Annotated in this window: 118 protein-coding genes, 6 tRNA genes and 1 other RNA gene (1 of these 125 running past the window's edge); 75 read left to right on the top strand and 50 right to left on the bottom strand. The window is 59.2% G+C overall.

From position 1 onward, the window contains the following. Positions 1-106: the 3' portion of a (2Fe-2S)-binding protein gene (locus ACSBQQ_RS09370; RefSeq protein WP_033646529.1), read on the top strand. Its footprint begins 155 nt before the window's first position; 106 of the gene's 261 nt are visible here — the last part of the coding sequence; the start codon falls outside the window, past its left edge; its stop codon occupies positions 104-106. Beyond that, positions 99-1367 (top strand): FAD-dependent oxidoreductase, encoded by a 1269-nt coding sequence (locus ACSBQQ_RS09365; protein WP_033646528.1) that lies wholly within the window; start codon positions 99-101, stop codon positions 1365-1367. Before ACSBQQ_RS09370 ends, ACSBQQ_RS09365 begins: the two co-directional genes overlap by 8 nt. A 41-nt stretch (positions 1368-1408) precedes the next feature. On the opposite strand, the gene ACSBQQ_RS09360 is transcribed toward ACSBQQ_RS09365, so the two are convergent. Further along, entirely contained in the window at positions 1409-1768 is a 360-nt protein-coding gene (locus tag ACSBQQ_RS09360) for a hypothetical protein (RefSeq protein ID WP_033646527.1), read from the bottom strand. A 544-nt stretch (positions 1769-2312) separates the two neighbouring features. Here ACSBQQ_RS09360 and ACSBQQ_RS09355 point away from each other — a divergent pair. Continuing rightward, positions 2313-2627, top strand: a complete 315-nt coding sequence (locus ACSBQQ_RS09355) for a hypothetical protein (protein ID WP_033637956.1) — start codon at positions 2313-2315, stop codon at positions 2625-2627. A gap of 171 nt (positions 2628-2798) precedes the next feature. Continuing rightward, entirely contained in the window at positions 2799-3230 is a 432-nt protein-coding gene (locus ACSBQQ_RS09350; RefSeq protein WP_033646526.1) for a hypothetical protein, read from the top strand. A gap of 18 nt (positions 3231-3248) precedes the next feature. Here the strand turns inward: ACSBQQ_RS09350 and ACSBQQ_RS09345 are convergent, their stop codons facing one another. Beyond that, positions 3249-3590: a GlpM family protein gene (locus ACSBQQ_RS09345; RefSeq protein ID WP_033637958.1), complete on the bottom strand. Its 342-nt coding sequence runs from the start codon at positions 3588-3590 to the stop codon at positions 3249-3251. Between the two features lie 121 nt (positions 3591-3711). Beyond that, entirely contained in the window at positions 3712-3936 is a 225-nt protein-coding gene (locus ACSBQQ_RS09340) for a DUF2594 family protein (RefSeq protein ID WP_004927950.1), read from the bottom strand. Between the two features lie 702 nt (positions 3937-4638). On the opposite strand from ACSBQQ_RS09340, the gene uvrY reads away from it, so the two are divergent. From uvrY to ACSBQQ_RS09310, 6 genes are all read left to right on the top strand, one after another. Further along, positions 4639-5295 (top strand): UvrY/SirA/GacA family response regulator transcription factor, encoded by a 657-nt coding sequence (gene uvrY / locus ACSBQQ_RS09335; protein ID WP_004927947.1) that lies wholly within the window; start codon positions 4639-4641, stop codon positions 5293-5295. Beyond that, entirely contained in the window at positions 5288-7120 is a 1833-nt protein-coding gene (gene uvrC, locus ACSBQQ_RS09330) for an excinuclease ABC subunit UvrC (protein ID WP_033637959.1), read from the top strand. Before uvrY ends, uvrC begins: the two co-directional genes overlap by 8 nt. Positions 7121-7178: 58 nt before the next feature. Next, positions 7179-7727, top strand: coding sequence for a CDP-diacylglycerol--glycerol-3-phosphate 3-phosphatidyltransferase (pgsA, locus tag ACSBQQ_RS09325; protein ID WP_033637960.1), 549 nt, complete (start codon positions 7179-7181; stop codon positions 7725-7727). Positions 7728-7871: 144 nt separating this feature from the next. Next, positions 7872-7947 (top strand) — tRNA-Gly (locus tag ACSBQQ_RS09320). A 674-nt stretch (positions 7948-8621) separates the two neighbouring features. Further along, positions 8622-8695, top strand: a tRNA-Cys gene (locus ACSBQQ_RS09315). 10 nt (positions 8696-8705) lie between these two features. Further along, positions 8706-8791: transfer RNA gene (locus tag ACSBQQ_RS09310), tRNA-Leu, on the top strand. A 177-nt stretch (positions 8792-8968) separates the two neighbouring features. On the opposite strand, the gene ACSBQQ_RS09305 is transcribed toward ACSBQQ_RS09310, so the two are convergent. Continuing rightward, positions 8969-10309: an anaerobic C4-dicarboxylate transporter gene (locus tag ACSBQQ_RS09305; protein ID WP_033646470.1), complete on the bottom strand. Its 1341-nt coding sequence runs from the start codon at positions 10307-10309 to the stop codon at positions 8969-8971. 231 nt (positions 10310-10540) lie between these two features. Between ACSBQQ_RS09305 and ACSBQQ_RS09300 the strand changes: the two genes are divergently transcribed. From ACSBQQ_RS09300 to ACSBQQ_RS09290, 3 genes are all read left to right on the top strand, one after another. After that, on the top strand, positions 10541-10993 hold the full coding sequence (locus ACSBQQ_RS09300) for a PaaI family thioesterase (protein WP_060428472.1): 453 nt from the start codon (positions 10541-10543) through the stop codon (positions 10991-10993). A 141-nt stretch (positions 10994-11134) separates the two neighbouring features. Continuing rightward, complete coding sequence (locus ACSBQQ_RS09295) at positions 11135-11416, top strand: hypothetical protein (RefSeq protein ID WP_033638003.1); 282 nt, start codon at positions 11135-11137, stop codon at positions 11414-11416. Next, complete coding sequence (locus ACSBQQ_RS09290; RefSeq protein ID WP_033638004.1) at positions 11382-11933, top strand: hypothetical protein; 552 nt, start codon at positions 11382-11384, stop codon at positions 11931-11933. Before ACSBQQ_RS09295 ends, ACSBQQ_RS09290 begins: the two co-directional genes overlap by 35 nt. A gap of 68 nt (positions 11934-12001) precedes the next feature. Here the strand turns inward: ACSBQQ_RS09290 and ACSBQQ_RS09285 are convergent, their stop codons facing one another. The 6 genes from ACSBQQ_RS09285 to ACSBQQ_RS09260 form a co-directional block, all read right to left on the bottom strand. Continuing rightward, positions 12002-12271: a hypothetical protein gene (locus ACSBQQ_RS09285; RefSeq protein ID WP_033646469.1), complete on the bottom strand. Its 270-nt coding sequence runs from the start codon at positions 12269-12271 to the stop codon at positions 12002-12004. A 91-nt stretch (positions 12272-12362) separates the two neighbouring features. Next, complete coding sequence (locus ACSBQQ_RS09280) at positions 12363-12500, bottom strand: hypothetical protein (protein WP_162062229.1); 138 nt, start codon at positions 12498-12500, stop codon at positions 12363-12365. A 140-nt stretch (positions 12501-12640) separates the two neighbouring features. Continuing rightward, on the bottom strand, positions 12641-14143 hold the full coding sequence (gene proP, locus ACSBQQ_RS09275) for a glycine betaine/L-proline transporter ProP (protein ID WP_033646468.1): 1503 nt from the start codon (positions 14141-14143) through the stop codon (positions 12641-12643). A 417-nt stretch (positions 14144-14560) separates the two neighbouring features. Next, positions 14561-15928, bottom strand: a complete 1368-nt coding sequence (locus ACSBQQ_RS09270) for a TolC family protein (protein ID WP_033646467.1) — start codon at positions 15926-15928, stop codon at positions 14561-14563. A 3-nt stretch (positions 15929-15931) separates the two neighbouring features. Next, positions 15932-17869: a MacB family efflux pump subunit gene (locus ACSBQQ_RS09265; RefSeq protein ID WP_033646466.1), complete on the bottom strand. Its 1938-nt coding sequence runs from the start codon at positions 17867-17869 to the stop codon at positions 15932-15934. Continuing rightward, a complete protein-coding gene (locus tag ACSBQQ_RS09260) occupies positions 17866-19047 on the bottom strand; it encodes an efflux RND transporter periplasmic adaptor subunit (protein WP_033647449.1) in 1182 nt (393 codons plus the stop codon). The genes ACSBQQ_RS09265 and ACSBQQ_RS09260 overlap by 4 nt, the downstream gene beginning before the upstream one ends. Positions 19048-19286: 239 nt before the next feature. Between ACSBQQ_RS09260 and cho the strand changes: the two genes are divergently transcribed. From cho to ACSBQQ_RS09235, 5 genes are all read left to right on the top strand, one after another. Then, positions 19287-20135, top strand: coding sequence for an excinuclease Cho (cho, locus tag ACSBQQ_RS09255; protein ID WP_039567115.1), 849 nt, complete (start codon positions 19287-19289; stop codon positions 20133-20135). Positions 20136-20247: 112 nt separating this feature from the next. Next, a tRNA-OTHER gene (locus ACSBQQ_RS09250) sits at positions 20248-20344 on the top strand. 185 nt (positions 20345-20529) lie between these two features. Next, positions 20530-20829 carry a sigma-S stabilization anti-adapter protein IraP gene (locus tag ACSBQQ_RS09245; RefSeq protein WP_060419571.1) on the top strand — a complete coding sequence of 100 codons (300 nt, stop codon included), beginning with the start codon at positions 20530-20532 and terminating at the stop codon, positions 20827-20829. 123 nt (positions 20830-20952) lie between these two features. Beyond that, the gene (locus ACSBQQ_RS09240; protein WP_033638009.1) at positions 20953-21456 is read left to right on the top strand and encodes a YlaC family protein; all 504 of its coding nucleotides are present in this window, start codon (positions 20953-20955) and stop codon (positions 21454-21456) included. A 69-nt stretch (positions 21457-21525) separates the two neighbouring features. Beyond that, complete coding sequence (locus ACSBQQ_RS09235) at positions 21526-21657, top strand: hypothetical protein (protein WP_015377413.1); 132 nt, start codon at positions 21526-21528, stop codon at positions 21655-21657. A gap of 62 nt (positions 21658-21719) precedes the next feature. Here ACSBQQ_RS09235 and ACSBQQ_RS09230 read toward each other — a convergent pair whose 3' ends face one another. From ACSBQQ_RS09230 to mdoC, 5 genes are all read right to left on the bottom strand, one after another. Next, the gene (locus ACSBQQ_RS09230) at positions 21720-21848 is read right to left on the bottom strand and encodes a hypothetical protein (RefSeq protein ID WP_033638010.1); all 129 of its coding nucleotides are present in this window, start codon (positions 21846-21848) and stop codon (positions 21720-21722) included. 249 nt (positions 21849-22097) lie between these two features. After that, the gene (locus ACSBQQ_RS09225; protein ID WP_033638011.1) at positions 22098-23819 is read right to left on the bottom strand and encodes a potassium/proton antiporter; all 1722 of its coding nucleotides are present in this window, start codon (positions 23817-23819) and stop codon (positions 22098-22100) included. Positions 23820-24102: 283 nt separating this feature from the next. Continuing rightward, positions 24103-24327 carry a hypothetical protein gene (locus ACSBQQ_RS09220; protein WP_033638012.1) on the bottom strand — a complete coding sequence of 75 codons (225 nt, stop codon included), beginning with the start codon at positions 24325-24327 and terminating at the stop codon, positions 24103-24105. Between the two features lie 302 nt (positions 24328-24629). Further along, complete coding sequence (locus tag ACSBQQ_RS09215) at positions 24630-25646, bottom strand: acyltransferase family protein (RefSeq protein WP_060428474.1); 1017 nt, start codon at positions 25644-25646, stop codon at positions 24630-24632. A gap of 214 nt (positions 25647-25860) precedes the next feature. Then, positions 25861-26991: a glucans biosynthesis protein MdoC gene (mdoC, locus tag ACSBQQ_RS09210; RefSeq protein ID WP_060428476.1), complete on the bottom strand. Its 1131-nt coding sequence runs from the start codon at positions 26989-26991 to the stop codon at positions 25861-25863. Positions 26992-27250: 259 nt separating this feature from the next. Here mdoC and mdoG point away from each other — a divergent pair, with 259 nt between their 5' ends. The 3 genes from mdoG (at position 27251) to ACSBQQ_RS09195 (ending at position 31780) form a co-directional block, all read left to right on the top strand. Then, positions 27251-28819, top strand: a complete 1569-nt coding sequence (gene mdoG / locus ACSBQQ_RS09205) for a glucans biosynthesis protein MdoG (RefSeq protein ID WP_170310366.1) — start codon at positions 27251-27253, stop codon at positions 28817-28819. Continuing rightward, positions 28812-31370, top strand: coding sequence for a glucans biosynthesis glucosyltransferase MdoH (gene mdoH / locus ACSBQQ_RS09200; RefSeq protein ID WP_060426386.1), 2559 nt, complete (start codon positions 28812-28814; stop codon positions 31368-31370). The genes mdoG and mdoH overlap by 8 nt, the downstream gene beginning before the upstream one ends. Before the next feature lie 164 nt (positions 31371-31534). Further along, the gene (locus tag ACSBQQ_RS09195; protein WP_033638018.1) at positions 31535-31780 is read left to right on the top strand and encodes a YceK/YidQ family lipoprotein; all 246 of its coding nucleotides are present in this window, start codon (positions 31535-31537) and stop codon (positions 31778-31780) included. Positions 31781-31786: 6 nt separating this feature from the next. On the opposite strand, the gene ACSBQQ_RS09190 is transcribed toward ACSBQQ_RS09195, so the two are convergent. Continuing rightward, positions 31787-32332, bottom strand: a complete 546-nt coding sequence (locus ACSBQQ_RS09190; protein ID WP_033638019.1) for a GNAT family N-acetyltransferase — start codon at positions 32330-32332, stop codon at positions 31787-31789. A gap of 33 nt (positions 32333-32365) precedes the next feature. Beyond that, the gene (locus ACSBQQ_RS09185; RefSeq protein WP_033638020.1) at positions 32366-32743 is read right to left on the bottom strand and encodes a MysB family protein; all 378 of its coding nucleotides are present in this window, start codon (positions 32741-32743) and stop codon (positions 32366-32368) included. Positions 32744-32953: 210 nt separating this feature from the next. Between ACSBQQ_RS09185 and leuA the strand changes: the two genes are divergently transcribed. Beyond that, on the top strand, positions 32954-34642 hold the full coding sequence (leuA, locus tag ACSBQQ_RS09180; RefSeq protein ID WP_060428479.1) for a 2-isopropylmalate synthase: 1689 nt from the start codon (positions 32954-32956) through the stop codon (positions 34640-34642). Here leuA and ACSBQQ_RS09175 read toward each other — a convergent pair. Further along, positions 34593-35393: an AraC family transcriptional regulator gene (locus ACSBQQ_RS09175; protein ID WP_033654140.1), complete on the bottom strand. Its 801-nt coding sequence runs from the start codon at positions 35391-35393 to the stop codon at positions 34593-34595. The two genes, leuA and ACSBQQ_RS09175, sit on opposite strands and share 50 nt — an antisense overlap. A 135-nt stretch (positions 35394-35528) precedes the next feature. On the opposite strand from ACSBQQ_RS09175, the gene ACSBQQ_RS09170 reads away from it, so the two are divergent. The 4 genes from ACSBQQ_RS09170 to ACSBQQ_RS09155 are packed head-to-tail and all read left to right on the top strand — an operon-like array spanning position 35529 to position 37089. Continuing rightward, on the top strand, positions 35529-35846 hold the full coding sequence (locus ACSBQQ_RS09170; protein WP_060387567.1) for an ArsR/SmtB family transcription factor: 318 nt from the start codon (positions 35529-35531) through the stop codon (positions 35844-35846). Next, on the top strand, positions 35836-36270 hold the full coding sequence (locus ACSBQQ_RS09165; RefSeq protein WP_047568091.1) for a YeeE/YedE family protein: 435 nt from the start codon (positions 35836-35838) through the stop codon (positions 36268-36270). The genes ACSBQQ_RS09170 and ACSBQQ_RS09165 overlap by 11 nt, the downstream gene beginning before the upstream one ends. Before the next feature lies 1 nt (position 36271). Then, a complete protein-coding gene (locus ACSBQQ_RS09160; protein ID WP_060428481.1) occupies positions 36272-36700 on the top strand; it encodes a YeeE/YedE family protein in 429 nt (142 codons plus the stop codon). Beyond that, a complete protein-coding gene (locus ACSBQQ_RS09155) occupies positions 36691-37089 on the top strand; it encodes a VOC family protein (RefSeq protein ID WP_033655072.1) in 399 nt (132 codons plus the stop codon). Before ACSBQQ_RS09160 ends, ACSBQQ_RS09155 begins: the two co-directional genes overlap by 10 nt. A gap of 51 nt (positions 37090-37140) precedes the next feature. On the opposite strand, the gene ACSBQQ_RS09150 is transcribed toward ACSBQQ_RS09155, so the two are convergent. From ACSBQQ_RS09150 to ACSBQQ_RS09135, 4 genes are all read right to left on the bottom strand, one after another. Continuing rightward, positions 37141-38694, bottom strand: a complete 1554-nt coding sequence (locus tag ACSBQQ_RS09150; protein ID WP_033638027.1) for a peptide MFS transporter — start codon at positions 38692-38694, stop codon at positions 37141-37143. 474 nt (positions 38695-39168) lie between these two features. Further along, complete coding sequence (gene mdtG, locus ACSBQQ_RS09145; protein ID WP_435012890.1) at positions 39169-40407, bottom strand: multidrug efflux MFS transporter MdtG; 1239 nt, start codon at positions 40405-40407, stop codon at positions 39169-39171. A 201-nt stretch (positions 40408-40608) separates the two neighbouring features. Continuing rightward, a complete protein-coding gene (locus tag ACSBQQ_RS09140; protein ID WP_033655070.1) occupies positions 40609-40893 on the bottom strand; it encodes a YciI family protein in 285 nt (94 codons plus the stop codon). Between the two features lie 101 nt (positions 40894-40994). Further along, on the bottom strand, positions 40995-41915 hold the full coding sequence (locus ACSBQQ_RS09135) for a Kdo(2)-lipid IV(A) acyltransferase (RefSeq protein WP_033638030.1): 921 nt from the start codon (positions 41913-41915) through the stop codon (positions 40995-40997). Between the two features lie 261 nt (positions 41916-42176). Here ACSBQQ_RS09135 and ACSBQQ_RS09130 point away from each other — a divergent pair, with 261 nt between their 5' ends. Beyond that, positions 42177-42335 carry a hypothetical protein gene (locus tag ACSBQQ_RS09130; RefSeq protein ID WP_033638031.1) on the top strand — a complete coding sequence of 53 codons (159 nt, stop codon included), beginning with the start codon at positions 42177-42179 and terminating at the stop codon, positions 42333-42335. A gap of 119 nt (positions 42336-42454) precedes the next feature. After that, on the top strand, positions 42455-43522 hold the full coding sequence (locus ACSBQQ_RS09125; protein WP_033646457.1) for a rhodanese-related sulfurtransferase: 1068 nt from the start codon (positions 42455-42457) through the stop codon (positions 43520-43522). Positions 43523-43567: 45 nt separating this feature from the next. Here ACSBQQ_RS09125 and ACSBQQ_RS09120 read toward each other — a convergent pair whose 3' ends face one another. Both ACSBQQ_RS09120 and ACSBQQ_RS09115 read right to left on the bottom strand, forming a co-directional pair. Next, positions 43568-44146, bottom strand: a complete 579-nt coding sequence (locus tag ACSBQQ_RS09120; protein ID WP_016928208.1) for a YceI family protein — start codon at positions 44144-44146, stop codon at positions 43568-43570. A 23-nt stretch (positions 44147-44169) separates the two neighbouring features. Beyond that, positions 44170-44724 carry a cytochrome b gene (locus ACSBQQ_RS09115; protein WP_004927830.1) on the bottom strand — a complete coding sequence of 185 codons (555 nt, stop codon included), beginning with the start codon at positions 44722-44724 and terminating at the stop codon, positions 44170-44172. A gap of 442 nt (positions 44725-45166) precedes the next feature. On the opposite strand from ACSBQQ_RS09115, the gene ACSBQQ_RS09110 reads away from it, so the two are divergent. Beyond that, entirely contained in the window at positions 45167-46225 is a 1059-nt protein-coding gene (locus tag ACSBQQ_RS09110; RefSeq protein ID WP_033646455.1) for an AI-2E family transporter, read from the top strand. On the opposite strand, the gene ACSBQQ_RS09105 is transcribed toward ACSBQQ_RS09110, so the two are convergent. From ACSBQQ_RS09105 to pyrC, 8 genes are all read right to left on the bottom strand, one after another. Then, entirely contained in the window at positions 46173-47177 is a 1005-nt protein-coding gene (locus ACSBQQ_RS09105) for a zinc-dependent alcohol dehydrogenase family protein (RefSeq protein ID WP_033646454.1), read from the bottom strand. The genes ACSBQQ_RS09110 and ACSBQQ_RS09105 overlap by 53 nt on opposite strands. Positions 47178-47180: 3 nt before the next feature. Next, positions 47181-47297 carry a DUF2770 family protein gene (locus ACSBQQ_RS09100; RefSeq protein ID WP_033638034.1) on the bottom strand — a complete coding sequence of 39 codons (117 nt, stop codon included), beginning with the start codon at positions 47295-47297 and terminating at the stop codon, positions 47181-47183. Between the two features lie 122 nt (positions 47298-47419). Further along, positions 47420-48046: a LuxR C-terminal-related transcriptional regulator gene (locus ACSBQQ_RS09095; protein ID WP_033655066.1), complete on the bottom strand. Its 627-nt coding sequence runs from the start codon at positions 48044-48046 to the stop codon at positions 47420-47422. Between the two features lie 216 nt (positions 48047-48262). Further along, positions 48263-49378: an N-methyl-L-tryptophan oxidase gene (gene solA, locus ACSBQQ_RS09090; protein ID WP_041034628.1), complete on the bottom strand. Its 1116-nt coding sequence runs from the start codon at positions 49376-49378 to the stop codon at positions 48263-48265. Positions 49379-49519: 141 nt separating this feature from the next. Further along, the gene (gene bssS, locus ACSBQQ_RS09085; protein ID WP_004927812.1) at positions 49520-49774 is read right to left on the bottom strand and encodes a biofilm formation regulator BssS; all 255 of its coding nucleotides are present in this window, start codon (positions 49772-49774) and stop codon (positions 49520-49522) included. 201 nt (positions 49775-49975) lie between these two features. Continuing rightward, positions 49976-50254 (bottom strand): hypothetical protein, encoded by a 279-nt coding sequence (locus ACSBQQ_RS09080; protein ID WP_004927809.1) that lies wholly within the window; start codon positions 50252-50254, stop codon positions 49976-49978. Between the two features lie 130 nt (positions 50255-50384). Beyond that, positions 50385-50624 (bottom strand): DNA damage-inducible protein I, encoded by a 240-nt coding sequence (dinI, locus tag ACSBQQ_RS09075; RefSeq protein ID WP_033638037.1) that lies wholly within the window; start codon positions 50622-50624, stop codon positions 50385-50387. Positions 50625-50699: 75 nt separating this feature from the next. Continuing rightward, positions 50700-51746 (bottom strand): dihydroorotase, encoded by a 1047-nt coding sequence (pyrC, locus tag ACSBQQ_RS09070; RefSeq protein ID WP_033655064.1) that lies wholly within the window; start codon positions 51744-51746, stop codon positions 50700-50702. 213 nt (positions 51747-51959) lie between these two features. On the opposite strand from pyrC, the gene ACSBQQ_RS09065 reads away from it, so the two are divergent. Further along, positions 51960-52247, top strand: coding sequence for a putative quinol monooxygenase (locus ACSBQQ_RS09065; protein ID WP_033647446.1), 288 nt, complete (start codon positions 51960-51962; stop codon positions 52245-52247). Positions 52248-52308: 61 nt separating this feature from the next. Here the strand turns inward: ACSBQQ_RS09065 and rne are convergent, their stop codons facing one another. After that, entirely contained in the window at positions 52309-55686 is a 3378-nt protein-coding gene (gene rne / locus ACSBQQ_RS09060; protein WP_072269912.1) for a ribonuclease E, read from the bottom strand. Between the two features lie 552 nt (positions 55687-56238). Here rne and rluC point away from each other — a divergent pair. After that, complete coding sequence (gene rluC, locus ACSBQQ_RS09055) at positions 56239-57198, top strand: 23S rRNA pseudouridine(955/2504/2580) synthase RluC (protein WP_033646448.1); 960 nt, start codon at positions 56239-56241, stop codon at positions 57196-57198. Positions 57199-57204: 6 nt separating this feature from the next. On the opposite strand, the gene ACSBQQ_RS09050 is transcribed toward rluC, so the two are convergent. After that, the gene (locus ACSBQQ_RS09050; protein ID WP_060420593.1) at positions 57205-57786 is read right to left on the bottom strand and encodes a Maf family protein; all 582 of its coding nucleotides are present in this window, start codon (positions 57784-57786) and stop codon (positions 57205-57207) included. Positions 57787-57927: 141 nt separating this feature from the next. On the opposite strand from ACSBQQ_RS09050, the gene yceD reads away from it, so the two are divergent. The 14 genes from yceD (at position 57928) to ptsG (ending at position 70238) form a co-directional block, all read left to right on the top strand. Beyond that, complete coding sequence (yceD, locus tag ACSBQQ_RS09045; protein ID WP_004927780.1) at positions 57928-58449, top strand: 23S rRNA accumulation protein YceD; 522 nt, start codon at positions 57928-57930, stop codon at positions 58447-58449. 16 nt (positions 58450-58465) lie between these two features. Continuing rightward, on the top strand, positions 58466-58633 hold the full coding sequence (rpmF, locus tag ACSBQQ_RS09040) for a 50S ribosomal protein L32 (RefSeq protein WP_004927778.1): 168 nt from the start codon (positions 58466-58468) through the stop codon (positions 58631-58633). 11 nt (positions 58634-58644) lie between these two features. Continuing rightward, the gene (gene plsX / locus ACSBQQ_RS09035) at positions 58645-59679 is read left to right on the top strand and encodes a phosphate acyltransferase PlsX (RefSeq protein ID WP_071883797.1); all 1035 of its coding nucleotides are present in this window, start codon (positions 58645-58647) and stop codon (positions 59677-59679) included. Positions 59680-59685: 6 nt separating this feature from the next. After that, a complete protein-coding gene (locus ACSBQQ_RS09030; RefSeq protein WP_025302411.1) occupies positions 59686-60639 on the top strand; it encodes a beta-ketoacyl-ACP synthase III in 954 nt (317 codons plus the stop codon). A gap of 18 nt (positions 60640-60657) precedes the next feature. Then, a complete protein-coding gene (gene fabD / locus ACSBQQ_RS09025; protein WP_060428486.1) occupies positions 60658-61587 on the top strand; it encodes an ACP S-malonyltransferase in 930 nt (309 codons plus the stop codon). An 11-nt stretch (positions 61588-61598) separates the two neighbouring features. Next, positions 61599-62333: a 3-oxoacyl-ACP reductase FabG gene (gene fabG, locus ACSBQQ_RS09020; RefSeq protein ID WP_016928193.1), complete on the top strand. Its 735-nt coding sequence runs from the start codon at positions 61599-61601 to the stop codon at positions 62331-62333. 154 nt (positions 62334-62487) lie between these two features. Beyond that, entirely contained in the window at positions 62488-62724 is a 237-nt protein-coding gene (gene acpP, locus ACSBQQ_RS09015; RefSeq protein ID WP_004719003.1) for an acyl carrier protein, read from the top strand. 82 nt (positions 62725-62806) lie between these two features. After that, entirely contained in the window at positions 62807-64048 is a 1242-nt protein-coding gene (fabF, locus tag ACSBQQ_RS09010) for a beta-ketoacyl-ACP synthase II (RefSeq protein WP_033638042.1), read from the top strand. 145 nt (positions 64049-64193) lie between these two features. Then, positions 64194-64991 (top strand): aminodeoxychorismate lyase, encoded by a 798-nt coding sequence (gene pabC / locus ACSBQQ_RS09005; protein WP_060387575.1) that lies wholly within the window; start codon positions 64194-64196, stop codon positions 64989-64991. A 13-nt stretch (positions 64992-65004) separates the two neighbouring features. Next, the gene (mltG, locus tag ACSBQQ_RS09000) at positions 65005-66030 is read left to right on the top strand and encodes an endolytic transglycosylase MltG (RefSeq protein WP_033646443.1); all 1026 of its coding nucleotides are present in this window, start codon (positions 65005-65007) and stop codon (positions 66028-66030) included. Then, positions 66020-66658 carry a dTMP kinase gene (gene tmk, locus ACSBQQ_RS08995; protein WP_033646442.1) on the top strand — a complete coding sequence of 213 codons (639 nt, stop codon included), beginning with the start codon at positions 66020-66022 and terminating at the stop codon, positions 66656-66658. The genes mltG and tmk overlap by 11 nt, the downstream gene beginning before the upstream one ends. Next, on the top strand, positions 66658-67665 hold the full coding sequence (gene holB / locus ACSBQQ_RS08990; RefSeq protein WP_060428488.1) for a DNA polymerase III subunit delta': 1008 nt from the start codon (positions 66658-66660) through the stop codon (positions 67663-67665). Before tmk ends, holB begins: the two co-directional genes overlap by 1 nt. Before the next feature lie 19 nt (positions 67666-67684). Then, a complete protein-coding gene (locus ACSBQQ_RS08985; RefSeq protein WP_060428490.1) occupies positions 67685-68461 on the top strand; it encodes a metal-dependent hydrolase in 777 nt (258 codons plus the stop codon). 343 nt (positions 68462-68804) lie between these two features. Next, on the top strand, positions 68805-70238 hold the full coding sequence (gene ptsG / locus ACSBQQ_RS08980) for a PTS glucose transporter subunit IIBC (protein ID WP_060428492.1): 1434 nt from the start codon (positions 68805-68807) through the stop codon (positions 70236-70238). Positions 70239-70294: 56 nt separating this feature from the next. Here ptsG and ACSBQQ_RS08975 read toward each other — a convergent pair whose 3' ends face one another. Next, on the bottom strand, positions 70295-70660 hold the full coding sequence (locus ACSBQQ_RS08975; RefSeq protein WP_033646440.1) for a DUF4180 domain-containing protein: 366 nt from the start codon (positions 70658-70660) through the stop codon (positions 70295-70297). 14 nt (positions 70661-70674) lie between these two features. Next, on the bottom strand, positions 70675-71145 hold the full coding sequence (gene mntR, locus ACSBQQ_RS08970; RefSeq protein WP_033638048.1) for a manganese-binding transcriptional regulator MntR: 471 nt from the start codon (positions 71143-71145) through the stop codon (positions 70675-70677). A gap of 230 nt (positions 71146-71375) precedes the next feature. On the opposite strand from mntR, the gene ACSBQQ_RS08965 reads away from it, so the two are divergent. Next, positions 71376-72680: an Nramp family divalent metal transporter gene (locus tag ACSBQQ_RS08965; protein WP_004928764.1), complete on the top strand. Its 1305-nt coding sequence runs from the start codon at positions 71376-71378 to the stop codon at positions 72678-72680. A 37-nt stretch (positions 72681-72717) separates the two neighbouring features. Here the strand turns inward: ACSBQQ_RS08965 and ACSBQQ_RS08960 are convergent, their stop codons facing one another. After that, entirely contained in the window at positions 72718-73467 is a 750-nt protein-coding gene (locus tag ACSBQQ_RS08960) for an SDR family oxidoreductase (RefSeq protein WP_033646439.1), read from the bottom strand. A 99-nt stretch (positions 73468-73566) separates the two neighbouring features. Here ACSBQQ_RS08960 and ACSBQQ_RS08955 point away from each other — a divergent pair, with 99 nt between their 5' ends. Then, positions 73567-73944 carry a winged helix-turn-helix transcriptional regulator gene (locus ACSBQQ_RS08955; protein WP_072268980.1) on the top strand — a complete coding sequence of 126 codons (378 nt, stop codon included), beginning with the start codon at positions 73567-73569 and terminating at the stop codon, positions 73942-73944. Here the strand turns inward: ACSBQQ_RS08955 and ACSBQQ_RS08950 are convergent. Continuing rightward, the gene (locus ACSBQQ_RS08950; RefSeq protein WP_033646438.1) at positions 73941-74846 is read right to left on the bottom strand and encodes a transporter substrate-binding domain-containing protein; all 906 of its coding nucleotides are present in this window, start codon (positions 74844-74846) and stop codon (positions 73941-73943) included. The genes ACSBQQ_RS08955 and ACSBQQ_RS08950 overlap by 4 nt on opposite strands. Before the next feature lie 221 nt (positions 74847-75067). On the opposite strand from ACSBQQ_RS08950, the gene hinT reads away from it, so the two are divergent. From hinT to ACSBQQ_RS08905, 9 genes are all read left to right on the top strand, one after another. Then, complete coding sequence (hinT, locus tag ACSBQQ_RS08945) at positions 75068-75418, top strand: purine nucleoside phosphoramidase (RefSeq protein ID WP_004928776.1); 351 nt, start codon at positions 75068-75070, stop codon at positions 75416-75418. An 11-nt stretch (positions 75419-75429) separates the two neighbouring features. Beyond that, entirely contained in the window at positions 75430-75819 is a 390-nt protein-coding gene (locus ACSBQQ_RS08940; RefSeq protein WP_033646437.1) for a YcfL family protein, read from the top strand. 26 nt (positions 75820-75845) lie between these two features. Beyond that, positions 75846-76436 carry a penicillin-binding protein activator LpoB gene (lpoB, locus tag ACSBQQ_RS08935; RefSeq protein ID WP_033646436.1) on the top strand — a complete coding sequence of 197 codons (591 nt, stop codon included), beginning with the start codon at positions 75846-75848 and terminating at the stop codon, positions 76434-76436. Further along, a complete protein-coding gene (gene thiK / locus ACSBQQ_RS08930; protein ID WP_033646435.1) occupies positions 76417-77283 on the top strand; it encodes a thiamine kinase in 867 nt (288 codons plus the stop codon). The genes lpoB and thiK overlap by 20 nt, the downstream gene beginning before the upstream one ends. Before the next feature lie 38 nt (positions 77284-77321). Next, the gene (gene nagZ, locus ACSBQQ_RS08925) at positions 77322-78341 is read left to right on the top strand and encodes a beta-N-acetylhexosaminidase (protein WP_060428494.1); all 1020 of its coding nucleotides are present in this window, start codon (positions 77322-77324) and stop codon (positions 78339-78341) included. A 79-nt stretch (positions 78342-78420) separates the two neighbouring features. Next, complete coding sequence (ycfP, locus tag ACSBQQ_RS08920; RefSeq protein WP_015377468.1) at positions 78421-78963, top strand: alpha/beta hydrolase YcfP; 543 nt, start codon at positions 78421-78423, stop codon at positions 78961-78963. Between the two features lie 332 nt (positions 78964-79295). After that, positions 79296-80600, top strand: a complete 1305-nt coding sequence (locus ACSBQQ_RS08915) for an NAD(P)/FAD-dependent oxidoreductase (protein ID WP_033638057.1) — start codon at positions 79296-79298, stop codon at positions 80598-80600. Between the two features lie 357 nt (positions 80601-80957). Continuing rightward, complete coding sequence (locus tag ACSBQQ_RS08910) at positions 80958-81494, top strand: glycine zipper 2TM domain-containing protein (protein ID WP_004928798.1); 537 nt, start codon at positions 80958-80960, stop codon at positions 81492-81494. A gap of 264 nt (positions 81495-81758) precedes the next feature. Next, a complete protein-coding gene (locus tag ACSBQQ_RS08905) occupies positions 81759-82238 on the top strand; it encodes an RrF2 family transcriptional regulator (protein ID WP_025302433.1) in 480 nt (159 codons plus the stop codon). 65 nt (positions 82239-82303) lie between these two features. Here the strand turns inward: ACSBQQ_RS08905 and sdeB are convergent, their stop codons facing one another. Together sdeB and sdeA are read right to left on the bottom strand one after the other, a co-directional pair. Beyond that, complete coding sequence (gene sdeB, locus ACSBQQ_RS08900) at positions 82304-85447, bottom strand: multidrug efflux RND transporter permease subunit SdeB (RefSeq protein WP_060387579.1); 3144 nt, start codon at positions 85445-85447, stop codon at positions 82304-82306. Between the two features lie 24 nt (positions 85448-85471). Continuing rightward, entirely contained in the window at positions 85472-86659 is a 1188-nt protein-coding gene (sdeA, locus tag ACSBQQ_RS08895) for a multidrug efflux RND transporter periplasmic adaptor subunit SdeA (protein ID WP_033646431.1), read from the bottom strand. Positions 86660-86953: 294 nt separating this feature from the next. Between sdeA and ACSBQQ_RS08890 the strand changes: the two genes are divergently transcribed. Further along, the gene (locus ACSBQQ_RS08890) at positions 86954-87310 is read left to right on the top strand and encodes a helix-turn-helix domain-containing protein (RefSeq protein ID WP_004928813.1); all 357 of its coding nucleotides are present in this window, start codon (positions 86954-86956) and stop codon (positions 87308-87310) included. Positions 87311-87530: 220 nt separating this feature from the next. Here ACSBQQ_RS08890 and ACSBQQ_RS08885 read toward each other — a convergent pair. From ACSBQQ_RS08885 to ACSBQQ_RS08875, 3 genes are all read right to left on the bottom strand, one after another. Further along, positions 87531-87650, bottom strand: a non-coding RNA gene (locus ACSBQQ_RS08885) — RtT sRNA. A 46-nt stretch (positions 87651-87696) separates the two neighbouring features. Beyond that, a tRNA-Ser gene (locus tag ACSBQQ_RS08880) sits at positions 87697-87786 on the bottom strand. A gap of 640 nt (positions 87787-88426) precedes the next feature. Next, positions 88427-88516: transfer RNA gene (locus ACSBQQ_RS08875), tRNA-Ser, on the bottom strand. Positions 88517-88963: 447 nt separating this feature from the next. On the opposite strand from ACSBQQ_RS08875, the gene ACSBQQ_RS08870 reads away from it, so the two are divergent. From ACSBQQ_RS08870 to ACSBQQ_RS08845, 6 genes are all read left to right on the top strand, one after another. Further along, the gene (locus tag ACSBQQ_RS08870) at positions 88964-90430 is read left to right on the top strand and encodes a peptide MFS transporter (protein WP_039567114.1); all 1467 of its coding nucleotides are present in this window, start codon (positions 88964-88966) and stop codon (positions 90428-90430) included. A 126-nt stretch (positions 90431-90556) separates the two neighbouring features. After that, positions 90557-91498 carry a glyoxylate/hydroxypyruvate reductase GhrA gene (gene ghrA, locus ACSBQQ_RS08865; protein WP_060428495.1) on the top strand — a complete coding sequence of 314 codons (942 nt, stop codon included), beginning with the start codon at positions 90557-90559 and terminating at the stop codon, positions 91496-91498. A gap of 89 nt (positions 91499-91587) precedes the next feature. Next, a complete protein-coding gene (locus ACSBQQ_RS08860) occupies positions 91588-92325 on the top strand; it encodes a phosphatase (protein WP_033638063.1) in 738 nt (245 codons plus the stop codon). 42 nt (positions 92326-92367) lie between these two features. Next, complete coding sequence (locus tag ACSBQQ_RS08855; RefSeq protein ID WP_060428497.1) at positions 92368-92946, top strand: TorD/DmsD family molecular chaperone; 579 nt, start codon at positions 92368-92370, stop codon at positions 92944-92946. Positions 92947-93096: 150 nt separating this feature from the next. Continuing rightward, positions 93097-93750 carry a tellurite resistance TerB family protein gene (locus ACSBQQ_RS08850; protein WP_033638740.1) on the top strand — a complete coding sequence of 218 codons (654 nt, stop codon included), beginning with the start codon at positions 93097-93099 and terminating at the stop codon, positions 93748-93750. A 68-nt stretch (positions 93751-93818) separates the two neighbouring features. Further along, positions 93819-95852 carry a S9 family peptidase gene (locus ACSBQQ_RS08845; RefSeq protein WP_060387581.1) on the top strand — a complete coding sequence of 678 codons (2034 nt, stop codon included), beginning with the start codon at positions 93819-93821 and terminating at the stop codon, positions 95850-95852. Between the two features lie 35 nt (positions 95853-95887). On the opposite strand, the gene exoX is transcribed toward ACSBQQ_RS08845, so the two are convergent. Further along, positions 95888-96556, bottom strand: a complete 669-nt coding sequence (exoX, locus tag ACSBQQ_RS08840; RefSeq protein ID WP_047727773.1) for an exodeoxyribonuclease X — start codon at positions 96554-96556, stop codon at positions 95888-95890. Between the two features lie 423 nt (positions 96557-96979). On the opposite strand from exoX, the gene dksA reads away from it, so the two are divergent. Both dksA and pip read left to right on the top strand, forming a co-directional pair. Next, positions 96980-97405 (top strand): RNA polymerase-binding protein DksA, encoded by a 426-nt coding sequence (gene dksA, locus ACSBQQ_RS08835; RefSeq protein WP_033653830.1) that lies wholly within the window; start codon positions 96980-96982, stop codon positions 97403-97405. A gap of 192 nt (positions 97406-97597) precedes the next feature. Beyond that, on the top strand, positions 97598-98551 hold the full coding sequence (gene pip, locus ACSBQQ_RS08830; RefSeq protein ID WP_033646426.1) for a prolyl aminopeptidase: 954 nt from the start codon (positions 97598-97600) through the stop codon (positions 98549-98551). 31 nt (positions 98552-98582) lie between these two features. Here the strand turns inward: pip and ACSBQQ_RS08825 are convergent, their stop codons facing one another. Further along, positions 98583-98813 carry a DNA polymerase III subunit theta gene (locus ACSBQQ_RS08825; RefSeq protein ID WP_033642715.1) on the bottom strand — a complete coding sequence of 77 codons (231 nt, stop codon included), beginning with the start codon at positions 98811-98813 and terminating at the stop codon, positions 98583-98585. Between the two features lie 345 nt (positions 98814-99158). On the opposite strand from ACSBQQ_RS08825, the gene ftnA reads away from it, so the two are divergent. The 5 genes from ftnA to ACSBQQ_RS08800 all read left to right on the top strand — a co-directional run bounded on the left by ftnA (position 99159) and on the right by ACSBQQ_RS08800 (position 102575). Further along, a complete protein-coding gene (gene ftnA / locus ACSBQQ_RS08820) occupies positions 99159-99677 on the top strand; it encodes a non-heme ferritin (protein ID WP_435012872.1) in 519 nt (172 codons plus the stop codon). Between the two features lie 324 nt (positions 99678-100001). Then, a complete protein-coding gene (gene yobA, locus ACSBQQ_RS08815) occupies positions 100002-100385 on the top strand; it encodes a CopC domain-containing protein YobA (protein WP_004940886.1) in 384 nt (127 codons plus the stop codon). Positions 100386-100387: 2 nt separating this feature from the next. Next, entirely contained in the window at positions 100388-101269 is an 882-nt protein-coding gene (gene copD / locus ACSBQQ_RS08810; protein WP_060428500.1) for a copper homeostasis membrane protein CopD, read from the top strand. 69 nt (positions 101270-101338) lie between these two features. Further along, a complete protein-coding gene (locus ACSBQQ_RS08805) occupies positions 101339-101680 on the top strand; it encodes a YebY family protein (protein WP_025302452.1) in 342 nt (113 codons plus the stop codon). A 487-nt stretch (positions 101681-102167) separates the two neighbouring features. After that, positions 102168-102575 carry a hypothetical protein gene (locus ACSBQQ_RS08800; protein ID WP_228657641.1) on the top strand — a complete coding sequence of 136 codons (408 nt, stop codon included), beginning with the start codon at positions 102168-102170 and terminating at the stop codon, positions 102573-102575. Here ACSBQQ_RS08800 and ACSBQQ_RS08795 read toward each other — a convergent pair. Together ACSBQQ_RS08795 and ACSBQQ_RS08790 are read right to left on the bottom strand one after the other, a co-directional pair. Beyond that, positions 102572-102790 (bottom strand): hypothetical protein, encoded by a 219-nt coding sequence (locus ACSBQQ_RS08795; protein ID WP_033638114.1) that lies wholly within the window; start codon positions 102788-102790, stop codon positions 102572-102574. The genes ACSBQQ_RS08800 and ACSBQQ_RS08795 overlap by 4 nt on opposite strands. 73 nt (positions 102791-102863) lie before the next feature. Then, positions 102864-103013 carry a hypothetical protein gene (locus tag ACSBQQ_RS08790; RefSeq protein WP_154619228.1) on the bottom strand — a complete coding sequence of 50 codons (150 nt, stop codon included), beginning with the start codon at positions 103011-103013 and terminating at the stop codon, positions 102864-102866. Between the two features lie 291 nt (positions 103014-103304). On the opposite strand from ACSBQQ_RS08790, the gene ACSBQQ_RS08785 reads away from it, so the two are divergent. The 5 genes from ACSBQQ_RS08785 (at position 103305) to ACSBQQ_RS08765 (ending at position 106340) form a co-directional block, all read left to right on the top strand. Beyond that, entirely contained in the window at positions 103305-103655 is a 351-nt protein-coding gene (locus ACSBQQ_RS08785) for a DUF4377 domain-containing protein (RefSeq protein ID WP_060428502.1), read from the top strand. Positions 103656-103838: 183 nt separating this feature from the next. Continuing rightward, positions 103839-105038 (top strand): enoyl-ACP reductase FabV, encoded by a 1200-nt coding sequence (fabV, locus tag ACSBQQ_RS08780; RefSeq protein ID WP_033638117.1) that lies wholly within the window; start codon positions 103839-103841, stop codon positions 105036-105038. A 227-nt stretch (positions 105039-105265) separates the two neighbouring features. Continuing rightward, positions 105266-105484: a hypothetical protein gene (locus ACSBQQ_RS08775; RefSeq protein WP_033646423.1), complete on the top strand. Its 219-nt coding sequence runs from the start codon at positions 105266-105268 to the stop codon at positions 105482-105484. 171 nt (positions 105485-105655) lie between these two features. Next, the gene (locus ACSBQQ_RS08770; RefSeq protein WP_033646422.1) at positions 105656-105961 is read left to right on the top strand and encodes a hypothetical protein; all 306 of its coding nucleotides are present in this window, start codon (positions 105656-105658) and stop codon (positions 105959-105961) included. A 43-nt stretch (positions 105962-106004) separates the two neighbouring features. Further along, on the top strand, positions 106005-106340 hold the full coding sequence (locus ACSBQQ_RS08765; RefSeq protein ID WP_033638120.1) for a hypothetical protein: 336 nt from the start codon (positions 106005-106007) through the stop codon (positions 106338-106340). Between the two features lie 37 nt (positions 106341-106377). On the opposite strand, the gene dcuR is transcribed toward ACSBQQ_RS08765, so the two are convergent. The 3 genes from dcuR to ACSBQQ_RS08750 all read right to left on the bottom strand — a co-directional run bounded on the left by dcuR (position 106378) and on the right by ACSBQQ_RS08750 (position 109671). Continuing rightward, entirely contained in the window at positions 106378-107097 is a 720-nt protein-coding gene (dcuR, locus tag ACSBQQ_RS08760; protein WP_033638121.1) for a two-component system response regulator DcuR, read from the bottom strand. Then, a complete protein-coding gene (locus ACSBQQ_RS08755) occupies positions 107090-108703 on the bottom strand; it encodes a sensor histidine kinase (RefSeq protein WP_060428505.1) in 1614 nt (537 codons plus the stop codon). Before ACSBQQ_RS08755 ends, dcuR begins: the two co-directional genes overlap by 8 nt. A gap of 125 nt (positions 108704-108828) precedes the next feature. After that, positions 108829-109671 carry a class I fructose-bisphosphate aldolase gene (locus ACSBQQ_RS08750; RefSeq protein ID WP_060428507.1) on the bottom strand — a complete coding sequence of 281 codons (843 nt, stop codon included), beginning with the start codon at positions 109669-109671 and terminating at the stop codon, positions 108829-108831. Positions 109672-109895: the final 224 nt, after the last annotated feature.

The raw sequence follows: 109895 nt of genomic DNA, 5'->3' as shown, positions 1-109895 counted from the left end.
GGGCGTTTGTCAGGAGTGCCGGGTGAACATTAACGGTCTGCGTCGCCTGGCGTGCCAAACGCTGTGCCAAGCCGGCATGCGCATTGAGAGGAGCGATGATGAGTAACTTAGACTGTGAGGTGCTGATCGTCGGTGCCGGGCCGGCCGGCATGGCGGCGGCGCTGGCCGCGGCGGAAAGCGGTGGCCAGGTGCGAATGATTGATGATAATCCGCATCCCGGCGGGCAAATTTGGCGCGATGGGCCACAGGTGGTTTTGCCTGAAACGGCGAACCGCTATCGGCAGGCGGTGGCGACGAAGGAAAATATTGCGCTGCAGCCCGGTTGCAAGCTGGTGGCGCAGTGTGGCGCTAACCGATTGGCGTATGAAGACGCCGATGGCTGCGGCGTGATTCGCTATCAAAAGCTGATTCTATGCAATGGCGCGCGTGAACTTCTGCTGCCGTTCCCCGGCTGGACGCTGCCGGGGGTGACCGGCGCCGGTGGTCTACAGGCGCAAATCAAGCAAGGGCTGGCTATCCGCGGCGAACGAGTGGCGATAGCCGGCAGCGGGCCGCTGCTGTTGGCGGTGGCGAACAGCGTGAAACAGGCCGGAGGCGAGGTGGTGCTGGTGGCTGAGCAGGCGCCGCTTTGGCGGTTGGCGGCGTTCGCCGGCGGCCTGTGGCGTTGGCCAGGCAAGCTGCGTCAGGCGTTTTCTCTGATGCCGCATCGTTACCGTGCCGGTAGCCGGGTGCAGGCGGCGTTGGGGCAAGAACGTTTAACCGCGGTGCGCGTCAATAACGGCGGGCGGGAAAGAACGATCGCCTGCGACAGGTTGGCCTGCGGTTTTGGTCTGGTGGCGAACATTGAGTTGGCGATGCTGCTGGGGTGTCGGATAGAACACGACGCCGTAGCGGTGGATCATTGGCAGCAAACCAGCCAGGTGCAAATTTTTGCTGCCGGGGAATGTACCGGCATCGGCGGCAGTGAATTGGCGCTCACCGAAGGCGCCATCGCCGGTTATGCTGCCACCGGGCAGCGGGAAAAGGCGGATCGCCTGGCGGCGCAGCGGCGGCGATGGCGGCGTTTTGCCACGGCGGCGGCCAGAGCCTTCGCTCTCGATGAGCGCTTGGATTCGCTGGCCAAACCACAAACGCTGCTGTGCCGCTGTGAAGACGTCATGCTGGAACAGGTGCGTCATCAGCCGGATTGGCACACGGCCAAGCTGGGCAGCCGCTGTGGCATGGGGGCATGTCAGGGTAAAGTCTGTGCGACGGCGGCGAGGCAGCTTTTTGGCTGGCCTTTGCCGCCGCCGCGTGTGCCTTTAACGCCGGTCAGAGCGGAAACGTTGGTTGCGCTGGGGCTGCTTGGCGATGACGACGACGGCTGAATGGCTTAGCGGGCATTCCGCACCCGGCAAACGCCGCTATATCACCATTGCGGCCAATAGTAGGTTTTCTCTCGCCAGCCTTTGCCGTACATGCAGGCTTCGATGGTGGCGTCTCGTGCGGACTGATTGCGATCGGTTTGCACTGTTTTAATCGACGGTTCCTTGTCATAGCGGTATCCCGATGGACAGTCTTTCTTATTTTTCTCGCAAGGAATGTATTTGTTTTCGTAGCTGAACTCCACGTCCCGCACCATGTCCGGCGGAAAACGTTCGTAGCCGCGACTGCGGCATTCGGCATATTCGGCATTTCGGGTACTCTCAACCGCGCCGGGCCTTTCCCATTGGGTGCAGGCGGTCAACATCAATAACGGCAAGGCAATCAAACAACGGCAATTCTTCATGGTGTCCCTAACTCTTTCTCTATCCTGAGGCTCGCTGACTAGGAATGTTCCTAACCGGTGAGGTAGGGAAGTGTAATAAACTGGCGCAATAATTGGAAATGATAATGGTTATTGTTTAGGTATGATTGAGGAAGTGCCGCGTTGAGAGAGGATGTGGCGCATTGAGTGAAGTCTGTAGGAAGCGGCGACCTCATGGCGAGGGCAGGTCGATGTGGCGCTGGTTTTTTCATTTTCTTTTTGCCGCAAGGATCCGAGCATCATTGCATCGTTATGAGTAGAGAAATAATATGCAGGCTAAGTATGTTCTTAGCTGGTTTGAATATTATCTTTATTTAGGATATTTACCCATGCCAAGAATTTAATTCTCGGTATTAATACCCTATTTTTTTTATTTCTGTTTTTTTAATGGGGTTTTATTTTCGGATTTTATCCAGAAGAGAATTTTTAGTTACAGGGAATTCATTTGCATTTTAATTTTGGATTTTTTAAATTCAGTTCAGAGGAAGGATAACCGTTCGCGACAGCTACAAAAAAGGAGTTTATTTTGTCAGGGATAAAGAAAACGCCTGAAAGTCATGACGGTTTACCTGCACCATCAGAGGATTATGATACTTTTAAGCACCTCTCCGATGTTGGCTCCGTGTTGGGATATGGGCGAACTCGCTTTTATCAGTGGTGCCGTAGCCGCGGATTTCTAACTCCGATGAACGTTCCGTCTCATGAAATGATCGCCCTGGGATATATGGTGGCGGTGTTATCAGAGACCGGCCATACCCGGGTTTACGTCACGCAGGATGGTTTCAGTTACGTCAGTGGCGCTTTTGCTGCAGATATCCAACGTGGCATGATCAAGTTTTAAATCTGCAAGAATCGCCTTTATTTCAATGGCTTTAATGCAGAATCTTCTTATCGCTGCAGGTTCGTGGGAGGAGTGGGAAGTTATCCGATTTTTTCGTTTCTGCGGCATGAATGCTACTGGAGACAGCTATTCTCTTGTTACGATAAGCATTATTTTCTTCAGGAGCCAAGGATGAAGCATTACGCCGCGTTGTTATTTGCCTCTGCACTGTTGACGGGATGTGCGACCCAAGCCGTGCCGCCGCAACAGGCTGAGTTGCCCCCCCCAAGCCGTCTGATGCTCTATCAGAATATCCCGGATACGCCTTACGCCACGGTGGTGGTGGTGCGCGACAGCGGAATGCTGGCGGGCAGCTGCCGCACCGGCGTCTATGTGAATGGGGAGTTTGCCGCTTCGCTGGAGGCGAAAGAAAAAGCAGAGTTTCGCGTGCCGCCAGGCAATGTTTCGGTCAGTATCGGGCAAGATATGATCGAGAATCACCTGTGTATTTGGCGTGAGACCGGCGGCAGTATACCGATGACGCTGCGCGCCGGTGAACGCCGCTATCTGCGTATCGCCGGCGATCGGCAGCGTGGCTTTGTTTTGCAGGCGGGGCGACCGTAATCTGCCCTGGCAAGGGCGTTAACGCCCTTGCCACCATCCCCATAGCGTAATTAATAGCCACGCAGCCGCAATCCAGCACAGTACCGCCGCCCCCAGAGCCAACGACAGCCGCAAACTGTTGATCAGGAAATACAGCGAGATCAAATACACCAGGTAGGGCAGCACCGCCCACATGCCAAAAATCAGCGTGGTTTTCAGCGCCGCAATGGAACGCTCGTTGCCAACAATGTAATGCGCAATCAGGGCGAAAGTGGGAAAGAGCGGGACTAAACCGGCGATATAATAGTTGCGCGTTTTGGCCAACAGGCCGATCAGAACCACGACCAGCGCGCCGATCAGCGCTTTGACAAGGATAGCCATAACGGTCTCGGGTGTGGGGGAAAGTCAACACACTGCCCGAAAGCACGTGCAAGATCAATGGGGTGTGGCGTAGCGCGGTGAAAAGCAGACCCACAAGAAGTGCGGGTCTGGGATGCAACGCTTACTGACGGTAAGCGTGCTTGATTTGCTGAATGCTGTTCTTAAAGATTTCCGCCTGGGTAGGATCTTCAATCTGGGCGATGAAACGTTCCATGTTGATGATGACTTTCCCGGCGTCGGCCTGGCCGATCGACTTCAAGATCAGCGTCAGCGTAGCTTTGAGGCAGGCAACCTCGGTCGCCAAGATTTCCGGGTTTGCAGACGTAGTGAAATCAACGTTGCTCATTTTCTCTCCTGATTTTTTGAGGCCGTAGCCTGATACAAGCTGCTTTGGCGCACCGCGCGCGGGCTAAACGTTGCCCCGCGCGCAGCGGCGAATTTAACTGGGCGCGGAGTATAGCATAGCATGCGTCCGTCATCTGCACCGGGCTTGTTCCGGTCATGCGGGTGGGCAACGTTCGCTCATTGCCATGCTGAATCATCCGCTGTCGGCCAGTTATTTCGAGGTGGTTAACAAGTATTTGTCCGGCACGTTATTGTTGAACAATGGGGGGATTATAATTATTTGGGCAGGGAACACCGATTTTACCGGCGTTTGCCGGGAATAATAGTTTCGAACGCGGTTTGCCAAACCCACGTTGGCGGCGGATTTTGTTACGCCTTTAAATATCAAATGATTACAAAAAGCCAGCGGCCGTGTTAATATTATGCATGTCGCGATTGCTTACACAGATTTCTCACGCGCAACGTGATTGTCGCGCTATCCTGTGTTTGGTGCAGCGCCGCGCAATTATTTTCGTCGTCCGATCTTTTCCAACGTGACGATTTATCGGCGGCATAGACGGCTAAAATTGAAAAATCAGCTCTGCTCCGCAAAGTTATTCGAAAGTATGTATTAATCTGTGTTCATTCTTGTCTGAAAAACAAGTAATATCTCTGGCGAAAACAGAGGCCGATTGCGTTACTCCCTTTTTTTGGAGATTTTTCCTTGATTAGCGTTCTTCTTGTTGATGACCACGAACTGGTGCGCGCAGGGATACGACGCATTCTTGAAGATATCAAAGGTATAAAAGTTGTCGGTGAGGCTCAGTGCGGTGAAGACGCCGTAAAATGGTGCCGTGGCAACGCTGTCGATATCGTGCTGATGGACATGAATATGCCGGGCATTGGCGGGCTGGAAGCCACGCGCAAGATTGTGCGTTATGCACCCGACGTCAAAGTCATCATGTTGACCATCCATACTGAAAATCCTTTGCCCGCGAAGGTGATGCAGGCGGGTGCCGCCGGTTACCTGAGCAAGGGCGCCGCGCCGCAGGAAGTGATTAACGCCTTGCGTTCCGTGCATGCGGGGCAGCGCTATATCGCGTCTGATATCGCCCAGCAGATGGCCCTGAGTCAGCTGGAGCCGCAGGCTGAAACGCCGTTCAGCTGCCTGTCTGAACGCGAGTTACAGATCATGTTGATGATCACCAAAGGCAAAAAGGTGAATGAGATCTCGGAGCAACTGAGTCTCAGCCCGAAAACGGTGAACAGCTACCGTTACCGCATGTTCAGCAAACTGAATATCAGCGGCGACGTCGAATTGACTCACCTGGCCATCCGACATGGATTGTTCAATGCGGAGACGTTGTTAAGCAGTGAATGACCGTTTTGATGCCAAAGCCTTCCTGAGTACCGTCACCAGCCAGCCCGGCGTCTACCGTATGTACGACGCCACGGGTACGGTGATCTACGTCGGTAAAGCCAAAGACCTGAAAAAGCGTCTCGCCAGCTATTTTCGGCAGCAGGTCAGCAGCCGTAAAACCGAGACGCTGGTTAAAAATATCGCGCAAATAGACGTAACGGTTACCCATACCGAAACAGAAGCGCTGCTGTTGGAACATAACTACATTAAATTGTACCAACCGCGATATAATGTTCTTTTGCGAGACGATAAATCTTACCCGCTGATTTTTCTCAGTGCGGATACCCATCCCCGTTTGGCGGTACATCGCGGCGCCAAACACGCCAAGGGCGAATATTTCGGGCCTTTTCCCAACTCTTACGCCGTACGCGAAACGCTGGCGCTGCTGCAGAAGCTGTTCCCGATCCGCCAGTGCGAAAACAGCGTATATCGCAACCGGTCGCGCCCGTGCCTGCAGTATCAGATCGGCCGCTGTCTGGGGCCTTGTGTTGCCGGCCTGGTGAGCGAAGAAGAATACCGGCAGCAGGTGGACTACGTACGGCTGTTTCTTTCGGGCAAAGATCAGCAGGTATTGCACCAGCTGATTGCGCGTATGGAAGAAGCCAGCAAACTGCTTAATTTCGAAGAGGCGGCGCGCATTCGCGATCAAATTCAGGCCGTGCGCCGCGTCACCGAGCGGCAGTTCGTGTCGGGCGACAGCGACGATCTGGACGTGATCGGCGTGGCGTTCGATGCCGGTATGGCGTGCCTGCACGTGCTGTTCATCCGTCAGGGCAAGGTGCTGGGCAGCCGCAGCTATTTCCCTAAAGTGCCGGGCGGCACGGATATGGGCGAAGTGGTGCAGACCTTTGTCGGTCAGTTCTATCTGCAGGGCAGCCAGGCGCGCACGCTGCCCGGTGAGATCCTGCTGGATTTCAGCCTGCCGGAAAAAGACCTGCTTGCGGAGTCGCTCTCCGAGTTGGCGGGGCGCAAGATCCAAATTCAAAGCAAACCGCGCGGCGACCGCGCCCGTTATCTGAAGCTGGCGCGTACCAACGCGGCAACGGCGTTGACCACCAAGCTTTCGCAACAGTCGACTATTCATCAGCGGCTGGCGGAATTGGCCAAGGTGCTGAACCTGACGGAAATCAACCGCATGGAGTGCTTCGATATCAGCCACACTATGGGCGAACAGACCGTGGCTTCGTGCGTGGTGTTCGACGGTAACGGCCCGGTGCGAGCGGAGTATCGGCGCTACAATATCAGCGGCATCACTCCCGGCGATGACTACGCGGCGATGACGCAGGTGCTGAAGCGCCGTTACGGCAAGGCGCTGGAAGAGAAAAAGATCCCGGATGTCATCTTTATCGACGGCGGTAAAGGGCAGCTCGGCATGGCGATCGACGTCTTCAAATCGCTGAACGTCACCTGGGACAAGAATAAGCCGCTGCTGATTGGCATCGCCAAAGGCGCCGATCGCAAGGCCGGATTGGAAACGTTGTTCTTCGTGCCGGAAGGCGAGGGGATTTCGCTGCCGCCGGATTCGCCGGCGCTGCATGTGATCCAACACATCCGCGACGATTCGCACAATCATGCGATTACCGGCCACCGGCAGAGAAGGGCGAAAGTCAGAAATACCAGCGCATTGGAGCTGATTGAAGGCGTAGGGCCGAAACGGCGCCAGGTGCTGTTGAAGTATATGGGCGGACTGCAACCTTTGTTGAACGCCAGCGTGGAGGAAATTGCAAAAGTGCCGGGTATTTCACAAGCATTGGCAGAAAAGATCTACAATGCATTGAAACACTGAGGGCAATGTAGCAACATACTCTTAATTTCCACTCTAGCCAGATAGTTACCGTAGCATTATGCAATTGAATATACCGACTTGGCTTACCCTGTTTCGCGTAGTTCTGATCCCATTCTTTGTGCTGGCGTTTTATCTGCCGTTCAACTGGGCTCCGATGGTTTGCGCCGTTATCTTTGTGTTCGCCGCCGTCACCGACTGGTTTGACGGCTTTCTGGCACGCCGCTGGAAACAAACGACGCGCTTCGGGGCGTTTTTGGATCCGGTTGCGGACAAAGTGATGGTGGCGGTGGCGCTGGTGCTGGTGGCGGAGCACTACCACAGCTGGTGGATCACGCTGCCGGCGGCCACCATGATCGCCCGTGAAATCATCATTTCGTCGCTGCGCGAGTGGATGGCGGAAATTGGCAAGCGCAGCAGCGTGGCGGTATCCTGGATCGGCAAAGTGAAAACCATGGCGCAGATGATGTCGCTGGTGGGTTTGCTGTGGCGGCCGGATCGCTCCGTAGAGTATGTGGCGATTGGCTTGCTGTATATCGCGGCGGTGCTGACTTTCTGGTCGATGTTCCAATATTTGAAAGCGGCGCGCAACGATCTGCTGGAACCGTGATCGATACGCTGCAAAAATCGGCAAACGATCGTGATGAGCCAACAATTTTATTGACTCATCACGTCAGGCAAGTAGAATGCATCGCATCAGACGACAACGATGAATTGCCGAAAGATAGCAAATAAATCAGTCAGTTCTGGTAATGCGGGAATAGCTCAGTTGGTAGAGCGCAACCTTGCCAAGGTTGAGGTCGCGAGTTCGAGCCTCGTTTCCCGCTCCAAACATTAGCCTGTTGAATCCCCGTGATTCGGCAGGTAAGCGAAAAGGGGCTTCGGCCCCTTTTTCGTTTTCTATTCCTTTGCCGTCCGGTGAAACCCTTCTTCATCCTGCTAGCTCGATTATTGCCACTATATCTGCTGTCGTTTTCATACCCCAGGATGCATCCGTTGCATGGTGCAATCAGGCACATTTGATTGGGCGCCGTACGGTGCACAATCTGACGTCAGTCTCCAGCCTTGCAGTTGCGTTGGCCGTTCGGGGCAGCGGCACCGGAGATTCATGATAATGTTATGCCTGATATCCCATCACCATAAGCAAGTGAAAAGCCGCAGAGGGCGCGGGTAAGCGATTCCTGCCGAGAAAAAAGATCCGATTTGCCCGTGAATCCCTGAACCGATGCATATAAAATCAACATTTCGCTTGCCTTTCCGTTGGCATTGTGAACAGTGCGCCCACAAAATAAGCAGTTGAAAGCGTTAGAGAACTTTTTGCTATTTCGGGGGGTTGCCAAGGTGGGGGGTTTAGTCCATAATGCAGTCCATCGATTCGGCGGTAACGAAATAAATTACTTAAGAATCAGATGATTAAGATAAGCGATTTAAACATCGCCGATCAAAAGAACAAAACGAAGTGGGTGAATCACCGGCTTTGGCCTGAAAAGGCAAACAGAATAAAGGCGCGTTAACAAAGCGGTTATGTAGCGGATTGCAAATCCGTCCAGTCCGGTTCGACTCCGGAACGCGCCTCCAACTTTCCCGAGCCCGGGTGGTGAAATCGGTAGACACAAGGGATTTAAAATCCCTCGGCTTATGGCTGTGCGGGTTCAAGTCCCGCCCCGGGTACCAGGGAACAAAAATACCGAATAATCAAAGCAATAAGTAGTAATGTCGTAGACCGCCGAGAGGCGGTTTTTTTGTGCCTGAAATTCGCGTTACACCTGTATTCTTCCTTTTTTGTCATACCCCATGCCCATGGATTGTCATCCTGCTTGCAGGGAGCCCCGCAGGGCTCCGCAGTACCAATCATAAGAAACCGAACGCCGCAGCGAGGATCCAGCCGAAGACGCAGGAGACGCTAACGCCGATCAGGCCGGGCAGAATAAAGCTGTGGTTGATCACGAAGCGGCCGATGCGGGTGGTGCCGGAGCGGTCGAACTGGATCGCTGCCAGATCGCTGGGATAGGTTGGCAGAATGTAATAGCCGTAGCAGGCCGGCGCCGAAGCGACGATATAGGCCGGGTTGACGCCGATCGCCAGCGCCACCGGCACCAGTGCCGCCAGCGCGGCGGCCTGCGAGTTGACGAATTTCGACACCAGCAGCAGGATCAGCGCATAGGCCCAGGGGTACTCTTTCACCAGCACGCCCAGCGTGGCTTCGATCTGCGCCAGGTGCGCGCCGAACATGGTTTCCGCCATCCAGGCGACGCCATACACCGCCACAATGGCGATCATGCCGGAGCGGAACACTTCGTTTTTAGAAATAGACGCCGGGTTGGTGCGGGTGATGATGACGATCAGCGCCCCGGCCATCAACATGCACATCTGGATCACCAGGACCATGGAGAGCGGCTTGCCGCCGAAGCTGGGCCGCAGCTCGGAAAATGCCCCCAGCACCGCCACCAGGGCGATGGTAGCGAGGAAAATCCACATGGCGATCCAGTTGCTGCGCGGCAGCACCCGGTCCAGCAAGGTGGCGGCATCGCCATAGACGTAGCGATGGTTTTCCGGCACCGAGATGAATTTCTGGAACTCCGGATCTTTGTCCAGGTCTTTGCCGCGGAACCAGCTGAAGATGCCGATCGCCAGAATGCCGCACAGGGTGGAAGGAATGGTGATCGACAGCAGGTCGAGGAATTCCAGATGGCGGCCATTGAAGGTATAGCTGCTGAGCATCGCCACCAATGAAACGACCGCTACCGAAACCGGGCTGGCGATAATGCCCATCTGCGCGCCGATCGAGCTGGCCGCCATCGGCCGTTCCGGGCGGATGTTATTTTTGATCGCCACGTCATAAATGATCGGCAAGATGGTGTACACCACGTGCCCGGTGCCGCACAGAATAGTGAGAATGCAGGTCACGAACGGTGCGATGATCGAGACGTAGCGCGGGTTGCGCCGCAGCATCCGTTCGGCGATTTGCAGCATCACGTCCAGCCCGCCCGAGGCCTGCAGGGTGGCGGAGGCCGCCACCACCGCGATGATCACCAGCATCACGTCTACCGGCGGTTTGCCGGGCTGCAGGTGAAAGCCGAACACCAGGATCATCAACCCGATACCGCCCAGTAACCCCAGCGCAATGCCGCCCTTGCGCGCCCCATACAGCAGGCATGCCAATATAACCGCTAATTGCAGAAAGAAATCCATGATAGATACGCCTTAATAATGTTGAACTTAACTGCGTTCAGTTTCCGGCGGCGGTTACAACAGAAAGTTGTTTTAAATCTAAAGGCGCTAAAAAACTGTGGTTATTGACGCTAAAGAGTGATGGTGCTCACACTCAGTGAATCAAGGGGGAAGAAGCCACCAGCACGAAAAAGCAAACCAACAGGTCAGACCTCTACTATATGAAAGGTTTACTGATCCGAGGAGAAAACCATGGACCCGACAAAAATGACCGGGCTGGCGCTGTTACAGGCTGCAATGGCCGGCAAGATCCCAGCGGCCTCGATCGCTGAAACCGTGCCCATGAAGCCGGTTGCGGTGGAAGAAGGGTATATCTGCATCGTGGCGCGGGCAGACGGGCGCCATCTGAATCCGCTGGGTGGCGTACATGGCGGCTTTGCCGCCACGGTATTGGACTCGGTGACCGGTTGCGCGGTGCACAGTACGCTGGGCGCAGGCGTAGGTTACGGCACCGTCGATCTGCAGGTAAAAATGCTGCGCCCTGTGCCGAAGGAGAGTGACCTGATCGCCGAGGGGCGTCTGGTCTATGCGGCGAAGAACGTCGCTTTCGCTGAAGGCACGCTCAAAACGGCAGGAGGGAAGCTGCTGGCTTCGGCAACCGCCACTTGTTTTATCATTCGCCCCACCGAACAAGCACCGCAATAACTCGCTCGTTATCGGGCTTCGGGCTATCAACCCGGGGCCCGATGCATTTCTCTTCGGCTGCATACATTGCTACGCTACGATGACAGGCGCGATACGCCATTGTGGTCTAGTATTCTTGGGTAAAAATTTATCGGAGTGATTATGCAGCCGTATAAAGAGGTTGAGTTTGATCATGAGCTTTGTCTGGCGATCGGCAAAGCCGTATTAGACGTGGTGGCGCAGGGGGAAGAAACCAGCGCTCCGGCGGTGATGAACGCGATTGAGCGGTCGGTGGAACAGGGGTTGAATGACGACGAAACGGCCATCGCCGACGACGCCCTGGATTTGATGGCTCGTCTCGTCCACGGCTTCAGCTTCATAAATCTAGCGGATGAAGAGGATACTTCCCATGCATTGGTTGAATTTCAAACGCTACAAGAGTGACGTTGCCAAACAGGCCGTGCCGCCGCATTTGAATGCGGCTGAATTTGCGCGGCATTACGCCGACAAGCCGCAAGCCGATACGGAAGAGTATCTTTCGCTGAGCGGGGAGATGTGCTGGGATGCGGTGGTGCTGTGCGCCCACCGTTCAGGCGCGCTTAGCAAGGCGAAATACAAGCAGCTGTGGCAGACGGTATTCGATAAGCAATACAAACATTTCGTCAGCCCTGACGATACCGAGATCCGCACCATGGCCGATATGTTGCGCGCGCCGCAGGGATGTTTTATCGGCATATTTTCCCTGCGTGACGCGACGGCGCCCCGTTTGCTGCATGCCATGATCGGCACCGGTGCAGGCTTTGCCGCCGGCAATAAAAATCTTTGCATCGGCGTGGGGGGCGCGGTCGGCTGGGAAAATCTCAATCTGGCGCGCGATCTGCGCTGGCAGCCGGAAGGCGGTTTTTTACGCCAGGGCGACAACGAAGTGCTGCGCATTTTTTACCGGCCTTTCCCCGCCTGAGCCGGTTCGCCCGCTTTTAGAGTAAAAAAAACCGCCGTCTGGCGGTTTTTTGTTGGCGGGTATCCCCCTTATTTGAACCCGCCGTTGCGAATGAATTCGAGACCGGCGGCAGTGATCCGCGTTTGATGCGGGTCGATATCATAGTTGTTCTCGTCGATGTCGCTCATCACATAGGCCTGTATCAGGCCCTTGGTTTTGAGATAGGCGAAGGGATCGGCGAAGGCGTGCGGGCTGGTGGCGTCTTGTTTCCACAGTTCATAGGTTTTTTCATCCAGCGTGCCGGGGTGATTGGCGGCCAGCCGGGTCAGGATCTGATTGTAGAACGCATAGTCGGTCATGATGCGGTCCTCTTTATCGCGAGCGACAGTCTCGGAAAATGGCGGTAAGGCCTTTCAATCATAGCCGATGTTTTCCGCCGTCGGCATGGGGTTAGCCGCGTTGGCTTTCAATCCAGTGGAACAGACGTGAAATGCTCAAGGTGATATCACCGATGTTGAAGAGTGCGCCAAGCCACAGGGCGAGCATAACCAGGATGCCGATGATGATGGAAAGGTCCATCGTGCTCATGATTATGTTCTTCATTAATAAAGGTGTGCGGCAAAGCGTGCCACCAATCCCGCTTGCCATAAAATGCGCTGCGCATTATTCCTTTTGAAATCAAAGTAAAAAAGCCACCCAAACGGGTGGCTTTTGTGTTTTCGCGCCGATCAATCCAGCTTGGGATGCTGGTCGATCAGGATCTGCTTTTTCTTTTCCAATTCGGCGATCTGCGCGTTGATGTCCTCGACTTTCTGTTCGATGTTGTCGTAGGTCTCCTGCAGCAGCTCTTTCGCTTCTGAGCGGTCCGAAGCGGCCGGCGTCGCGCCGCGCAGCGGCTTGTTGGCGGTTTCTTTCATGTACAGACCTGTGATAAGACCGATCACCGCCACAACCATCAGGTAGTAGGCCGGCATGTACAGGTTGCCGGTCGCTTCGACCAGCCAGGCGGCGGCGGTCGGCGTCGCACCGGCGATCAGCACCGAAATGTTGAACGAAATCGCCAGCGCGCTGTAACGGATGTGCGTCGGGAACATCGCCGGCAAAATCGAGGCCATCACCCCGGTGAAGGAGTTGAGCAGCACCGCCAGCACCAGCAGACCGACGAAGATCAGGCCAATCACGTTGCTGTTGATCAGAATGAAGCACGGGATCGCCAGCGCCAACAGGCCGATGCTGCCGCCGATAATGAACGGCTTACGGCCGATGCGGTCGCTGGTCAGGCCGATTACCGGCTGTACGAACAGCATGCCGATCATGATGGCGATGATGATCAGAACGCCGTGATCTTCCGAGTAGTGCAGGTTATGCGACAGGTAGCTCGGCATGTAGGTCAGCAGCATGTAATAGGTCACGTTGGTGGAGATGACGATACCGACGCACACCAGCAAACTTTTCCAGTGTTTGGCCGCGATCTCTTTGAACGAGGTTTTCGGCGGATTTTCGATGGCGTTGCGGTCATCTTTTTCCATCTTGTCCACGTGCTGCTGGAACGCCGGGGTTTCTTCCAGCGCATGGCGCAGATAGAGACCGATCAGGCCCAGCGGTGCGGCGATGAAGAACGGGATACGCCAGCCCCAGTCGAGGAAGTTGGCTTCGCCGACGATGCTGGAGATCAGCACCACCACGCCTGCGCCCATCACAAAGCCGGCGATGGAGCCGAAGTCCAGCCAGCTGCCCATAAAGCCGCGTTTGCGGTCCGGCGAGTATTCGGCGACGAAGATCGCCGCACCGGAATATTCACCGCCGACGGAGAAGCCCTGCGCCAGCTTGGCCAGCAGCAGCAGGATCGGTGCCCAGATACCGATCGACGCATAGGACGGGATCAGGCCGATACAGAAGGTGCTGACCGCCATAATGATAATGGTCACCGAGAGCACCTTTTGGCGACCGAACTTATCGCCCATGGCGCCGAAGAACAGGCCGCCGAGCGGACGCACCAGGAAGGGTACGGAGAAGGTCGCCAGCGCGGCGATCATTTGCACGCCGGGAGAGGCGCCGGGGAAGAAGACCTGGCCAAGCGCATAGGCGACAAAGCCGTATACGCCGAAGTCGAACCACTCCATCGCGTTGCCCAGGGCTGCTGCGGTGATCGCCTTCTTGAGTTTGCTGTCATCGATGATGGTGATGTCGCTAATGTGCATCGGTTTATGTCGTTTTTTTCTTAACTTCATATAATCATCCCTTAATGAATTATTCGTTGTTCGTGAAAGCGTAATCTCCGTTCACTGTTGTTTTCGAGTTATCAAATCGGCTAATCGAATCGCGGTTCAAGACGATTCATTATCCACATTTAAGATGGGATGTGGATCACAAAATATCGTCGTTTATGCCAAGGTTATGTCATTTAGGTGACTAATTATTTTGCATCTATAGCTTAACGTTATATCTTGCGCCGATCAAATCCAGCAGTTTAACTTAAGTGTTTGCACCGATTTGGTGCGAGAATGGTCTAATAATTGTGCGATTTGACGGTTTTTCGTCTGATTAGGTATGTTTGAAGTATAGAGAGTACGGGAGATAAAACAGGAAAAATTGATGTGTTCACCGCTAAAAAATCACCTGGCCGGAGGATGGCCAGGCTGTTTGGTTTAGGGTACCGACGAACCGCCGAATTCCAGATAGATTTTCGCCAGGTTCTGGTACTGCGCGAAGCGGTTCTCGTCCACCGCCAGTTCCGCTTGACGGCGCTGCTCCTGAGCATTTAGCCAGTCGGTAATGGTGACGGCGCCCTGCCGGTAACGCACCTCGTTCAGCCGCTCCGATTTGCGCGCCAATGCCAGCGAGGCCTGCAGCTGCGTCTCTTGCGCCCGCAGCTGTGCGCGCAGCGACAGGGCGTTATTCACATCACCCATCGCCTTGTACAGCGCCTGCCTGAAGGCCAGCACCTGCTGTTCGTAGTCGTTACGGGCGATCTTGATATCCACCCCCATTTGCTGCCATTGCAGGAATGGCAACGTCAGGCCGGCGCCGAGGCTGCCCGTCGGGTTGCGCAGGAACTCCAGCAGCGCGCTGCTGCTGGCGCCCAGCGAGCCGGTCAGGCTGAACGCGGGATAGTACTGCAGACGTTTCTCGTCGACGTTGGCCAGGGCGGCGCGCAACCGCAGCTCTTTGGCGCTGAGATCCGGGCGCCGGCTCAAGACGCTGGCGGGGATGCCGGTGTTGATCTGCGGCATCGCCGTCGTCGGCAGACGCGCGGGCGCGATGGTGGCCTGGCCTGAAGGCGCGCCCAACAGCACCGTCTGTTCATTCAGCGCCTGTTGACGATCGTGTTGCAACGCCAGCAGCCGGTTTTCCTGCGTCAGCACGTTTTGTTCCGCGTTCACCACGTCCAGCGCCGAGATGCTGCCGGCCCGGTAGCGGGCGTTGGCCAGCCGCAGCGTCTGTTTGGCGTAGGCGATGCTTGCCTGGCTGACGCCGATCTGCTGATTGAGGAAGCCGATGCGCCAGTAATTCGTGGCGGCGTTGGCCAGCAACGTCAGGCGCGCCGTCTGCAGATCCTGCTCGGAAGCCTGGCTGGCCCACTCGGCGGCATCGCGCTGGCGCGCCAGTTTGCCCCAAAGGTCGACTTCATAGCTCGTAGAGAGCGTCGCGCCGCTGGTTTTATTCCAGGCGGAGGACTCCGACAGCGGGCGATTGATGCTGCTGTTCAACGAGGCGTTGACGTCGGGGGCGGTGCTGATGCCGACACGTTCCGCCTCGAGCCGCGCACGGTAGACGCGCAGCACGGCGACGGCCAGATCGTTGTTGCTGTCCATCACCTGTTGCAGCCAGCGATCGAGCTCGGGATCGTGGAAATCGCGCCAGTCGAACGGCGTCGGCGCGGCATTGTCGGCGGCGTGCTGCCAGCTCGTCGGATAGTTGACCTGCGGCGCCCGGTAGTCGCTTTTCAGGGCATTGCCGCAGCCGGCGGTGAGCAGGGCGGCGAGGCTTAACGCCAGGGGAGATAAAATTTTCATGGGTTACTCGCTGGCCAATGAAACGACCGGATCCATCCTTGCCGCTTTGCGGGCGGGGAGATAACCGAAGATCATGCCGATTAAGGTTGAACAGAAAAACGCCGTCGCGGCGGCTTGCCAGGAATAGATGGCGGTGAACATGCCGCCCGCCAGCGAGGTGAACAGCGACCCGGCGGCGAACGACAGCGCGATGCCCAATGCGCCGCCGATCAAACAGACCAGCACCGCCTCGATCATGAACTGTTGCATGATGTCGCCGCGCCTTGCGCCGACCGCCATGCGCACGCCGATCTCATGGGTGCGCTCGGTCACCGAGACCAGCATGATGTTCATCACGCCCAGGCTGCCGATCACCAGCGAGATCGAGGCCACCATCAGGATCAGCAAACTGAGCGTCATCGAGGTGCGCTCGATCGATTTACGGAACTGATCGCGGTTGAACGTCATGAAATCTTTTACGCCATGGCGCTGAGTCAGCAACTGCGTGATGGCGCTGACGGCGGCTTCGCTGGCGACGTCATCCTTCAAGCGCACGGTGATGCCGCTGAGCGTGGTTTTGCCGACCATACGGTACATCACCGTGCTGTAGGGCATCCAGACGCTGATGCGGTTGGGCGCGTAGCTGTGTTCGCTTTTGGCGACGCCGACCACCCGTGCCGGCACCGAGCCGAGAAACACGATCTGGCCGAGAGGCTCGACGCCGAAATCGCCGAACAGCGCCTGGCGCGCATTGTCGTCGATGATCACTTCCTGCAGCGCGTTGCGATCGTCGCGGAAGGTGGCGCCTTGCACCAGCGTGATGCCGTTGACGCGGAAATAGTCGCGGCCGACGCCGGTGATTGACGCGGTGGCGGATTTGCTGCGAAAACGGATGCTGTCGGACGCGCTGACTTCCGGGCTGACGCTGTCGACGAAGCTTTGCTGCGCCAGCGCGTCGGCATCGGCCGGCACCAGGGTGCGGATGCTGTCGATGGCGTCGTCGAAGAAGTCACGCCCCGGATAGATGCTCACCACGTTGGTGCCGAGCCCCTTGATATTCTCCAGCGTGCGCTGTTTGGCGCCTTCGCCCAGCGCCACCACCGTGACCACGGCGGCGATGCCGAAGATAATGCCGGTCATGGTCAACGCGGTGCGCAGGCGGTGGGCGTTCATCGCCTTCAGCGCCATGTGCAGCGACTCGCGGGTGCGGTCGATAAGACTTTGCCAGCCGCTTTGCCGGCTGCGGTTCGGCGGCGGTAGCGCGACGGCGGGTGCCGATTGGCGGCCGCTGTCAGCGATGATTTTGCCGTCTTGCAGTTCGATGACGCGCTGCGCATGTTGCGCCACTTTCATATCGTGGGTGACGATCACCACGGTGTGGCCGCGTTGGTTCAGCTCGCTGAGGATCGCCAGCACTTCCTGGCCGGATTGGGTGTCCAGCGCGCCGGTCGGTTCGTCCGCCAGGATAATTTCGCCGCCGTTGATCAGCGAGCGCGCGATGCTGACGCGCTGCTGCTGGCCGCCGGAAAGCTGGCCGGGCTTGTGGTCTTCGCGCCCCTCCAGGCCCAACCGCGCCAGCAGTTGCGCCGCTCGCTGCCGCCGCTGATCGCGCCGGGCGTTGGCGTAGATGGCCGGAATTTCAACGTTGCCCAGCGCGCTGAGATCGGGCATCAGGTGGTAACGCTGGAAGATAAAGCCGATATGCTCGCGGCGCAGGCGGGCCAGTTCGTCCGGCGACAGGTGGGCGGCGTTCTGGCCGCTGATGTAGTAGTCGCCGCGATCCGGCACGTCGAGGCAGCCCATGATGTTCATCAGCGTCGATTTGCCGGAACCGGAGGCGCCGATGATCGCCACCAGTTCGCCGGCGGCGATGGTCAAATCGATGTCTTTCAACACCGTCAGCGCCTGGCCGCCGTTGGTGTAGGTTCGGCTGATGCCTTTTAGCTCGATGATCGCGTTCACAGGAAGATGCCATCCTCAGCCGGCTTGGCGGCGGGCTGCGACAGCACCACGGTTTCACCGGCTTTCAGGCCGCTGAGGATCTGAATGTCGACGTTGTTGGTGATGCCGGTGGTCACTTTGCGCGTTTCCAGCCGCTGGTCTTGGGTCAGCACCTGCACCTGCTGCTCTTTGCCATCGATTTTATGCACTGCCTGGATCGGCACCAGCAGGGTGTGCTTCGCTTCGCCGAGCAGCAAGGACACCTGCGCGGTCATGGCGATGCGCAGGCGGTTTTCCGGGTTGGGCACGTCCAGCAGCGCGTTGTAATAGACCGACGCGTTCGAGGTGCCGGAACCGGAGGCGGAGCTGGTGCCGGCGAGCGAGTCGTCTTTCATTACCGATTCCGGCGCCAGTTCGATGGTGCGCAGCGTGGCGTCGTAGCGTTTATCCGGATCGGAAAAAATAGTGAAGTACGCCTTTTGCCCCGGTGAAATGCGGGTGATGTCGGCTTCGGAGATCTGCGCCTTGATGGTCATCATATCCAGCCGCGCCAGCTTGACGATGGTCGGCGCGCTTTGGCTGGAGTTGACCGTTTGCCCCTGCTGCGTAACCACGGCGATGACGATGCCGTCCATCGGCGCGACCACGCGGGTATAGCCCAGATCGATTTTTTTCTTGTCGACTTCAATCTGCGCCTGCACCAGGCGGGCATTGAGCGAAAGCTGCTCGGCGCGGGTGGTGGCGAGCGTGGCTTCGGCGGTTTCGAAGTCCTCCCGCGAGCTGGCTTCGTCGTTCAGCATGCGGCGCTGGCGTTTGAAACGCGACTCGGCCTGTTTCAGCTGCGCCTGTTTGGCCTGCAGTTCGGCCTTGATGACGTTCAGCGCCGCCTCGGCGTTGCGCAGATCGTTGCGCTGTTGCAGATCGTCGATGTCGGCGATCGGTTGCCCTTTGGTGACGCGATCGCCCAGTTTGACCTTCAGCGATTTCACTTCACCGGAGACCCGCGCACCGACGTTAACGCGTTCGACGGCATCCAGTCGCCCGGTGGCCAGCACGGCGTTCTCGATATCGCCCAGGCGGGCCGTTGCGGTAACGTAATCCTGCTGCGGCGGGCGTTGCCAATAGAGGGCCAGCGCGATGGCGACGCAGATGAAAATGATGACGGCGATCAACGCCAGACGACGGGGGGTGAGTTTCAGTGAAGTCATGCCCAGGTTTTCCATAACGATAAAAGCGGCGGTTCCAGTCTGCCATCATGGCAGCGCCAGCTTGAACTGGCGCTAAACGTGAGGCGCTTTCCCGCTGGAAAGGGGATAGTAAAGGCTTTCCCGATAAAGATCACGGCGAGTTATTATCCTTCGGGGTGCAACCGGCTGTGTGGCGCGTTATACTGGGTAAAAAACCAGTATTCATTCATCAGCAGGATAACGCCGCCGCCATGATGCCAAACCGCCTCGAGCCGGAACTCGACATTTACCAATACCCGGAGCACCTGCGCGCCTGTCTGGCGCCGTTGCCCAAGGGGCCGGGCGTCTATCTGTTCCACGGCGAGAGCGAAAGCCTGCCGCTTTACATCGGTAAAAGCGTCAACGTACGCAGCCGCGTAATGGCGCATTTTCGCGCGCAGGACGAGGCGAAAATGCTGCGCCAAACCCGGCGCATCAGCTTTATCGAGACCGCCGGCGAGTTGGGCGCATTGCTGCTGGAGGCGCAGTTGATCAAGCAGCAACAACCGTTGTTCAACAAACGCCTGCGGCGCTCGAAACAGCTGTGTGCGCTGCGTCTACAGGCGGACACGGTGACGATTGCCCACGCCAAAGAGATCGATTTCGCCGTCACTCCCCACCTCTACGGGCTGTTTGCCAATCGCCATGCCGCGCTGGAAAAATTGCGCGCCATCGCCGACGAGCATCGTTTATGTTATGGCAAGCTGGGGATCGACAAGCTGCCCGCGGGGCGAGCCTGCTTCCGCTACAGCCTGCGCAAGTGCGCCGGCGCCTGCTGCGGCGTGGAGTCGGCGCAGGAACATGCGCAGCGGCTCGGTGCGGCGCTTGAACAGCTGCGCATCGCCTGTTGGCCATTCGCCGGGCGCGTGGCGTTGGAAGAACAGGGCGAGACGCTGCGTCAGTACCATGTGATTCACAATTGGTTTTATCTGGGCTCGGTCAGCAGCCTGGCGCAGGCGCAGCGGCTGCAGAGTGCGGCCAGCCATTTTGACAGCGATGGCTACAAGATTTTGTGCAAGCCGCTCATGGCCGGCGATTATCGGATTATTGAGCTGCCGTAATGCCATAACGCTGTCGATAGCCTAAGACTTATCTGTAAATTCAGCGCATTATGCTAAAAAAGCTTGAGTCCATAATGTTGTTATGGATAATGGCGCCCCGAAGCGAAGGAACGCGCTATTAACTCAGTTGGCAGAGTGATTGGTTTTATAATGGCTTGTTTTGGCTTGAAAATTGATAGACGCGGGTTCGAGTCCTGCATAGCGCGCCAGCTTTCTTCCCTTCATCTCACCGCGCTTACCGTAAAGCGCACCCGGGTTGATTTGCACTATCGGCTCCTCGTTGGGATTTTCGGGTGTGCTTTACCGTAACCGCTGGCTTTCCTTCCTCTTTCTCTTTCGATCCTTTGCTAAACTGTAATCAGGCAGGCTTGCTGCCCGGCAACAGGAGGTCGATATGTCTCACTCCGAGCAACTGCAGGAACTCTTGCAACGCGTCGCCGCCCTCGAGGCGAGAGAGAAAGCGCTGAGCGCCGCGTCCAACGCTTATCAGGCGATTATCACCACCATGTTGGGCAATATGGAAAAGAACGAACGCGATCGGATCATCGCGATGATCGATCAGGCCCATGAAATCGCCTACGCCCGCGCCATTCAACGCAGCAACGAACCGCAAAAGCAGAAAATCAAACAGGCCGACGATGTGGCCCAGCGCATGTTCATGTTTGCGCAAGGCAAGGCCGCCCAACCGCGCTGAAGCCGAACTATAACAGTTGCAGCCATTAAGTTGGCTAACTGATCTACCTGGCGAAACTGTACTTGTGTTACTTTTAGCGGTGAGATTTGATGGCAATGCTGTTTCCAGCATAAGGTTGTAACGATGGACGCGATTAAAAGCATCTTGGTTAAAGAGATTGAACAGATCAATCGGCGCGAAGGGCGTGACGGCAAGCCGCGCTTCAACAGCGAATTCGCTCGCACTCACCGCTATCTGTGCCTTGCCATGTTCGCCGGCTATTTCGCGGTGATCGCCGTGATGTACCAGGTGCCGTACATGGGGATATATGCTTTCCTGGGCTTCACCGCTTTTGTGCTGTTCATGTTCGCCATGCTGCTGATCGAGATCCGGCCGGTATACCGCTTCGAGGACATCGGGGTGCTCGATCTGCGGGTTTGCTACAACGGCGAGTGGTACTTTACCCGCGCGCTGTCGCCCTATGCGGTGCAGCAACTGCTGGAGGAGCCGTCCATCGGCGCCGCGCTGAAACAGAAGATGCGCGTGATCATCGGCAACAAGGGCGAAATCGACTTCTACGACGTGTACGACATGGCGTACGGAAAAAAGCCGCAGGATGAGCAGCCGCAGCTGGCGGCGGCAAACTGAAAGGTTTCCGGCCGGCGGCTTGTCGATTATACTCAGCGTTTGAACGAGAAGCAGAATGAGGATCAAGCGATGAGTGATGATATTTTCGATTTTGATATCGATGCCGAACTGGCGAAAGCCGAAGAAAAAGCGGCGCAGAAGGTAAAAGAGGTCCCTGAGTTCCTCGAAGACGAAGCGGACTGCGAAGGTTGCAAGATCTGATCGCCTGCCCCATAAAAAAAACCGCCGCGGCGGTTTTTTTTATGTCTGAGCGTCGTGGGGCGTCAATCCAGCACGAATCCCCAGATCAGCAACGTCGCCACCAGAATCAGGCAAAGCGCGGACACCGTCACCAGTATTTTCCCCAGAATGTCTTTTTCTTGTTCCTGCTGCGTCACGTTGAAATTATCCAATTAAAAGTCTATGGACCAAACCGGCGATGCTGAGATCGAGCGCCGCTACGCCCAGCGCCATAAGCATCATTACCGAAAGAAATCGAGTCTTGCCGTTCACGTCCTTAATCCCTGTGGACGCCGCTGTTAAGTTTTTATATCAAAGGGATATAATTCAGCGACGCCCTATTTCATGCATCATGATAGTGATTAAGAACGTTCTTAAGGCCAGAAGTTCCCTCGTCTGATAGTGCAGCCGGTGCGGCAGCGTCAGTCGGTTACGATCCGCACGCCTATCTTGCTGACTTGATTGCCGTCCATTTCGGCGATGGTCCAGGTCAGGCCGTCCCATTCCACCTGGTCGCCGATCACCGGTTCGCCGCCGATCAGCTGAATGACGAACTGGCCCAGCGTCTGCTGCTCGTCCACGTCGTCTTGCAGATTGAGGCCATAAAGCTGCGAGATGTCGCTTAAACGGGCATCGGACTGCAGGATAAAGTCGCCGAAGAAGCGCTCGTCGAGCGTCACGGCCGGCGCCTGGCTGAACAGTTTGCCGAGGATGGGCAGGTCGTGCTCATGGCCGATAACGCACAGAATATCGTTCTCCCGCAGGCGGGTACTGCCGCTTGGGTGCAGCAGTTCTTTGCCGCGGAACAGGGCGGCGATGCGGGTATTGGGTGGCATCTTCAGCTCTCGCAGCGCCGCGCCGACGCACCAGTTTTCCGCCGAAAGCTGATACACGAACTGTTCCCACTGGTTTTCCGGATGTACGTCCAGCCCAACGCGGGAGATCGGCGTCAGCGCCGGCGGCACGATCACCTTGGCTTTTTTGGCGGCAAACGACAGCGTGGTGCCTTGCAGCAGCAGGGAGACCAGCACCACGAAGAACGCCACGTTGAAAAACAGCTGGGCGTTGGGCAGCCCGGCCATCATCGGGAACACCGCCAGGATCACCGGCACCGCGCCGCGCAGGCCGACCCAGGAAATAAAGCCGCGCTCGCGCAGGGTAAAGCTGCGAAACGGCAGCAGGCCGATAAACACCGACAGCGGACGGGCGAACAGGATCATCCACAGCGACAGCAGCAGGGCAGGGATGGCGATCGGCAGCAGCTCGTGCGGGTTGAGCAGCAAGCCAAGCACCAGGAACATGCCGATCTGGCTGAGCCACGCCAGGCCGTCGAAGGTTTGTACGATGCCGTGCCGGTTACGGATCGGCCGGTTGCCCAGCAGCAGGCCGCACAGATACACCGCCAGAATGCCGCTGCCGTCCAGCGCGGTGGTCAGCGCAAAAATAAGAATGCCGCCGCTCACCGCCAGCAGCGGATAGAGGCCGTCCGCCAGTTTGATGTGGTTGATCAGCGTCAGCAGCAGCCAGCCGCCGCCCAGACCGAAGACGATGCCCATACCGAACTGCTGCATCAGATGCAGCGGGAAGGCCCAGCTCAGCGCGGTTTCCCCGGCGGCGATCATCGCAATCAGCGTGATGGTGAGAAACACCGCCATCGGATCGTTGCTGCCGGATTCGATCTCCAGCGTGGCGCTGACGCGTTCGTTCAAACCTTTGCCCCCCAAGAGGGAGAATACCGCGGCGGCGTCGGTGGAACCGATAATGGCGCCGATCAGCAGCCCCTGCAGCAGATCGAGATTGAACAGCCAGGCGGCGGCCATGCCGGTCAGACCGGCGGTGATCACCACGCCGATGGTGGCGAGAGACAGCGCCGGCCACAGGGCGACGCGGAAAGAGCTGACCCGGGTACGCATGCCGCCGTCGAGCAGGATCACCGCCAACGCGAGGTTGCTGACCAGATAAGCGACGGGGTAATTGCTGAAGACGATGCCGCCGGGGCCATCGACGCCGGCCAACATGCCGATCGCCAGAAAGATCACCAGGATCGGAATGCCGAGCCGGGAAGAAAATGAGCTGAGCAGAATGCTTGCCCCCACCAGCACGGCACCGATGACGAACAAACTGTTAATGGTGCTGGCATCCAAAATATCGCTCTCCTGAGGCTGGGGGATAGGGGGCACTGCGAGTGTGTCGATGATAACGTGTTTAGTGGGTAAAACGCCAAGGCTGATTGCGAAAACAACCGATCAATTATTGCCCTTTGGTGTGATTAAACGAAGAAAGTGAGGAGAAGAGGGAGATTCCTGCCTTTTATCCAACATTATCAGGCTGCTGTATTTCTGATTCGGCAATAATGTTCGATCGTGGCTGAGGGAAAAACCATTAAGCCCGCGCAGGCAGGCTTAATGGTTTGCAGGCGCGGTAGGATTAATGATCGAGCGATTCCAGCGCCCGTTTGATCAGCTCGGAGGCCAGCTTGCTTTCCGCTTCGGAAATGCCGTCGAGATTGAAGTTGGAGAGCTCAGCGACCAGAATGCTGCGTTCTTTGCCGCTGATCGAAGCGTCCAGCGCGGACAGCAACCTGCCGAGGATCTTCAGCAGGGTGGCGTTTTCCGCTATGGCTTCCTGAGCCGGAGTGTTCTTGTCGGTCATTCAAAATCCTCTCTGTCGTGACGGAAGGGAGATGCAGCTAACGCCATCGAATGAATTAAACGATCGCGCAGCCCTTCGGGGGTGTTGAGCCCAATCACTACCGTAAGGCAGGGATCCGGATTTCTACTTATGCATTGCAGTTATAACGGCTAGGTTATCTATGCAGCCGTATCACTTTGCCCTAACGGGCGACGTCAGGCTGAGCAATGTGTGCTCTGCATGGCAAGAGAGATGGCGCAACCGCGAGGTTGCGCCATCAAGTATAGCGTCGGGAGGAAAATGTGAAGGCGGCGGAACCGCCCTCAGGAGATTTTTTCTTTTCGCAGACGGTTATTGAAGCGAGGACGATCCAAGAGAAAAGTAAGGTGCAGACGCTGTATCAGCGCATAGGCGATAACAGGGGCGATCAGCCCGAATAGCGTGCCGGCGATCGCTTGTGTTGGCCAATGGCTGATATGCATAAATTTGGTCAGTATGATGCGTAAGCCGCTGGCCGCGAGGATATGCATCAAATAGATGACCATGCTCAATTCGCCGAGTCGTCTCAGCCAGGAAAGATTCGTCTTGGCCAGCAGAACCGACAGGCTGACGATCAAGAAGATGGCTTCAACCGCCAGTAACAGGGAGAAACTGCCGGTATCGGTATACAGCAAGCCAGAATAGCCGTGGAATCCCCACTGCAGCGCGATGAACGCGATCAAGGAGGCCAGCAGCGAACCGAAACCCAGATTGGCGATGAGGGAAGCGTAGCGAATGGCAAAAGCGCCAAGCAGGAAGAAGATCAAGAATCGGGTAATGTAATCAAAATGGAAGGCTTTGGTTAGGCTGTCTTGGTAGAGATACAGCCCCGCGCTGATAACGATCAATACCGGCAGGAGATAACGGTATTTTTCTTTGCTGTACAGCAAGGTGGCCAAAACAAAGACCATGAACAAGGCGTACAGGAACCAAAACTGCGCGCGTGGATGCGTAAACAGCGACAGGACATCGCCCAGGCTGGAAGGGTTATTGGTATAGCGCGACAACAGTACTTCCACCATGCCTTGCAGTAGCGACCAGACAACATAGGGATAAACGATGGTGTCTATCTTGCTGATCAAAAAGCTGGTTTTTCCCTTTTTATCCAAGGATTGCGTAAAAAATAGACCGGAAAGGAAGAAAAACAGCGGCATATGAAAACTGTAGATAATGCTGTCCGTCAGTAGATAGGATGAACCGGAAAGCTGAATGCCCGCGCTGTATAGACCCCGATTAACGTGGCCAAAAACCACGAGAATGATGCCGATTCCCTTGGCATAATCGACCCATGCTTCTCTCATATGTGTACCTAGCCCAGAAGTAACGCAACTGATTTATAAGTATGAATATGAGCGTAACAGGCAGTTGCCGTTTTGCAATGTATCCCGGGGATTAGGAATAATATTAGGAAAATGCTCAGGGCAGCTACCGCCGCGCCGAGGTAGTGAGGCGTATTATCATTGATGAGGTTAATTTCTGGATGAAAAATCATCACCCAGAAATGGGGTGGGAAGCCTAACGCGGCTTGCCGGAGAACAGGAAGCGCAGCAGCGGAACGCGTTTGTGCAGTTCATATAACGCGAAGGCCAGCGAGAACACAAACAGCAGGCCCAGCAAGAATCCCAACAGGTTGTTGCCGATATAAGGCGTCACGAAAGCGCCATATATCAGGGTCAACGGATGGTGCACCAGATATATAAACAGCGAAGCGTTGACCAGATAGGTGATGCGCGGCGAGTGATAATTCAGCAGGTTATGCCCGAAAGAGAACGCCACGTTGGTCATCAGGATCCCCATTAGGGTTTTGATCACCACTTCCAGCTCGAACATATAGCTGCTGTGCGCCAGCAGCTTTTGGTTCAGCATATATGCGATAAACAGCAGCAGCGAACCGAGCAGCGCCAGCGGTGAGCGGCGCAGAAAAATCTCCTTAAGCCACACATACTTAAACGCATAAGCGCCGAGGATGAAGAACGGCAGGTAGAACATCGTCTCCATCACCACGAAATTGAACAGGCCGTTGGATAATAGCTGCGGTACAAAAATTAAAATAATGCGGTGCGCGGCCGAATAGCATATCGCATAAATAAAGAAATACAGTGAGATGTTTCCTAATCCACGCATTCTGTTTATTAATGCAGGAATATGTTCACGGGGTTGACGCTTGATGTTGCGGAACAGATAAAAGCAGGCGCAGGTTAACAATGACAGGGTCAATAAGAACCAAAGATGAGACACCAATTCCCAAACTGTTACATTTATTTTCTGATAGAGAGAAAACTCATCCCAGCCGTTTAATTTATCGGTGAAATATTTCAGCATGAAAAACTGCGGCACCGTGATTAGCGGGATGGAACTCAACAGCGGGATCGCCACCCGCTCCAGCCTGACCTTCAGCCACTGGTGGCGCTCGTAGCGCTCGTAAAGCATGTAGGAGAAGTAGCCGGAGATCACGAAGAACACCTGCATGCGGAAGGCGTGGATGAAGTCGTTCAGCACCGTGAGCGAGAAAGAGGGCGACGGGCTGTTCACCGCCCAGGCGTGGCTGGAATAGATCAGTGAGAGGTGAAACGGGATGCCGAGCAACATCAAATAGGCTCTGATGGAGTCGAGAAAAAACTCGCGCTGTTTGCTGCCTTTAGTCATAGATTACCGCTGGTGATTTAATCGAGAGTTCATTAACACGCTTAATAAGTCGTCAAACGTTAAATTGTTATCCGGAACCCTACTATAGCCCCCCGCATTTTTCCATAGCGTCTTGTTGCGCGGCTTGCTACGCTGGTGTTCCATCAGCTGCTTAAACAATGAGCCGTAAACATGAACCATCCATTTATCATGTTGTCGGAAAGCTGAGTAATCCATTAATATGGATTTAAATGATTTGAGCACACGAATAGGGGGGGATGTGCTAGTTAATATATTATCCGGACAACCACGCGCCGCGAGCGTTCGTTGGTTAGGTGCTACCGTATTGTTCACGCTGTTCAGTTCGCCGGCATGGGCCTTTTCTATTGATGATGTGGCCAAGCAGGCGCAGGACCTGGCGGCGAAAGGTTTCGAAGCCCCGAAGAGCAACCTTCCTTCTCAGTTCCGCGAGATGAAGTTCGCAGACTATCAGCAGATTCAGTTCAATCACGATAAAGCCTATTGGAGCAAGCTGAAAACCCCTTTCAAGCTTGAGTTTTATCATCAGGGGATGTACTTCGACACGCCGGTGAAAATCAATGAAGTCACCTCCACCAGCGTAAAACAGATCAAGTACAGCCCGGATTACTTCAACTTCGGTTCGGTCAAACACGACCCTGAATCGGTGAAAAATCTCGGTTTTGCCGGCTTTAAGGTGCTCTACCCGGTCAACAGCGCCGACAAAAACGATGAGATCATGAGCCTGCTTGGCGCGAGCTATTTCCGCGTGGTGGGTAAAGGGCAGGTTTACGGGCTTTCCGCTCGCGGCCTGGCCATCGATACCGCTTTGCCGTCCGGCGAAGAGTTCCCGCGTTTCCGCGAATTCTGGGTTGAGCGTCCGAAGCAGGGCGACAAGCACCTGGTGATCTATGCGCTGCTGGATTCCCCGCGCGCCACCGGCGCTTACCGTTTCACGGTGATCCCGGGCCGCGACACCACCGTGGACGTCGAGTCCAAAGTGTTCCTGCGCGACAAGGTGGGCAAACTGGGCCTGGCGCCGCTAACCAGCATGTTCCTGTTCGGGCCGAACCAGCCGTCGCCGACGTTGAACTACCGTCCGGCGTTGCACGACTCCAACGGCCTGTCTATCCATGCCGGCAACGGCGAGTGGATCTGGCGCCCGCTGAACAATCCTAAACACCTGTCCGTCAGCACCTATACCGTCGAGAATCCGAAAGGCTTCGGTCTGCTGCAGCGCGGCCGCAACTTCAAAGAATATGAAGATCTGGACGATCGTTACGATCTGCGCCCGAGCGCCTGGATTGAACCGAAGGGCGACTGGGGCAAAGGCAAGGTTGAGCTGGTGGAGATCCCGACGGCGGATGAAACCAACGACAACATCGTCGCGTTCTGGACGCCGGATACGCTGCCGGAAGCCAAAAAGCCGCTGACGCTGAGCTACCGCCTGAACTTCACCCGCGATGAAGACAAACTGCATTCGCAGGACATCGCCTATGTGGCCCGCACCATGCGTTCGACCGGTGACGTGAAGCAGTCCAACCTGATTCGCGAGCCAGACGGCAGCGTGGCCTTCCTGGTCGACTTCGTCGGCCCGGTGCTGAAAGGGCTGGACGCCAATACCCCGGTCGCCTCTCAGATCAGCATCGGCGACAACGGTGAAATGGTAGAAAACAACGTCCGCTATAACCCAGTGACCAAAGGCTGGCGCCTGACGGTGCGTCTGAAAGTGAAAGACGACAAGAAGCCGGTAGAAATGCGCGCGGCGCTGGTCAATGGCGATAAGACTCTGTCGGAAACCTGGAGCTATCAGCTACCTGCCAATGAATAAGCCTACTCAACCCGCCCAGGATTATCTTGCGGCGCTGCCTCTGACCGCCGAGCGGTCGGAGGCGCTCAACCCTCAAACGGCGGATGACGCTCAGGCACTGGAGGCGCTCCATCGGCAGATGGGCGCCGCCGACGCCAACGTCAATAGCCTGTCGGCGGATGACGTGGCGCTGGCCTCGGTCAAACCGCGTATCGAAAACGCCTGGCCGGATGCGGTCAGCGATGACGACTTCGATACCGACGCCGAAGGGCGCGCCATTCTGAAGGCGACGCCGCCGATCAAACGAACCACCATGTTCCCGGAAGCCTGGCGCACCAACCCGGTGGCGCGCTTCTGGGATTCTCTGCTGGGGCGTTCGCCGCACAACCGGCACGCCACCAAAGAGGAGGCCGAGGCCGAGAACCGCTGGCGTACCGTCGGCTCCATGCGCCGTTATGTGCTGCTGGTGCTGATGCTGGTGCAAACCGGCATCGCCACCTGGTACATGAAAACCATCTTGCCTTATCAGGGCTGGGCGCTGATCGATCCTATCGCCATGCTGGATCAGGATCTGATGCAGTCGGTGCTGCAGCTGCTGCCATATGTGCTGCAAACCGGCATTCTGATCCTGTTCGCCGTACTGTTCTGCTGGGTCTCGGCCGGTTTCTGGACCGCGCTGATGGGCTTCCTGCAGCTGCTGATCGGCAAGGACAAATACAGCATTTCCTCCACCATCAAGGGCGATGAGCCGATCAATCCGGCGCACCGCACCGCGCTGATCATGCCGATCTGCAACGAAGACGTCGAACGCGTTTTCGCCGGCCTGCGTGCGACCTATGAGTCCGTCGCCGCGACCGGTCAGCTGGAACACTTCGATATCTACGTGCTGAGCGACAGCTACGATCCGGACATCTGCGTGGCGGAGCAAAAGGCGTGGATGGAGCTGTGCCGCGATGTCGACGGCCACGGCCGCATCTTCTATCGCCGTCGCCGCCGCCGCGTCAAACGCAAGAGCGGCAACATCGACGACTTCTGCCGTCGTTGGGGCGGTGAGTACAGCTACATGGTGATCCTGGATGCCGACAGCGTGATGAGCGGCGAATGCCTCACCGGGCTGGTGCGTCTGATGGAAGCCAACCCGAACGCCGGCATCATCCAGTCCGCGCCGAAGGCGTCCGGCATGGATACCCTGTATGCGCGCGTGCAGCAGTTCGCTACCCGCGTTTACGGGCCGCTGTTTACCGCCGGCCTGCATTTCTGGCAGTTGGGCGAGTCGCACTACTGGGGCCATAACGCCATCATCCGCGTGAAGCCGTTTATCGAGCACTGTGCGCTGGCGCCGCTGCCGGGCGAGGGCTCCTTCGCCGGTTCAATCTTGTCGCATGACTTCGTTGAAGCGGCACTGATGCGCCGCGCTGGCTGGGGCGTGTGGATCGCTTACGATCTGCCGGGCAGTTACGAAGAGCTGCCGCCAAACCTGCTGGACGAGCTGAAACGCGACCGTCGCTGGTGCCACGGCAACCTGATGAACTTCCGCCTGTTCCTGGTGAAGGGCATGCACCCGGTGCACCGCGCGGTGTTCCTCACCGGCGTGATGTCCTACCTGTCGGCGCCGCTGTGGTTCATGTTCCTGGCGCTCTCCACCGCGTTGCAGGTGGTGCACACCCTGATGGAACCGCAATACTTCCTGCAGCCGCGGCAGTTGTTCCCGGTCTGGCCGCAGTGGCGGCCCGAGCTGGCGATAGCGCTGTTCTCCACCACGCTGGTGCTGTTGTTCCTGCCGAAGCTGCTCAGCATCGTGCTGATCTGGGCCAAGGGCGCGAAAGAGTACGGCGGGGCGTTCCGGCTGTTCATTTCGATGCTGATGGAAATGCTGTTCTCGGTGCTGCTGGCACCGGTGCGCATGCTGTTCCATACCGTGTTCGTGGTGAGCGCCTTCCTCGGTTGGGAAGTGGTGTGGAATTCGCCGCAGCGTGACGACGACGATACGCCGTGGGGCGAAGCCTTCCGCCGCCATGGCTCGCAGATGTTGCTGGGCCTGGTGTGGGCCGGCGGCATGGCGTGGTTGGATCTGCGCTTCCTGTGGTGGTTGGCGCCGATCGTGTTCTCGCTGATCCTGTCGCCGTTCGTGTCGGTGCTTTCGAGCCGCGCGACGCTGGGCATGAAGAGCAAACACGCCAAGCTGTTCCTGATCCCGGAAGAGTACAACCCGCCGCGTGAGCTGTTGGCGACGGAAGAATACCTGCATCTCAACCGCAATCGCGCGCTGACCAACGGCTTTATGCATGCGGTGGTCAACCCGTCCTTCAACGCGCTGGCGACGGCGTTGGCGACGGCGCGTCACCATCTGCGCGCGACGCTCGATCGCAACCGCGAGGAGCGGGTGAACGAAGCGCTGCAGCTGGGGCCGGAGAAGCTGGCGAAGGGCAAACGTCTGGAGCTACTGAGCGATCCGGTCACGCTGGCTCGTTTGCACCAGCGCGTCTGGCTGTTGCCGGAAGGCGCCGCCTGGCGTGAGCACTATCAGCAGTTGCCGCACAACCCGCTGGCGCACCCAACGGGCCGGCGTTAATCGCTGAACGGCAACGCCCAGACGGGGAATGCGCATGGCGCATTCCCCGTTTTTTTTACCTTTTGCTTACGTGCGTCGGTGCCGGCGGAGAAAGGGAACTGTGGTAGACTGCGGCCGATGCGTTGTTCACTCGCGAAACAACCCCCTTGCTCAGAGTCAATGTCGTGAATCTCTCTTCCTACCTTCGGCTGGCCTGCGTGGCGGCCGGCGTGATGGCCCTGACCGGCTGCGGCAGCATTATCAGCCGCACCGTGCCCGGCGCGGGGCATGGCCACCAGTACTATCCCGGCGTGCAGTGGGATCTGCGCGATACGCCCTGGCGCTACGTCACGGTGATAGACGTGCCGCTGTCGATGGTGGTGGACACCTTTATGCTGCCGTTCGATGCGCAGCACGGCCCCTATGAATAAACCCGCTCAGCGGGTGGCGAACACCACCAGCTGATAGCCTTTCTGCCCGCAATGGAAAGGCGCCAGCGCCGTCATGCCCAGCCCTTGCACGTGAGCGGCCAACGAATGCGGATTGTCGTCGTCGATAAACAGCGCGCCCACGTCGTAGTCATGGCTGGTATGCGCTTTGACCGCAGCGTAAAGGCGCTTCAGCACGCCTTTGCCGCGCCAGGCGGCGGCGAGGCAGACCGGGCCGTAGAGAAACACCCGCAGTTCATTCAGCGCGCGTCCGGCGAAGGATTGCGTGGCGAGCGTCGCCAGCATCGCGTCCACCACCGGCGGGCGCGGTTGCACGTCGGCGGGCATCAGGCAAACAAAGCCTGCCAGTTGGTTTTCCTGTTCAGCCACTAGTATGCCGATGCCGCGGTTGATCGCCGCCAGCTGCGCCTCATTCATGCGCGATACGATAAATCCCTGCCGTTTTTGGCGCTCGTCGAGCGCTTCCGGCACGTTTTCCCCCTGCAGCTGCAAAATGGCGGGGTAGTCGGTGGGGCGAGCCCGGCGAATATTCATGCTGCCTCCTTGGCGATGAGTGCGTAGTGCGGGTTAACGTTCATCCCACTCATCGGCCGCGGCCTGGCCTTCTTCGGTATCCAGCGGCGGCTCGAGCTGGAAGTCGCCTTCTTCCCATTCGTACAGGGTATTTTCATCTATCCACTCGGCGGTGATCTCCACCTCGTCGTAGTCACCGTCGAAGATTGCCTGCGCCGCCGCACCGCTGCGCAGCGGCAGGCACTCCACCGCTTCGCCTTCTTCCTCGAAGAACTCGGCCTGCCACATCGTGTCGCCATCCTGCATCACGTACTTTTGCAGATTGAACTGCTGCGGCACCGGCGGTTCGTCATCGCCGCCGCCTTCGGCGGTGTCGATAAACTCTTCGCGTGCGGCCTCGATGGCTTCTTCCAGGGTTGCATACAGGCTCATGTTCGCCTCCGTTGACAATGAGAGTAGAGCGCCCGGCGGCACTGCCGGTGCGGTGGGGGAAACGTCAAACCTAATTGTTGTCTCACTGGCGCAGGATGCAAATTTTTTTGTTGTCCGCATTGCGACGATGGTTGTCCGCAAAGCGGGAGAAGAGGCGGCGAGGGCGGGAAATAATGGCGTTATCGTTCATTCAGGCGTCAGGAGAAGCCCATGTTAATCGACCCTTCAAGCAAATATCGACCCTTCCCGCCGGTGGCGTTGCCGGACCGCCAATGGCCTGCGCGTACGCTGCGGCAGGCGCCGCGCTGGTGCTCCAGCGATCTGCGCGACGGCAACCAGGCGCTGGCGGAACCGATGGATAACGCGCGCAAGCGCGAGTTCTATCAATTGCTGTTGCAGTGTGGTTTCAAAGAGATTGAAGTGGCTTTCCCTTCGGCGTCGCAAACGGATTTCGATTTTGTGCGCACGCTGATTGACGAGCAGCTGATCCCGGACGACGTCACGATTCAGGTGCTGACGCAGTCGCGCGACGATCTGATCGACCGCACCTTCGAGGCGCTGCAGGGGGCGCCACGGGCTATCGTGCATCTGTACAACGCCACGGCGCCGATGTTTCGCGACATCGTGTTCCGCCAGGATAAGGCCGCCACCGTGGCGCTGGCGGTGAACGGCGCGCGGCGCATTCGCCGGCAGTGCGAGGCACAGCCCGATACCGCCTGGTGCTTCGAGTATTCGCCGGAAACCTTCTGTTTTACTGAATTGGCGTTCGCGCTGGAGATCTGCGAAGCGGTGGCGGCGGTGTGGCAACCGGGGCCGCAGCGGCCGATGATCATCAATCTGCCGGCGACGGTGGAAGTGAGCACGCCCAACGTGTATGCCGATCAGATTGAATGGTTCTGTCGCCACTTCAGCCGCCGCGCCGATGTAACGATCAGCGTGCATCCGCATAACGATCGCGGCACCGGCGTGGCCTGCGCGGAGCTGGCGCTGTTGGCCGGCGCCGATCGGGTCGAAGGCTGCCTGTTCGGCAACGGAGAGCGCACCGGCAATGTCGATCTGGTTACGCTGGCGTTGAATCTCTATACCCAGGGCGTGGCGCCAGGCCTGGACTTCAGCCGCCTGAAGCAGGTGGTGGAGGTGGTGGAGCTGTGCAATCAGCTGCCGGTGCACCCTCGCCATCCTTATGCCGGCGAGTTGGTGTTTACCGCCTTCTCCGGTTCGCATCAGGATGCGATTAAAAAAGGCTTCGCCGCCCAGCGCCAGCGCCAGGATGGCTGGTGGCAGGTGCCTTACCTGCCGCTCGATCCCGCCGATGTCGGCTGCAGCTATGAGGCGGTGATCCGGGTCAACAGCCAGTCCGGCAAAAGCGGGGCCGCCTGGCTGTTGGAACAAAATCACGGGCTGGCGTTGCCGCGCGGTTTGCAGATTGATTTCAGCCAGGTGGTGCAGCGCGCGACCGACGGCAGCGGCAAGGAAATGAGCGGCGCGCAGCTGTGGCGCTTATTCCGCGACACCTACGGGCTGGTGGAGCAACCGCACTTGCAGCTGCTGAGCTACCAGACGGAAAGCCACGGCGTAGAGGCCTACAGCTTCAATGCGCGGGTTGCCTGTGAGGGAGAGCCGCTGCGGCTGCAGGGCGCCGGCAATGGCCTGCTTTCCAGCGCGGTGGATGCGCTGCGCCAGCGCTTCGGCTTGCCGCTGGCGATCGAGGATTACCACGAGCATACGCTGGGGCACCAGAGCGACAGCCGGGCGGTGGCCTATATTCGCTGCTCGTTGCCGCAGGGTGAGGCGACCTACGGCGTTGGCATCGACGTCGACTCCGCCAGCGCCTCGCTGCAGGCGCTGCTCAACGTCGCCGGGCGCTATCTGGCGTCAACGTCGGCGCGGCCGGGCTGAAATAGTCGCTGGGCGCGACCCCCAGCACCCGGCGAAACATGGCGCTGAACGCGCTGGGGCTGTCATAGCCGAGATCCAGCGCCACTTCCAACACCGAGCGGCCGGTCGCCAGCGCGTTCAGCGCCGCCAGCAAACGGGCGCGTCGCACCCAATCGCTAAAATGCAGCCCGGTTTCGCGCTGGAAGCGCCGCGACAGGGTGCGTCCGCTGACGCTGAGATGAGCGGCCGCCTGTTCCAGCGTCCAGGGCTGCGCCAGCGTAGCCTGGATATGGCGGCACAGGGCGAGCAGCGATGCCTCACGCGGTTCAGGCAGGTGCAGCGGCAGGATCGGCAGCATCCGCAACTCATCCAGAATCAGTTCCATTACGCGCTCATCGCGTCCGCCGCTCGGGTAATCGGGCGCAATCTCCATCGCACAGATAATCAACTCGCGCAGCAGCGGAGAAACCTGCACCACCTGGCATTGAGCCGGCAGATCGGCGCGCGCCAGCGGATCGACGAACAGCGTCCTGGCCGCCACCTGGCCGGTAATGCGCAGACTGTGCACCACCTTAGCCGGCACCCAAACGCCGCGGCCGGGCGGCACCACCCAACTGCCGAGCCGGGTCGTGACCTGCACCACGCCGCTCAGGCTGTGAATCAGCTGCGCGCAGTGATGGTAGTGATCCGGCTCGCTGTCGCCGTGGCGATAATCCTTGGCCAACGGCCGGACAGGCTGATCGGGCGGCAGAACGTCGTGAAACAACAGCATCGTAAGCAGGCTCCGCGCGGCAAAAGGGGGAAGACAGCATGCCATGCGGCGCTGTTTCACACCAGTCTGTGGCGCGGTACGGCGAAATGGTTTATAAAATAATATTATATAATTTTATAAATTGTTGGAGAAGCAATGGATATTGACGCGATGCGCAAGGCGGCGGCGCAGGCCGGTGCGATGCTGCGTACCTTGGGCAATGAAGATCGGTTGCTGCTGCTGTGCCGGCTCAGCCAGGGCGAGATGGCGGTGAGCGAGCTGGCGCAGGCGCTGGATATCCGCCAGCCGACGCTGTCCCAGCAGCTTGGCGTGCTGCGCGAGGAGGGATTGGTCTCCACCCGGCGCGCCGGCAAGCAGATTTACTATGCGGTGGCCGATGCCAAAGCGCTGACGCTGCTCCATACCCTATATCAACTCTATTGCCCACAGCCGGAGAACCGCGATGACCATTGACTGGCAACACTTCACTCCGTATTCCGCGCTGGCGGGCGGAGCCATTATCGGCGCAGCGGTGGCGCTGCTGCTGCTGTTCAACGGCCGGATCGCCGGCATCAGCGGCATTACCGGCGGTTTATTGAGCGCGGGTGGCCGCGAGCGGGGCTGGCGCGCCGCATTTCTTGGCGGGTTGCTGATTTCTCCCTGGCTGTATGCTGCCGCAGCGGCTTTGCCGTCTGCTGAGATCGCGGCCGGCAGCGGCGGGCTGGCGGTAGCAGGGCTGTTGGTGGGGGTGGGGACACGATTGGGCAGCGGTTGCACCAGCGGGCACGGCGTGTGCGGCGTCGCGCGGTTGGCGCCGCGTTCGCTGGCCGCCACGGCGGTGTTTATGCTGCTGGGCTTTATGACCGTGTGGCTGATGCGCCACCTGCTGGGAGGGTGAGATGTTTAAATCCCTGTTGGCGCTGCTGAGCGGCGTGATTTTCGGTCTGGGGCTGATCGTCGCCGGCATGGCCAATCCGGCCAAAGTGTTGGCGTTTCTCGACGTTACCGGCCAGTGGGATCCTTCGCTGGCGCTGGTGATGGTTGGGGCGATCGCGGTGGCGGCGCCGGCCTTCTTGTGGGCGCGGCGACGCGAGCGGAGCCTGTTGGGCGAACCGCTGCAGATCCCGGCCGCCGGGCGTGCGGATTGCCGTTTGCTGGTGGGCAGCGCGCTGTTCGGCATCGGTTGGGGCATTGCGGGCATTTGCCCTGGCCCGGCCTGGGTATTGGCGGGGGCGGAAATACAACGGGTATGGCCGTTCCTGCTGGCGATGCTGGCGGGCATGGCGCTGTATGAGATTATCATGAGGTGGAGGTATTCATGTCGATAGCCAAGGCGGTGTTGCGCATTGCGCGCCCGACCGATCGGTTGCAAGAGATTGCCGCGCTGTATTGTCGCGGGCTGGGGTTCGAAAAGCTGGGCGAGTTTGTCGATCATCAGGGCTTTGACGGCATTATGATCGGGCATCCGCAGCATGCCTACCATCTGGAGTTCACGCAGCATCGCGGGGTGCGGGTCGGGCAGGCGCCGACGCAGGATCATCTGCTGGTGTTTTATCTGCCGGATGAGAACGCGTGGCGAGCCGCATGCGAGCGGATGCGGGCGGCGGGATTCCTGGCTGTCACCGCCTATAACCCCTATTGGGATAGGGCGGGGCAAACCTTTGAAGATCCTGACGGCTACCGGGTGGTCCTGCAACATCAGGCCTGGCAAGGATAAAAAAAACCGGCGCCTTGAGCGCCGGTTTGCGAGATAAAAACGGGGTATCCGTCAGGCGCTGGTCGCAGGTTTCTGCGCGCTCTTGGTCTGGGTATTTTCCAGCATGCGGCGAATCGGCACGATCAGCACGATAAGCACGGCGGCGCAGATCAGCAGCGCGACTGAGCAGCGAGCGAACAGATCCGGCAGCATATCCAGTTGGTCGGCCTTGACGTGACCGCCGATCAGACCGGCCGCCAGGTTGCCCAGCGCGCTGGCGCAGAACCACAGCCCCATCATTTGCCCGCGCATTCTCTCCGGCGCCAGCAGCGTCATGGTGGCGAGGCCGATCGGGCTCAGGCACAGCTCACCCAGCGTCAGCATCAGGATACTGCCCACCAGCCACATCGGCGATACGCCGGCGCCGCCGTTGCTCAGCACATTTTGCGCGGCCAGCATCATCAGGCCGAAACCGCCGGCGGCGCACAGGATACCGATCACGAACTTGGTAATGCTGCTCGGGCGCACGTTATTGCGCGCCAGTGCAGGCCAGGCCCAGCTGAACACCGGCGCCAGCAGGATGATGAACAGGGCGTTGATCGACTGGAACCACACCGCCGGGATCTCGAAGCCGCCGACCATGCGATTGGTGTAATCGTTGGCGAACAGGTTGAACGAAGTCGGTTTCTGTTCAAACGCCGACCAGAAGAACGCGGCGGAGATCAGCAGGATAAAGCACACCAGCAGGCGAGCGCGCTCTTTGCGGCTCAGGCCGGCAAAGGCGAACAGATAGATGAAGTACAGGGTGACCGACGCGGCGATCACGTACACCAGCACGCTGGCTACTTCGACCGGGTTGATGACGATGGTGCCCTGAGCGATCAGCACGATGACCGCAGCCAGGCCTACCGCCAATGCCAGCAGCCAGGCGCCGACGCCTTTTTTCTTCGCGACCGGGCTGTTCCAGGTGGAATCCAGGCCCACTTCGCGGTCATAGCGTTTCATCGCCGGGACGGCGAACACGCGGAAGATCACCAGCGCCACCAGCATCCCGATACCGCCGATGCCGAAGCCCCAGTGCCAGCCGTGTGACTTGATCAGCCAGCCGGAGATCAACGGGGCGATGAACGAACCGATGTTGATGCCCATGTAGAACAGCGAGAAACCGCCGTCGCGGCGCGCATCGCCTTTCTTGTACAGCGTGCCGACCATCACCGAGATACAGGTCTTGAACAGGCCGGAACCGAGCACGATGAACATCAGGCCGATGAAGAACAGGTTGGTGCCCATCACCGCGGACAGGGCGATCGACAGGTGGCCGAGGGCGATCAGAATCGAACCGTACCAAACGGCCTTGCGTTGGCCGAGCCAGTTGTCCGCCAGCCAGCCGCCCGGCAGTGCCGCCAGGTACATGCTGCCGGCGAAGATGCCGACGATCGCCGACGCGTTCTCGCGCGCCAGACCCAGGCCGCCGTCGTACACGGTGGCGGCCATAAACAGGATCAGCAGCGGACGGATGCCGTAGAACGAAAAGCGCTCCCACATTTCGGTGAAGAACAGAGAACCCAGCGGATAGGGATGGCCGAAGAAGGTCCGGCTTTCTGACTTATTGACAGAGGATTGCATAACGATTTCCCAATAAAAAGGCGCTGCATGGCTGCAGCCCGTACTGTGGTTGTATGTGTATTTAATGAAGGCGATCCGCCCAATGCGGATTACCCGACAAAACCGCGGCTGCAACGCTGATAAACCGTGGAAAGCGTGCTGACCTTTTCTTCACTTGGCCGATGATTCACATCTGGCGTGATATTATTTAACCATTTGATAACTGGTCGTTGGTTTTGTCTAGTACCTGTATCCCATTTTTTAGACGAAAAGTCGACAAGCATCTCCTTTTCTGGTTTTTCTGTTGGTTGTGGCAGGAATATGATTGACAGCGGGTTTTATGCGCTGAAAGTTAATTAATTGTTGATAAACAAGGTGTTGTAGTAAGAGTGTTCCGAGTGGGGCGAAAATTCGCCGGCCCGCAGGAAGCATTATTAAAAGTAGGGGAAACGCGCCGTTGATCCGGCCAATCGCGGAAATTGGCGATAAATGCAGCTATTGCTCTTCCTGCAGGGTGTCTTCCCGCATGTAGCCCGGCCGCCGCCGCAGACACCACCAGGAATAACCGGCGTTGAACAGCACCACCAAAGCGGTGACGGCGAAGACCGCGCGAAAACCGTAGCCGGCGGAGACCGCGGCGCCGAGCAGCGGGCCGCTGACGTTGCCGACGTCGCGGAACGACTGGTTGTAGCTGAAAATTCGGCCGGCGACCTGATTGGTGCAGTTATAAATCAACAGCGTCTGTACCGCCGGCAGCAGCGCGCCGTCGGCCGCCCCCAGCAGAAAGCGCAGTACGCCGAGCTGCCACGGCGTTTGCACGAACGCCATCGGGATCAGCAGCAGCACCGAGACGATCAGCATAAAGACCAGAATGCGTTCCGGGCCGATGCGATCGCCCAGCTTGCCCAGCCGTGGGGCGCTCATCAATGCCGCGACGCCGGGCACCGAGGCGATCAGCCCGCTGATAAACGCCAGATTATGGGTCGCGCCGGCCAGATCGCGCACATACAGCGTCAGGATCGGGGCAATTGAGCCGGTGGCGATCTGGATAATCATGGTGGTGACGAACAGGCTGAGCACCAGCTTCGGGTTCTTCAGCGAGGCGAACACCTGTTTTGCGTGCAACATGTCGCGCTTTTGCACCGGGGTGAATTGCTCTTTGACATACAGCAGCGTCAGCACGAAGCAGACGAACAGCACCGCGGCGGTGATATAAAACACCGGACGCAGGCCGTACAGATCGGCCAGCAGGCCGCCGATCAGCGGGCCGACCAGCGCACCGCCGACGCCACCGGTAGACAGGGTGCCGAGCGCCCAGCCGCTGCGGTTGCGCGGCACCTGGGTGGCGATCAGCGCGTTGGCGTTGGGAATGAACCCGCCGAGCAACCCCAGCACCGCACGCAGCGCGAGAAACTGCCAGACCGTTTGCGCCATGCCCATCAGCGCCATGACGATCGCCATGCCCAACGCCGAGCGCAGCAACATCAGTTTACGGCCGCGTCGGTCGGCCAGGGCGCCCCAGAAAGGCGCGGCGATAGCGGAAAACAGGAAGGTAATGCTGAACAGCAGACCGGACCACATGTTGAGCGCCTGATGGCCGGTTACGCCCAGGGTCTCGACGTACAGCGGCAGAAACGGCATCACCAGGCTGAAGGCGGCGCCGGTGAGAAAGCACCCTACCCAGGCGACGAAAAGGTTGCGTTTCCAGTTAACGAGTTCTGCTGCCGAAGCCATAAATGTCCATTGCCGAAAGGTGACGCGTTTTGCCGGCGGCAAAAAGATGAGGGGCAAAACGTGAAAGTTAGCCTGATAAGTATGCGCCGCTGGCGCGGCTACGGCAAACCAGAGGACGGGAATAGGGCAAAAAATGAAATAAAGTTTTAAAAATGACGCTTAAACCTTATTCCGCGCTTGGCGCGCGGAATTTTCAGCGTTTTATAGGCCGGCCAGCGCCTCGAAACCGGCGGCGGTGGTGGTGGCGCTAAAGTCAGTGACCTCGTAGTGAGCCACGGCGTTGAACGGATCTTCGGCCAGGATGGCGTCCAGCCGCGCGCGCTCAATGCCCTTGGCCAGGATCACGCCGCCGGTGCGGGGATTCTTGCGGCCGGAGGCGATGAAGGTGCCGTCCTGAAAATATTTCTTAAGCCAGGCGATGTGCCCGTCAAGGTGGCTGTCGACGTCGGCGATCGGGCGATGGTAGGTCAGGCTGACAATGTACATGGCGGCTCCGGGGTTGGTGGCAAAGGCTTTACCATCCCACCCTCGCCGTCGATTCTCAAGAGGCGCGCAATAAAAAACCCGCCGGCGGCGGGTTTGCTTTATCAGTAGAGCGAAGGCTCGCCTTCCGGGCGGGTCTTGAAGCGGCGATGCAGCCACATGTATTGATCCGGCGCCATCAGGATCTCTTTTTCCACCACTTTATTCATAAAGGCGGCGGCATCGAGTTCGTTATCCAGCGGGAAGTTTTCCACCGCCGGCTGCATGATCAGCTCATAGCCTTTGCCGTCCGGCAGGCGGCGCGGGGTGAACGGAATGATCGCCGGTTTGCCCATCCGCACCAGCACGTAACTGCCGGTGGTGGTGGCGGCTTTGTCTACCGCGAACAGCGGCACGAATACGCTGCTGCGCGGGCCGTAGTCGTGATCCGGCGCATACCAGATGATATCGCCCTGTTTCAGGGCGCGGATCATGCCTTTGATGTCTTTGCGATCCAGCATCGATTTGTTGGAACGCATGCGGCCCCAGGTTTGCAGCCAGTCCATCAGCTTGTTGTCGTGCGGGCGGTAAACGCCGATGCCCGGGTTGTGAATGCCGAAGATGCGCGCGCCCAGCTCCAGCGTCAAAAAGTGCAGGCCAATCAGCAACACGCCCTGCTGGTTGTCGCGCGCCTTTTGGATGTGCTCCAGACCGCTGACCTTGAACCAGCGCTCGATGCGCCAGTTGGGCCAGAACCACGCCATGCCGGTTTCAAACAGCCCCATGCCGACCGATTCGAAATTCTTTACCACCAGCGCATCGCGTTCGGCCTGCGGCATGTCGGGAAAACAGAGCTCGAGGTTACGCTGGGCGATAGCGACGCGTCGCTTGAGAAAGCGCATGGAAAATCGCCCAATCGAGGTGCCGAGCCAGTAGATGACGGGATAAGGCAGCAACACCAGCAGATACAGCAAGCCGATGCCGACCCAGGTCAGCCAGTAGCGCGGGTGCAATAAGGAACGATTGAAAGTAGGAACTTGAGTCATGGGTTCTCTGTTTGAATACGGTTGTTTAAGTGTAATGACAGAGTCATAGCATGGTCTGGCAGCCGGGTGAGCTCGGCGGCAAGGTTCGTTTCTGCCGTTTGTTTGCGACTATTGTGGCATTTTTCTGGCGATCCGGGAAAACACAACGCATTAAAATCCCTTTTTGGGCGTTAAATATGCATCGAATGCCGAATTTTTCCACAATCTTTCCTGCCAAAGATAATGGCGATATTATTGCTGGTAATTATTCAGAGGGTAAATATGTTGGCACCATGGATCAGTGCGGGGCTGCTGGTTTTGGGCGCGGCGGTCGGCAGCGTCGGCGCGCATCTGCAGGTGAACGCGATATTGGCGCTCGCCGGCGTGATGATGGCGCTCGGTATGCTGGCTTCCGCGTTTACCGAAGGCGGCGGACGCTGAACGGGGCGTTTGCGCCAGGGCTGCGCGGCGGCGGTTTTTCGGGTATGATGTGCGCCGCGCGCGTGCCGGCAGGCTGCGCGCGATGATCAGTCACCTCCCGAAAGACAGGAAAGTACACCATGCCAGTGTTACATAACCGAATTTCTAATGAGGAACTGAAGGCGCGCATGCTGGCGGAAACCGAGCCGCGCACCACAGTTTCTTTTTACAAATATTTCTCCATCGACGATCCCAAAGCGTTTCGCGACAGCCTGTACGTTCAGTTCGAAAAATTGAAGGTGTTCGGCCGCATCTACGTGGCGAAAGAGGGCATCAACGCGCAGATCAGCGTGCCGCAGCATAACTTCGACGCGTTCAAAGCCGCGCTGTTCGCCTCGCACCCGGCGCTGGATCAGGTTCGCCTGAATATCGCGCTCGAAGACGACGGCAAATCCTTCTGGGTGCTGCGCCTCAAGGTGCGCGAGCGCATCGTGGCCGACGGCATCGATGACGAGAGCTTTGACCCAAGCAACGTCGGCGAATATCTGCAGGCCGATCGCGTCAATCAGATGATCGACGATCCGAATACGGTGTTCGTCGACATGCGCAACCACTATGAGTACGAAGTCGGTCACTTCGAAAACGCCATCGAGGTGCCGTCGGATACCTTCCGCGATCAGCTGCCGATGGCGGTGGAGATGCTGCAGGACAGCAAAGACAAAAACATCGTCATGTACTGCACCGGCGGCATTCGCTGTGAAAAAGCCAGCGCCTATATGCTGCACAACGGCTTTAAAAACATCTACCACGTGGAAGGCGGGATCATCGAGTACGCCCGCAAAGCGAAAGAGCAGGGGCTGCCGCTGAAGTTTATCGGCAAAAACTTCGTGTTCGATGAGCGCATGGGCGAGCGCATTTCCGACGATGTGATCGCCAACTGCCACCAGTGCGGGGCGCCGTGCGACACCCACACCAACTGCAAAAACGACGGTTGCCACCTGCTGTTCATTCAGTGCCCGAGCTGCGCCGCCAAGTTTGAAGGGTGCTGCAGCGAGATTTGCCGCGAAGAGCTGAAGCTGCCGCGCGAAGAGCAGCGCGCGCGCCGTGCTGGCCGGGAAAACGGCGTCAAGATCTTCAATAAGTCGAAAGGCCTGTTGCAGACTACGATGCACATTCCGGCACCGGAAGAAGAAGGCCCAGCCCGCTGAGCCTGAGGAAATGAGAAGCCCGGCCGCCAAGCCGGGCTTTTTTACTTATTTCTCGCGCACGCCTTCTACGGAGATGATCAGCTCAACGTCTTGCGACGCCGGGCCCAGATCGGTGGTGATGCCGAAATCTTTCAGCTTGATCTTGCCGTTGGCTTCAAAGCCGGCGCGGTAGCCGCCCCACGGATCGTTGCCCTGGCCAATCAGTTTGGCGTCCAGCGTAACCGGTTTGGTCACGCCGTTCAGCGTCAGGTTGCCGACCACCGCATAACCGTCGCCGCTTTTCTTCACTTCGGTGGATTCAAACTTGGCCTGCTTGTTCTTCTCCACGTTGAGGAACTCGGCGCTGCGCAGGTGCTTGTCGCGCTCGGCGTGGTTGGTGTCGACGCTGGCGGTATTGATGGTCACGTTGACTTTGTCCTTGGACGGATCTTTTTCGTCGAAGGTGAAGCCGCCGTCGAAGTCTTTAAAGCTGCCGTACAGCCAGCTGTAACCCAGGTGCTGGATGCGGAACTCGATAAAGGCGTGCTGGCCCTGTTTGTCGATCTTGTAGTCCGCCGCCAGTGCGGAACCGGCGCTCAGCAGCAGGGCGCCTGCGGTCAGGCCCAATACGGTCTTTTTCAACATAGCAATCTCCATAAATCCAAAGGTTAATCGGCGCTGCTACCCAGCATCCGTTTCAAAGTGACATCACGATCGATAAAGTGATGTTTAAGCGCGGCCAGCCCGTGCAGTACCGAGAGCACTACCACGGCCCAGGCCAGGTAAAGGTGTATGGCGCCGGCGGTGTCGGCCTGTTCCGCCATGCCGGTCACGGTGGCGGGCACGTCGAACCAGCCGAATACGCTGATCGGTTGGCCGTCGGCGGTCGAGATCAGATAGCCGCTGATCAGAATGCCGAACAGCACGGCGTACAGCGCCAGATGCGCGAGAATGGCGCTGACGCGAGTGAGGCGGCCATAGCTGGCCAGAGGCTTGGGCGGCGGCGAGACAAAGCGCCAGATCACGCGGATCACCATCACGATGAACAGCAGCGTGCCGATGCTTTTGTGGATCTCCGGCGCCTGGTGGTACCAGACGTCGTAATAGCCCAGCGTGACCATCCACAGGCCGAGGGCGAACATGCCGTACACCGTCAGCGCCACCAGCCAGTGGATCAACACTGACACATGGCCGAAACGATCGGCGGTATTTTTCCAGAGCATCCTGTTTCCTTCGATTACCGATTGGCTGGCTGCAATAATTAAACTTTAGGAAACATAAAATCAATAATAAATTTAACTATGTTACTTCTTAGAAATATTAGTCAGTGAATTTGTTTGAGATGTTCGGAGTTCATCAGATAAATCGTTGAAGATGATATGATTTCTTTCACGTGGCGATTATGCTAGTTGTTGAAAATTAGGCTTATTATCTATTAATGTCAGCTTTTGTCATTTTACGTAAACCGTTCATGGATTGCTGGGCGGGATTATTGGTTGGCAAAGGTTATGCCTATTTCTTGCGGCGAAGAGCAGGGCGGAAAGATTAAATTATTCGAACGGTTACGCTAAATCCTCTGCGGCGTGACGGCCGACTTTGCTACCATTAGCGCCAAGAGTCGGCTCTTTGTGGCCGGTTAACCCAGTGAAATAACAAGGAAACGTCATGGGCCGAACCCGAGTAACCGACAGCAGCCTGCGTTTGGCCGTCCTGTTGGCGATGTTGGTGATCATTTTGGCCGGGGTGAAAGCCGCCGCCGACATCGTGGTGCCGTTTCTACTGGCGGTATTCCTCGCCATGGTGCTGAACCCGCTGGTGACGATGCTGGAACGCCGCCGGGTGCCGCGCATCCTTGGGGTGACGCTGCTGGTGACGGCGGTGATCGTGGTCGTGATGCTGTTTATCGGCATGCTGGGCGCTTCGCTGAACGAGTTCGCCCGCTCGCTGCCGCAGTACCGCGGCATGATGATCGAGAAACTGCGCGAGCTGCAGCATTACGCCGATCGCTTCAATATCAGCCTCTCCAGCGAAGCGATGCTGCAGTATGTCGATCCCAGCGCGGCGATGAATCTGGTTACCCGCATGCTGGGGCACCTGTCTGGCGCCATGACCAACGTCTTCCTGCTGCTGATGACCGTGGTGTTTATGCTGTTTGAAGTGCAACTGCTGCCTTATAAGCTGCAGCAGGCGTTGGATAAGCCGAACGAAGGCCTCGCCGCGATGCGGCGGGCGCTGGACGGCGTGACGCGCTATCTGGTGATTAAAACCATCATCAGCCTGGCCACCGGCGTGATCGTCTGGATCTTCCTGGCGGCGGTCGGCGTGCGCTTCGCCTTTATCTGGGGGCTGCTGGCGTTTCTGCTCAACTATATCCCCAATATCGGCTCGGTATTGGCCGCCATTCCACCGTTGATTCAGGCGCTGCTGTTCAACGGATTGGGCGATGCGCTGGTGGTGGCGGGCGGCTTTATCGCTGTCAACATGGTGATCGGCAATATCCTCGAACCGCGGGTAATGGGGCGCGGGCTGGGGTTGTCGACGCTGGTGGTGTTCCTGTCGCTGATCTTTTGGGGTTGGCTGCTCGGCCCGGTGGGCATGTTGCTGTCGGTGCCGCTGACGATCGTGGCGCGCATCGCGCTGGAGACCACCGAGGGCGGCTATCGGCTGGCGGTTATCCTGGGGGACGGCCGCCCGCCGCGCCAGCCTCCGGCGGCGCCGGAGTAAGGAAGATTTTTCCGCTGACACCGGGCTGCGCGGCGTGTTGCAGCGCCGCTGCGTACTGATGCAGAGGGTAAATCGCGGCGGGCGGGCGCAGCGCCAGCTGGCCGCGGCGCAGCAGCTGGAATAGCTGATAAAACGCCGTTTGCCACTGCGCCGGCGCCGCCTGCGCATTCCATTTACGCAGGTGGAACAGCGAAGCGCGCAGCTTTAACTCATCCACTACGCGCCGCCAGTCCACCTGGCGCCCGCCTAAAAGGCCCAGCGCCACGAAATCGCCGCCGGAGCGAACCGCTCGTGCCAGCTGCAATCCGTCTTCTCCGCCGATGCAGTCGATGGCGGCGCGGGCGCCAAAATGGGGCATTTGCGCCAGCTGCGGCGCTTCGATAACGCGCCAGGCGCCGGCGGCCAGCAGCGCCTGGCGATGGGCGGCGTTGCGCACCACCACCGCCAGACGAATACCACGCAGCGCCGTCAGCTGCGCCAACAGCAGGCTAACGGCGGAGCCGCCGCCGTTGAGCAGCAGCACGTCGCCGGCGTTGAGCGGCAGCCATTGCGTCAGCAACACCCAGCAGGTGAGCGGGTTGATGTAAATCTGCGCCGCGTCGTTGTCGTCGATGTCGTCCGGCACCCACACCACCCGATCCTCAGGCAGCGTGACGAAGGTTTGCCAGCTGCCGTCACCCGCTACCGCCAGCGCGCGTCGGCCGGTCGAGCGCCCGCTCTGCGGATCGACGATGACGCCTGCGCCTTCATAGCCCGGCACCTGCGGCAGGGCGATACGGTGCGCGTATTGGCCGTGAATCGGGATCAGGTCGGAAGGATTGATCGGGGCATAGCGCATCTGCAGCAGCAGCCGGCCGGGGCGCAGCGGCGGCCTGTTCACCTGCTGCAGCGTCAGCACCTGGGCGGGATCGCCGAAGCGGTTGAAGCTCAATCGGGGAAATGACGACGGCATGGGTTACAGTACGAAGAAAAAGTAGACATCCAGCGCCAGCAGCACCAGCCACAGGCAAAGATACAGCACCAGGTGCTCACGCACGTTGTTGACGATAGCCGCCAGTATTCGGTTTAACATTTCAGCCGCCAGAAGAAAGAGACCTTTGATTATAGTCCTTTTCTCGGCGTCTTTTATAGCGCGCCGCGCATGAGCGCTGGAAGAATGGCGATAAAAAAGCCTGCGTTATCGCAGGCTTGATGTCATACCGCCAGCAGCGCCAACGGCGTCGAGTTCGTTGGCGTGTTCGGCGGGTAGAAATAACGCAGCACGTTATACAACGAGTAGAACTCCAGCCGGTTGCGCGCGTTGATCTTCTCCGTGATGTGCCGCTTGTGCACGTACACCGTATGCGAGCTAATTTGCAGTTTTTTCGCGATGCGGTAGTTGGGCATCTCCGCCATCCAATATTTCATCACCGTCAGTTCCTGCGGGCTGAACAGGGAACGCTCTTCGCCGTCATCGGCCAGCGCCAGCGGATTTTCGCGCAGCGTGCGTAAGGTGAGCGGCAGAATGCTTTTATTGAACAGAAACGCGTTATCGGCGATGCGCATTGGCGTTTCGCTATAAGGGTAAGGCGTATCGAGATAGATAAACATCAAGGCAGACTGGCTGGCCTCCATAAACGCCAGCAGCTGTGCGTCCGCTTCGTTATAGCGGCACTGATTGCTGAGGTTCACCAGAATGTGGCTCGGCTGAAAGCTGGCCAACAGCGGCGTAGCGTACTCAATGCTGTGGCAGCACTTGATCGTCGTAATCCCACTATCAGCAAAGTAGCTGGCTATACCGACCCGGGTGAAGCAGCATTCGTCCACGACAAGTAGTTTCATGGTGACGTCCTTGTTGAAAGCCGATGGAGCATATCTTCTGTAAAATAGGACTTACACTGCAAGTGTTCAATTCGGAAATTCAACTGCTGAATGCAAGAAATTTCCGTTATAAGAATTTTTACTTGGTATTTAAAAGAGTTAGCAGGTTAAGAAATTGTAACCGTCGGATTTCGCTGCCCAGGGCTCGACGGGAACCAGGACAGCGACAGCCTTTGCTTAGCTAAATCGTTTCAGACCAAAGCTGGAGACGTCGACCGGCGGCGCTTTGTCCTGCGCGAACAGCGCGGCAATCTCGCCCAGTGCGCTGGCGAACTTGAAGCCGTGGCCGCTCAATCCGCTGATGACCATCAGACGATCGCACTCCGGCAGGGTGTCGATGATAAAGTCTTCGTCGGGGCTCATGTCATAACTGCAGGCTTCGCCGTGTAAACATACGCCTACACCCGGCAAAAACTGCCGCAGGAAGGTGAAGACTTCGGTACCGTCGCTGGCGTGGCTGCCGAAAGGTTTACGCTGCTCGGGGGCATCCATCGGCTGGCCACCGTCGTGTTTGCCCACTTTCAGGCCGTCGTTATCCGCCGGGAAGCCGTAATAGTGCGTGCCGTCTTGCGCTTCAACGGTAAAGGCCGGGAAGCGATTGTTCACGCTGTAGCGGCCATCCGCCTGATGCCAGGAGAATACCTTGCGCAATGGAGCAACCGGCAGCTGCGGCAACAGCGCTTTCACCCAGGTGCCGGCGGTGACCACCGCTTTTCGCGCCGTGAAGCGCCCTTCGCCGGTGACGACTGCAACGCCGCCATCGATAGGCTCCACCGCGCTGACCGGGCAGTTGAACAACTGGCTGCAGCCGGCCTCTTTCGCCAGCTTGATCAGGCTGGCCACCGCCAGTTCGGAACGCAGGAAGCCGGCGTCCGGCTCGAAAACGCCGACGTAACCTTCCGGCGTGCGGAATTCCGGCCAGCGTTGAGCAATCTGTTCGGCGCTGAGGGTTTGCGCGTTCAGGCGGAATTTTTGCGCGCTCTGCTGAGCATTGCGAATGAATTCGGAGTGCTGCGGCCCCAGGTTGAGTACGCCGCACGACTGGAACAGTTCCTCGCCGGAATGTTGAATCAGCGCATTCCACAACGCCTGCGCGCGCAGCACCAGCGGCACGTACTTTTCACCTTCGCCGTAAGCGTGACGGATGATGCGGGTATCGCCGTGATGGCTGCCGTTGCGGTGCGGGGGAATGGCGCTGTCGATCATCAGCACTTTCAAGCCGGCGCGGGTTGCGTAATACCCTGCCGCTGCGCCGACTGAACCGCTGCCCACCACAATCAAATCATATTCCACGTGCCGACCCTCTCTGATAGCGATTTCTTATCGCCCCATGATAAAAGGTTGGCGGGCGCAATGCACTGATTGAACGGCGAAGGGCAAAGAAAAAGGCGCCGGGAATGGGGCGCGGCGCCTTAGGGGTTAGGGGACGACGAATCAATGTTTTCTGCGATCAAGATCCTGATAATCCGTAGCTTCAATCTTGGCGATGCCGGCCTCTAAGATATTGATTAATTGACGGGCGACATCTGTGGTCAGCCAAAGCGTTCTGTCTACTTGGGCTTCTTCGGGCGTTTGGTCTAGTGAAGACAGGTAATGAAGGCGTATCATCATGGCGTCGTAAACGTCGACAGTACTGATATCCCAACCGACAAGCGGGTGCGTCTGAATTACTTCATCATTTCTGTCCATAAAGACCCCTTATTGAGTAGTAACTACCGTGAGTGACTAACGAGGATCAATGCGGCTCATCATCATGAGAGCAATTACAGTATACGCATCCGCTTTCATCGGTGGAGGGGGTTGTCACCAAAATTTGCAAAATAAATATTTATTTGAGCAATTATTCTACAAATTTGTATGTGCTGCAGTGGGTGAGTACAGCGCGGCGCGTTATTCCGCGTCGGCAGGTGGCGATGCGCCATGCAGACATTTTTCCAGCTCTTCGGCCAAATGGGCGAAATGCTTTTGCGTTTCGGCGTCGCGATTCTGGCTGTGCGATTCCAGCTTCAGGCTGTGGATCAGCCGCTGGTTGGCTTTGTCATCCAGGCTGAAGGCCAGATAAGAGAAAGCCACTTCCAGTACGTTCAAGCGCCTTTTCTGATCGGCAATCAACGCCAGCAGTTCGCCAAACGTCATTGCGTCTTCGGATTTCACCTTGTCCGGGGCCATGCTTACTCCTTTGCGTTAAATACAGCGCTGAGGCGGATTTTGTTCCAGAGTAAGGGTAAGCGATGAATGGGCTGGGCGCCAGAAACAAAAAAGCCGGAGAGCGACCCCCGGCAAAAACAGCATTGCAGTGTTATTCTGCGCTGAACCACTCGTCCGCGCTTTCCCAGGTTTCCTGAAGGATTTCCTCGATCAGATCCCGGTCGGTTTTGGCGCCCCCCAGCACGGAGAGCCCGTTGGCGCCGGCATAACGTACGTGCACGACGGCGTCTGGAAACTGGCGATTGACCCGTTTGCCCAGTTCACCGGTCAGCGCCTCAATGGCGCCCGACGGCAGCGGCCGGGTTTTATCTATAGTGACTTCAACACGCATAATTGCCCCCGAAGCGATTTACTGTTTATTTATACAGTTAATCGAGTGCGGGGGCAAGAGGGCGAAGAAAAAATATCAGTCTTTCAGCGACCAGTTCAGGGTTTCACCGGCCAGGAAGGGGATCACGGATTCATTGCCCAGGGCGATCTCTTCCGGCTGGGTGGTCGACACGCGCTGCAGCTCGATGAAGTCTTCGTTGAGCGGCAGGCCATAGAAACGCGGGCCGTTGAGCGAGCAGAAGGCCTCAAAGTGCGCCAGCGCGCCGAGCTGTTCGAACACCGCGGCGTAAGCTGGGATGGCATTCGGCGCGTTGAAACAGCCGGCGCAGCCGCAGCTGGACTCTTTGCGATGCTTGAGGTGCGGCGCGGAGTCGGTACCGAGGAAGAAACGATCCGAGCCGCTGGCGACCGCCTGACGCAGCGCTTCCTGATGGACATTGCGCTTGAGGATCGGCAGGCAGAACAGGTGTGGGCGAATGCCTCCGACCAGCATGTGGTTGCGGTTGAACATCAGGTGCTGTGGCGTGATGGTGGCGCCGAGGAAACGATTGCCTGCCTGCACATATTGCGCCGCTTCTTTGGTGGTGATGTGCTCGAAGACGATCTTCAGCTCCGGGAACTGCTGGCGGATCGGTTCCATCACCTGCTCGATAAAGCGCGCCTCGCGGTCGAAGATATCGACGGCAGGGTCGGTCACTTCGCCGTGGATCAGCAAAGGCATGCCGATTTTTTGCATCTGTTCGAACAGCGGGTAGATGCCGGTCACGTCGCTGACGCCGTGGCTGGAGTTGGTGGTGGCGTTGGCCGGATACAGCTTGGCGGCAGTAAACACCCCTTGCTCAAAGCCGTTGACCAGTTCACTGGCCGCCAGGGAGTTGGTCAGATAGCAGGTCATCAGCGGAGTGAAGTTGTGACCCTGCGGGACCGCCGCCAGAATGCGATCGCGGTAGGCGCGCGCGGCGGCCACGGTCGTTACGGGCGGAACCAGGTTCGGCATCACGATCGCCCGGCCAAATACCTGGCTGGTATAGGGCACCACCGTTTTCAGCATCTCGTCGTCACGCAGGTGGATATGCCAGTCGTCTGGGCGGCGGATTTTCAGAACTTGAGGTTGTGCGGTCATCTAGCTAGGCTCCGGCGGTCAAATACGTCTAATGAAAAGCGAATAATGGGTTTATTCACGCCGGGGTGTAAGGATAAGCGGAAAGCGCCTGAGATGCATCTGTTTGTTGGCGACAAGTTGAAATCAATAGCGCGGCGGGCGCATAGTAACAGGGATTTCAACGATGCCGACGCCAATACCGTCGACCTTCATCAAGTGGAAAGGGAGAAAGCAATGGAAGTACGCGTTATCGCCACCCTGCAAGCGAAAGCGGGATTTGAAGATGCCGTCAGCGAAGCGGTGCACGACATTCTCGAGCCGAGCCGCCAGGAGTTGGGCAACCTGCAATATGATTTGCATCGCGATCTGGAAAAGCCGGGCGTTTTCGTGTTCTTTGAGCGTTGGGCCAGCAGCGAAGCGCTGGATAAGCATAATGAGACGGCGCATTTTCAGCAGTTCGTCAGCCGGCTTGACGGCAAGTTGGATGTTTTAGACATCAAAAAACTGAAAAAGATAGCCTGAGCCTTTTTGCAGGCAAGAAAAAACCCGCCGATGGCGGGTTTTTTTAGAGCTGCAGATTAACTTATTCGTTAACCGGCTGCGGCTTGGTGGCCGGCGCGGTGGCCTGGCTCACCGCCGAATGGCCGCCTGCCGAGCCTTTGCCTTCAAAGTTGAAGGAAGGGCGCTGCCAGTCGCTGGGCTTGCGTTCTTCCGGCACGTAGGCCGGCGCAGGCGCTTTGGTCATCGGCGCAGTGGCGATGTGTTTGTACAGTACGTCCTGCACGGCTTTCACCGGTGCCGGCTGCTGAGCAACCACAGGCGCAGGTTCTGCGGCGATTGGCGCCGGGGCTTTTTCGACCGGAGCGGCTTCCACGGCGGCTGGCGAAGGCGCTGCTTCTGCCACTGGCGTTTCTTCCGCTTGCGCAGCTTCTGCCGGCGCAGCGTCGACCACAGGCTCGTCTTCCACCGGCTTGGCTTCAACCACAGGTTCTGCCGCAACGGTTTCAGCTACCGGCTCGGCTTCCACTGCCGGGGCAGTCTCTTCCGCTTTCGGTTCTTCAACTGCGGCAGGTGCCGGCGCGGCTTCCACCGGCGCCGGGGTTTCCTCGGCAGGGGTGGCAACGACAGGCACTACGGCTGCAGCTTCTTCCGTTACGGTAACGGCCGCAGTTTCAACGGCGGCTTCTGGTGCCGGCTCGTTGACGCTGGCCGCAGCCTGAGTTTCTTCCACGGCAACGCTGTGCTGTTCAACCGCTGCGGCGACAACCGGTGCCGCTGCCTGTTCTACTTCTACGGCTTCGGCCTGCACTTCGGCTTCTTCAACCTGAGCAACCGGGTAGCTTACCCAGACTTTGCCCGATGCCATTTCCGGCGAAGCGAACGCGCCCGCCAGCGGCATTGGGGACTGCAGCGGGTAACGCTCATCGCGGTAACGACGGCGACGCTGGCCGCTGACGCGCAGGTGGCGCGGTGAACGACGGGAACGGCGCGGCATGCCTTCGCCGTTGCCGCGGTTTTCGCCCTGGGCATCGTCTTCCGGCTGTGCGGCAACGGTTTCCGGCAGCAGCTTGACGCTGTCGTCGGCGGTCGGCTGCGCGACTTCGGCTTTCGCTACCGGCGCTTTCGGCGCCAACAGCTCTTCCGCTGCACGCTGCAGTTCTTCTTCCGCGGACAGGATGCGCACCTTCTGCGACAGAGGGCGGCGCTGGCGGCGCTGCATGTTCTGCTGCTGGCGTTCTTCCTGCTCTTCGTCGGTGCTCTCGACCGCTTCAACGCTTTCCAGCGCTTTCACTTCCTGCTGCGCCTGGCGTTTTTCTTCCTGACGACGACGCTGGCGTTCAGCACGCTGCTCACGGCGTTGCTGCTGATCTTCGCGCGGCGCTTTAGCGCTGTCTTCCGAGGCGGTTTCCTCCGCTACCGGCGCGTTCTGCTGCTGGTTGCGGCGGTTACGGCGCTGTTCATCGCGGGATTCACGCGATTCACGGCCTTCGCGGTTCTCACGCGGCTCACGGTTGTCGCGCTCGCGATTGTCACGGCCTTCACCGCGCTCTTTACGCTCGCCGCGTTCCGGACGGTCACCACGCTCACCGCGCTCTTTACGGCCGGTGCCTTGGCGACGCTGACCGCGACGATCCTGACGACGGTTTTCACCGTTGCTTTCCGCCTTCGGCGTTTCGGCCGGTTTGGTTTCTTCGACGGCAGGTTGTTCCTCACCGGCGAACAGGCTCTTCAGACCACCGAACAGGCGGCCCAGGAAGCCCGGCTTGGCGGCGGCCGGCGCTGCGGCTTTAGCTTTGGCGGCGGTGGCAGGTTTGGCCACGGCGACAGGTTCTTCAGCCGGCGGTGGCGCATCGGCGGACAGGGAGAAGGAAGCCAGGGCCGGTTGCTCCGGACGCTTGCGTTCCATCGGCGCATCTTCCAGCGGACGCTCCATGTCTTCTTCATGCAGCTTCGGCAGCAGGTAGCTGAGGGTAGAGGTTTCCTCGCCCTTGCGCACGCGCAGCACCGAGTAGTGCGGGGTTTGCATTTCATCGTTAGGCACGATGACAGCTTTCACGCCACCCTGACGTTTTTCGATCGCGCTGACGGATTCACGCTTTTCGTTCAGCAGGTACGAAGCAACCTGAACCGGCACGATAGCGTGAACTTCTTTGGTGTTTTCCTTCAGCGCTTCTTCTTCGATCAGGCGCAGGATGGACAGCGCCAGCGATTCGTTGTCGCGAATGGTGCCGGTGCCGTTACAGCGTGGGCACACGTGGTGGCTGGATTCGCCCAGCGACGGGCTGAGGCGCTGACGGGACATTTCCAGCAGGCCGAAACGGGAAATGCGGCCGATCTGGATGCGCGCGCGGTCTTGGCGCACGGCATCGCGCAGGCGGTTTTCCACTTCGCGCTGGTGGCGAACCGGCGTCATGTCGATGAAGTCGATGACGATCAGGCCGCCAAGGTCACGCAGGCGCAGCTGGCGAGCGATCTCGTCCGCCGCTTCCAGGTTGGTGTTGAACGCCGTCTCTTCGATGTCGCCGCCGCGGGTGGCGCGGGCGGAGTTGATGTCGATGGCGGTCAGCGCTTCGGTGCTGTCGATGACGATCGAGCCGCCGGACGGCAGGCGCACTTCACGCTGGAAGGCGGATTCGATCTGCGATTCGATCTGGTAGTGGCTGAACAGAGGGATTTCACCGCTGTACAGTTTGATTTTGCTGCTGAAATCCGGGCGGCCCAGCGCAGCGATGTGCTCTTTGGCCAGATCGAGAATTTTCGGGTTGTCGATCAGGATTTCGCCGATGTCCGGGCGCAGGTAATCGCGGAAGGCGCGCACGATAACGTTGCTTTCCTGGTGGATCAGGAACGGCGCGGGGCGGCCTTCGGCGGCTTTTTTAATCGCTTCCCAGTGCTTCAGGCGGAAGGAGAGATCCCACTGCAGCGCGTCGGCGGATTTGCCTACGCCCGCGGTGCGAACGATCAGACCCATGCCGTCCGGCAGCTGCAGCGAGGAGAGCGCTTCTTTCAGCTCGGTGCGATCGTCACCCTCGATGCGGCGGGAAATACCGCCGGCGCGCGGGTTGTTCGGCATCAGCACCAGATAACTGCCCGCGAGACTGATGAAGGTGGTCAAGGCGGCGCCTTTGTTGCCACGTTCTTCTTTGTCTACCTGAACGATGACTTCCTGGCCTTCGCGCAGCACATCTTTGATGTTCGGGCGGCCATGGGAAGAGTAATTGCTAGGGAAGTATTCGCGGGCGATTTCTTTAAGAGGGAGGAAACCATGTCGTTCTGCGCCGTAGTCCACGAACGCTGCTTCAAGACTTGGTTCAATGCGGGTGATTTTGCCTTTGTAAATATTCGCTTTTTTCTGCTCATGACCCGGACTTTCGATATCCAAATCATACAGCCGCTGTCCATCTACGAGGGCAACACGCAACTCTTCCTGCTGAGTTGCGTTAATCAACATTCTTTTCATCTTAACTTACTCGTTATTTTTACATTATCGACAAAGCTGCGGGCAAAATAACCTCATGGCCGGAGTTAAACCGAAAGCCCCGTGTCTTCTCGCAAAGCCGTCAACCTCACGGTTGTCGCCTGCATAGGGGCGCATTATCTCGGTAAGCCTGCTTTTCTTTGTGAAAGACAGCACTTTTACTAGGGGAATAGCCTCTGATTTACGTCGACAGATCTGATTCCATTTGCCGGCCAAGCTGCAACCCGCAGCCCGCTAATTGTTTGATTTCGCATTACGTCTTACGCCATTGCTGCGTTTTTGCGCGATCAGACAAATTTTATAATTCCACCGTTTTCCCTGTTTAACGAGAATCAACGCGGAAAGTGACTGCATTATTCCACTGCTGATGCCGTTATAGCAAGGTGACTTTTCCTTAACTGCGGAAGAAATCGCAAACGTTCAAACCGGCTTGCTGCCTTATTGTCCGCTGGGGTTTCGCCCGCCGTCAGAGAGACAGTTAAGCACAGAAAAAGATGTGGCGCTATTCACGCGCTCTATTTAGAATCCCGCACCATGAAAACGAACAATCCAGCAGTACAATTCATCACGATTTCCGACGACGAAGCCGGTCAGAGAATCGACAACTTTCTGCTCGCTCGCCTGAAAGGCGTGCCGAAGAGCATGATTTACCGCATCGTGCGCAAAGGCGAGGTGCGGGTCAATAAAGGGCGCATCAAGGTCGAATACAAATTGGCGGCCGGCGACGTGGTGCGCGTGCCGCCGGTGCGGGTGGCCGAGCGCGAAGAGACGCCGGTGTCGGCCAAGCTGGATAAGGTAGCCGCGCTGGCCGATTGCATTCTGTATGAAGACGACCACCTGCTGATCCTCAACAAGCCTTCCGGCACCGCGGTGCACGGCGGCAGCGGCCTGAGCTTCGGCGTGATCGAAGGGCTGCGCGCGCTGCGCCCGGAAGCCCGCTTCCTCGAGCTGGTGCACCGTCTGGATCGCGATACCTCCGGCGTGCTGCTGGTGGCCAAGAAGCGCTCCGCGCTGCGCTCGCTGCATGAACAGCTGCGGCTGAAGGGCATGCAGAAGGATTATCTGGCGCTGGTGCGCGGCCAGTGGCAATCCCACTGCAAGGCCGTACAGGCGCCGCTGCTGAAAAACATTCTGCAAAGCGGTGAGCGCATCGTGCGCGTCAGCAGCGAAGGCAAGCCTTCGGAAACCCGCTTCAAGGTGGAAGAGCGTTACGAATTCGCCACCCTGGTGAAGGCCAGCCCGATCACCGGGCGCACTCACCAGATCCGCGTGCACACGCTGCATGCCGGGCATCCGATCGCCTTTGACGATCGCTATGGCGACCGCGAGTTCGATCGCCAGCTGGCGGGTACTGGCCTGAAGCGGTTGTTCCTGCACGCCGCGGCGCTGCGCTTCGAGCATCCGGCCACCGGCGAAACGATGCGCATCGAAGCGCCGATGGACCAAGAGCTGCGCCACTGCCTGCAGGTGCTGCGCCGGCAGGTGGCCAAGTAATCCGCGTCAGACCAGCGGGTTGATGCCTTCAGCCCGCAACATGTCCAACAGCGCGATCAACGGCAGGCCGATCAGGGCGTTCGGGTCCCGGCCTTCCAACCTGTCGAACAGCGCGATCCCCAATCCCTCGCTCTTGAAACTGCCCGCGCAGTTCAGCGGTTGCTCCAGACGTATATAGGCGGCGATCTCCGCTTCGCTCAACGCGCGAAAATGCACGTGGAACGGCTCACACAGGGCCTGCAGCTGCTTGCTGCGGCCGTTGTACAGCGCCAGGCCGGTATAGAAGGTCACGGCCTGGCCGCTGGCCTGACGCAGCTGCGCCCGGGCGTTTTCCTCGGTATGGGGCTTGCCGGTGATGTTGCCATCGATCACGCAGACCTGATCGGAGCCGATGATCAGATGCTCGGGATAGGCGAGGGCCAGCGCCTGAGCCTTCGCCGCCGCCAGGCGCAGCACCAGCGCTTCGGCGCTTTCGCCCGGCAGTGGGGTTTCATCCACCTCGGGTGCGGCGCAGTCGAAGGGCAGCCGTAACTTCTCCAGCAGCATTTTTCGATAGGGTGAGGTGGAGGCTAAAAGCAATCTCTGCATAATTTTTTTCGCAAACCGTAGCGTAAATGGGTATGGCATTTTAAACTGTCGGCCGCTGTGGAAGCGAATATTGGTGAAAGGAGCCGTTTTACGGCCTTTTTCTTTGACTCTATGTCGTTACAAAGTTAATATGCGCGCCCTATGCAAAAGGTAAAATTACCCTTGACCATTGATGCGGTACGTACCGCTCAGAAACGCCTGGACTATGCTGGTGTCTATGCGCCTGAGCAGGTTACTCGTGTTGCCGACTCCGTGGTCAGTGTGGACAGTGATGTCGAGGTGTCGTTGTCGTTCAATATCGACAATCAGCGCCTCGCGGTGATAACAGGGCATGCGGACGTCACGGTAACGTTGATGTGCCAACGCTGTGGAGTCCCGTTCGAACATCAGGTTCACACAACATATTGTTTTAGCCCGGTCGTCAATGATGAGCAGGCTGAGGCATTACCGGAAGCGTACGAACCGATCGAAGTTGACGAGTTTGGCGAAGTCGATCTGTTGGCGATGATTGAAGACGAAATTATTCTTTCACTGCCTGTCGTTCCGGTACATGAATCTGAACACTGTGAAGTGTCCGAAGCGGACATGGTATTTGGTCAACTGCCTCCCGAGGCGGAGAAACCGAATCCGTTTGCCGTATTAGCCAGTTTAAAGCGTAAGTAATTGAGGAGTAAGGTCCATGGCCGTACAACAGAATAAACCAACCCGTTCCAAGCGTGGCATGCGTCGTTCTCACGATGCTCTGACCACGACTACTCTGTCTGTAGACAAAGTATCCGGTGAAACTCACCGTCGTCACCACATCACTGCCGACGGTTTCTACCGCGGTCGCAAGGTTATCGGCTAAGTAGCGATACCTTGACTCGTCTAACCCTGGCGTTAGATGCAATGGGCGGGGACTTCGGTCCCTGCGTCACAGTGCCTGCTTCGTTGCAGGCACTGGCCTCTAATTTACAGCTTCATCTCCTGCTGGTCGGCAATCCCGACGTCATCTCCCCTTTGCTTGCCCACGCCGATCCGGTTCTTCTGGAGCGTCTGCAAGTCGTGCCCGCCGAGTCCGTGATCGCCGGCGACGCCAAACCTTCACAAGCGATACGCGCCAGCCGCGGCACGTCGATGCGTATTGCGCTCGAGCAGCTCAGCAGCGGTAAAGCGCAGGGCTGCGTCAGCGCCGGCAATACCGGTGCGCTGATGGGATTGGCGAAGCTGTTGGTCAAGCCGCTGGAAGGCATCGAGCGCCCGGCGCTGATGACGGCGATCCCGAATCAGCAACGCAGTAAAACCGTGGTGCTGGATTTGGGGGCCAACGTCGAGTGCGACAGCACCATGCTGGTGCAGTTTGCCGTGATGGGCGCGGTGATGGCGGAAGAGGTGATCGGCATTGCGCAACCGCGGGTGGCGCTGCTGAATATTGGCGAAGAAGAGACCAAAGGCCTGGATAATATCCGCGAAGCGGCCGCTGTGCTAAAAAATACTCCGGCAATCAACTATATTGGTTACCTGGAAGGAAACGAGCTGCTCACCGGCAAGACCGACGTGTTGGTATGCGATGGCTTCGTGGGCAACGTCACCCTGAAAACCATGGAAGGGGTGGTCAGGGTGTTCTTATCGCTGCTGAAATCGTCCGGCGACGGCAACAAGCGAGCGTGGTGGCTGAAATTGTTGGGCCGTTGGTTGCAAAAACGGGTGGTTAAGCGGTTCGGCCACCTGAACCCCGACCAGTATAATGGCGCATGTCTGTTAGGATTGCGCAGCACCGTAGTCAAGAGCCACGGCGCTGCGAACCCTCACGCGTTTGCAGTCGCAATCGAACAGGCTGTGCAGGCGGTGCAGCGGCAAGTCCCGGAAAGGATTGCTGCGCGCCTTGAGGCTGTATTACCTAAGAGTGACTGATCGTACATGTATACAAAGATTCTCGGTACGGGGAGTTATTTGCCCGTACAAGTGCGCACCAATGCTGATTTGGAAAAAATGGTGGATACCTCTGACGAATGGATCGTCACGCGTACCGGTATCCGCGAACGTCGCATCGCCGCTGCGGATGAAACCGTCGCGACGATGAGCTTCCAGGCCGCTGAGAAAGCGCTGGAAATGGCAGGTGTGGCTAAAGAAGACATTGGGCTGATCGTCGTGGCGACCACCACGACCACTCACGCGTTCCCGAGCGCGGCGTGCCTGGTGCAGCAAATGCTGGGCATCAAAGACTGCGCGGCGTTCGATCTGGCTGCGGCCTGTGCCGGCTTTACTTACGCGCTCAGCGTGGCCGATCAGTACGTGAAGAACGGCGCGGTCAAACATGCGCTGGTTATCGGCGCGGACGTCTTGTCGCGCACGCTGGATCCTGAAGATCGCGGCACCATCATTCTGTTTGGCGATGGCGCAGGGGCGGTGGTGCTGGGGGCTTCTGAAGCGCCGGGCATTCTGTCTACCCATCTGCATGCCGACGGCAGCTACGGCAACCTGCTGACGCTGCCGTACAAGGATCGCCAGAATCAAGACAAGCCGGCCTATGTCACCATGGCGGGCAACGAAGTCTTCAAGGTTGCGGTCACCGAGCTGGCGCGCATCGTCGACGAGACGCTGCAGGCCAACAACATGGACCGCAGCGAGCTGGATTGGCTGGTGCCGCACCAGGCCAACCTGCGCATCATCAGCGCAACGGCGAAAAAACTGGGCATGGGGATGGACAAAGTGGTGGTGACGCTCGATCGTCACGGCAACACCTCTGCCGCCTCGGTGCCTTCCGCACTGGACGAAGCGGTGCGCGACGGGCGAATTCAGCGTGGCCAACTGGTGCTGCTGGAGGCCTTCGGCGGCGGCTTTACCTGGGGCTCGGCGCTGGTTCGTTTCTGATTTGGACAGGAAGAAAAAATGACGCAATTTGCTTTTGTTTTCCCGGGCCAGGGGTCGCAGACCGTTGGCATGCTGGCCGAGTTGGCCGCACAGTTCCCGATCGTCGAAGAAACCTTCGGCGAAGCCTCTTCCGCCCTGGGTTACGACCTGTGGCAACTGGTGCAGCAAGGCCCGGCGGAAGAACTGAACAAAACCTGGCAGACCCAACCGGCTCTGCTGGCCGCCTCGGTGGCGATTTTCCGCGTTTGGCAACAGCAGGGCGGTAAAGCGCCGGCGCTGATGGCGGGCCACAGCTTGGGCGAATACTCGGCGCTGGTCTGCGCCGGCGTGCTGGACTTCAAGGCGGCGATCCGTCTGGTTGAGCTGCGCGGCAAGCTGATGCAGGAAGCGGTGCCGGAAGGCACCGGCGCGATGTACGCCATCATCGGTCTGGACAACGACGCGATCGCTAAGGCGTGTGAAGAGTCTGCGCAGGGGCAGGTGGTTTCTCCGGTCAACTTCAACTCGCCGGGCCAGGTGGTCATCGCCGGCAACAAAGAAGCGGTTGAGCGCGCAGGCGTCGCCTGCAAAGCCGCAGGCGCCAAGCGCGCGCTGCCGCTGCCGGTGAGCGTGCCTTCGCACTGTGCGCTGATGAAACCGGCCGCCGACAAGCTGGCCGTGGCGCTGCAGGACATCACCTTCAAAGCGCCGCAGGTGCCGGTGGTGAACAACGTCGACGTGCGCACCGAAAACGATCCGGAAGCGATCCGCAGCGCGCTGGTGCGTCAGCTGTACAGCCCGGTGCGTTGGACCGAGAGCGTAGAATTTATCGCAGCACAGGGAGTGACGTCGCTGCTGGAAGTGGGGCCGGGCAAAGTGCTGACCGGTCTGACTAAACGTATTGTTGACACCCTGACGGCTGCGGCGGTGAACGACACCGCCAGCCTGTCGGCGGCGCTTGAACAATAAAGAGGAAAATGATGAGCTTCGAAGGTAAAATCGTTCTGGTCACCGGCGCGAGCCGCGGTATTGGCCGAGCTATTGCAGAAACGTTTGTGGCACGCGGCGCCAAAGTGATCGGCACCGCGACCAGCGAGAGCGGCGCTGAAGCGATCAGCAGCTACCTGGGCGCAAACGGCAAAGGGTTTATGTTGAACGTTGTTGATGCGCAATCTATCGACAGCGTGCTGGCATCGATTCGCGCCGAATTTGGCGAAATCGACATTTTAGTGAATAATGCCGGCATCACGCGTGATAACCTGCTGATGCGTATGAAGGATGATGAGTGGGAGGATATCCTCGACACCAACCTGACTTCCGTATTCCGCCTGTCAAAAGCGGTAATGCGCGCTATGATGAAAAAGCGGTTTGGCCGTATCATCACCATCGGTTCCGTTGTCGGCACCATGGGGAACGCAGGGCAGGCGAACTACGCGGCGGCTAAAGCCGGTCTGATTGGTTTTAGCAAATCTTTGGCACGTGAAGTTGCTTCGCGTGGCATTACGGTCAACGTCGTGGCACCTGGCTTTATTGAGACGGACATGACACGGGCGTTGACAGATGATCAACGCGCAGGCATTTTGTCATCAGTTCCAGCCAACCGGCTGGGCGATGCTAAAGAAATCGCCAGCGCTGTTGCATTTTTGGCCTCTGATGAGGCCGGCTATATCACCGGTGAAACGCTACATGTCAATGGCGGCATGTACATGATTTAAAAAATGTGAAAACCATTTGCGTTATTTGAGGCAAAAACCGCAAAATAGCGTAAAATCGTGGTTTGACCAGCCGGGATTTAGTTGCATCTTTTTCAGCATTTTATACACTACGAAAACCATCGCGAAAGCGAGTTTTGATAGGAAATTTAAGAGTATGAGCACTATCGAAGAACGCGTTAAGAAAATCATTGTTGAGCAACTGGGTGTTAAACAGGAAGAAGTTTTGAACAACGCTTCTTTCGTTGAAGATCTGGGCGCTGATTCTCTTGACACCGTTGAGCTGGTAATGGCACTGGAAGAAGAATTCGACACCGAGATTCCAGACGAAGAAGCTGAGAAGATCACTACTGTTCAGGCAGCTATTGATTTCATCAACGCTAGCCAGCAGTAAGAGAACATATCTAGGCGGTCGCTCGACCGCCTAAGTTTTTTCTATCCCTAGTGTCATATTTTTCCCTCCCTGGAGGACAAACGTGTCTAAGCGTCGAGTAGTTGTGACCGGACTGGGCATGTTGTCTCCTGTCGGCAATACGGTAGAGTCCACGTGGAACGCTCTTCTTGCCGGTCAGAGTGGCATCAGCCTGATCGACCATTTCGATACCACTGCCTATGCGACCAAGTTTGCTGGCCTGGTAAAGAATTTTAATTCCGAGGATTTCATCTCGCGCAAAGATGCGCGCAAGATGGACGCCTTTATCCAGTACGGTATCGCTGCCGGCATGCAAGCCATGCAGGATGCAGGCCTGGACATCACCGAGGCTAACGCCAGCCGCATTGGAGCCGCGATCGGTTCCGGCATCGGCGGCCTGGGTTTGATCGAAGAAAACCACAGTTCACTGGTTAACGGTGGCCCACGGAAAATTAGTCCGTTCTTCGTGCCATCCACCATCGTGAATATGATTGCCGGTCACCTGACAATCATGTACGGCATGCGTGGCCCAAGCATTTCCATCGCCACCGCCTGTACTTCAGGTGTGCACAACATCGGCCATGCGGCGCGTATCATTGCCTACAATGATGCGGACGTGATGCTGGCCGGTGGGGCAGAGAAAGCCAGCACCCCATTGGGCGTCGGCGGCTTTGGCGCAGCGCGCGCCCTGTCCACCCGTAATGACAACCCGCAGGCGGCGAGCCGTCCGTGGGATAAAGACCGCGACGGCTTTGTGCTGGGCGACGGCGCCGGCATGATGGTGCTGGAAGAGTACGAGCATGCGAAAAAGCGCGGCGCGAAAATCTACGCCGAAGTGGTGGGCTTTGGGATGAGCAGCGATGCTTATCACATGACGTCGCCACCGGAAAACGGCGCAGGCGCTGCGCTGGCGATGGAAAATGCCCTGCTTGACGCTGGTGTGACCCCGTCACAAATCGGCTACATCAACGCGCACGGCACCTCTACGCCGGCGGGCGACCAGGCGGAAGCGCAGGCGGTGAAATCCGTCTTCGGCGCCGATGCAGAGCGCGTGCTGGTGAGCTCGACCAAATCGATGACTGGCCACCTGTTGGGTGCGGCAGGCGCGATCGAGTCTATCTTCACCGTGCTGGCGCTGCGCGATCAGGCGGTACCGCCAACCATCAATCTGGATAACCCGGATGAAGGTTGCGATCTGGACTTCGTGCCTCACGAAGCGCGCCAGGTCAGCGATATGGAGTTCAGCCTGTGTAACTCCTTCGGCTTCGGCGGCACCAACGGCTCGCTGATCTTCCGCCGAGTGTAATTCGCGCTGTGGATAGCTGATGAAAAGCCCGGTTTTTTAACCGGGCTTTTTTACGCCTATCGTCTGGACACCAACAGGGCTGCGTATCGCCTCGTCGCCTGCTATTCTGCGAGCGTAATGAAATCACCCGGCAACAGGAGGGAGCATGTACTGGATTAACGGACAACGCCACGATGCGCTGGCGCCGAGCGATCGCGGCCTGCAGTTCGGCGATGGCTGCTTTACTACCGCCCGGGTTATCGATGGTAAAATCGAGCTGCTGCCCTGGCATCTGGAGCGGCTGCAGCAAGCGGCGCAGCGGCTGATGCTGCCCGCCACCGATTGGCTGGCTTTCGAACGGGAGATGGCGCTGGCGGCCGAATCAATTCCGCTCGGCGTGGTCAAAGCGATACTGACGCGCGGCAGCGGCGGGCGGGGTTACAGCCCGACGGGGTGCGAAAACCCGACGCGTATCGTGGCCCGCAGCAGCTACCCTGCGCACTATTTGCAGTGGCGCGAGCAGGGCATCACGCTTGCGCTCAGCCCGGTGGCGCTGGCGCGCAATCCGTTGCTGGCGGGGTTGAAGCATTTGAACCGCCTGGAGCAGGTGCTGATCCGCGCGCATCTTGACCAGACGGCCGCCGACGAGGCGCTGGTGCTTGACACTGCCGGTATGCTGGTGGAATGCTGTGCGGCTAATTTGTTCTGGCGTAAGGGAAAAGCGGTATTTACCCCGGATCTGAGCCAGGCAGGTGTCGCCGGCCTGATGCGGCGGCGGGTGATCGCGCTGCTGGCGGGCTCGGAATACCGTCTGCACTGCGTCAGTGAACCGCTGGAGACGCTGGCCGATGCCGACGAAGTCCTGGTGAGCAATACGCTGATGCCGCTGCTGCCGGTAAACGCTGCGCAATCATGGCGCTATGCTTCGCGCCAGCTGTATGATTTTTTGCGTCCACACTGTTAACCATGGCTGATTGATGAAGAAAAGAAAGCTGAAGGTCCTGTCTATTATTGTTGTTCTGGTATTGGCGCTGCTGTTTTGGGGCTACCAGAAGATCGAACGCTTTGCCGATACGCCACTGGCTATCCAACAAGAAACCATCTTCAAACTGCCGGCCGGCACCGGCCGGGTAGCGCTGGAAGGGCTATTGGTGCGCGATAAGCTGGTGCGCAACGGCCGCTGGTTCCAGTGGCTGCTGAAGCTGGAGCCGGAGCTGGCGGAGTTTAAAGCCGGCACCTACCGGTTCACGCCGGGCATGACGGTGCGCCAGATGCTGAAACTGTTGGCCAGCGGCAAAGAGGCGCAGTTCACCGCACGCTTTATCGAAGGCTCACGCCTGCGTGACTGGCAGCAGGTGCTGCAGCAGTCCAAATACCTGAAACACACCCTGGCGGGCAAGAGCGAAGCGGAGATTGCCGCCGCGCTCGGCATTCCTGCGGGAGAAACGCCGGAAGGGCATTTGTACCCGGATACCTATCAGTATACCGCCGGCATGAGCGACATCGCGCTGCTCAAACGCGCACACGTGCGCATGAACAAAGCGCTGCAGGCCGCCTGGGCCGGCCGCGACACCAGCCTGCCGTATAAAACGCCGGAAGAGCTGCTGACCATGGCCTCGATCGTCGAGAAAGAGACCGCGGTGCCGGAAGAACGCAGCAAGGTGGCGTCGGTGTTCGTCAACCGCTTGCGCATCGGCATGCGCCTGCAGACCGATCCGACGGTGATCTACGGCATGGGCGAAAGCTATAATGGCAACATCACGCGCAAGGATCTGGAGACGCCGACGCCGTACAACACCTATGTGATCGCCGGCCTGCCGCCAACGCCGATCGCCATGCCGGGTGAGGCCTCGTTGCAGGCGGCCGCCAATCCGGCCAAAACGCCTTATCTCTATTTTGTCGCCGACGGCAAGGGTGGGCATACCTTCACCACCAATCTGGCGAGCCATAACCAGGCGGTGCGCGTGTACCGTCAGGCGTTAAAGGAAAAGAATGAAAAGTAAATTCGTTGTTATCGAAGGGCTGGAAGGCGCGGGTAAAACCACCGCGCGCGATACGGTGGTCAATGTGCTGCGCGAACACGGCGTCAGCGACATCGTCTTCACCCGCGAGCCGGGCGGCACGCCGCTGGCGGAGAAGCTGCGCGATCTGTTCAAGCGCGGCATCGACGGCGAATTGCCGACCATCAAGGCCGAAGTATTGATGCTGTACGCCGCGCGCGTGCAGCTGGTGGAAACCGTGATCAAACCGGCCCTGGCGCGCGGCGCCTGGGTGGTGGGCGATCGCCACGATCTCTCTTCACAGGCTTACCAGGGCGGCGGCCGCGGCGTGGATCCGCAGCTGATGAGCTCGCTGCGCGACACCGTGCTGGGGGATTTTCGCCCGGATCTGACGGTGTATCTCGATCTGCCGCCGCTGGTCGGCCTGCAACGCGCGCAGGCGCGCGGTCAGCTGGATCGCATCGAACAGGAGGCGCTGCCGTTCTTCGAACGCACCCGCGCTCGCTATCTCGAGCTGGCGGCGCAGGATAAAACCATCGTCACCGTCGACGCCGCCCAGCCGCTGGAGCAGGTGACCGCGGCGATCCGCGACTGCGTCGGCCACTGGCTGCGGCAGCAGGAAGGCGCATAATGAACTGGTACCCGTGGCTGAACGGCCCTTATCGCCAGCTGATCGGGCAGTACGCCGACGGCCGAGGCCATCATGCGCTGCTGCTGCACGCGGCGGCGGGCAACGGTGACGATGCGCTGGCCTACGGCCTGAGCCGCTGGTTGATCTGCCAGCAGCGCAACGGTGAAAAAAGCTGCGGCGAGTGCCACAGCTGCCGGCTGATGCTGGCGGGAAACCACCCGGATTATCACGTGCTGGCGCCGGAAAAGGGCAAGAGCAGCCTGGGCATCGAGCCGATCCGCCAGGTGATTGAAACGCTGTACGCCCACGCGCAGCAGGGCGGCGCTAAAGTGATTTGGCTGCCGCAGGCGGAACAGCTGACCGAAGCGGCGGCCAACGCGCTGCTTAAAACGCTGGAAGAGCCGCCGGAGAAAACCTATTTTCTGCTGGGCTGCCGTGAGCCGTCGCGGCTGATGGCGACGTTGCGCAGCCGCTGCCTGTATTGGCATTTGGCCAGCCCGGATGAGCAACTCAGCCTGCAGTGGCTGGGCCGACAGGCGGCCGGCTCTCAGACGGACCGCCTCACGGCGCTGCGCCTGCACGACGGCGCGCCGCTGGCCGCCGAACAGCTGTTGCAGCCGCAGCAGTGGCAACAGCGCAGCGCCCTGTGCGCCACGTTGAGCGCCGCGCTGCCGCAGCGCGATATGCTGTCGCTGCTGCCGGTGTTGAACCATGAAGACGTCGCCGAGCGCCTGCACTGGCTGTGCGCGTTGCTGGTGGACGCGATGAAGTGGCAGCAGGGCGCGCATCACTATGTATTGAATCAGGATCAGCAGCCGCTGGTGCATCAGCTAGCCAGACTGCTGAGCAGCGCCTCGCTGCAGCAGATCGTGCAGCAGTGGCTGAACTGCCGCCATCAGCTGCTCAGCGTGGTGGGCGTCAACCGCGAGCTGCTGCTGACCGAACAGTTACTTCGCTGGGAACAGATGCTTGGCGCCGCCGGCTATTCCCAACCTCATTCGCTGTAAAGTAAAAGAGTTAAAAATTATGTTGTTAGTCGATTCTCATTGCCACCTTGACAGTCTGGATTATCAAACGCTGCACCAGAATGTGGACGATGCGCTGGCCAAAGCCAAGGCGCGCGACGTCGGCTATGTGCTGGCGGTTGCCACCACGCTGCCGGGTTACCGTTCCATGACCGAGCTGATCGGCGAGCGCAACGACGTGGCCTTCTCCTGCGGGATGCATCCGCTCAATCTGGATGAGGGGTATGATTACGCCGAACTGCGTCGCCTGGCGGCGGCGGAGCAGGTGGTGGCGCTGGGGGAGACCGGGCTCGATTACTTCTACCAGAAAGACAACCTTGAGCTGCAGCAGGACTCTTTCCGCGAACATATCCGCATCGGCCGGGATCTGAACAAGCCGGTGATCGTCCACACTCGCGATGCGCGCGCGGACACGCTGGCGATCCTGCGTGAAGAGAACGCACAGGACTGCGGCGGCGTACTCCACTGCTTCACTGAAGATCTGGCCACGGCCGAAGCTCTGCTGGATCTGGGCTTCTACATCTCCTTCTCGGGCATCGTCACCTTCCGCAACGCCGAACAGCTGCGCGAGGTGGCGCGCTATGTGCCGCTGGATCGCATTCTGGTGGAAACCGACTCGCCTTATCTGGCACCGGTGCCGCATCGCGGCAAAGAAAACCAACCCGCCTATGTGCGCGATGTGGCTGAATACATGGCGGTATTGAAGGGCGTCAGCCTGGAACAACTGGCCGAAGCCACCACCGCCAACTTTTCACGTTTATTTCACCTCGAACTGTGATCTTTGACCTAGGCTATAGCTGTAGGTCATTGTCTGCGTAATTTTTTTTAAGCTCGTAATTAATCACTGAAACGGGTAAGGTTCCCTCCCGTTTCAAGGTGATTGATGCGTGTTTTTTGGTCTGTTTCGCCAAAAAACAGCCGGTTTATGCAAAGTTACCGCGGCTCGATCATCGAAACGTGATTGTCATCAAACATTGCGCAGGCTATTTATTTTACTCTGCGTAATAAATTCAAGGGGTGCTCAGACACCCTGAATTGCAGGGGTTTTTCTCCCCCCCTTGCAGCGCGAATCATCGCGAAAAGAAGTAGCAAAGCATTATTACTCAGGAGCACACTCAACTATGTTCAAGAACGCATTTGCAAACCTGCAAAAAGTAGGTAAATCGCTCATGCTGCCGGTGTCCGTGTTGCCTATCGCAGGTATCCTGCTGGGCGTCGGCTCCGCCAACTTTAGCTGGCTACCTGCGGTAGTCTCCCACGTGATGGCGGAAGCGGGCGGTTCGGTCTTCGCCAACATGCCGCTGATTTTCGCCATCGGCGTCGCCCTGGGCTTCACCAACAACGACGGCGTTTCCGCGCTGGCGGCGGTGGTGGCCTACGGCATCATGGTGAAAACCATGGCGGTGGTTGCGCCGCTGGTGCTGCACCTGCCGGCTGAACAGATTGCGGCCAAACACCTGGCGGATACCGGTGTGCTCGGGGGGATTATCTCCGGCGCCATCGCGGCCTATATGTTCAACCGCTTCTTCCGCATTCAACTGCCGGAATACCTGGGCTTCTTTGCCGGTAAGCGTTTCGTGCCGATCATTTCCGGTCTGGCGGCGATCGTTCTGGGCGTAGTGCTGTCCTTCATCTGGCCGCCGATCGGTACGGCTATCCAGACCTTCTCGCAGTGGGCGGCTTATCAGAACCCGGTCGTGGCCTTCGGCATTTACGGCGTGGTTGAGCGTGCTCTGGTGCCATTCGGTCTGCACCACATCTGGAACGTACCGTTCCAAATGCAAATCGGTGAATTCACCAACGCGGCGGGCCAGGTATTCCACGGCGACATCCCTCGCTACATGGCGGGCGACCCTACCGCGGGCAAACTGTCCGGCGGCTTCCTGTTCAAAATGTACGGTCTGCCTGCGGCGGCCATCGCCATCTGGCACTCGGCCAAGCCGGAAAACCGCGCGAAAGTCGGCGGCATCATGATCTCCGCCGCGTTGACCTCGTTCCTGACCGGTATCACCGAGCCGATCGAGTTCTCCTTCATGTTCGTCGCGCCGATCCTGTACGTGATCCACGCTATTCTGGCTGGCCTGGCGTTCCCAATCTGCATCCTGTTGGGCATGCGCGATGGCACCAGCTTCTCGCACGGCCTGATCGACTTTATCGTACTGAGCGGCAACAGCAGCAAAATCTGGCTATTCCCAATCGTCGGCATCGTCTACGGTCTGGTGTACTACACCATCTTCCGCGTGCTGATCGCCAAGCTGGATCTGAAAACCCCGGGCCGTGAAGACACCGCTGCCGAGCAGACTGCGCAGGGCGGTTCCGAAATGTCCGCGGCGCTGGTTCAGGCCTTCGGCGGTAAAGAAAACATCACTAACCTGGATGCTTGTATCACCCGTCTGCGCGTCAGCGTGGCCGACGTGTCCAAAGTTGACCAGGCGGGCCTGAAGAAACTGGGCGCAGCCGGCGTAGTCGTCGCTGGCTCCGGCGTGCAGGCCATCTTCGGCACCAAGTCCGACAACCTGAAAACCGATATGGACGAATACATCCGTAATCACTGATTCAGGCAGGGGAGTTACCAAGGGAGGCGAAAGCCTCCCTTTTTTATTGCCTGCCGTCAGGCGCCAAGGCGCTGTTCGAGTTCGGCGAGAGAAGGGAGGAACCAGACCTGTTCGCCGCGGTTGGCTTCACGCACGAAATCTTGCAGCGCGTTGCTTTGCGCCAGCCAGGGGGAGATATCGCCCAGCAGCGCAACGCGCAGGCTGTAGTTGATGAATTTCTGCAATACGGCGCCGGCAATGCCGCTTCTGAGCTGGAAAAAGGCGGCGTCGAGGCGGTTGACGGGGAGGGCAATCATCCCGGCATCGTGTTCAAAGGCGGGCGCGATAAACAGGCTGACGTCGTTTTCGTCTTTCAATGGTGGCCCGGCTTCGGCGAACACCACCAGGCGCAGATCGTGGATTTGCTGCACGGCGTAGCTCATCGGCGCTCCGGGAGTCAGGGCTTGGCGTGCTTTTGCAGGTAATGCTCGAACACCGCCAGCGTTTCGTCCGAGATATGGTGCTCAATCCCTTCGCTGTCCAGCTCGGCGGTTTCGCTCGGCACCCCGACGCACATCAGCAGATCGACCACGATGCGGTGACGGCGGCGCACCTTCTGCGCCAGCAGCTCGCCTTCCTCGGTTAAAAACACCCCGCGATAAGGGCGCGATTCCACCAGCCCGGCGCTTTTCAGCCGCGCGATATTTTTGATCGCCGTCGGGTGAGACACGCCGAAGCGGCGCGCGATGTCGGTGGTTCTGGCTTCGCGGGTGCTTTGCAGCAAATCGGCGATCAGCTCAACGTAATCTTCGATCAGCGCATTGGACTGCGCTTCGCGGGCGCGGCTAAAACGCAGGGCGTGCTCGGCCTCGTCCGGCATGTCGGTCTGGGCGTGGCGGTCGGCGTTATCTGGCGCGCGGGTAACCATAGCGTGGGGCGTCCTGTAAGCATAAAAATGGCGTCTCCCGGCAATGCGGGGAGGGTTGCCCTAAGTTAGTCCAAATAGCACACATTATCAATTCGATGCCACGCATTGTGGTAGTTAGAAATATCTCTACACAAAGCCAATGAATTTCGCCTGTTGCATAAAGTGTAGCCGATGCTACATTGTCGGCATGGTAGGTGGAAAAATAACCAGTGAAAGATTGAGGGTAATTCATGCGTGACGCGGCAACCACTCCATCGTTAACCGAACGGACCAACATCGCGATTGGCGCCGCCCTTGCCGGACGCAAGCGCGGCGCCTTTACGCCGTTGCTGTTCGCCGGCCCGGCGGTGATTGCCTCTATTGCCTATATGGATCCCGGCAACTTCGCCACCAATATTCAGGCCGGGGCGAAATACGGCTACAGCCTGCTGTGGGTGGTGGTGATGGCCAACCTGATCGCCATGCTGTTCCAGGCGCTGTCGGCCAAGCTCGGCATCGTCACCAACCGCAATCTGGCGGAGATGTGCCGCGACCAGTTTTCACGGCCGGTAGTGATCGGCATGTGGCTGCTCAGCGAAGTGGCGGCGATGGCCACCGATCTGGCGGAGTTTCTCGGCGGGGCGATCGCGCTGGCGCTGCTGTTCCATATGCCGCTGCTGGCGGGGATGGGGGTGACGGCGGTGATCACCTATGCGCTGTTGATGGTGGAAAAGAAAGGTTTCCGCCCGGTCGAGCTGATGATCGGCGGCCTGGTGGGCATCATCGCGCTGTGCTATCTGGTGGAGATGTTCATCGTACCGGTGGACTGGCAAGCGGCCGGCCTCGGCATGGTGACGCCGCAGTTGCCGGACGCGCAAGCGCTGACCATCGCCGTCGGCATTATCGGCGCCACCGTGATGCCGCACGCCATTTTCCTGCACTCGGGGCTGACCCAGCACCGCAGCCCGGCCAGCGACAACGGCGAGCGGCGCAAGCTGCTGCGTTTTTCCAATATTGAAGTGGTGATCGCGCTGGCGCTCGCCGGGCTGGTGAATATTGCGATGGTGATCATGGCCTCGAGCGCCTTCCACGCCGGTAATAGCGACGTGGCCGAAATTGGCACCGCCTACCATACGTTGACGCCGCTGTTCGGCGCGGCGGCCGCCGGCATCTTCCTCGCTTCGTTGATCGCCTCCGGCATTTCCAGCTCGGTGGTGGGCACCATGGCCGGGCAAATGATCATGCAGGGCTTCGTTGGCTTCCGCATCCCGGTGTGGGTGCGCCGCCTGGTCACCATGGTGCCGGCGTTTATCGTGGTGGCGATGGGCGTCAACGCCACCGACGCGCTGGTCTATAGCCAGGTGGTACTAAGCCTGGCGCTGCCGGCGCCGATGATTGCGCTGGTGATGTTCACCCGCCGCCGCGACATCATGGGCGAGTTCGCCAACGGCCGCTGGACCAGCCTGGCGGCGGTGGTCGGCACGGTGGTGATCGTGCTGCTCAACGTGGTGCTGTTGTTGCAGACCTTCGGCGTCGATATTCCCGGTTTGGGGTGATCTTGCGGGCCGCGCGGGGCGCGGCCGCGTCGCTAAATTATAAATTTCCCACACCACCGTCCATCTGCAGCTCGGCGCCGACCATAAAGGCCGACTCGTCCGCCGCCAGAAACACCGCCGCTTTGGCCAGCTCCAGCGCGCTGCCCATGCGGCCGATCGGTACCAGCGCGCGGATATCGTCGCGTAATGCCTGTTCATCAGCTTCCGCCAGCCCCAGCTTACCCAACGCCGGGGTTTCGGTCGGGCCGGGGCTGAGGCCGTTAAGGCGAATGCCGCGCGCGTGCAGCTCACCGGACAGCGTTCTGGCCAGCGACAGCAAGCCGGCTTTGCTGGCGGCGTAGGCGCTGCTCTGCGGCAGGCCGATATGGGCGCTGACCGAACCGCACAGGATCACCGAAGACGGGTTGGCCAGCAGCGGCAGCAGCGCCTGGATCAGAAAAAACGGCCCCTTCAGGTTGATGTCCATCAGCCGCTGATAGCTCTGCTCATCCCACTCCTGCAGCGGGCGATGCGTAACGTCGCCGGCGTTGATGTACAGCACGTCCAGCCGCGGCCACCGTTGCCCCAGCCGCTGCGCCAGTTCGCGCTGCTGCGGAATATCGCCGGCGTCGCTCAGCAGCAACAGCGCCTTGCCTCCCAATGCCTGGCCCGCCGCGTCCAGGGCGCTTTGGCTGCGCCCGGTGATCGCCACCGTCGCGCCCTCGGCGATGAACTGGCGGGCGGTTTCCAGCCCGATGCCGCTGGTGCCGCCGGTAATCAATGCGTACTTGCCTTGCAGTCGTGACATAACCGATTCCTCTTTAGCGTCAGTTGCGGCATTATTTGCGCTATAGTTCCTTTTGCATAGTAGGCACCTTTTGGATACTAAAGGGCGAGGTGGGATGAAATGACGGCGCAAGCGCCATTCGCGGCGGAAAATAATTTGGCGGCGTTGCCGCCGGCGGGCGAATCCTGCCCGATGGTGGACTTCGTCAATCTGGTGTCGGGCAAGTGGGCGATACCGATCCTGTACCGGCTGATAATGATCGATGGCCCGGTGCGATTCAGCGAGCTGCAGCGGGCGGTGGCGCCCATTGCGCAGAAAGAGCTGACGCGTCAGCTGCGGCTGTTCGAACAGCGTGGCCTGGTGACGCGGCAGGTGTTTCCCGAAGTGCCGCCGCGGGTGGAGTATCAGGTCACCGCGCTCGGTAAATCGCTGCGGCCGACGCTGGACTCGCTGGCCGAGTGGATGCGTCGGCACGCGCCGCAGCTGATCGGCGGCTAGTCGCCGATGCCCGGCGGGTTGATGGCGGAGCGCTCGACCTTTTCATCGCCTTCGCCCCAGCGCTCCAGCACCTGCGCGTATTCGCCGCTGACGATGACGCCGTTGATGGCGGCGTTGACGGCGTTCACCAACCCGTTGCCTTTTTTGGTGGTGACCGCGACGTAGGCCACGCTGGGGCCGATGCCGACCATTTTGGTCTTGCCGGTCAGCGCCGCCTTGTAGGCGCCGGTGGAGTGGGGGCCGAAGAACGCATCGGCGCGCCCGGACTGAATGCTCAGGTTGGTGGCGGCGTCGTCGGTCACGTAGATCGGCTGCACCGGCGGCAACCCGGCGGCGCGGTTTTGCTTATCCCATCCCAACAGTATGTTTTCCTGATTGGTGCCGGATCCGACGATGACCCGCAGCCCGGCGACGTCCTGCGGCCGGTTGATCGAGGTGATGTGGCTGGTGGATTTGACGTAAAAGCCCAGTGTGTCCACCCGATAAGTGGCGAAGTCGAATTTGGTTTTACGCTGTTTGGTGACGGCGATGTTGAAGATCGCCGCATCGTATTTGCCGGCGCTGATGCCCAGCGGCCAATCTTCCCAGGAGGTGGGCACCAGATTCAGCGCCAGCCCAAGGCTGTCGGCCACCAGGCGGGCGATGTCCGGATCGCTGCCGATCAGCGTTTTATTGTCCTCGGCGAACAGCGCCAGCGGCGGGGAGTTCTCGAACGCCACCGCCACCGTCAGCTTGCCGGGCACCGCGAAGTGAAAGTTTGCCGGAATCAGTGCGATAGCGGCCGGGTTTTTCTCCGCGCGTATCGGCTCTCGGTTAGCCTGCAGATCGATACCGCCCGCCGTGACCGCCTGCACGGCGGCGCTCAGCAACAGCGCGCACAGCGCCGAAATCCTCAGTGGCATAGCACCCTCTATCCTTTGTTAATCATGGGGTTACTATTGGCGGCGGCGCGGGGCAAGTAAAGCAACAATAGTGAATAACCAAAGTGAAAAGATGCACAAGCGCGGCGCCGGGCTGCGCGAATCTGCAGCACTCGACGTGGAAAGTGCGCAATCAGGTTGAAAGCAGTAGAATTTGTCACTCATACTGCGTACAGCTAATTGTGTAAAACAAGGAACGCCAGATGGCCGAAGAAACGATTTTCAGTAAAATTATCCGCCGCGAAATCCCTGCTGATGTGGTTTATCAGGACGAACTGGTCACCGCTTTCCGTGACATCTCTCCCCAGGCACCCACCCATGTACTGATCGTTCCCAACGTGCTGATCCCAACCGTCAACGACGTGACCGTGGAGCATGAAGCCGCGCTGGGCCGCATGATCACCGCCGCGGCGAAGATCGCCGAACAGGAAGGCATCGCTGAGGACGGCTACCGCCTGATCGTCAACTGCAACCGCCACGCCGGTCAGGAGGTCTATCATATTCACATGCACCTGGTCGGTGGCCGCTCGCTGGGGCCGCTGCTGTCACGTTAAGCGAGGAAATCATGCGCGGTAAAAAAACTCTCCGTGGTCTGATGGCGTTGGCGCTGCCCGCCGCGTTGCTGATGGGATGCAGTTCATCGCCCGGCATCGCGGTCAACCAAGGGCAGACGGTGGTGATGGATCCTTCGGTGCTGACCGCCGGCATTTTGGCCGATACGCCCTCGATTTCGAACGCCTCCGGGCGGGTGATGGCGACCTCGGTGCTCAACAACAGCCAAATGACGCCGGTCACCGTACATTACCGCTTCTATTGGTACGACGCGCAGGGGCTGGATATTCGCCCCTTCGAGAAACCGCGCGAGATCGTGGTGGCGCCCGACTCGGACGCCAAAATTTACTCGATTAACGGCAATCTGGACGCTAAAAGCGCGCGTCTGTATCTGTACCTGTAAGCGCTTGCCAGGTTTGGAGAAAAAGCATGAAAAAGTACGTCTTAGTGGCGCTGGCCGCATTAACCCTCAGCGGCTGTCTGTCGCGCCCGCCTGAGCCGGAACAACCGTTGCCGCCGGTCACTGTCGAACCGGAACAGCCGACGCCGCCGGTCGAGCAGCCACAGCCGCCAACCACCGAGCCGGTGCCGCAGCCGCCGAAAATCCAGCAGCTTGACTGGCTGGGCAGCGTTCAGCCGCTGGTGGGGCAGATGCTGAAGGCCGATGGCGTCACGGCCGGCAGCGTACTGCTGCTGGACAGCGTCAAGAACAACACCAACGGTTCGCTGCAGATGGGCAAAGCTACCGCGGCGCTGTACAAGGCGCTGGCGTCGAACTCCACCTTCAGCGTGGTGCCGGAAGCGAAGCTGACCAGCGCCAGACAAACGCTGGGCCTGTCGGCGGATGACAGCTTCGGTTCGCGCAGCAAGGCGATTGGCCTGGCGCGCATCGTCGGCGCGCAGTACGTGCTGTATAGCGACGTCAGCGGCGACGTGAAGTCGCCGGCGTTGGATATGCAGCTGATGCTGGTGCAAACCGGCGAGATCGTCTGGTCGGGCAATGGCGCCGTTAAACGCTGAGGCCGCGCTGCGACGATTGATGGAAACCAGACTGCCGGCGGTGGATACCGCCGGTTGTCATTTCAGCCCGGTGCAGGGGCTGACCGGCGAGAGCTGGCGCATCGACGGCGCGGGCATCACGCTGTTGGCGCGCCAGCACAGTGCGGAAAAACGCGCGCTGGGCGTGAGCCGACGGCGGGAAGCGCGGGTCTTGCGCCGCTGCGCGCCGGGGCTGGGGCCGCGGGTTTTCGCACAGAATAATCAGTGGCTTATCCTCGAATGGCTCGAAGGTGACGTCGTCACAGATGCCGAGTTTGCGGCGCTGAATGAGCGCGGCGAGCTGGCGGCGATGGCGGCGGAACTGCATCGGCGGCCGCTCAGCGGTTACCGGCTGGATCTGCGGCGGCAATTCCTCCGCTACTGGCCGCAGCTGGATACGCGGCGTGTAACCCCTGCCTGGCTGCGCCTGCAGCGCCATTTTTTGCTAAGTGTGCCGCCACAGCCGCTGCGCCTGGCGCCGCTGCACATGGACATCCACCCGGGCAATTTGCTCGCCACCGGCGAGGGGCTGCGATTGATCGACTGGGAGTATGCCGCCGACGGTGACGTGGCGCTGGATATCGCCGCGCTGTTTCGCGGCAATGGTTGGTCGGCCGGGCAGCAGCAGCGCTTTTTGCAGCACTACGCGCGCCAGGGCTATCACGACGCCGCCCGGCTGCAGGCCCAGGTGCGGGGCTGGCTGCCGTGGGTGGATTATCTGATGCTGCTGTGGTTTGAAGTGCGCTGGCAGCAGAGCGGCGACGCCGAATTTTTACGCTGGGGCGCTGCGGTGCGCCGGCGATTCTGTTTATCATCATCCGAATTCTGAACGAACAATAATGAAGTGAGGTGCCCGTGGGCCCAGTAATGCTAGATGTCGCCGGCTACGAGCTGGATGCAGAAGAACGCGAGATTTTGAAACACCCGCTGGTTGGCGGATTGATCCTGTTTACCCGCAACTTCCACGATGCGGAGCAGCTGCGTGAGCTGGTGCGCCAGATCCGCGCCGCCTCGCACGATCGGCTGGTGGTGGCGGTAGACCAGGAGGGCGGGCGCGTGCAGCGCTTCCGCGAGGGCTTCACCCGCCTGCCGGCGGCGCAGTCGTTCGCCGCGTTGCACGATGCGCAGGAAGGCGGCCGGCTGGCGCAGGAGGCCGGCTGGCTGATGGCGGCGGAGATGATCGCGCAGGATATCGACATCAGCTTCGCACCGGTGCTGGACATCGGCCACGGCAGCGCGGCGATCGGCGAGCGTTCGTTCCACAGCGATCCGCAGCAGGCGCTGGCGATGGCCGAACGCTTTATCCTCGGCATGCACAGCGCCGGCATGAAAACCACCGGCAAACACTTTCCTGGGCACGGCGCCGTCAGCGCCGATTCGCACAGGGAAACCCCGCGCGATCCGCGGCCGCTGGCGCAGATCCGCGAGCATGACATGGCGATCTTCCGCGAGCTGATCAACCGCCAACTGCTGGACGCCGTCATGCCGGCCCATGTCATCTATACTGAAGCGGACCCGCGCCCGGCCAGCGGCTCGCCTTACTGGCTGCAGCAGATCCTGCGTCAGGAGCTGGGCTTCGATGGCGTGATTTTCTCCGACGATCTGTCGATGGAAGGCGCCGCCATCATGGGCAGCTACGCCGAGCGCGGCCAGGCGGCGCTGGATGCCGGTTGCGACATGATCCTGGTGTGCAACCACCGCGAAGGCGCGGTCAGCGTGTTGGATAACCTGTCCCCGGTCAAAGCAGAGAAGGTGAAGCGGTTATATCATCGCGGTCAGTTCACCCGTCAGGAACTGCGCGACTCCGAGCGCTGGCAGCAGGCGCACAAGGCGCTCAGCGCGCTGAGTGAACGCTGGGAGGAACACAAGCAGCGTTCGCAGGGGTGAATCCAGGCGCCGCATCGCGGCGCAGAGCGGAAATGATGAGGGCTGCGCCCGCGGCCCTTGGCTTGTTGCGAGGATCCACATGATTATCTATTTGCACGGCTTCGATTCCACCAGTCCCGGCAATCATGAAAAGGTGTTACAGCTGCAGTTTATCGATCCGGACGTGCGCTTCATCAGCTACAGCACGCTGCATCCGCGTCACGACATGCAGCATCTGTTGAAAGAGGTGGACAAGGCGGTGCAACAGGGCGGCGACGCGCACCCGTTGATCTGCGGGGTCGGCCTCGGCGGTTTCTGGGCGGAGCGCATCGGCTTCCTGTGCGGCATTCGCCAGGCGATGTTCAATCCCAATCTGTACCCGGAAGAGCACATGCACGGCAAGATAGACCGGCCGGAAGAGTATCGCGATATCGCCACCAAGTGCGTGGAGGATTTCCGCGAGAAGAACCGCGATCGCTGTCTGGTGGTGCTGTCGCGGCACGACGAGGTGCTGGATAACCGGCGCAGCGCCGAATTGCTGCATCACTACTACGAGATCGTGTGGGATGAACAGCAGACGCACAAGTTCAAAAATATCTCCCCCCATCTGCAGCGGCTCAAGGCGTTCAAGGCGCTGGGTTAACAGTTTCATAACGCTGCCGTGAGCCGCGCTTCCCGTTTTTCACCGGCGGAAAGTGCGGCTTTTTTGTGCGCCCAGGCAAGATCTTGCGTGGCAATCGGCAAAATTTAAAACTGTGACTCAGCGCTAACTATTTGAATCACAATCGCCAAAAAATCCTCGCGTCCAGCCTTTAACCAAAAAAATTTGATGTACATCAATTTTGGTATGACCAAATAACCTCACATGTTATTCTGGCCTCAGAGAGCCGATTTATTTTAAGCGAACCCTATGTATTCTAAGGATATTATTTATTTACTCTGGAATAACAAATGGTTCACATTTAGGGGGTTATTTTGACAACGCCAAAGAAGAAAATCGTTATTGTTGGCGGCGGCGCCGGTGGCTTGGAGCTGGCGACCAGCCTGGGCCATAAACTTGGCCGCAAGAACAAAGCGGAGATCACGCTGGTGGATCGCAACCACAGCCATTTGTGGAAACCGCTGTTGCACGAAGTGGCGACCGGTTCCCTCGATGACGGCGTGGATGCGCTCAGCTACCTGGCGCACGCGCGCAACCACCATTTCAGCTTCCAACTGGGGGCGTTGACCAACATCAACCGCGAAACGCAAACGCTTCAACTGGCGCAGATCTGCGACGAGCAGGGCGGCGAGCTGGTGCCAGCGCGCGAATTGCCGTACGACATCCTGGTGATGGCGCTGGGCAGCACCTCGAACGATTTCGGTACGCCGGGCGTGAAAGAGCACTGCATCTTCCTGGATAACCCGCATCAGGCGCGTCGTTTCCACAACGAAATGCTCAACCTGTTCCTGAAGTTCTCGGCGCAGCCGGGACAAAAAGAGCGGGTCAACATCGCCATCGTCGGCGGCGGCGCCACCGGCGTCGAGCTGTCCGCCGAGCTGCACAACGCGGTGAAGCAACTGCACAGCTACGGTTTCGAAGGCCTGGACAACAGCGCGCTCAACGTGACGCTGGTGGAGGCCGGCGAGCGCATTCTGCCGGCGCTGCCGCCGCGCATTTCCGCTGCGGCGCACCAGGAGCTGATCAAACTGGGCGTGCGCGTGCTGACCAACACCATGGTGACCAGCGCCGATGCCAAAGGCCTGAACACCAAGGGCGGCGAGTTCATCGACGCCGATCTGATGGTGTGGGCGGCCGGCATCAAGGCGCCGGACTTCATGAAGGATATCGGCGGCCTGGAAACCAACCGCATCAACCAGCTGGTGGTGGAGCCGACGCTGCAGACCACGCGCGATCCGAACATCTTCGCCATCGGCGACTGCGCCTCCTGCCCGAAAGAGGGCGGCGGTTTCGTGCCGCCGCGCGCCCAGTCGGCGCACCAGATGGCCTCGCGCTGCGCCACCAATATCCTGGCGCTGATGAACGGCCAGACGCTGAAGCCATACGTGTATAAAGACCACGGCTCGCTGGTGTCGCTGTCGCGCTTCAGCACCGTCGGCAGCCTGATGGGCAACCTGATGCGCGGCTCGATGATGGTGGAAGGGCGCATCGCGCGCTTCGTCTACATCTCGCTGTACCGCATGCACCAGGTGGCGTTGCACGGTTACATCAAAACCGGCCTGATGATGCTGGTGGGCGGCATCAACCGGGTGATCCGCCCACGTCTGAAAATGCACTGATACCGCCTTTGTCGACCAACCCGCGCCGGTTCGCCCGCGCGGGTTTTTTTATGGCGGCGCGAGGCGATCGGCGGCGGTTGCTTGATTCTTCTGCATAAGCTGTCGTCGGTATGGGTAAAATTCTTAAGATTCCTCCTAAACAGCGGAAAAGCGGCTGTTTTCCCGCATTTTTGGTCCCCTTGTCTTATTGCGGGGCTTCAGATCATTGTGCAGACTTTACCTCGTTTACAGACGGCGCGTCGCGCACGCCGTAAACCGGGATACCGCAAGCCGCCCACGCGCAAAGTAATAAGCGCGGTGCCATGCCGGTAACAGACCCCGGAAAAAATGCGTGGTAACACTTTCAGGAGGTTTCCTGTGAACAAGTCAATGTTAGCCGGTGTTGGGATTGGTATCGCTGCCGCTCTGGGGATTGCCGCGGTAGCCAGCCTGGACGTCTTTTCTGCCGGTCCGCAATATGCGCAGGTGCTCGCCGCAACGCCGATTAAAGAAACCATCAAAACGCCGCGTCAGGAATGCCGCAACGTCACCGTTACGCACCGTGCGCCGGTGCAGGATGAAAACCGCATCGCCGGTTCTGTGCTGGGAGCAGTGGCGGGCGGCGTGATCGGCCACCAGTTCGGCGGCGGCCGCGGGCGCGACGTGGCGACCGTGGTCGGCGCGCTGGGCGGCGGCTATGCCGGTAACCAGGTGCAAGGGGCGATGCAGAATAATGACGTCACCACCAGCGTGCAGCAGCGTTGCAAAACGGTCTATGACAAGTCTCAGAAAATGCTGGGCTATGACGTGACCTACAAGATCGGCAATCAGCAGGGCAAGATCCGCATGGATCACGATCCGGGCACGCAAATCCCGTTGGATAAAAACGGCCAGCTGGTGCTGAACAGAGCCTGATCGCCACATTCGAATTAAGCCCGCGGGCAGTGTTAGTTCTGATCGTTTAACCCGGTTAAGCGAGCGGCGTTAACATTGACGCGGGTTTCTGTTTTCTGCCCGCCCAACAATTTGCGATCGTTCTAATGTCTGCGTGCGATATCACTGGGCAAAACTTCAAAAAAGCCCCCGCGTTTGTTATATTATTGTGCAATTAAGCGGTGTTATCGGCGCCAATCGCCACACCGGCCAAACCCGAGTATTTCGTCTCGCAGAGATAACGACATGTTAGATTTTCGCTTTCCGACAGCGTTGCAAATGGTCCTTAGCGTCGCCGTAGCTGAGAAGCAGGGCATGCGTTCGACGAGCGCCACCCTTGCCGCCGCTCTGGAAGCCAACCCCAGCTTTATCCGCAAACTGATGGTCCCGCTGACCAAAGACGGCATCATCGTTTCCACCCTGGGCCGCAACGGCTCTATCCACCTTGGCCGCCCGGCGGAAGAGATCACCTTGCGGGACATCTATCTGGCGGTGATCGACGACAAGCGCATCTGGGCTTCCCGTCCTGAAGTGCCGGCCCGTTGCCTGGTGAGCGCCAACGCCTGCTGGTATTTCAAATCGGTGGTGAACGAAGCCGAACAGGCTTCGCTTGCGGTGCTGGCGCGCCATACCGTGGCCGATTCGCTGGCCGAACTGGAGCGGGGCGACAAGCGTGCCTGCGCGGAGTACGCCGCCGCGCAAGAGGCTGAAACCGCCGACAAATAATCGCGGTTCGCATGCATAAAAAAAGGTCGGGCAATGCCCGACCTTTTTGCATTTTAACGCCGCGTTCAGACGGTCTGCGGCTGCGCTTTGCGCGCCACCAGGCGCCGCAGCGTGACGTAGAACACCGGCGTCAGGAACAGCCCGAACAGGGTGACCCCCAACATGCCGGAGAACACCGTGATGCCGGTGACGCCGCGCACCTCGGCGCCGGCGCCGTGGCCGAGGATCAGCGGAATGGTGCCGGCGATGAAGGCGATGGAGGTCATCACGATCGGCCGCAACCGCAGGCGACAGGCCTCCAGCGCCGCCTCGACGATGCCTTTGCCCTGCATTTCCAGCTCGCGGGCGAACTCGACGATCAGAATGGCGTTCTTGCAGGCCAGCCCCATCAGGACGACCAACCCGACCTGCACGAACACGTTGTTGTCGCCGCCGGTCAGCCACACGCCGAACAGCGCCGACAGCATGGTCATCGGCACGATCAGGATCACCGCCAGCGGCAGCGTCCAGCTTTCGTACAGCGCCGCCAGCGCGAGGAACGCCAGCAGCACCGCCACCGGGAACACCACCAGCGCGGCGTTGCCCTGGGTCGATTGTTGGTAGCTCAGATCGGTCCACTGAATGTTCATGCCGTTCGGCAGCAGCTTGCCGGCCATCTGCGTCAGCGCGCCCATCGCCTGGGTAGAGGAAAGCACGCGCGGATCGGCGTCGCCGATCAGATCCGCCGCCGGGAAGCCGTTATAGCGGATCACCGGATCCGGGCCGTAGGTGGTGCCGATGTTGACCATGCTGCCGATCGGCACCATTTCACCCTTGTTGTTGCGGGTGCGCAGGTTGGCGATGTCCTCCACGCTGTCGCGGAACTGGCCGTCGGCCTGCGCCATCACCTTCCAGGTGCGGCCATAGCGGTTGAAGTCGTTGATGTAAGACGAACCGAGGTAGGTCTGCAGCGTGCTGAACAGCGCATTGAGCGGAACCCCCTGCGCCTTGGCCTTGTCGCGATCGATTTTGGCGTCCAGCTGCGGCACGTTGGCCTGATATGAGGAGATCGGGAACCCCATGCCCGGCGTTTGCATAATGGCGCCGGACATGGTGTTGATCGCCGTCTGCAGCGCGCCATAACCCAGCCCGGCGCGATCCTGCACGTACAGCGAATAGCCGGAGCCCTGGCCGATGCCGAGTATCGGCGGCGGCATGATTGAGAAGGCGAAGCCTTCCTGGATCTGTGAAATGCGCGCGTTGATCTCGGCGTTGATCTGCGCCGCGGTGCGGGTACGGGTGCTCAACGACTCCAGCGCGAAGAACACCGTGCCGGTATTCGGCGTATTGGTGAACTGCAGCGCGTTCAGGCCGGGGAAGGCCACCGCATCGGTGACGCCGTCCACGCTCAGGCCGATGGCGCTCATCTTGCGGATTACCGCATCGGTGCGTTCCAGCGAGGCGCCTTCCGGCATTTTCACGCCGCCGATCAGGTACAGCTTGTCCTGCGTCGGGATAAAGCCGCCGGGCACGGTCTTGAACATCACCCCGGCGGCGGCCAGCAGTAGCAGGTAGACGACAAACACCGAGCCGCGCCGGCCCAGCACGCGGGAGACGCCGCGCTGGTAGCGTTGCGAACTGCTGGCGAAGAAGCGGTTGAACGGCCGGAACAGCCAGCCGAACAGCCGGTCGATCAGGCGCGACGGCAGGTCTTTCGGCGCGCCGTGCGGTTTGAGCAAGCGCGCCGCCAGCGCTGGCGACAGAGTCAGCGAGTTGATGGCGGAGATCACCGTCGATATGGCGATGGTGACGGCGAACTGCTTATAGAACTGCCCGGTAACGCCGGAGAGGAACGCCATCGGCACGAACACCGCACACAGCACCACGGCGATGGCGATGATCGGGCCGGAGACCTCGCGCATCGCCTGGTGCGCCGCCGCCAGCGGCGACAGCCCCTCTTCGATATTACGCTCGACGTTTTCCACCACCACGATGGCGTCATCCACCACGATGCCGATCGCCAGCACCAGCCCGAACAGGCTGAGGGTATTGAGCGAGAAGCCCAGCAGATACAGCGCGGCGAAGGTGCCGACCACGGAGATCGGGACCGCCAGCAGCGGAATGATCGAGGCGCGCCAGGTCTGCAGGAACAGTATGACTACCAGCACCACCAGGATCACCGCTTCCAGCAGCGTATCCACCACCGCGCGGATCGAATCGCGCACGAACACCGTCGGATCGTAAGGCGATTTCCAGCTCATGCCGTCCGGGAAGCGGGTCGCCAGCTCGGCCATCTTGCCGCGCACCGCGTCCGACAGCTCGATGGCGTTGGCGCCCGGCGACTGGAAGATACCGATACCGACCGCATCCTTGTTATTGAGCTGGGCGCGCAGCGCGTAGCTGCCGGAGCCCATTTCGATGCGCGCTACGTCGCGCAGCCGCACGATCTCGCCGTTTTCGCCGCTCTTGAGGATGATGTTGCCGAACTCTTCTTCGGTTTGCAGGCGGCCCTGGGCATTGATCGACAGCAGATAGTCGCTGCGCGTCGGCATCGGCTCCGCGCCGAGCTGGCCGGCGGAGACCTGCACGTTTTGCTCCTGCATGGCGCTCACTACGTCGGAGGCGGTCAGGCCACGCGCGGCGACCTTGTTCGGATCGAGCCAGATGCGCATCGCATACTCACCGGCGCCGAAGATCTGCACCTGGCCGACGCCCGGCAGGCGAGCCAGCTCATCCTTGACTTTCAGGGTGGCGTAGTTGCGCAGGTACAGCGAATCGTACTTGCCGGAAGGCGAGACCAGATGCACCACCAGCGTCAGCGCCGGGGACTGTTTCTGGGTGGTGATGCCCTGGCGGCGCACGTCTTCCGGCAGGCGCGCTTCGGCCTGCGCCACGCGGTTTTGCACCTGCACCTGGGCCTGATCGGGATCGGTGCCGGGGCGGAAGGTGACGGTGGTCACCAGCACGCCGTCGGAACCGGCGACCGATTTCATGTACATCATGTTTTCGACGCCGTTGATCGCTTCTTCCAGCGGCGTGGCCACCGTTTCAGCGATCTCTTTCGGGTTGGCGCCCGGGTATTCTGCGCGCACCTGCACGCTGGGCGGCACCACGTCCGGGTACTCGCTGATCGGCAGCAGCGGGATGGCTATCACCCCGGCGACAAAAATCAGTATCGACAGCACCGCGGCAAAGATCGGCCGGTCGATGAAAAAGCGGGAAAAGTCCATGGGTCAGAAGTCTCTGCTGGGAGCTTAGTTAAGTGCGGAGGCGATAGGGTTCATGGCGACGGTTTTCGCGTCGACCGGCATGCCCGGCATAAACACTTTCTGCATGCCGTCGACGATCACCCGATCGCCGTTTGCCAACCCTTTCTGCACGATGCGCAATCCTTCGGCCATACGGCCCACGTCGATGTCGCGGCGCTGCGCCTTGCCGTCTTTATCGACGATGTAAACGAACTTGCGGTTCTGGTCGGTCATCACCGCTTTATCGTCGATCAGCATGGCGTTGAACTCGGCGCTGCCGGGCATCTGTACCCGGGCGAACAGCCCCGGCGTGAAGCGGCGCTCGCGGTTGTCGAGCAGGGCGCGCATGCGGATGGTGCCGGTCCCGGCGTTCAGCTGGTTATCGGTGAAATCCACCAGCCCCTGATGCGGGGTGCCGTCTTCGCCTACCAGGCCGACCTTCACCGGCAGGCGCGCGTCGTGGCGGCCCTGCTGCTGATAGCGCAGGAAGGTGGCTTCATCCACATCGAAATAGACGTAGACCTTGTCGAGCGACACCAGCGTCGTCAGCACGCTGGCGCTGTCGCCGGCGGTGACCAGGTTGCCGGCGGTGATCATCGCGCGGCTGGCGCGCCCGTCAATCGGCGCGGTAACGCGGGTAAAGTCGAGGTTCAGCTGCGCCATATCGAGCTGGGCCTGCGCCGCCAGCACGTTGCTTTGCGCCTGCGCGGCGGATGACCGGCGCTGTTCCCAGACTTCCTGAGAGATGGCCTGAGTGCCGATCAGTTTCTCGGTGCGCGAGGATTCGCTGCGCGCCAGGGCGGCCTGGTTGCGAGCCCGCACCAGCTCGGCCTGCGCCTGTTCGCGCGCGGCACGGTAGGTACGATCGTCGATGGTGAACAGCACCTGGCCTTTTTTCACCTCGTCGCCTTCGGTGTAGTTGACCCGTTCGATGTAGCCGGAGACCCGTGGGCGCAGCTGCACGCTCTGCACCGCTTCGACCCGGCCGTTGAAGGCATCCCACTGGCTGATCGGTTTGACCACCACGCTGGCGGCGCTGACCACCGGCGGCGGTGGCGGGGCGTTGTGCGCGACGCTGTTGTCGCACCCGGCGAGCAGGGCGGCCAGCAGCGCCACCCCGGAGAGCCGCTGGCCCAGAGCGACGGCGCGTGTGCGGCCGCCGGCGTTGAACGATGAGTTTGGTTGATTTGCCATTATTTTTATTCCGATGAGTAAGTGCGGTCAGGCCCCATACCCGGCCCTGTTCTCCGGGATTCGCCCCGCGCCGGCGTGCGGTGAGGGGGCGGCTGCGCCATGCAGCGGCGCAACGTTAGGTTTTGAAACACATTGGTGTCACATTAATGTATCAATATCGGTTACATTAATTGGGTGGAGTATAGTGGCGGCTTTCTGGTAAATGCAATAATAAAAATTGCATTTAAAGCGAAACTGTTGCAACGTATGTGCATCGGGCAGAGGGGAACCCTGCCAAATGATGGGAGCATCAGCATGAACACTACGGGCTTTATTACCGATTTGAAGGCGTGGATCGACAACAATCTGGAAGAGAAACTGGATATCAACACCGTGGCGGATCGCGCGGGCTATTCCAAATGGCACCTGCAGCGCATGTTCAAACGCCAGACCGGCTACGCGCTGGGGGAGTATATCCGCATGCAAAAACTGAAAGTCTCGGCGGAGCGCCTGGCCAACAGCGGCGAGCCTATCGTCAGCGTGGCGATTTCGCTCGGCTTCGACTCACAGCAGTCGTTCAACCGCAGCTTCAAGCGCCAGTTTGGCCAAACGCCGGGCGACTGGCGCCGCGCGTTGGCGCAGCCGGCGTCTATGGGGCGCACGCACCACTGAGCGGTTGGGCAGTGGGGATAAAAAAGCCTGAATTTGCGTTCGGGCTTTTTTGTCTATGTGGAAGGAGGGATAGATTCGCTGCGCTCACCCTGCGGGCCGCCGTTGGCGGTCCAAAACGCAGGCGTTTTGTCGAACCCTGTCGAGGATTCTCACCCTCCCGGCCGGTACGCTATGCAAACAAAAAAGCCTGAACTTTCGCTCAGGCTTTCTCGTTAGAATATGGCGGTGAGGGAGGGATTGATTCGCTGCGCTCACCCTGCGGGCCGCCGTTGGCGGTCCAAAACGCAGGCGTTTTGTCGAACCCTGTCGAGGGTTCTCACCCTCCCGGTTGGTGCGCCATGCATACAAAAAAGCCTGAACGTGAGTTCAGGCTTCTTCGTAGAATATGGCGGTGAGGGAGGGATTCGAACCCTCGATACACTTTCGCGTATACACACTTTCCAGGCGTGCTCCTTCAGCCACTCGGACACCTCACCATATTTTTTTTGTTGCGAAATCATCGCTGCAACGGGGCGCTACTATAGGGAGTGGGGCCGATCCGGTCAAGAATAATTTCTGTGTTTTTGTTCGTCCGCTCAAGCCGTGCGCACTTTGCTGAAAACTGCGGCGAACGGCAGGGCAGATGTCATGAATAGGCGAGAAAATCAGCGGTAAGGTTCGTGGATAACCGGCGGAAATGAGAATCGCGGTCACAGAGCGGGGGGAGATGCGCTGCGCGCACCCCTCTCGGCGGTGCATCATGCGAAAAAAAAGCCTGGACGCGAATCCAGGCTTTCTCTTTGAATTTGGCGGTGAGAGAGGGGTTGATTCGCTGCGCTCACCCTGCGGGCCGCCGTTGGCGGTCCAAAACGCAGACGTTTTGTCGAACCCTGTCGAGGCTTCTCGCCCCTCTCGGCGGTGCATCATGCAAAAAAAAAGCCTGGACGCGAATCCAGGCTTTCTCTTTAAATTTGGCGGTGAGAGAGGGCTTGATTCGCTGCGCTCACCCTGCGGGCCGCCGTTGGCGGTCCAAAACGCAGGCGTTTTGTCGAACCCTGTCGAGGCTTCTCGCCCCTCTCGGCGGTGCACCATGCAAAAAAAAAGCCTGGACGCGAATCCAGGCTTTCTCTTTAAATTTGGCGGTGAGAGAGGGGTTCGAACCCTCGATACACTTTCGCGTATACACACTTTCCAGGCGTGCTCCTTCAGCCACTCAGACACCTCACCGTTTTGTTGTCGAAAACGCTTTGCGCTGTCGACGGGCGCTAATGTAGGAGAATCTGATCTCAGCGTCAACCCTCTTATTTCATTCTCATGACTGTTTAGCCAAACTTGCAGCAATTTGCTGATTTACCGAACGATATTCCCACTCGCGGCCGCCAGCGGGCAGGGCAGGCAGCGGTAAGAATCCATGAAAGACGATCGATTGAACTTTTTCTGTACAGATAGCTCAATATATCGCCATTGAGGTTGGGTTGTTTGCTGTTATATGCATTAATACTGGATTATTAGTCAGATGTGTCGCTAAATGGAATCATGTCGGCGCGGCGTTTTTGGCAAGGAACATCACGTCGCCGCGCAGATTGCCGGGTGACAGGCCGGCGATATCGCAGACAGGGACAGACTCATTACATAATAATGCAGTAGAGGTTCGTTGTGACTCCTTCAGATGCCATACCGGCGCCGCAAGCGCGCCATGCCATTCCCCCCGGTGCGGGGGCGCTGTTCTTCATCCAAATCTTCGCCACGCTAGGCTTCGCCGTGCTCTACTCCACGCTGGTGCTGTACGCCACCAAGCGATTGGGTTTCAACGAAAGCAGCGCCAACGCCATGATGGGCGTGTTCGGCGCCTTCAACTATGGCCTGCACATGTTCGGCGGTTACCTCGGCGGCCGATTCCTCAGCAACCGCAATCTGTTCGTGCTCGGCATGGTGCTGCAGGTGATCGGCTGTGCGCTGATCGCCGTCGCGGGCGTGTGGGGGCTGTACTGGGGGCTGGCGATGTTCCTGACCGGCAGCGGCCTCAACGTTACCTGCATCAATATGATGCTCACCCAGCGTTTCAAGCCGGACGATGATCGGCGCGAATCGGCGTTCCTGTGGAACTACGCCGGCATGAACCTCGGGTTCTTCGTCGGCTTTACCGTCGCCGGTTATTTCCAACTGACGGAAAACTATCGCGCGCTGTTCCTGTTCGCCACGCTGGGCAACGCCGCGGCGATCGTCGTCGCCGTCTGCCGCTGGCGCATTCTGGCGGATCTCAATACGCCGCTGCGCGACGCCAGCCGCAGCCAATACCGTTGGCGCATGCTGGTCGGGCTGGCGGTACTGGTGGCGCTGGTGCCGATCATCCGCGTGATGCTGACCCACGCCGAGTTCAGCGGCCACTTCGTGATCGTGCTCGGCGCGCTGATCTTCCTGATGCTGTGCGTGGTGACGCTGCGCCACCATCCGCGCGATGAGCGCCGCAGAATGGCGGCCTATCTGATCCTGGCGCTGGGCTCGCTGGTGTTCTGGGCGCTGTACCAGCTGGCGCCGATGGGGCTGATGCTGTTCTCCGAGCACAACATCAACCTGAACGTTTACGGCATTCAGGTGGCGCCGCAGTGGATCCAGAACATCAACACGCTGGTGATCGTGGTGGGCGGCCCGCTGCTGGCCTGGTGGTTCAACCGCTTGCGCGCTCGCGGTTGCAACATTGACATTCCGCTGCAGTTCTCCGGATCGCTGTTCTGTATCGGGCTCGGCATGCTGGTGCTGCCGCTGGGCATCAGCATGGCGGGCGGCGACGGGCTGGTGGCATTCAAATGGATCGTTATCAGCTATGTGCTGCAAAGCGTCGGTGAATTGATGATCTCGCCGATCGGCTACGCCATGATCGGCAAGCTGGCGCCGCCGCGCTATCAGGGCGTGATGATGGGCTGCTGGATGATGGTGACCGGCGTCGCCTCGGTGCTGGCGGGCTACGTCTCCGGCCTGATGCCGGAAAACAGCGGCAGCACGCCGCTGCAAACCAACCCCGGCTACAGCGAAATCTTCAGCGCGCTGGGCTGGGGGGCGACGGGCGTTGGCGTGGCGATGCTGATTTTAATTCCGCTGCTGCGGCGCCTTATCCGGCGCGACGGCCCGTCCGCCGCCTGATTCGCTAACATGCACAACAGCCCCACTGGTCGGGGCTGTTTTTATTTTGGGCTTTAACGCTTGCATCCGGCGGCGAATCGCGGAAGGCTGGAGGAAAACCAATAAAAACAAACAGGAGCCCGCAGTATGAACATCATTTATTACCACCCCTTGTTTAACGCCCAGGAATGGCTGGCCGGCATCAAGCAACGCCTGCCGCAGGCCGAGATCCGCGAGTGGCAGCGCGGCGACGAGCGGCCAGCCGATTACGCGCTGGTGTGGCGCCCGCCGCACGAAATGCTGGCCAACCGCCGCGATCTGAAAGCGGTGTTCGCCCTCGGCGCCGGCGTTGACGCGATCCTCGATCAGGAGCGAAAGCACCCCGGCACGCTGCCCGCCGGCGTACCGCTGCTGCGGCTGGAGGATACCGGCATGGCGCAGCAGATGCAGGAATATGCGCTGAGCTATGTGCTGCGCTATTTCCGTCGTTTCGACGAGTATCAGGCGCTGCAGCAGCGGCAGGAGTGGCAGCCGCTCGATCCGCACTCGCTGGATGATTTCACCATCGGCATCCTCGGCGCCGGCGTGCTGGGGCAGAGCGTGGCGCGCAAGCTGACCGAGTTTGGCTTCAGCGTGCGCTGCTGGAGCCGCAGCGCCAAGCAGATCGATGGCGTGCAAAGCTTCGCCGGAGAGGCGCAGCGCGCTGCCTTCCTCGACGGCGTCAAATTGCTGATCAACCTGCTGCCCAATACGCCGGAGACCGTCGGCATTCTCAACCGCGAGCTGTTCGCGCAGCTGAATTCGGGTGCCTATCTCATCAACATCGCGCGCGGCGCGCACCTGGTGGAAGCCGATCTGCTGGCGGCGCTGGAGCAGGGGCAGCTGGCCGCCGCCACGCTGGACGTGTTCGCCCGCGAGCCGCTGCCGCAGGATCACCCGTTCTGGCGTCATCCGCGTGTCACCATTACCCCGCATATTGCTGCCATCACGTTGCCGCAGCAGGCGATGGATCAGATCGCCGCCAACATCCGCGCGCTGGAGGCTGGGCATGCCCCGGCCGGCGTGGTCGACAGGCAACGGGGGTACTGATCCTTCTGCCGCCGTTAGGTAGCTGATAAGCTGTTATCGTCATCGCGCCTGCCCGTGCCTTTGCGGGCGGCCCTCTGGAAGGAGAAACAATGTACCCCGTTGATTTGCATATGCACACCGTCGCCAGCACCCACGCTTACAGCACGCTGCACGATTACATCGCCGAAGCCCAGCAGAAGGGCATCAAGCTGTTCGCCATCACCGATCACGGCCCGGACATGGCCGATGCGCCGCACTACTGGCACTTTATGAACATGCACGTGTGGCCGCGCCTGGTGAACGGCGTGGGTATCTTGCGCGGCATCGAAGCCAACATCAAAAACCTGCAGGGCGACATCGACTGCACCGGCCCGATGTTGACCGCCACCGACGTCATCATCGCCGGTTTCCATGAGCCGGTGTTTGCGCCGCAGGATAAAGCGTCCAATACTGAAGCGATGATCGCCGCGATGGCGCAGGGGGACGTGCATATCATCAGCCACCCCGGCAACCCGCGTTACCCGATCGACATTCCCGCCGTCGCGGCGGCGGCGGCCAAATACGAGGTGGCGCTGGAGCTGAATAACTCGTCGTTCACCCACTCCCGCAAGGGCAGCGAGGCCAACTGCCGGGCGATCGCCGCCGCGGTGCGCGATGCCGGCGGTTGGCTGGCGCTGGGCTCGGATTCACACGTCGCCTTTTCGCTGGGTAACTTTGAGCACTGCGAGCGCATTATCGAAGAGGTGGGCTTCCCGCAGGCGCGTATTCTCAACGTCAGCCCGCGCCGGTTGCTGGACTTTCTCGAGCGGCGCGGCAAGCCGGCGATTGCGGAATTGGCCGATTTGTGACATCGTCCCGGCAAAATTTTCCGTATTGTATAAGGCATTATCATGAATGAGTTTTCCATTGTCTGCCGCGTGCTGGGTACGCTGTTCTACCGCCAGCCGCAGGATCCGCTGCTGGTGCCGTTGTTCGCGCTGATCAAAGAGGGCAAGCTGCAGCAGCACTGGCCGCTGGAGCAGGATGATCTGTTGAAGCGCCTGCAGCAGGGCTGCGACGTCAACCAGCTGGCGACCGACTTCAACGCGATGTTCGTCGGCAGCGAGTGCAGCGTGTCGCCGTTCCGCTCCGACTACGTCGAAGGCGCCAGCGAAGCGGACGTGCGCACCTTCCTGCAGCAGCGTGGCATGCCGCTGGCGGAGGCGCCGGCCGATCATTTCGGCCAGCTGCTGCTGGCGGCGTCCTGGCTGGAAGATCAGTCGCAGGAAGATGAAGTGCAGGCGCAGATCGCCCTGTTCGACGAGTTCCTGCTGCCGTGGTGCGGCCGCTTCCTCGGCAAAGTGGAAGCCCACGCCACCACCGGTTTTTACCGCACGCTGGCGCTGATGACCCGCGACGCCATCCAGGCGATGCGCGACGAGCTGGCGGAGTACGAGCAGGACGACGAAGCGGGCGACGAAGAAGCGTAACGCCGCAGCTTACCCAGGCGGGCCGCCCGGCCCGCTAAACACAGGTTTGCATCCCCCAGACGTAAATTGACAAAAGATCCCTTAATCTGGCGGTTTACCGTCGGCTCGGCCGCGCCTGCGCGCCGCGCTTTTTCACGCAAGGGGCAGATGATGAAAAGTAACTGGATGCAGCAGATTCAAACGTTGATCGGGCAGAAGGCCGGCGCGATGGGCGGGGCGGAAGGCATCGGCAAGCTGCTGGCGCCGACGGCGCTGGGCGGCCTGGTCGGCGTGCTGTTGGCCAACAAGTCCTCGCGCAAGCTGGTGGGCAAGTTCGGCAAGAATGCGCTGATCATCGGCGGCAGCGCGGCGGTGGGCGCAGTGCTGTGGAACAAGTATAAGCAGCGGGTGAAAGAGACCCATCAGGACGAACCGCAGTTCGGCCTGCAAACCACGCCGGTGGATCTGCGCGCCAAACGCCTGGTGCAGGCGCTGGTGTTCGCGGCCAAGAGCGACGGCCATATCGATGCCGACGAGCAGCGCGCCATCGATCACAGCCTGGCGCAGCTGCAGGTGGGGGAAGAGGCGCAGGGCTGGGTGCAGGAAGCGATCGAGCAGCCGCTCAACCCGGAATTGATCGCCCGCAGCGTGCAAAACGAAGACGAGGCGCTGGAGGTTTACTATCTGAGCTGCCTGGTGATCGACGTCGATCACTTTATGGAGCGCGGCTACCTCGACGCGCTGGCGCAGGCGCTGAAGATCCCGGCGGACGTCAAGCAGGGCATCGAGAGCGACGTCAACGAGAAAAAGCGCGAGCTGGCGTAGCGCCGCTTGGCAAGCCGGGGGGAATCGTGTCACTCTTGCCGCAATCTATGTAAGCGGATGATTTAGCAATGATGACCCCACCGAAAGCGGAAAAACGCCCTTATCCCATCACCATCCACGGCGACACGCGCGTGGATGACTATTACTGGCTGCGCGACGACGAGCGCGCAGACCGCCAGGTGCTGGACTACCTGCAGGCGGAGAACGCCTACACCGATGCGATGCTGAAACCGCAGCAGGCGCTGCGCGAAACCCTGTATGAAGAGATGGTGGCGCGCATTCCGCAGCAGGAACATTCGGTGCCTTACGTGCGCCACGGCTATCGCTATCAGACGCGCTATGAGCCGGGCAATGAATACGCGATTTCCGTGCGCCAACCGCAGGCCGAGAGCGAGCGCTGGGAGGTGCTTATCGACGGCAACCAGCGCGCCGAGAATCACGAGTTTTACACCCTGGGCGGGCTGGACGTCAGCCCCGACAACCAGCGTCTGGGGGTGGCGGAGGATTTCCTGTCGCGCCGCCAGTATGACATTCGCTTCAAGAACCTTGCCGACGGCAGTTGGGCGGACGAAGTGCTGGAGAACACCTCCGGCAGCTTCGAGTGGGCCAACGACTCCTCGACGGTGTACTACGTGCGCAAGCACGCCAAGACGCTGTTGCCGTATCAGGTTTATCGCCACGTGGTGGGCAGCGATCCGCAGCAGGACGAGCTGATTTACGAAGAGCTGGACGATACCTTCTACGTCGGGCTGGAGAAGACCACCTCTGAGCGCTTTATCCTGATCCACCTGAGCAGCACCACCACCTCGGAGATCCTGCTGCTGGACGCCGACCGTGCGGACGCCAAGCCGCAGCTGTTCGTGCCGCGCCGCAAGGATCACGAATACGCCATCGATCACTATCACCAGCATTTCTACATCCGCTCCAACAAGGACGGCAAGAACTTCGGCCTGTACCAAAGCGAACAGGCGGACGAAGCGCAGTGGCAGACGCTGATCGCCCCGCGCGCCGACGTGATGCTGGAGGGCTTTAGCCTGTTCCGCGACTGGCTGGTGGTGGAGGAGCGCAGCGCCGGCCTGACGCTGCTGCGCCAGATCCACTGGCAGACTGGCGAAGAGAAGCGCATCGCCTTCGACGATCCGACTTACACCACCTGGCTGGCGTACAACCCGGATCCGGAAACCGCGCTGCTGCGCTACGGCTATTCGTCGATGACCACCCCGACCACGCTGTACGAGCTGAATATGGACAGCGGCGAGCGGACGATGCTCAAACAGCAGGAAGTGAAGAACTTCACGCCGGAAAACTACCGCAGCGAGCGAGTGTGGGTGAAGGCGCGCGACGGCGTCGAGGTGCCGGTATCGCTGGTGTATCGCCAGGACAGCTTCCAGCGCGGCGCCAACCCGTTGATGGTGTACGGCTACGGCTCCTACGGCAGCAGCATGGATCCGGCGTTCAGCGCCAGCCGCCTGAGCCTGCTCGATCGCGGTTTCGTGTTCGTGCTGGCGCACATTCGCGGCGGCGGCGAACTGGGGCAGCTGTGGTATGAAGACGGCAAGCTGTTCAACAAGCAGAACACCTTCAACGATTTTATCGACGTGACCGAAACGCTGATCGCCCAGGGTTACGGCGACGGCAAGCGGGTGTTCGCCATGGGCGGCAGCGCCGGCGGCCTGCTGATGGGCGCGGTGATTAACCAGGCGCCGCAGTTGTTCCACGGCGTGGTGGCACAGGTGCCGTTCGTCGACGTGGTGACCACCATGCTGGACGAGTCGATCCCGCTGACCACCGGCGAATACGACGAGTGGGGCAACCCGAACGAGCAGGCCTATTACGACTACATCAAGCAGTACAGCCCGTACGATCAGGTGAAGGCGCAGGAATACCCGCATCTGCTGGTGACCACCGGCCTGCACGATTCGCAGGTGCAGTATTGGGAGCCGGCCAAGTGGGTGGCCAAGCTGCGTGAGCTGAAAACCGACGATCGGCAGCTGCTGCTGTATACCGACATGGATGCCGGCCACGGCGGCAAGTCCGGGCGCTTCAAGGCCTATGAGGATATTGCGCTGGAGTACGCCTTCATTCTGGCGCAGGCGGAGTAACGGCATTCGGCGGGCGGCCTGCGCCGCCCGCCGTGTTAGCCAATCAGATAGTATTTCAGCGTGTGTTTCATGTCCGGGCTCAGATCGTCGATGGATTTCAGCATCCAGCGCAGATAGCCGGGATCTTCCTGGGCGATGCGATCGATCTCCTGTCCGCGATACTTGCCGAATTTGAACTTCTTCAGCAGCACCGGTTGTTCGGTGATCTGCACCATTTGCTCCGGCGTCCAGCCCGAATCCTTGATGATGCGTTGCAGCAGCGCGGCGGTGACGTAGCAGTCGTACAGCGCGCGGTGCGGGTACAGCGTGGCGTCTGCCGGCAGCTGCACGTCCAGGTTCAGCGCGTAGCGCAAATACTGGTTGCCGTACTTGATGTCCGGATACAGCGTGCGCGCCAGCTTGAGCGTGCAGATCCAGGCGCCGTTCATCTCCGGCAGCACGCCGCGATCGAAAGCGGCGTTGTGCGCCACATAGTAGGGGCAGCCCTGATAGCGGCCGATCGCCACCGCAATGCGCGGTTTGCCTTCCACCATCTGTTCGGTGATGTGATGAATCGCCATCGCGTCGAGGCTGATGGGGCGATCCGGGCTGACCAGATCGCTCATCGGGTTGGTCAATTGGCCGTCGAGCAGATCGAGGGAGGCCACTTCCACCACGCCGCCGTCCAGCCCACAGGTCTCGGTATCTATTACGCGTAACGTCATGTTTTCCTCTGCGTTGCCGTCAGGCCTCAGCTTAACCGGCGCAGGCGGCCGTGCCAACCGCCCCAGGTTGTAGGCAATAAAAAACCCGCCTTGGCGGGTTTAATGACGGATGGAAGGGCGCTTACTCACCAGACGGATGCGCTTTTTTGGCGCGTTTCTCCGCACGTTTCTCAGCTGGGGTTTTCAACGGCTTCTTCTTCGCATTCTTTTTGCTATCCATTCCCTTACTCATGATGGCCTCTCGTTACCTATGATTGGGTGGCTTGCTCAGCCATTAACCGCCTAAAGCCGGCAGGATGCAAGCGACAAAGTGCGAATTGTGTTTAACCGGCTGTTTGTGCGTGAAATTTTGTTTTTGGATGACCGGGTGCTAAAAATAAATATTATGTTATAATGTTACACTTTTGGTGTTGGGAGAGCGCAATGACAGTCATGACGTTACCGGATGCGCAGCAACTGCTGGCCATGCCGGATTCTGATTATATGAACTCGGTTCAAAGGGCGTTTTTCCGCCAGCTGCTGCAAGATGAGCGGCAAAAGCTGCTGCTGCACATCGATGAGCTGAAAAAAGAGATCGACGGCGGCGAAGCGACGGGCGATGAAGCCGACAAGGCGGCGCGCGAAGAGGATCTGCGCCTGCTGTTCCGCCAGTTGGATCGCGAAAGCCGCCTGCTGCCGAAAATCGATGCGGCGCTGGCAAGGTTGCAGAACGGCGAGTACGGCTACTGCCGGGAAACCGGCGAACCTATCGGGCTGGCGCGCCTGCTGCTGCGCCCGACGGCGGAACTGAGCATCGAGGCGAAAACCGCGCAGGAGATGCGCGAGCCGCATATGCGCAAAGGTGGCTAACTGAGTTCCCGGGGGGCGAATGTGCCCCTCAACCGATCGCGCCTGTGGGCATTTTGCAGGCAGGTCGTTGCGATTTTGAGCAAACGCGCGCCGAGTTCTCGGCGCGCGTTCTAGTTTTCGGGTTTTACCGTTGACCTGCCGGGCGGCTTCCGCTTTGATGAAAGCATGACTCACAGAGAGACGGAAAGCGCCATGGAACAATTACGAGGTTTGTACCCGCCGTTAGCGGCATACGACAGCGGTTGGCTGGACACTGGGGATGGCCACCGGATCTACTGGGAGCTGAGCGGCAACCCGAACGGTAAGCCGGCGGTCTTCATTCACGGCGGGCCGGGCGGCGGCATTTCTCCGCATCATCGCCAGTTGTTCGATCCCGAACGCTACAAGGTGCTGCTGTTCGATCAGCGCGGCTGTGGCCGCTCCCGTCCGCACGCCAGCCTGGACAACAACACCACCTGGCATTTGGTGGCCGATATCGAGCGGCTGCGCGAAATGGCCGGCGTCGATCAATGGCTGGTGTTTGGCGGTTCCTGGGGATCGACGCTGGCGCTCGCCTATGCGCAGACCCACCCGGAGCGCGTCAGTGAAATGGTGCTGCGCGGCATTTTCACCCTGCGCAAGCAGGAGCTGCATTGGTATTACCAGGACGGCGCGTCACGCTTCTTCCCGGACAAATGGGAGCGCGTGCTGTCCATTCTGTCGGATGAAGAGCGTAAAGATGTGATCGCCGCCTACCGGCAGCGGCTGACCTCGGCCGATCCGCAGGTGCAACTTGAAGCGGCCAAGCTGTGGAGCGTGTGGGAAGGGGAGACGGTCACGCTGTTGCCGAGCCGCGAATCCGCTTCGTTCGGCGAGGATGATTTCGCGTTGGCGTTCGCCCGCATTGAAAACCACTATTTCACCCATCTGGGCTTCCTGGAGAGCGATGACCAATTGCTGCGCAACGTGCCGCTGATCCGCCATATCCCGGCGGTGATCGTCCACGGCCGCTATGATATGGCCTGCCAGGTGCAGAACGCCTGGGATCTGGCCAAGGCCTGGCCGGAAGCGGAATTGCATATCGTGGAAGGGGCGGGGCATTCGTATGACGAGCCGGGCATCTTGCACCAGCTGATGATCGCCACCGACCGGTTCGCCGGCAAGTGACACAAAAAACCCGCCGTTACGGCGGGTTTTGTTATTTGGCCTTCGGCTCGTACGGTAGGCGCGAAAACTTGTGGGATTCCGCGCGGTAGTGCGCCACACGCTCGCGAAAATAGTCGCGCAGCGGTTCCGGCTGCTCGCGCTCCACCACTTCCGGGATCACCGGCATGTTGTAGCGCTCTTTGTACGCCACGCCTGAGGCGGCGAGATCCACGTTCACCCTGTCCATCTCTTCTTTGGACAGCTCGGCCAGATTGTAACCCACGCTATGCTCCTTACTTACTTTGCCGCATTGAACCTGCGCAGAAGGTAATCCACCCGGCGACGCTTGGCAAGCCCGTAGCGCCGCCGCGGCGGGCGATATTTTCCAAAGAGTAATGCAATCTATTTATTCTTTTAAATAAGAATGATTCGCTTTTTGATTAAAATAAAAGATGGGAATAATTATCATAATAATTAGCGTGAATTTCTATATGATTTTATGTGTTTGATTTTAAGTAAATAAATAATTAATATTGATCGGGTGTAAATAAGGTGTTTTTATTTTTACGGCAGCAGGGCATAATGCGCGGAAATTAAATTCATGACCTGCAAAATAAAAGGAATCATTATGCTGACGCAAGAAATGACTCAAAAGCTGAATGAGCAACTGAATCTGGAGTTCTACTCCGCCAACCTGTACCTGCAAATGAGCGCATGGTGCAGCGATAAAGGCTTTGAAGGCGCCGCCGCATTTCTTAAAGAGCACTCTCAGGAAGAGATGCAGCATATGCAACGCCTGTTCGACTACCTGAGCGACACCGGCACTTTGCCGCTGCTGGGCAGCATCGCCGCGCCGCCGGTGGCGTTCGAATCGCTGGCGGACGTGTTCCAGCAGACCTACGAACACGAACAGCTGATCACCCGTCAGATCAACGAACTGGCGCACGCCGCCATGACCGCACACGATTATTCCACCTTCAACTTCCTGCAGTGGTACGTGGCGGAGCAGCACGAAGAAGAGAAACTGTTCAAATCCGTGCTGGATAAGCTGGCGCTGGTGGGCACCAGCGGCAAAGGCCTGTTCTTCATCGACAAAGATCTGAAGAAAATGGGCGCGATGGGCCAGGGCGGCAACGGCCAGGCTTAATTCGCACCAGAATATCGAAAAACCGCGCGCGGGCGAGCCTGACGCGCGGTTTTTTTTACCCTGCGTTTATCGCGGTTATGCGGCGATACGTGCTGCCGGATCGCAAAATGCCAGTGATGCGCTCGACTTGCCGCAGCGCGGTCGTTATGATTTACCGCGATACGCTACAGGGATGGTAGAGTCAAAACAGCGGGTTAGCCGATACAACCCGTTTTTCTGTTTACCCGTGGCGCAATCATTTGCGGTGGGTTGGGGCCGCTGATACATCGCCTTGGCTGTGGCCTTAACCCTTATGACCCTCTTTTACTGTTAAGGGATACCACTGTGATCGGTAAAATTCGTTCCTCTTGTCGCCTGCTTTCCACCGTTTTCGTCCTGTTCGTCGGCCTGTCTTCGCAGCAAGCGCTGGCGCACGCCCACCTGAAAGTGGAAACGCCGAAGGCCGACGCCAGCGTCAGCCCGGCGCCGAAGGCGCTGACCCTCAGCTTCTCCGAAGGCATCGAACCGAACTTCAGCGGCGTGAAAATCACCGGCCCGGACAACGCCGTGGTGAAAACCGGCAAGCTGCAGCTCGATCCGAACAACAACACCCAGGTCAATGTGCCGATCGAAGGCGAGCTGAGCGCGGGCAAATACAACGTCAGCTGGCATGTGGTGTCGGTCGACGGGCATAAAACCAAAGGCCAGTACAGCTTCACCGTAAACTGATCGTGAATCTGGCGACCCTGTTCGTTCTGTGTCGCTTGGTGCACTTTGCGGCGGTGATGCTGATGTTCGGCATCAGTCTGTTCACCGCCTTACTGTCACCGCAGCGCCTCTCCCCGATCCTCTCCCGCGATGTGCGCCCGCTGCTGCTTGCTGGCACCTGGATTGCCGGGCTTTCCGCCGTGGCGCTGCTGGCCATTCAGGCCGGGCAAATGGGCGACGGTTGGGAAGACGCCTGGCGGCTGGAGGTCTGGTGGGCGGTGCTCGGCACCACCTTCGGCGAAGTGTGGCGCTGGCATCTGGGCCTGTCGCTGCTGGCGATCCTGAGCCTGCTGCTGCCGGAACGGCCACGCGCGCAGGCGTTGGCGCTGTGCTCGGTACTGCTGCTGGTGAGCCTGGCGTTTATCGGCCACGCGGCGATGCACGAAGGCGCGCTGGGCGCGCTGCACCGCGCCAACCATGCGGTACACCTGCTGGCCGCCGGCTACTGGTTCGGCTGCCTGGCGCCGCTGCTGGTTTGCCTGCGCTACCTGCAGCCGCCGCAGTGGCGCAGCGACGCCATCACCACGCTGATCCGTTTCTCGCGCTGGGGGCACCTGGCGGTGGCGGCGGTGATCGTCACCGGCATCGTCAACAGCCTGATCATTCTCGGCGGTTGGCCGCTCAACCTCAGCTCGCCTTATCAGCGCCTGCTGCTGATCAAAACCGCGCTGGTGGCGCTGATGGTGATGGTGGCGCTGGCCAATCGCTACGCCATAGTGCCGGCGATGAGCCGCGTGCCAGCGCTGGCGCAGCGCGGCGTGGTGCTGGCCTGCTGGCTCGAAGTCGGGCTGGGGATGGCGGTGCTGCTGCTGGTCAGTTTATTTGCAACCTATGCGCCGGTATGACATTTCAGCTTGCCGCAGGCCGGCAAGCTGCGGGAAAATCGACGCGAATAGCAACCTTAAGGCCAACACATGAAATCGGTATTACTCGGCATTACGCTGCTGGCAACCGCGACCGGCGCGCTGGCGGCAGACAAACTGGTGAACATCACCAAACTGGAGTACGGCAAACAGTGGGCGTTCACCAAGGAAGAAGTGACGCTGCAGTGCCGCAGCGGCGGCGCGCTGTTCGTGCTCAACAACAGCACTCTGATGCAATACCCGCTCAACGACGCAGCGGAGCAGCAGGTGAAGAAGGGCCATCAGCGTGCGCAGCCGCTGGAGGTGCTCCTGCTGGACGACCCTGCCGAACCGGGGAAAAAAATGAGCCTGGCGCCGTTTATCGAACGCGCCGAGAAGCTGTGCGCTGACTAACCGCTTGTTTGCCAACGCCTTGCCCAGCGCGTGCGGATTGATGCGCATTTGCCGCATAGTTATTTCGTCACGAAACTATCACGCAGCCGCCGGGCGGCTGGCAAAACTGGCGCGGTAGGCTACTCTTAAAGTGCACGGCTGAACAAGCCCTGCATTAAATGCCAACTTTTAGCGCACGGCTCTCTCCCAAGAGCCATTTCCCTAGACCGAATATAGGAATCGTATTCGGTCTTTTTTTGTGTGATTGATTTATAAGGAAATTCTATTTAAGGCACCACCAACAATCCCCGCTCCTCTTTTCGAGTCATAGCCACCAACCCGATCTCCATCCTTATTCCCCATCCGCACATATCGCTAATTTCGCCGCACCAAAAGTCATTACGTCATTTATGGCGCTGATAAGCTCCGGTCATTGCTCCCATCACCGGTTAAATGAGAGTGGCATTATGGGGAATATCAAGGCATTGGGCGTTATAAAAGGAAACCTGTGTTGAACGATCGGCTAAGCCAGTTGAAGAGGGCGCTGCCCGGTTATCTCAATGCGTGGCGTGAGGGGGCTTTACCCTCTGACTGGGGGCAGGTGGCTAATCCTGAAGTGGTTGCCGCCCTGTTGGCGGAGTGGGAGGCGCTAAGCGAATTGGCGTCGCTGTTAGAAACCGCGACTGAAACCCCAACCGATCCCGCCGCGTTTTGGCAGGCGCGCGCCGAGCTGATGGCACAGCGCAATCGTGAACTCCGTGCCCACCTGGCGACGCCAATCCGTTTGCCCGGCGCACGGGTAGCCTTCTTTGGCTATGTGAAAACGGCGGTGATGGACGCCAGGCAGGTGAAGGCGGCAATTCGCGATGCCGGTTTTACCATTGCGGGCGACAGCCAAAATGAGAACACGGCTTAACGCGGTTTCTTCTCAAATTTCTCGGCAAAAAAGAACCGCAGCAATTTATGGGTCCACAGCAGCATTGCGCCGACCACCACCAGCGAGACGACGAAATGCGACAGGTTTTTCGGCGCGGCGTAGCCGTGAGTAAAAGAAACCCCGGCGCCGCTGAGCAGCAGGGTGGCGATCCAAAAGCCGAGTAGCAGGCACAAGGTACGGAACAGTTTAAACATTGTTATCACCGAAATGCTGAAAGCGCCGACTGAACGGAAAGACTCAGCCGGTGCTTTGATTAATTAAAACCGCTTAGCGAGAGCAGGTATTGCCGCCTTTATTGCTGTTGCTGTTGTTCTTGTTGCCACCGTTGTTGTTGACGCGGCCGTTGCTGCCGCGGTTGTCGGAAAAGTTACCTGAGCCGGCGATCAGGTGGAAGTATTTGGCCTCGATCTCTTGCATAACATTCCCTCTTTATCGATACGGTTAAATAGCGTAAAGCTTGCGCAAGCCAACTGTTTTTAACAGAAAAAACAGCGGGGATAATTACCGGTTCGGATAAGAACAGGGAATTTATTTAAGGGTATTTTCCAGGCTTATGAGAGTGATGGTGAATGATATTCTCGACGAGAGGGTAACGCGAGCCACCCGGGCCTTTGCAACGAATGGCCTATCTGCGGCGCGTAGCAAGGTTCAATTCACCCGGCCAATTTGTTAGGATCGCCCGACCTACATGACTATTGGTGCAGTACATTGAAAATTAAAGCGTTGTTATTTGTTGCGTTGGCCGCACTGGCCGGCTGCAGCCAGGAGGGAACCTCGATGAATCAGCCCGCAAACGAGAAAGGCGGCCAAACGGAAGTGTTGCTGGTGAACAGTGCGCTGGTGGACTGCGTGGGCGTCGCCCCGATGAAGTGCATGCAGGTGCGCCGCTCCGCGCAGCAGCCGTGGGAGTTGTTCTATACCGGCATCGAAGGTTTCACCTTCGAACCGGGCTATCAGTATCGGCTGAAAGTGCGCGTTACTCCGGTAGAGAACGTGCCGGCCGATGCCTCATCGCTGCGTTACACGCTGATTGAGCAGTTGAAAAAGAACAAGGCGTGACCCTCGACAGGCCGGGTAATCGCAATCCGGCCTGCCATGATTATCCCTTTACCATCATGACATGCCTCGGCGGTGGGCTTGCCGACTGGTCTGTTCACTGCGCTTGTTTTCGCACTTTCTTAAGTATATTGAGAAAATCAGGTATATTGTCCTTCGGTTTTTAGCTACCAAGAAAAAATTACTATGATTATCAAACCTAAAATTCGTGGTTTTATCTGCACCACCGCTCACCCGGCAGGCTGTGAAGCCAACGTCCGTGAGCAAATCGCCTACGTTAAGTCGCGCGGCGAACTGAAAAACGGGCCTAAAAAGGTGCTGGTCATTGGTGCATCCACCGGTTACGGTCTGGCCTCGCGCATCAATGCCGCTTTCGGCAGCGGTGCGGCCACCATCGGCGTATTTTTCGAGAAGCCTGGCAGCGAAGGCAAAACCGGTTCCGCCGGTTGGTACAACTCCGCCGGTTTCGACAAGGCAGCTAAAGAAGAAGGCCTGTACGCGAAAAGCATCAACGGCGACGCATTCTCCAACGAGTGCCGTCAGACCGTGATCGATCTGATCAAAAAAGACCTGGGTCAGGTTGACCTGGTGGTTTACTCGCTGGCTTCGCCGGTGCGTAAGATGCCGGAAACCGGCGAAGTGGTGCGTTCCGCACTGAAGCCGATCGGCGAGCCGTACAAATCCGTCGCGCTGGACACCAACAAAGACGTGCTGGTTGAAGCCGTGGTCGAGCCGGCCAACGAGCAAGAAATCGCCGACACCGTGAAGGTGATGGGCGGCCAGGACTGGCAACTGTGGATGGACGCGCTGGACGAAGCGGGCGTGCTGGCGGATAACGCGCAGTCTGTCGCTTACTCCTACATCGGCACCGATCTGACCTGGCCAATCTACTGGCACGGCACGCTGGGCAAGGCGAAAGAAGATCTGGATCGCGCGGCGCACGCCATCAACCAGAAGCTGCAGGCCAAAGGCGGCGCGGCTTACGTTGCGGTGCTCAAGTCGGTGGTGACTCAGGCTTCCTCTGCCATTCCGGTGATGCCGCTGTATATCTCCATCGTGTTCAAAATCATGAAGGAGCAGGGCATTCACGAAGGCTGCATCGAGCAGATCCAGCGTCTGTTCGCCACCAAGCTGTACAGCGGCGCGGCGCCGGACACCGACGAAAAACACCGCCTGCGTCTGGATGACTGGGAACTGCGCGACGAAGTGCAGGAAACCTGCCGTGCCATCTGGCAGCAGTTGAACGACAACAACATCAACGAACTGACCGATTATCAGGGCTACAAGGCGGAGTTCCTGCGCCTGTTCGGCTTTGGCCTGCAGGGCGTTGACTACGACGCCGATCTGAGCGGCGAAGCCAACTTCGACGTGATCGAGCTGGTCTAAGCGCGTCGAGCGGTCAAACAAGGTCGGGTTAGCCCGGCCTTTTTTATTGCCTGCGAATTATCGGGTGGTTAAGCGAAAATGTTTATTTTGGGTTAACAGACGAACCGGGTGATTAACATCGGCAGTCGGATGGTGAAATAACGGCGGTTATTAAACTAAAGAAAGTCATTTTTTTATTTACCCTTGCCGCCGGCTGCGGGTATTTTATTTCCTTTAAGGAGGAAATTATGACATGGCGTTATTGTGCCACGGTATCGTTGTTTTTGTTGAGCGGCTGCAGCGCGATTCAGCCGACGTCGACGTCCCCAGACTGGTCTCAGCCGCAGCCTGCCACGCGGGAGCAGCGGCAACGCATCATGGCGGGTGAGTCCGCCTCCTCGGTATTACATGAAGGAAACGTCGGCATTGGCGGCACCTTTGATGGGGCGAAAATATTCGATCGTTAAGCCGCTAAATATATTCAGCCAAATTAATGCGCGCATTCTGCCGATATTGTCGGAGGGTTTACCTCTCCTGCGTTATTCTGCCGTGGCCCAACCATTCATTGCGTTAACAGACAATTCGTTTTCCTTATAGGGAACCGCCGGTTTATTTCGGCGTAATCAAAGGAGTTGCCCATGGCGAAGGAGATGGCCGCGATCTTTCTCTTGCTGTTGCTGCCGTTAAGCCAAAGCGCCGGCGCGGCGCGTTACGACAGGCCGTGCGAAGGCGTGTCGCCGGTGCTGTTTCAAAAGCGCCTGAAAGCGTTGGCGCAGGATTTGCGGCAGGAAATGAGTGAGGAAGCGACGCCGACAGAGCGCGATGCGGAGGAGCTGGCGCGCTTGGCGGAGTGCGGTATCGAGCCCGGCAAAGCGCCCGTCACCGGTGGGCAGCGAGCGCCGCATTCCGAGGAAAAACCGCCGGCATCGCCAAACGGTTGTTGAGCCGGCGTGCGCGCAGAGTCAAGCGATGTAAAAGGAGTCATTGATGAAAAGGATAGTGTTGGCCGGCGTGGCCTTGTGTAGCTGCTGCTTCGCGCAGGCGCGGGTGGATTTGGAATACCATGCGGCGCCGCCGAAGGACAGTAAGGTCACCGAGGAGTACCAGAAAAAGCGCGACGCATTGCGCCACAAGGTGTGGAATGTCGATAACCTGACGCTGGCCAACGAGCAGGCGATTGCGCGCGAACAGCAGCGCGAGGCGGCAGAGACCGCCGAGCGGCAGCAGCGGAACCTGGAGCAGCAGCAGAAAAAGCAGCGCTGCCTGCGGAGACACTCGAAAGATCCTCACCGCGAGGCGAAGTGTTACACGCACAGCTTCTAACATTAATCGTCCGGGCGCCATCAGCGCCCGGCGTCGTTTAGGCCGGGCGGCAATGCTCCTTCAGCATGGCGATCGCGTCCGGTTTCAGCTGATACAGATAGACCGGGCGGCCGGTGGCGCCGTACAGAATACGGGTGCCGAGAATGCCGCTCTCCGCCAGATAGATGAGGTACTTGCGGCAGGACACCCGCGAAATGCCGATGGCGTTGGCCAGATTGTCGGTGGAAAACTCGTTATCGTGCTGCTGTTCGATCCACTCGCAGACCGTGCTCAGGGTGATGCTGGTCAGCCCCTTCGGCAGCTTTTTGCTCTCCTGGCCGCCGGGCTGGCGGCGCAGCAGGCTGTCGACGTCGGCCTGCGAAAACTCGCGCTGCGCCAACAGCTGCGACTGCTGCCGGTAGTGGCTCAGCGCCTCCTTGAAGCGGCTGAACTGGAACGGTTTGATCAGATAATCCACCACCCCGTAGTGCAGCGCTTTTTGCACCGTGTTCACGTCGCTGGCGGAGGAGATGATGATCACGTCGGTCTTCTCGCCGAGCTCGCGCAGGCCGGGCAGCAGATCCAGCCCGTTCTCTTGCTGCATGTAGATATCCAACAGCACCAAATCGATGCTGACGCCGGCATCGGCCAGCAGCGCGCGCGCCTGGCTCAGAGTGGCGACCGTCGCCTGGCAGTGAAAACCGCCGACCTGGCTCAGGTAGTATTTGTTCAGCTCCGCCACCATCGGGTCGTCGTCGACAATCAGTACGTTAATCATGGGTTCTGCTCTTGGCCTGATAGGGAAGGTGCACGAAAAATTGGGTCAGCTCGCCCGGTTCGGACTCGAAATCGATGCTGCCGCCCAGTTTCTCCAGATGGCTGCGGATCAGCGCCAGGCCGATGCCACGTCCGGTTCCCTTGGTGGAAAATCCGTGTTCGAAGATGCGCGCGCCGATCGCCGGATCGATGCCGGGGCCATCGTCGCTGACGATACAGTGTAATTGATCGTCGTGATGATGGAAGCTCAGGCCGATCTCGTGGCCCTCAACGCCGTCGATGGCGTCGATGGCGTTTTCGATCAGGTTGCCGAGCACGCTGATCAGCACGTGGGTGGTTTCCGCATCGTCGGTTTCCGGCAGCAGGCTGGTTTCCTCGATGGTCAGCTCAACACCGGCTTCGTGGGCGCGGCTGATTTTGCCGATGAAGAAGCCCGCCACTTCCGGCGAGTGGATCTTGCGCAGCAGCGCGCCGATCTCTTCCTGATAGTTGCTGGCGGTGTTGATGATGTAGTTTTCCAACTGCTGATAGGCCTTCATGTGCAGCATGCCGAGTATCACATGCAGCTTGTTCATAAATTCGTGCGACTGCACCCGCAGCGCATCGGCGTAGTGCGCCATGCCGCTCAGCCGCTGCAGCAGGCGGCTGACCTCGGTCTTGTCGCGGAAGGTGGCGATGGCGCCGGTCACCTGGCCGTTGACGATCACCGGCACGGTATTGGTCAGCAGTTCGCTGCCGTTGAAGCCGATCTGCCGATCGCGCAGCGGCTTGCCGTCGGCCAGCACCTCCGCCAGATGCAGCTGCGCCGGCCAATGCTTGCTGGCGGCGTCCAGCAACAGATTTTCCACCGGGCCGCTTTGGCGCAGCAGGCGCTTGGCTTCGTCGTTGACGATGGTGATGCGGGATTCAGTATCGACCGCGATCACGCCTTCTTTAATCGACTGCAGCATGGCGTTGCGCTGTTCGAACAGGTTGGAGATTTCGTAAGGCTCGAAACCCAGCATGATGCGCTTGAGCGCGGAGACCAGGAAGAAGGTGCCCAGGCTGCCGACCAGGGCGGCGAAGGCGATGGTCCAATAGATGATCCAGCGGCTCTCCGCCACCACCCGCTGCACGGTGTCCAGCGCGATGCCGAGCGCCACCACGCCGATTTGTTGTTTCTGCGCGTCATACACCGGCACGAACACCCGCAGCGCCGGGGCCAGCGTGCCGCGGTTGATGGCACTGTTGACGTTGCCTTGCAGCGCGGGCGCCAGATCGTCGCCGATAAAATGCTTGCCGATCAGCCAGGGTTTGGGGTGCGAATAGCGGATACCCTGCATATCTACCACCACCACGAACAGCAGCTCGTTTTGATGGCGCACCTGCTCGGCGAAGCGCTGAATGGCGCCGCTTTGCTCGCGCCGCTGCAGGCCGTCAACTACGGTGCTGGAGAGCGCCAGCGTATTGGCGACGGCGATGGCTTTCTGCTGCAGCTGATCTTGCCCCTCGCGGCTCATCTGCACGAAAAACAGCGCGAACACCACCAGCAGCACCGAAGCGATGATGGCGGACACCATCAGCGTGATGGAGGTGCTCAGCTTGAGCGGCACCCGTTGTTTTGGCATGGCGGTTCTCCGAATGGCGATATCACGGCGTATTCTAGCGAGGAATGAGGCAAGCTGCAGTTACCGGCAGCAGGTTATAGCATGCTGCCGGGGAGCGGGGGGCTTATTTTAGTTACAAAAGCGGGTCACTGCTGGTGGTAGATCTCCAGCGCCTGTTGGCCGCTGGCGCCCTGATGGATGATTGCCATCAACGCGCGCACCACCTGCGACGGATTGCTGTGTTGATAGACGTTGCGGCCGTAAACCATGCCGGAGGCACCCTGGGCCATCAGCGCGGCGGATTTCTCCAGCACCGGCTCCAGCTCCCCCTTGCCGCCGCCGCGCACCAGCGTCGGGCAGCGCGCCGCTTCCACCACGCGGTGAAAATCTTCCACCCGCTCGGTTGGATCGGCCTTGATGATGTCGGCACCCAGCTCGCGCGCCAGCCGCACCAGCGGCACGATCTTCTCCACGTCGCCGAGCGAGCCGTAGGCGGCGCCCTGGCCGGCCGGCGCCATCACCAGCGGTTCGATCATCAGCGGCATGGCGTAGCGATCGCAGGCGTGGCGCAGGCGGCCGATGTTCTCCACGCACTGGCGGAAAATGCCGGGCTCATCCGGGATCATATACAGATTGACCACCACCGCGGCGGCGTCCATTTGCAGCGCCGCCAGGATTGGCGCCTCCGGATTGTGCAGCACCGCCCACATCTCGCGGTGGCGGGCGGCGTTATAGGCGTTGCCGACGTCGGTGCGCATCACCAGCGCCGGTTTTTCGCGCTGCGGCGCGCGCTGCAGCAGATCCGCCTGGCCGTAGTTGACCTGAATGGCGTCGGGGCGCGCGGCGATCAGGTTGCCCATCACCCGTTCGATATCTTCCAGGCCGATCAAGAAATCCGGTTCGTTGGCGATGCCGTGATCGATCGCCACGTCCAGGCACTTGCCGTTGTTGAACAGGCGGTTCATCCGCACCTTGCTGCTGAGCTGCATGTCAGGTCCTCCTGAGATAGGGATATGTCCATTATTGCCGAGTAAGGATGGTCGGGAAACGCGGAAACCGCAAACTGCGCGGCCGCTCGCAGTTTTTGCCGGCGCACGAAAGGAGCACGCTCGCCGGCGGCTTGCACTTCATTTGTTAGATCCGTGTCATGTTTTTGTTAATAAGCCATTCCAAAATGCATGTTTCGCTTGTTTGGGTTAAAAAGTTTCAATAA

It is taken from the genome of Serratia sp. G204Y (assembly GCF_051172435.1).
Lineage (GTDB): Bacteria > Pseudomonadota > Gammaproteobacteria > Enterobacterales > Enterobacteriaceae > Serratia > Serratia sarumanii.
Note: the sequence above shows the minus strand (reverse complement) of the source record. Positions and strands in the feature narration are given on the sequence as shown.

Bases quoted from the DNA above. Each gene is read 5' to 3' on its own strand.
- thiK (WP_033646435.1), top strand. From the start codon at position 76,417: ATGGCGCCGTTAAACGCTGAGGCCGCGCTGCGACGATTGATGGAAACC.
- ACSBQQ_RS09175 (WP_033654140.1), bottom strand. From the start codon at position 35,393: ATGCTGTTGTTTCACGACGTTCTGCCGCCCGATCAGCCTGTCCGGCCG.
- ACSBQQ_RS08770 (WP_033646422.1), top strand. From the start codon at position 105,656: ATGGCGAAGGAGATGGCCGCGATCTTTCTCTTGCTGTTGCTGCCGTTA.
- ACSBQQ_RS09130 (WP_033638031.1), top strand. From the start codon at position 42,177: ATGTTGGCACCATGGATCAGTGCGGGGCTGCTGGTTTTGGGCGCGGCG.
- yceD (WP_004927780.1), top strand. From the start codon at position 57,928: ATGCAAAAGGTAAAATTACCCTTGACCATTGATGCGGTACGTACCGCT.
- ACSBQQ_RS09345 (WP_033637958.1), bottom strand. From the start codon at position 3,590: ATGGCTATCCTTGTCAAAGCGCTGATCGGCGCGCTGGTCGTGGTTCTG.
- ghrA (WP_060428495.1), top strand. From the start codon at position 90,557: ATGAACATCATTTATTACCACCCCTTGTTTAACGCCCAGGAATGGCTG.
- rne (WP_072269912.1), bottom strand. From the start codon at position 55,686: ATGAAAAGAATGTTGATTAACGCAACTCAGCAGGAAGAGTTGCGTGTT.
- ACSBQQ_RS08750 (WP_060428507.1), bottom strand. From the start codon at position 109,671: ATGCAGCTCAGCAGCAAGGTGCGGATGAACCGCCTGTTCAACAACGGC.
- holB (WP_060428488.1), top strand. From the start codon at position 66,658: ATGAACTGGTACCCGTGGCTGAACGGCCCTTATCGCCAGCTGATCGGG.
- ACSBQQ_RS09165 (WP_047568091.1), top strand. From the start codon at position 35,836: ATGACCATTGACTGGCAACACTTCACTCCGTATTCCGCGCTGGCGGGC.
- mltG (WP_033646443.1), top strand. From the start codon at position 65,005: ATGAAGAAAAGAAAGCTGAAGGTCCTGTCTATTATTGTTGTTCTGGTA.
- ACSBQQ_RS09295 (WP_033638003.1), top strand. From the start codon at position 11,135: ATGCAGCCGTATAAAGAGGTTGAGTTTGATCATGAGCTTTGTCTGGCG.
- ACSBQQ_RS09340 (WP_004927950.1), bottom strand. From the start codon at position 3,936: ATGAGCAACGTTGATTTCACTACGTCTGCAAACCCGGAAATCTTGGCG.
- ACSBQQ_RS08775 (WP_033646423.1), top strand. From the start codon at position 105,266: ATGACATGGCGTTATTGTGCCACGGTATCGTTGTTTTTGTTGAGCGGC.
- ACSBQQ_RS08795 (WP_033638114.1), bottom strand. From the start codon at position 102,790: ATGTTTAAACTGTTCCGTACCTTGTGCCTGCTACTCGGCTTTTGGATC.
- ACSBQQ_RS08890 (WP_004928813.1), top strand. From the start codon at position 86,954: ATGAACACTACGGGCTTTATTACCGATTTGAAGGCGTGGATCGACAAC.
- ACSBQQ_RS08790 (WP_154619228.1), bottom strand. From the start codon at position 103,013: ATGCAAGAGATCGAGGCCAAATACTTCCACCTGATCGCCGGCTCAGGT.
- mdoC (WP_060428476.1), bottom strand. From the start codon at position 26,991: ATGACTAAAGGCAGCAAACAGCGCGAGTTTTTTCTCGACTCCATCAGA.
- ACSBQQ_RS09285 (WP_033646469.1), bottom strand. From the start codon at position 12,271: ATGACCGACTATGCGTTCTACAATCAGATCCTGACCCGGCTGGCCGCC.
- ACSBQQ_RS09235 (WP_015377413.1), top strand. From the start codon at position 21,526: ATGAGTGATGATATTTTCGATTTTGATATCGATGCCGAACTGGCGAAA.
- ACSBQQ_RS09270 (WP_033646467.1), bottom strand. From the start codon at position 15,928: ATGAAAATTTTATCTCCCCTGGCGTTAAGCCTCGCCGCCCTGCTCACC.
- exoX (WP_047727773.1), bottom strand. From the start codon at position 96,556: ATGACGTTACGCGTAATAGATACCGAGACCTGTGGGCTGGACGGCGGC.
- ACSBQQ_RS09155 (WP_033655072.1), top strand. From the start codon at position 36,691: ATGTCGATAGCCAAGGCGGTGTTGCGCATTGCGCGCCCGACCGATCGG.
- pyrC (WP_033655064.1), bottom strand. From the start codon at position 51,746: ATGACCGCACAACCTCAAGTTCTGAAAATCCGCCGCCCAGACGACTGG.
- ACSBQQ_RS09120 (WP_016928208.1), bottom strand. From the start codon at position 44,146: ATGTTGAAAAAGACCGTATTGGGCCTGACCGCAGGCGCCCTGCTGCTG.
- ACSBQQ_RS09350 (WP_033646526.1), top strand. From the start codon at position 2,799: ATGAAGCATTACGCCGCGTTGTTATTTGCCTCTGCACTGTTGACGGGA.
- sdeB (WP_060387579.1), bottom strand. From the start codon at position 85,447: ATGGACTTTTCCCGCTTTTTCATCGACCGGCCGATCTTTGCCGCGGTG.
- mntR (WP_033638048.1), bottom strand. From the start codon at position 71,145: ATGGTTACCCGCGCGCCAGATAACGCCGACCGCCACGCCCAGACCGAC.
- fabG (WP_016928193.1), top strand. From the start codon at position 61,599: ATGAGCTTCGAAGGTAAAATCGTTCTGGTCACCGGCGCGAGCCGCGGT.
- lpoB (WP_033646436.1), top strand. From the start codon at position 75,846: ATGAAAAAGTACGTCTTAGTGGCGCTGGCCGCATTAACCCTCAGCGGC.
- nagZ (WP_060428494.1), top strand. From the start codon at position 77,322: ATGCTAGATGTCGCCGGCTACGAGCTGGATGCAGAAGAACGCGAGATT.
- mdoH (WP_060426386.1), top strand. From the start codon at position 28,812: ATGAATAAGCCTACTCAACCCGCCCAGGATTATCTTGCGGCGCTGCCT.
- ACSBQQ_RS09115 (WP_004927830.1), bottom strand. From the start codon at position 44,724: ATGCTCTGGAAAAATACCGCCGATCGTTTCGGCCATGTGTCAGTGTTG.
- ACSBQQ_RS08985 (WP_060428490.1), top strand. From the start codon at position 67,685: ATGTTGTTAGTCGATTCTCATTGCCACCTTGACAGTCTGGATTATCAA.
- ACSBQQ_RS09150 (WP_033638027.1), bottom strand. From the start codon at position 38,694: ATGCAATCCTCTGTCAATAAGTCAGAAAGCCGGACCTTCTTCGGCCAT.
- ACSBQQ_RS08975 (WP_033646440.1), bottom strand. From the start codon at position 70,660: ATGAGCTACGCCGTGCAGCAAATCCACGATCTGCGCCTGGTGGTGTTC.
- sdeA (WP_033646431.1), bottom strand. From the start codon at position 86,659: ATGGCAAATCAACCAAACTCATCGTTCAACGCCGGCGGCCGCACACGC.
- ACSBQQ_RS09360 (WP_033646527.1), bottom strand. From the start codon at position 1,768: ATGAAGAATTGCCGTTGTTTGATTGCCTTGCCGTTATTGATGTTGACC.
- ACSBQQ_RS09190 (WP_033638019.1), bottom strand. From the start codon at position 32,332: ATGAATATTCGCCGGGCTCGCCCCACCGACTACCCCGCCATTTTGCAG.
- mdtG (WP_435012890.1), bottom strand. From the start codon at position 40,407: ATGGCTTCGGCAGCAGAACTCGTTAACTGGAAACGCAACCTTTTCGTC.
- ACSBQQ_RS09215 (WP_060428474.1), bottom strand. From the start codon at position 25,646: ATGAGAGAAGCATGGGTCGATTATGCCAAGGGAATCGGCATCATTCTC.
- cho (WP_039567115.1), top strand. From the start codon at position 19,287: ATGATGCCAAACCGCCTCGAGCCGGAACTCGACATTTACCAATACCCG.
- pabC (WP_060387575.1), top strand. From the start codon at position 64,194: ATGTACTGGATTAACGGACAACGCCACGATGCGCTGGCGCCGAGCGAT.
- ACSBQQ_RS09240 (WP_033638009.1), top strand. From the start codon at position 20,953: ATGGACGCGATTAAAAGCATCTTGGTTAAAGAGATTGAACAGATCAAT.
- ACSBQQ_RS08905 (WP_025302433.1), top strand. From the start codon at position 81,759: ATGTTAGATTTTCGCTTTCCGACAGCGTTGCAAATGGTCCTTAGCGTC.
- ACSBQQ_RS08845 (WP_060387581.1), top strand. From the start codon at position 93,819: ATGATGACCCCACCGAAAGCGGAAAAACGCCCTTATCCCATCACCATC.
- ACSBQQ_RS09305 (WP_033646470.1), bottom strand. From the start codon at position 10,309: ATGGATTTCTTTCTGCAATTAGCGGTTATATTGGCATGCCTGCTGTAT.
- pip (WP_033646426.1), top strand. From the start codon at position 97,598: ATGGAACAATTACGAGGTTTGTACCCGCCGTTAGCGGCATACGACAGC.
- ACSBQQ_RS09245 (WP_060419571.1), top strand. From the start codon at position 20,530: ATGTCTCACTCCGAGCAACTGCAGGAACTCTTGCAACGCGTCGCCGCC.
- ACSBQQ_RS09110 (WP_033646455.1), top strand. From the start codon at position 45,167: ATGGGCCGAACCCGAGTAACCGACAGCAGCCTGCGTTTGGCCGTCCTG.
- proP (WP_033646468.1), bottom strand. From the start codon at position 14,143: ATGAAGTTAAGAAAAAAACGACATAAACCGATGCACATTAGCGACATC.
- ycfP (WP_015377468.1), top strand. From the start codon at position 78,421: ATGATTATCTATTTGCACGGCTTCGATTCCACCAGTCCCGGCAATCAT.
- leuA (WP_060428479.1), top strand. From the start codon at position 32,954: ATGTTAATCGACCCTTCAAGCAAATATCGACCCTTCCCGCCGGTGGCG.
- ACSBQQ_RS09030 (WP_025302411.1), top strand. From the start codon at position 59,686: ATGTATACAAAGATTCTCGGTACGGGGAGTTATTTGCCCGTACAAGTG.
- dcuR (WP_033638121.1), bottom strand. From the start codon at position 107,097: ATGATTAACGTACTGATTGTCGACGACGACCCGATGGTGGCGGAGCTG.
- ACSBQQ_RS09125 (WP_033646457.1), top strand. From the start codon at position 42,455: ATGCCAGTGTTACATAACCGAATTTCTAATGAGGAACTGAAGGCGCGC.
- ACSBQQ_RS08940 (WP_033646437.1), top strand. From the start codon at position 75,430: ATGCGCGGTAAAAAAACTCTCCGTGGTCTGATGGCGTTGGCGCTGCCC.
- hinT (WP_004928776.1), top strand. From the start codon at position 75,068: ATGGCCGAAGAAACGATTTTCAGTAAAATTATCCGCCGCGAAATCCCT.
- bssS (WP_004927812.1), bottom strand. From the start codon at position 49,774: ATGGACAGAAATGATGAAGTAATTCAGACGCACCCGCTTGTCGGTTGG.
- rpmF (WP_004927778.1), top strand. From the start codon at position 58,466: ATGGCCGTACAACAGAATAAACCAACCCGTTCCAAGCGTGGCATGCGT.
- ACSBQQ_RS08860 (WP_033638063.1), top strand. From the start codon at position 91,588: ATGTACCCCGTTGATTTGCATATGCACACCGTCGCCAGCACCCACGCT.
- dksA (WP_033653830.1), top strand. From the start codon at position 96,980: ATGACAGTCATGACGTTACCGGATGCGCAGCAACTGCTGGCCATGCCG.
- ACSBQQ_RS09280 (WP_162062229.1), bottom strand. From the start codon at position 12,500: ATGAGCACGATGGACCTTTCCATCATCATCGGCATCCTGGTTATGCTC.
- ACSBQQ_RS08765 (WP_033638120.1), top strand. From the start codon at position 106,005: ATGAAAAGGATAGTGTTGGCCGGCGTGGCCTTGTGTAGCTGCTGCTTC.
- ptsG (WP_060428492.1), top strand. From the start codon at position 68,805: ATGTTCAAGAACGCATTTGCAAACCTGCAAAAAGTAGGTAAATCGCTC.
- ftnA (WP_435012872.1), top strand. From the start codon at position 99,159: ATGCTGACGCAAGAAATGACTCAAAAGCTGAATGAGCAACTGAATCTG.
- fabD (WP_060428486.1), top strand. From the start codon at position 60,658: ATGACGCAATTTGCTTTTGTTTTCCCGGGCCAGGGGTCGCAGACCGTT.
- ACSBQQ_RS09160 (WP_060428481.1), top strand. From the start codon at position 36,272: ATGTTTAAATCCCTGTTGGCGCTGCTGAGCGGCGTGATTTTCGGTCTG.
- ACSBQQ_RS08855 (WP_060428497.1), top strand. From the start codon at position 92,368: ATGAATGAGTTTTCCATTGTCTGCCGCGTGCTGGGTACGCTGTTCTAC.
- ACSBQQ_RS09135 (WP_033638030.1), bottom strand. From the start codon at position 41,915: ATGACTCAAGTTCCTACTTTCAATCGTTCCTTATTGCACCCGCGCTAC.
- acpP (WP_004719003.1), top strand. From the start codon at position 62,488: ATGAGCACTATCGAAGAACGCGTTAAGAAAATCATTGTTGAGCAACTG.
- ACSBQQ_RS09065 (WP_033647446.1), top strand. From the start codon at position 51,960: ATGGAAGTACGCGTTATCGCCACCCTGCAAGCGAAAGCGGGATTTGAA.
- ACSBQQ_RS08965 (WP_004928764.1), top strand. From the start codon at position 71,376: ATGCGTGACGCGGCAACCACTCCATCGTTAACCGAACGGACCAACATC.
- ACSBQQ_RS09185 (WP_033638020.1), bottom strand. From the start codon at position 32,743: ATGAGCCTGTATGCAACCCTGGAAGAAGCCATCGAGGCCGCACGCGAA.
- ACSBQQ_RS08950 (WP_033646438.1), bottom strand. From the start codon at position 74,846: ATGCCACTGAGGATTTCGGCGCTGTGCGCGCTGTTGCTGAGCGCCGCC.
- ACSBQQ_RS09170 (WP_060387567.1), top strand. From the start codon at position 35,529: ATGGATATTGACGCGATGCGCAAGGCGGCGGCGCAGGCCGGTGCGATG.
- ACSBQQ_RS09095 (WP_033655066.1), bottom strand. From the start codon at position 48,046: ATGAAACTACTTGTCGTGGACGAATGCTGCTTCACCCGGGTCGGTATA.
- ACSBQQ_RS08960 (WP_033646439.1), bottom strand. From the start codon at position 73,467: ATGTCACGACTGCAAGGCAAGTACGCATTGATTACCGGCGGCACCAGC.
- ACSBQQ_RS09220 (WP_033638012.1), bottom strand. From the start codon at position 24,327: ATGACCGACAAGAACACTCCGGCTCAGGAAGCCATAGCGGAAAACGCC.
- rluC (WP_033646448.1), top strand. From the start codon at position 56,239: ATGAAAACGAACAATCCAGCAGTACAATTCATCACGATTTCCGACGAC.
- fabV (WP_033638117.1), top strand. From the start codon at position 103,839: ATGATTATCAAACCTAAAATTCGTGGTTTTATCTGCACCACCGCTCAC.
- ACSBQQ_RS09365 (WP_033646528.1), top strand. From the start codon at position 99: ATGAGTAACTTAGACTGTGAGGTGCTGATCGTCGGTGCCGGGCCGGCC.
- ACSBQQ_RS09290 (WP_033638004.1), top strand. From the start codon at position 11,382: ATGCATTGGTTGAATTTCAAACGCTACAAGAGTGACGTTGCCAAACAG.
- ACSBQQ_RS09105 (WP_033646454.1), bottom strand. From the start codon at position 47,177: ATGCCGTCGTCATTTCCCCGATTGAGCTTCAACCGCTTCGGCGATCCC.
- ACSBQQ_RS09300 (WP_060428472.1), top strand. From the start codon at position 10,541: ATGGACCCGACAAAAATGACCGGGCTGGCGCTGTTACAGGCTGCAATG.
- pgsA (WP_033637960.1), top strand. From the start codon at position 7,179: ATGCAATTGAATATACCGACTTGGCTTACCCTGTTTCGCGTAGTTCTG.
- ACSBQQ_RS09100 (WP_033638034.1), bottom strand. From the start codon at position 47,297: ATGTTAAACCGAATACTGGCGGCTATCGTCAACAACGTGCGTGAGCAC.
- ACSBQQ_RS09140 (WP_033655070.1), bottom strand. From the start codon at position 40,893: ATGTACATTGTCAGCCTGACCTACCATCGCCCGATCGCCGACGTCGAC.
- ACSBQQ_RS08955 (WP_072268980.1), top strand. From the start codon at position 73,567: ATGACGGCGCAAGCGCCATTCGCGGCGGAAAATAATTTGGCGGCGTTG.
- tmk (WP_033646442.1), top strand. From the start codon at position 66,020: ATGAAAAGTAAATTCGTTGTTATCGAAGGGCTGGAAGGCGCGGGTAAA.
- ACSBQQ_RS08805 (WP_025302452.1), top strand. From the start codon at position 101,339: ATGAAATCGGTATTACTCGGCATTACGCTGCTGGCAACCGCGACCGGC.
- ACSBQQ_RS09050 (WP_060420593.1), bottom strand. From the start codon at position 57,786: ATGCAGAGATTGCTTTTAGCCTCCACCTCACCCTATCGAAAAATGCTG.
- ACSBQQ_RS09080 (WP_004927809.1), bottom strand. From the start codon at position 50,254: ATGGCCCCGGACAAGGTGAAATCCGAAGACGCAATGACGTTTGGCGAA.
- ACSBQQ_RS08755 (WP_060428505.1), bottom strand. From the start codon at position 108,703: ATGCCAAAACAACGGGTGCCGCTCAAGCTGAGCACCTCCATCACGCTG.
- ACSBQQ_RS08850 (WP_033638740.1), top strand. From the start codon at position 93,097: ATGAAAAGTAACTGGATGCAGCAGATTCAAACGTTGATCGGGCAGAAG.
- dinI (WP_033638037.1), bottom strand. From the start codon at position 50,624: ATGCGTGTTGAAGTCACTATAGATAAAACCCGGCCGCTGCCGTCGGGC.